A 111,515-nucleotide genomic window follows, 5' to 3' on the forward strand; every position below is an offset into this window, starting at 1 on the left:
CCCTGCCGGGATACACCCCGTCCTACGCGCTCAGCCAGGCGACCGGGGACGAATGAGGAAGGGCCGGGAGCAAGCGCTTCCGGCCCTTTTTCGCGAGCGCGTCCGGCATGTTTCCACCATGTGTCTTAGCGCAACAAACCACTTCCCTTCGCTACCGATCTTGCGCAGATTGCCCGCATCGAGCGAGTTTTCCGGGGAAGCCAAGACATGACCGATCTATCGCGCCGCGAGGCACTGACCGCTGCCGCGCTGGCAACGCTTGCCACCGCCGTGCCCGCGAGCGCCGCCTGGGCGCAGAATGCCGGCAAGGTCGGCGGCGCGCTGTGGGACCTGACCGAGATCTATCCCGACGAAGCGTCATGGGACGCGGCGCGCAAGGATGCGCTGGCGGCGCTGCCCGGCATTGCGAAGTACAAGGGACGGCTGGGCGAGAGCGCAGAGGTGCTGGCCGAGGCGCTGGTGCTCCAGTCCGATCTGTCGAAGACCATCTCGCGCGTCTATGTCTATGTCAGCCTGAAGGGCGACGAGGATGTCCGCGTGTCGAGTTGGCAGGAGCGTCAGGCGCAGGCGATCGACCTGTACACCGCGTTCGGCGAGGCGACCGCCTGGTTCAGCCCCGAGCTGCTGACGCTGGGCAAGGCGAAGGTCGACGGGTTCGTCGCCGCCAACGACACGCTGAAGACGCGGTTCGACTTCTACCTGGCCAACATCGTCCGCCAGGCCGACCATACCCTGTCCGCCGAGGGCGAGGCACTGCTTGCCGGTGCGGGTTCGCCGCTGTCGGCGCCGGGCGAAATTGCCGGCCAGCTGCGATCGTCCGACATTCCCTGGCCCACCGTCACCCTGTCGACCGGCAAGCAGGTCAGGCTCGACAGCCAGGGCTATGGCGCCAATCGCGATGCGCCGAACCGCGCCGACCGCAAGCTGGTGTTCGACAGCTTCTGGAAGGCCCACGGCCAGTTCCAGAACTCGTTCGGCGCCGCCTACAACGCCAAGGTCAAGGGCGACGTGTTCTACGCCAAGGCGCGCAAGTACAAGTCGTCGCTGGCCTCGGCGATCTCGGGCAACAACATTCCCGAGGCGGTGTACCGCACGCTGGTGGCCGAGGCGAACAACGGCCTGCCCCAGCTGCATCGCTATTTCGAGCTGCGCCGCAAGATGCTGAAGCTGCCCGATCTCGGCTATTGGGACATCTACCCGCCGCTGGTCGCGCTGGACCGCCCGTTCACGCTGGACCAGATGCGCACGCTGACGCTGGAGGCGGTCAAGCCGCTGGGCACCGAGTATCAGAGCCAGATCGCCCGCGCGACCGCGGCGAAGTGGATGGATCCCTGGCCGCGCGAAGGCAAGCGCCCGGGCGCCTATATGAACCCCGGGGCGTTCGACGTGCACCCCTATCTGCTGCTCAACCTGACCGAGAAATATGACGGGCTGAGCACCTATGCGCATGAATGGGGCCATGCGCTGCATTCGCTGCTGGCGAACAAGGCCCAGCCCTATGAGAAGGCCGATTACCCGATCTTCCTGGCGGAGATCGCCTCGACGCTGAACGAGGACCTGCTGGTCGCGTACATGCTGAAGAACGCCAGGACCAGGGAAGAGAAGCTGTTCTACCTGGGCCAGCAGATGGAGAATATCCGCGGTACCTTCTTCCGCCAGACGATGTTCGCCGAGTTCGAGCTGAAGGCGCACGACCTGGCCGAGGCGGGCGAAGGCCTGTCAGGCGAGAAGTTCACCGCGGTCTATTTCGACCTGCTGAAGCGCTATCACGGCCCCAACGTGAAGCTGGAGGCGAGCTACGGTAACGAATGGGCCTATATCCCGCACTTCTACAACAGCTTCTATGTCTATCAGTACGCGACCTGCATCTCGGCCGCCGGCTATTTCTCTCGTGCGATCCTCAAGGGCGGGGCGAAGGAGCGCGACAATTATCTGTCGGTGCTCAAGGCGGGCGGGTCGGACTATCCCACCGAGATCCTGAAGCGCGCCGGCCTCGATATGGCGACGCCGGCCCCGTACCAGGCGCTGATCGCCAACTTCAAGGACGTGCTCGACCAGGCCGAGGCGCTGATCGGGTGAACCAGGGACGCGGGGACGGGTACCGGGCCCGCCCCCGCACCACGCGCTTCGCTGCCGGTCAGCCCGCGGTCAGAATCGCCTCCAGCCAGTCGTTCATCTTCGCGTCGATCACGAGATGGACGCGGTCGGTTTCGCCGCGATTGGCGACGCTGTGCGGATCGAGCAGGCGAAGATACCAGGCCTCGCCTGGCAGCATCGTCACCGGTGTCCGATTGACGAGGAATTCGACGCCCGGGTTCGTCATGACGGGCACATGGATGCGGACCGTGCCATGCTCGGCGGCCAGGTCCGGGTCATGATGTTCGAGAATGACCGATCCCGGTGTCAGCCGCATCAGCCGGACGCTGGTGAGCGGGCATTCGAACTGCGAGAGCACTTCGGCAAAATAGGGGGTGCGCGCCAGGAAGGGCGTATCGACGAACTCGGTTTCGGTCGGCGACGAATAGATCATCATGACCGGATGGGTCGCGCTTGCCGCCGATCGGAGCGGCAGGACGCTCCAGTCGCCATCGTAGTTCTGGCGCACGAAATGCTCGATCCACTCGTCGGCATCGAATGCCGCCAGATCCGCGGCCAGACGCGCGGCGTCGAAATGTAGCGGCAGGCGCACCCGGTCGGGAAAGCGCCACTCGTTTACCGTAATGATCGTCGCCATCCCCTTGCCTCCATCCCGGACGCTATCCCATGCGCGGGCGATTGCAATGCGCGAAGCGGCGGGCGATGCAGGGCAATGGATACCACAACCGCCCCGATCGACCGTTTCCGCGCAGCCATTCTCGCGGACGAGGCGACGATGGACCATCTGGTCGAACACTTTGACCCTGCCGAGTTCGAGCCCCGCGCCCTCGCCTTTGCCGAGGCGAACGGGATCGAATTGAACCTGGCCGACCTGCGCGACGGCAGCCGGCTCGACCCGCTCGGCATCCGCAACCTGATGGAACCGCCGCCGGCGATCGATGCGATGCCGCCGCAGTCGTTTCTTCCCACCCGCGTCGTTCCGGAGGCCGGCTTCGCGGTCGACTGGGCCCATTTCGGCGAGATGTCGCTGGACGAGCCCTTTTTCGCCGAATCGATTGCAAGACGCGGATCGCTCCCGCTCAACCGGGCCCTGCGCTATCGCAGTTCGTTCGCAGCGCTTCTTGCCGGTTCGCAGGACGCCGTCAGCGTGAAGCCGACCGGCTTCATCTTCCACATGTCGCGCTGCGGATCGACGCTCACGGCGCAGATGCTCGCGGCCAGCCCGGCCAACATCGTCCTGTCCGAGCCGGCGCCACTCGATGCGATCGTGCAGATGCCGCAATTGCTGCCCGACCTGCCGCGCGAAACCCATGTCGCGGCGATCCGCGCGATGCTGCAGGCGCTCGGCCGCAAGCGCTCGGGGGATGCGCATCGCCTGTTCCTGAAAACCGACAGCTGGCACATGTTCGCGCTCGACCTGCTGCTGGACGCCTTTCCCGGCACGCCCTGGGTTTTCCTGTACCGCGATCCGGTCGAGGTGCTGGTATCGCAGGCGCGGATGCGCGGTGCCCAGACCGTGCCCGGTGTCGTGGCGCCGCAGGTCTTCGGACTGGACCCGGACACGGCCGGCGTTGCGCACGCCGACTATACTGCGCTGGTACTGGCGCGGACCTGTCAGTCGGCAATCGACCAGGCCGGCCGGGGCGGATTGATGGTCGACTATCGCACGCTGCCCGATGCGGTCTTCGATCGCATCCTGCCGCATTTCGGCGTGACGCTGGCGCCGGGCGAGCGCGAAGCCATGGCGGCGGCGTCGAAGCGCGATGCCAAGGCACCGACCGAGACCTTCCGAAAGGACAGCGCCGACAAACAGGCTTCGGCCAGCGACGAGGTTCGCGCCGCCGCCGAACGACATCTTGTCGGCATCTACGCCAGGCTGCAGGCGCTCAGCGCTTCATCGCCTCGATAAGCTTCTTAACGTCCTGGCTGCGGCCGCGCGGCAGCACCAGGATGTCGTCGCCATGCGCGACGACGATCAGGTCCTCGACCCCGACCAGGGCGATGCGCTTGCCCGCGCCGGCGCGCACCAGGCAGTTGGCCGCATCCACCATGACGACATCGCCCGAGCAGACATTGTTCTCGCCATCGCACGCGCTGATCGTGTGCAGCGCGTCCCAGCTGCCGACATCGCTCCACCCCATCGCGACGGGGACGACGGCGACCCGGTCGGCCTTCTCCATCACCGCATAGTCGATCGAGTCCGAGGGCGACGCGGCAAACAGGTCGGCATCGGGGTGAATGCGGGTGCCGTCGCGGCGCGCCGATGCCATCGACGCCCGCGCGGCCGCGACGATCGCCGGCGCATGCTGTTCCAGAGCGGACAGAAAGGCATCGGCGCGAAACAGGAAGATCCCGCCATTCCAGGCGTGATCGCCCGAGGCCAGCATCGCTTCCGCCTTGTCGCGGGGCGGCTTCTCCACGAAGCGGTCGACCCGGTGGACTCCCGCCGCGATCGCGTCACCGACCTTGATCCAGCCATAGCCGATCTCGGGGGCGTCCGGAGTGATGCCGAACGTCACCAGCCAGCCCTGCTCGACCAGCGGCAAGGCCGACTGGATCGCCTGATGGAACGCGTCGACATCGGTGATGACATGGTCGGACGGCATCACCAGCAACGGATCGCTGCCGTTCGCCGCCAGCGCCGCAAGCGCGATCGCCGGCGCGGTGTTGCGCCCGGCCGGTTCGAGGATCAGCGCCTGGGCATCCTCGCCGACATGACCCAGCTGTTCCTCGACCATGTCGGCATGGGCGGCATTGGCCACCACGATCGGCCTGCCGAACCGCTCCCGCCCGCCGGTACGGCGCGCGGTGAGCTGCAGCATCGTCTCGTCCGCGGTCAGCGCCAGCAACTGCTTGGGCCGTTCTGGCCGCGATTCGGGCCAAAGGCGCGTTCCGGATCCGCCCGACAGGATGACTGGTACGATCGGCGTTGAATCCGGCATGCGTGACGATCCTCTGTTGAGACCCTATGTGGTGATGACCACCCCGACCTTCAAACTCGCCGAAAGCTGATTTCGTTTCCGTTCCAATACGATAATTCATCGTGTCGGTTTTGTTTACACTTGGCGGTTAAGCCGGGTGCATCATGGTCCGCCTGTTCAAGCATTATGTCCCCAACGCCGTGCTGCTGCTCGGCATTCTGGACATGATTCTGCTCGGCATCGCCGGCGAGATCGGATGGGTATGGCGGCAGCATCAGCTCGACAGCCTGCCAGGCTCGGCGATGACGCGTCTGCCGCAGCTGATCACCTTCGCGCTTACCCTGGAAGTCGCGATGATCTCGGTCGGCGTCTACCGCGCCGAATCGCTGCAGTCGCTGCGCCAGGCGATGGCGCGGCTGATCGTCTCGATCTCGCTGGGTATCCTGTTCCTCAGCGCGATCTTCTTTCTGATCCCCCCGCTCAGCCTGTGGCGGTCGAACCTGCTCTACGCGATGTGCCTGTCGATCGTCCTGCTGCTGGTCCTGCGGCTCCTGCTGGGCAAGGCGTTGGGCAGCCAGGCGTTCAAGCGCCGGATCGTGGTGCTGGGCGCGGGCCCGCGCGCGGAGCGGCTGAAGGTCCTGTCGAAACGCCCGGGATCCGCCTTCGCGGTCGTCGGCTATGTCGCAATGAGCGAGAGCAACCGGATCATTCCCGAAGCGATCGCGCGCGATGCGATCTACAATCTCGCCGACCATGTCGTCCTGCTGAACGCCAGCGAAGTGGTGCTGGCGCTGGAGGAACGACGCAACGCCCTGCCGCTGAAGGACCTGCTGAGGATCAAGACGACCGGCGTTCATGTAAACGAGATCTCGACCTTCCTCGAGCGCGAGACGGGCCGGGTCGACCTCCAGTCGGTCAATCCGAGCTGGCTGATCTTTTCCGACGGCTTCTCGTCCGGCCGGATGTTCTCCAGCGCGTTCAAGCGGCTCTTCGATATCGCGGCCAGCCTGATGCTGCTGGTGCTGGCGCTGCCGATCATCCTGCTGGCATCGCTTGCGGTGAAGCTCGATTCGCGCGGGCCGGCCTTTTACCGTCAGCGGCGCGTCGGGCTTTATGGCCAGGGGTTCGACATCATCAAGCTGCGCTCGATGCGCATCGATGCCGAGGTGCCGGGACAGGCCGTCTGGGCCGAGAAGGACGATCCGCGCATCACCCGGGTCGGCCGCATCCTGCGAACGACGCGCATCGACGAACTGCCCCAGTGCTGGAGCGTGCTGAAGGGCGAGATGAGCTTCGTCGGCCCGCGGCCCGAACGGCCCCAGTTCGTCGACGACCTGGAGCAGCAGCTGCCCTTCTATGCCGAGCGTCACATGGTGAAGCCGGGAATCACGGGCTGGGCGCAGATCAACTATCACTATGGCGCGTCGACCGAGGACAGCCGGCAGAAGCTGGAATATGACCTCTATTACGCCAAGAATTATTCCCCGTTTCTCGACCTGCTGATCCTGCTGCAGACGATCCGGGTGGTGCTGTTCCCCGAAGGGGTGCGCTGATGACCGCGGGCCTGATCCTGTGGTCGCACGCGATCGCCGCCTTCCTGTTCGGCGTGCTCGCGCTATGGGCATGGCGCCGCGGCGGACGCGCGATCCCCGGACGCCCGCTTGCCGTCGCGCTGGCCGCGACCGCGCTATGGGCATTGGCGGTTGCCGGCATCGGCGGCGCGGAGACGGGCACCCGGATCGCCGAGCTGCTGCGCAATTTCAGCTGGCTGGGGTTCATGATCCTGCTGGTGCGCCGCGACGGCAATGTCCGCCAGCCCATGGCGCTGGCCGCCGTCTATGGCGTCATCGCGCTGATCTCGAGCATCGCGGTCGCGCTGCATGTCGTCGGCGCCGCCGCATCGGCACGGCCCGAGATATTGAACGCGGCGCTGCTGTTGCGGATGCTGGCATCGATCGCGACCCTGGTGATGCTCCGCGCGCTGCATCAGGCAGTCGCGCCGACGGCCAGCACCGGCCTGCGCTGGATCCTGATGGCGCTGGCCGGGCTGATCTTCATCGATCTCAACCTGTTCAGCGTCGCCTATCTGAGCGCCGACTGGCCGCAGACGCTGGTCGCGGTGCGCGGTCTCGGCATGATCATGGTCGCCGTGGCGATGGCGGCGGGCCTGCAGCGCAAGGACCGGTGGAGCGTCCAGGTCTCGCGGACCATCGCCTATCAGTCGCTGTCGTTCGTCGCGGTCGCCGTGTATTTCGCGGTGCTGGCACTCGCCACCAGCGCCATCGCCACGGTCGGCGGATCCAGCGCCCGGATGCTGCAGACCGCGTTCGTCTTCGGATCTACGGCAGCGATCCTGACGCTCGCCTCCTCCACCTGGCTGCGGGCCTGGACCAAGGTCAAGCTGGCCAAGCATCTCTTCCGGCATCGCTATGATTATCGCGCCGAATGGATCCGTTTCACCGAGACGCTCGGCGCGCCGAGCGGCATCGCGCCGCTCGACGAACGCAGCGTCAAGGCGATCGCCGACCTGGTCGAATCGCCCGGCGGCACCTTGCTGGTGCCCGAGGGGGCCGGACTGGGCCATGGCGCCATCTGGAACTGGGACCGCGACGCCACCGGCCCTGCCGCGCCCGCGCTGGTCCTGCATCTGGCCCGGACCGGCCGGATCCTCGAGCTGGATGCGCTGCGCCAGTCCGACAGCGTCGAGGCGGCATTGGTGCCCGGCTGGATGTTCGAACGGGCCGATGCCTGGATCCTCGTCCCCCTGCCGCATCAGGGCGCACTTGCCGGTGCGATCCTGCTCGCCCGGCCGCCGCTCGACCGCGCGCTCGACTGGGAGGATTTCGACCTGCTCAAGGTCGCGGGCCGCCAGGTCGGCTCCTATCTCGCCGAGCAGCGGGCGCATCAGGCACTGGCCGACGCGCAGCGGTTCGACGAGTTCAACCGGCGCTTCGCCTTCATCCTTCACGACATCAAGAATCTGGTGAGCCAGCTGACCCTGACCGCGCGCAATGCCGAACGCCATGCCGACAAGCCCGAATTCCGCGCCGACATGATCGAGACGTTGCGCGACTCGGCGGAGAAGATGACCGCGCTACTGGCGCGGCTGTCGCAGCACGGACCGCGCCGCGCCGAACCGCTGCGGCCGGTCGCGGTCCGCCCGCTCGCCGAGCGGCTGGCAAGCGGGCGACGGGCCCAGCATCCGGTGCTGGTGTCGGGCGACGGGGCGATCGCCATCGCCGACCCGATCGCGCTGGAACAGGTGATCGCCCATCTGATGCAGAACGCGATCGATGCCAGCCCGGCGACCGAACCGGTGCGGATCGCCCTGTCCACCGACCCCGGACAGGTGATCGTCGAGGTGATCGATCGCGGCGTCGGCATGTCCCCGGCCTTTGTCCGCGACAAGCTGTTCCGGCCCTTCGTCTCCTCCAAATCCGGAGGGTTCGGGATCGGCGTGTTCGAGGCGCGCCAGCTTGCCGAGCAGATGGGCGGCCGCATCGACGTCACCAGCCGCGAGGGGGAGGGAAGCCGGTTCCGCATCACCCTGCCCGGCGCAACCGACAGCATCGTGGAGCAAGCGGCATGAACGAGGCATCGACCCGCCGTCCCATCCTGTTGATCGTCGAGGACGATGCCGGGCTGCAGCGTCAGCTGCGCTGGGCCTATGACGGATATGACATCGTCACCGCCGCGACGCGCGACGAGGCGATCGCCGCGATCCGCGCCGAGGAGCCGCAGGTGGTCACCCTCGACCTGGGCCTGCCGCCCGATCCCGACGGCACGACCGAGGGCTTTGCGACGCTGGAGGCGATCCTGGCGCTCCGGCCCGACACCAAGGTCATCGTCGCCTCGGGTCATGGCGCGCGCGACTCGATGCTGCGCGCGATCGAGCTGGGGGCGTGGGATTTCTACCAGAAGCCGATCGACATCGATGCGCTGGGCCTGATCGTCGCGCGCGCGTTCCACGTCTACGCGCTGGAGGCGGAGAATCGGCGCCTGGCCGAGCGCGCCGAAGCCGGCGCGGTGCTGGGCGGCATGATCACCGCGGCGCCGGAAATGCTGAAGGTGACGCGGACGATCGAGCGCGTCGCCGGCGCCGACGTCTCGGTCCTGCTGCTGGGCGCGAGCGGAACGGGCAAGGAATTGCTGGCGCGCGGCCTGCACGAGGCGAGCGGGCGCAAGGGCGCATTCGTCGCGATCAATTGCGCCGCCATCCCCGAGACGCTGCTGGAATCGGAGCTGTTCGGCCATGAGAAGGGCGCCTTCACCGGCGCGGTGAAGACGACCGAGGGCAAGATCGAACTGGCGCAGGGCGGCACCCTGTTCCTCGACGAGATCGGCGACGTGCCGCTGGCGCTGCAGGTGAAGTTGCTGCGCTTCCTGCAGGAACGGGTGATCGAGCGGATCGGCGGGCGCAAGCCGATCCCGGTCGATGTGCGCGTCGTGTGCGCGACGCATCAGGACATCGACGCGATGGTTGCCGAGGCGCGGTTTCGCGAGGATTTCTATTACCGGCTGGCCGAGATCGTCGTCCGCATTCCCGGCCTGGCCGAGCGTCCCGGCGATGCCGCGCTGCTCGCCCGGCATTTCCTGCGGAAATATGCCGCCTCGATGAACAGCGGCGTGCGCGGGTTCGCGGCCGATGCGCTCGCCGCGATCGATGCGTGGGGCTGGCCAGGCAATGTCCGCGAGCTGGAGAACCGGGTGAAGCGCGCGACGATCATGGCCGACGGCAAGTCGGTGACCGCCGCCGATCTCGACCTGGCGGGTGCGGAGGACCGGGCGCTTCCGCTCAACCTGAAGTCGGTCCGCGAAACCGCCGATCGCAAGGCGATCCGTCATGCGCTGGCCCGGGCCGAAGGCAATATCTCCGGCACCGCCCGCCTGCTCGGGATCAGCCGACCCACCCTCTACGACCTGATGAAGGCCTATGACCTCCAGCCCTGACCGATCGAACCGCACCGGCCCGCGCCCGTCGATCCTGCGCCGCGCGCTGGTGGCCCTGGGATGCATGGGCGCCTTTGCCATCGCACTGTACGGCTTTTTCGGGCTGAGCGGCGCCCGCGCCAATGCCGAGACGGCGCAGGCCGCGGTCGAGCGATCGTTGCAGCAATTGCGCCAGAGCAACTTCACCGCCGCGCGCCGCAGCGCGCTCGACGCGGTGCGCGCCGATCCCGGATCGGCCGCGGCGCACCATGCGCTGGCGCTCGCCCAGTTGCGGCTCGGCGACGGCGTCGCTGCCGAGGCCGAGATCAACCGGGCGGTCGAGGCAGGCTATGACGCGAAGCGCGTCGCCCCTGTCCGGGCGCAGGCGATCCTGTTGCAGAGCAGTCCGGAGCGTGCGCTTGCCGAGTCCGCGAAGACCGATCCTCGCGATCGGGTGGCGGGCCTTCGCGTGCGGGGAAAGGCGATGACCCTGCTGGAAAACTGGGGCGAGGCGCTTGCTGCGCTTCAGGAAGCGGTGCGCCTGGCGCCGGCGGATGCCGATGCCTGGGTCGATCTGGGCAGGTGCCGGCTGGCCGCGGGCGACATTTCGGGTGCGATCCTGGCCTCGCAGCGTGCGGTGCAGGTCGACGCCGGCAATATCGATGCGCTGGTGCTGCGCGGCGAGATGGTGCGCGGGCAATATGGGCTCGTCGCCGCGCTCCCGTGGTTCGAGCAGGCGTTGAAGCGCGACCCCGAATATCACGATGCGCTTATCGATTATGCCGCGACGCTGGGCGATGCCGGCCGATCGACCGACATGCTGGCCGCCACGCGCCGGGCGCTGGCCGCCCGACCGGGCAGCCCCCAGGCCTATTATCTCCAGTCGGTGCTGGCGGCGCGCGGCGGCAATACCGAACTTGCCCGCAGCCTGCTGGAAAAGGCCGGAGGCGCACTCGACGCGCTGCCCGGCGCGCTGCTGCTCGGCGCGACGCTGGACCTCGAGAAGGGCGAGAACGAGCAGGCGATCGAGAAACTGCGCCAGCTTGTCGGCCGCCAGCCGATGAACCTCGAGGCGCGCAAGCTGTTCGCGCTCGCGCTGCTGCGCACCGATTCGGCGCGCAATGCGATCGACCTGTTGCGACCCGTCGTCGCGCGCGGCGACGCCGACAGCTATGCGCTGACGCTGGCCGCCCGCGGGTTCGAGCGGATCGGCGAACGGGGACAGGCGGCGTCGCTGCTCGACCGGGCAGCTGCCCCCGCATTCGACCGGCCGCCGGCCTTTTCTGCCGATGAGAGCATCCAGACACTGGGCGCCGATGCGCAGAACCGGCCCAACGACCCCGGCGCGGTGGTTCCCCTGATCCGTGCGATGATCGCCGACGGCGACATGGGCGGCGCGCTTGCCCGGGCGCAGCGCATCGCCGGCGACAATCCCGGCGCGCCGCAGGCGCATCTGCTGGTCGGAGACCTGGCAATGCTGTCCGGCCGTCCGGGCGAGGCGCTCGCGTCCTTCAAGGCCGCCGCCGACCTGCGGTTCGACGAGCCGACGATGCTGCGCCTGGTCGAGGCGCAGGACAAGGCAGGCGACAGGCAGGGTGCGGCCACGACGCTGGCCCTGTTCCTGTCGCAGAATCCGGCAAGCATGACCGCGCTGCGCCTGTCGGCGCGGTGGCAGCTCGCCGGCGGCGACTTCGATGCCGCGATCGACACGCTCGAAGCGCTGCGCCTTCGCGTCGGCGACCGCGACGCGGCGCTGAACGCCGATCTGGCCGCCGCCTATGCCGGTGCCGGCGACAGCGACCAGGCCGAGCATTATGGCCTGGCGGCCTATCTGCTGGCGCCGGGCAATCCGGCCGCCGCCGACGCCTATGGCTGGGCGCTGTATCTGGGCGGCGCGCCAGTTGCGGCGCGGGAGCTGCTGGAAAAGGCGGTCGCGCTTGCCCCCAACCATTCCGGGCTGCGCTGGCACCTGGCCCAGATCCTGGTCGAGCTGAAGCAGCTGCCCGAGGCGCGAAGCAACGCGAGGGCGGCCCTGTCCGACCCACGCTTCACGAACCGTGCGGCGGCGCAGATCCTGGTCGGGAAGGCCGGAGGCTAGACCGGCCCGTGCCGATCAGCGCGCGTCAGGCGGCCGGCGCCGCGGCCGGAAGGCGCAGGCGAACGAGCAGGCCGCCCAGATCCTCGCTTTCCTCGAGGCTGACCGTCCCGTCATAGATTTCCGCCACGTCGCGCACGATCGCCAGGCCGAGGCCAGTGCCGGGCTTGCCCGAATCGAGCCGCACGCCGCGATCGAAGATGCGGGTGCGATCGACCTCGGGAATGCCCATCCCGTCATCCTCGACCAGGATTTCGGCAAAGCCGGACTCCACGCGCGCGGTCACGAACACGCTGCCCCCGCCATATTTGGCGGCATTCTCGACCAGATTGCCCAGGATCTCGTCGAGATCCTGGCGCTCGATATGGGCGACGATGTTCTTGGTTCCGTCGATGTCGATGCGGACATTGGGGTAGAGCCGCGCGACCGCCCGCTCCACCGCCTCGATCGAGGGCCAGACATCGGCGCGGCTGTGGGCGCTGCCGCGGCGCCCGACCGCACGGGCGCGGGCGAGATGATGGTCGATCTGGCGGCGCATCGTGCGCGCCTCGCGGATCACGGTCTCGGGCAGGTCCTCCTGGCCGGCAGCAGCCGCGTTCATGATCACGCTGAGCGGGGTCTTGAGCGCATGGGCCAGGTTCCCGGCATGACGCCGCGCCTCTTCGGCCTGGCGGTCGTTATGCTCGACCAGCGCGTTGAGCTCCTCGACCATCGGCGCGACCTCGGCCGGCATGCTGCCTTCGATCCGGGTGGTCTGTCCGGCGCGCAGCCGCGAGAGCTCGGAGCGGATCTTGCGCAGCGGACTGAGCCCGAACCAGGTCTGGAGCGCCGCCATGAACACCAGGCCGAAACCGAGCAGCAGGAAGCTTCGGATCAGCGTCCGCCTGAGGTCGCCGATCTGCCCGTCCAGCGTGTCGCGCGCGGACGCCACCTGGAACCGCCAGCGCACCGGCGAATTGGGCAGCTTCAGATCGATCTCCGCGACGCGCAGCCGCTGTTCGGGGAACTCGTCGCTGTCGTAATAATGGATGTCGCGATCGTCGTGGCTCGGATGAACCTGGAGCTTGCGGTCCCACAGCGAGCGCGAGGGGAAGGTTTCGTACCCCTTGCCGCTGATCTGCCAGTAGGCGCCCGAATTGGGCTCGAGAAAGCGCTGGTCGGCGAGCTCCCGGCTCAGCACCACCTCGCCATTCGGGCCCAGTTCGGCCGAGACGATCATCGAATTGACCAGCAACTTCAGCTGGTCGTCGAAGTTGCGCGTGACCGCCGAGACCAGCACCTTGTCGAGCGCATAGCCGCCGCCGACCAGCAGCAGCAGGATCCAGCCGGCCGCGATGAAGATCATCCGGCGGCTGACCGATCCGGTCACCCTGACATAGGGGCGGGGTTGCGGCTCGTTATCGGCCACCGGGATTCAGACCTCCAGTCGCCCCGGCGGACGCGCTCGGGACGGGGTGAAGGGGCCCGCCCGAACGGCGCGACCCCGGATGCGCAAACGCTTTGCGACGCGGCCGGTCAGGCGACGCCGGTCGGCTCCTCGAGGCTGTAGCCCAGCCCGCGGATCGTGGTGATCACGTCGGGGCCCAGCTTCTTGCGGATGCGCGTGACGAAGACCTCGATCGTGTTCGAATCGCGATCGAAATCCTGATCATAGATATGCTCGATCAGTTCGGTGCGGCTGACGACCTTGCCCTTGTGGTGGAGCAAATAGCTCAGCAGCTTGTATTCCTGCGCGGTCAGCTTCACCGGCTCGCCGCCCTTGGTCACCTTGCCCGAGCGGGTGTCGAGGCGGATGTCGCCCGCGATCAGCTCGGCCGAGGCATTGCCCGACGCGCGGCGGATCAGCGCACGCAGCCGGGCGATCAGTTCCTCGGTCTGGAACGGCTTGGCGACATAGTCGTCGGCCCCCGCATCCAGCCCCGCGACCTTGTCCGACCAGCTGTCCCGCGCGGTCAGCACCAGCACGGGCATCACCCTGCCCTCGCGGCGCCAGCGGTCGAGCACGGTCAGCCCGTCGATCTCGGGCAGGCCGAGATCGAGGATCACCGCGTCATAGGTTTCGGTCGAGCCCAGAAAATGGCCTTCCTCGCCATCGGTGGCCAGATCGACCGCATAGCCCGCGCCTTCCAGCGCATTCCTGAGCTGCTGGCCCAGATTCGGTTCGTCCTCGACGATCAGAAGTCGCATTGAATATCCTCGTCCTGCGATGCCTGGCTGCGCTTACCTGCCGGTCTGGCGCAGGATACGACCACTGCGGCCGTCCACGTCCACCCAGATTACCGATCCATTGCGCAGGAATTTGAAGGTGTAAATGTCCGACGATGGATCGAAGTCGAAACCCAGATACTGGGCACCCTTCATCATCGGGATCACGCGTCGTTCGAGTTCGCGCACGGGCAGGTTATGCCCCGACTGGCGCCGCTGGCTGGCCGCTTCCTGGCTGCCGTCCTGCCAGTCGCGGGCGTGCGATACGCCCACGCTGCCCAGCGCAAGCGCCGACAGACACGCACATAATACAGGCTTTACCAGCATCGACATGGGGCATGGCATAGGGGGGCGGCATTGAATAGCCCCTGAACATGCGTGTCAGCAGCCTGTAACCTTGCCCATGCGGCGCGGCGGCCCTAGGTGGCGCGGCATGGCTGCACCTGTGTTGAGTTATGAAGGCCTTGGACTGGTCCAGGGATCGGGCTGGCTGTTTCGCGGCCTGGACGTGCATATCGGCGCGCGCGACCGGCTGGCGCTGATCGGGCGCAACGGCGCGGGCAAGTCGACGCTGTTGCGGCTGATCGCCGGACAGATCGATTCGGACGAAGGGCGCCGCACGATCCAGCCGGGCACGCATGTCGTGATGCTGGAGCAGGACCCGGACGTCTCGGACCACGCCACGCTGCTCGACTTCGTCCTGTCGGGCGACGATGCGCCGCAGCGTTACGAGGCGGAAGCGATCGCCGACCAGCTGGGCATCGACCTGTCGCGCGAGGCGTCGACCGCCTCGGGCGGCGAGCGCCGCCGCGCCGCGATCGCGCGCGCGCTGGCGCAGGATCCCGATGTCCTGCTGATGGACGAGCCGACCAACCATCTCGACATCGCCGCGATCGACTGGCTCGAATCCTGGCTGGGCCGCTATACCGGCGCCTTCATCGTTATCAGCCACGACCGTACCTTCCTTACGCGCCTGACGAAGCAGACGCTGTGGCTCGACCGCGGAACGGTGCGCCGCGCGGAGATCGGCTTTGGCGGGTTCGAGGCCTGGACCGACCAGGTCTATGCCGAGGAACAGCGCAACGCGGAAAAGCTCGACGCGAAGCTGAAGATCGAGGAGCATTGGCTCCAGCGCGGCGTCACCGGCCGCCGTCGCCGCAACATGGGCCGGTTGGCGGCGCTGAAGGACATGCGCGCCGAGCGGGCCGCGATGGAGGGGCCGCAGGGCGCCGCGAAGATCGCGCTGGGGGCGGACGACAACAAGACCAAGGTCGTCATCGACGCCAAGCATGTCACCAAGCGGTTCGGCGACCGGACGATCATCAGGGACCTGTCGCTGCGCATCACCCGCGGCGACCGGATCGGCCTGGTCGGCGCGAATGGCGCGGGCAAGACGACGCTGCTCAAGCTGCTCACCGGCGAGATGGCCCCCGACGAGGGCCATGTCCGGCTGGCGAAGACGCTGGACGGCGTGATCATCGACCAGCAGCGCAGCCTGATGGAGCCGACCAAGACGGTCCGCGACGTACTGACCCAGGGCGGCGAGTGGATCGACGTGCTGGGGGTGAAGAAGCATCTCCACGGCTATCTGAAGGAGTTCCTGTTCGAGCCGACGCTGGCCGATGCGAAGATCGGCACGCTGTCGGGCGGCGAGCGGTCGCGCCTGTTGCTGGCACGCGAATTCGCGCGACGATCCAACCTTCTGGTGCTGGACGAGCCGACCAACGATCTCGACCTCGAGACGCTCGACCTGCTGCAGGAAGTCATCGCCGATTATGACGGCACGGTGCTGATCGTCAGCCACGACCGCGACTTTCTCGATCGGACCGTCACGGTGACGCTCGGCCTGGACGGGTCGGGCGCGGTCGATGTCGTGATCGGCGGCTATGCCGACTGGGAAGCGCGCCGCAAGCCGCGCACCGAACCGAAAAAGGCAGCGACCAAGGCGCCGGCGCCGGCCGCGGAAGCCGCGCCGAAGAAGGTCACCAAGCTCAGCTACAAGGACCAGCGCGACTACGACCTGCTGCCCAAGCGGATCGAGGAGCTGGACGCGGCCATCGCCCGCGATGAGGCGGCGATGGCCGATCCAGCGCTCTACACGCGCGACCCCAGGAAGTTCGACGCGCTGATGAAGGCGGTCGCCGCCGCACGCGACGAGAAGGACGCCGCGGAACTGCGCTGGCTGGAACTGGCGGAGATGGTCGAGGCGCTGGCCTAGCGGATGGCGAGCGCCCTAGAGGCGCTTGCAGTTCCGGCCCGCCAGGTCGACGACATATTGCCACGCGACCCGGCCCGAGCGGCTGCCGCGCCGCGTCGCCCAGTTGATCGCCTCGGCCGGATCGAGGTCCAGCCCATAGGCTTCGGCATAGCCGCGCGCGATCTCGACATAGGTATCCTGGTCGATGGCGTGGAAGCCGAGCGACAAGCCGAACCGGTCGGCCAAAGCCAGGCTGTCGTCGATCGTATCGCGCGGGTTGATCGCGCTCGCCTGTTCCGCCAGGTCGCGCGGGATCAGGTGGCGGCGGTTCGAGGTGACGAGCAGCCGCGCATTCGCCGGTCGCGCCTCGGCTCCGCCCTCCAGCATCGATCGGAGCGCGCGGGCGTCGCCGGCCGCGTCGAAGCCGAGATCGTCGAGGAAGATGGCGAACGCCCGCGGCACCTTCGCGATCGCGGCGAACAATTCGGGCAACTGGTCGAGATGCAGCGTCACCGCCTCGATCAGCGCGACGTTGCCGCCCTGCGCCTGGACCTCCGCGACCGCGCTCTTCACCAGTGCCGACTTGCCCGTCCCGCGCGCGCCCCACATCAGCACGTCCTGCGCCGCATGGCCCTGGGACAGGCGGGTCAGGTTCGCGACCAGCGCATCGCGCTGCGCGTCCATGCCCTGCAGCATCGCCAGCGGCAGCGGCTCGAACGCGCGTGCCGCGGTCAGGACATGTTCGCGCCAGACATAGGCCGGGTGGGCAAGCGGATCGGCGGCGGGCGGCGGCGGCGGTGCGAGGCGTTCCAGCGCCGCCGCGATACGGTCGAGTGCGTCGGTCATCGCCCGCCGCTATAGGCAGGCGAACCGTTCAAAGCGAGCGGATCGCCTCCGCGGTGATCGACAGGCTGCGCTTGCGCGCGTCGTGATCGTACATCGCGCTGGTGATCATCAGCTCGTCGGCGCCGGTGCGATCGACGAACGCGGCGATCTGCGCCTTCACTTTCTCCGGCCCGCCGATCGCGCTGGCCGAGAGTACCTGGGACAGCATCGCCGCCCCTTGCGGACCGAGCGAGTCGAGATAGCCCGGGACCGGCGGCGGCAGTTCGATGCCGGCGCCGGTCGTGCGGATCGCGACGAACGCCTGTTGCTGCGACGTCGCCAGCACCGCGGCCTCGTCATCGCTGTCCGCGGCGAACACGTTGAAGCCGAGCATGACATGCGGCTTTTCCAGCGCCGCGGACGGGCGGAAGGTCCGGCGATAGACATCGACCGCCTCGTCGAGCAGACCCGGCGCGAAGTGCGACGCAAAGGCGTAGGGCAGGCCGAGCGCGGCGGCGAGCTGCGCGCCGAACAGGCTGGAGCCGAGGATCCACAGCCTCACATCGGCGCCGCCGCCGGGGACCGCGCGGATGCCGGTGCGGCCGTCATCGGCGAAATAGCTTTGCAGCTCCATCACGTCCTGGGGAAAGGCGTTGGCATCGCTGTCCAGCGTCCGCCGGATCGCGCGAGCTACCTTCTGGTCCGACCCCGGCGCGCGACCGAGCCCCAGGTCGATCCGCCCCGGGAACAGGGCGTCGAGCGTGCCGAACTGCTCGGCGATCACCAGCGGCGCGTGGTTCGGCAGCATGATCCCGCCCGCACCGATCCGGATCGTGCTGGTGGCCTGGCCGATATGCGCGATCACCACCGACGTCGCCGCGCTGGCGATGCCGGGCATGCCGTGATGTTCGGCCACCCAGTAGCGATTGAACCCGAGGCCCTCGGCATGTCGCGCCAGATCGGCCGCGTTGATCAGGCTCTGACGGGCGGACCCGCCCTGGAGGATGGGGACGAGGTCGAGCAGGGAATAAGCAGTCATGGCGGAAATGTGGGAAGCGATGCCCCGCTTCGCTACCCAAGTTCCTCCATCAGGGGCAGAAGCCAAATCTCGTTGGACGAACCGGGACGGGACGGTGCGCCGTCAGGCGCGCAAAGCGATCCTTTCTTGCGGGCGCCCGCCCCACCGCCTAAGCGGCCCGCCATGCGCCCCGAGCTCTCCCATATCCGCAACTGGATCTTCGATCTCGACAACACGCTGTATCCCGCCAGCGCGAACCTGTTCGACCTGATCGATGCCCGGATCGGCGCCTATGTCGAGCGGCTGCTGAACCTCGATTCGGTCGAGGCGCGCAAGGTCCAGAAGGCCTATTTCCACGAACATGGCACCACGCTGGCAGGGCTGATGGCCGAGCATGGCGTCGATCCGCGCGACTATCTGGACGACGTGCACGATGTCGACATGGCGGTGCTCGAACAGAATGAGGCGCTGGTCGGCGCGCTCGCCCGGCTGCCCGGCCGCAAGCTGATCTTCACCAATGGCGACGTGGCCTATGCCGGCCGGGTGCTCGACCGGCTCGGCCTCGCCCAGACCTTCGAGGCGATCCACGACATCCACGCCACCGCCTATCGGCCCAAGCCCGATCCGCTTGCCTATGCGGGTCTGTGCGAGGCGTTCGACATCGTGCCGCACGAAAGCCTGTTCGTCGAGGACATGGCCCGCAACCTGAAGCCGGCAAAGGCGATCGGCATGACGACGGTGTGGATCGACAACGGGTCCGAACAGGGCCCCGGCGAAGACCGCGATTTCATCGACTATACCATCACCGATCTCGGCCAATGGCTGCACGACATGCTGGAGGACAAAGCGTGACTCTCGAATCGATCATCGACGCCGCCTGGGAAGCCCGTGCCGAGCTGAACACCGACACGCGCGGCGAGGTCCGCGACGCGGTCGATCAGGCGCTGGCGCTGCTCGATTCGGGCGGGGCGCGCGTGGCCGAGCCCGATGGCGAGGGCTGGCGCGTCAACCAGTGGCTGAAGAAGGCGGTGCTCCTGTCGTTCCGCCTGAACGACAACGAGGTCGTCCAGGGCCCCGGCGGGGCCAACTGGTTCGACAAGGTGCCAAGCAAGTTCGCCGGCTGGGGCGAGGCCCAGTTCCGCGAGGCCGGCTTCCGCGCCGTGCCGGGCAGCGTCGCCCGCCGCGGCGCCTTTATCGGCAAGGGCGCGGTGCTGATGCCCAGCTTCGTCAATATCGGCGCCTATGTCGGCGAGGGCACGATGGTCGACACCTGGGCGACCGTCGGCAGCTGCGCGCAGATCGGCAAGAACGTCCATCTGTCGGGCGGCGTCGGCATCGGCGGCGTGCTCGAGCCGCTCCAGGCCGATCCGGTGATCATCGGCGACGGTGCCTTTATCGGCGCGCGCGCCGAAGTGGCCGAAGGCGTGCGCGTCGGCGAAGGCGCGGTCCTCTCGATGGGCGTCTATCTGGGCGCGTCGACCAAGATCATCGACCGCGCCACCGGCGACGTGCATCGCGGCGTCGTCCCGCCCTATTCGGTGGTCGTCCCCGGCAGCATCGGCGGCGGCGACGGCAAGCCGGCCCTCTACTGTGCGGTGATCGTCAAGACGGTCGACGCCCAGACCCGCAGCAAGACCGGCATCAACGAACTGCTGCGCGATTGAATGGGGTCAGGCCGTACGGGGCCGCGCCATGCCGCCCCGAAATTTATGCTCAGCGGCCCGCTCCGGTGACGCCCCGCGCGCTGAACGCGATCCGGCCGTCCTTCCAGGCAAAGACGCCATACGCTATCGCCACTTCCTTTCCGGCGGGTCCGAAGAACGCACCGGCGAAACGCCCGTGCACGCCGGCATCGGCGAAGCCATCCCACGTGGCACTGGTCCATTCGCCTTCGAAGGCACCGGTTTCGGGGTTCAGGGTTGCCTCGCCCGAGATCGTCGCCAGGGTGCGATCCGGTGCAGAGTCCCGCGGCGTAGCCTGCCCGACGAGGGTCAGCGTCACGCCGACCTTGCCGGTCGCCAGGTCGAAGGTAACACTTGGCGGGGTTTCGACGACGAACTCCGAATAGCGCCCCGCTTCCATGAGCTGGGCCTCGACAAAGCTATTCCCTCTCTTGAATTCGAACAGCCGTCCCACCGGAACGTCCGTGAGTGCAGTCTTTGCACCATAGAAGCAGAAGACGCGATTGCGTCCGATCGCCACCTGATAGGCAGCTGCGTAATCCAGATGCTTGGCCGAACCATCAGCCAGCCTCTCGAAATAGGCGAAGTGATTGAAGAACTGGCTCGTTCCCAGAACCGTCTTGCGATAGACACTCTTGGCCCTAGCGTCTTGGTCGATCGGACCAAAGCTCGCGTCCAACCCGCTACCCGTCGTCGAAAATGTCTGAGTCCCGGCGGCGTAGGCAAGCACCGGCCCGCCCTCAAATGGCGTCGTCTGCGTGAATGTGGGGCCACCCAGATCAAAGCTGGAACAGGTCGACTTGAAGCTCCAGTCGCCCGGGATATCGGCCAGCTTCGTGTAGCTGAACGTCGGCGTGGGGGTCGGAGTGGGGGTTGGCGTCGGCGTCGGAGTGGGCGTGACAACCGCTCCGCCCCCGCCCGAACTCCCACTCGACCCGCCGCCCGAGCAGGCCGCAAGCAGAAGCGCGCCGACCAGCACCCCATTTCGATTAGACATAGTAATCCCCCTTTTTAAGGCGGTGTCATCCACCGCCGAACCTATGCGCATTTGCGACCTGCTAAAAACAGCCGCCCCAATGCCCCCTACCGGACCGCCAGCGCCGCTCCGATCATCGTTACCGTGCCGTATCGCGCACTCACGCCAAAGACGAATGCCGTTTCCTTGCCCTGAGGGCCGTAGAAGCCCCCGCTGAACGTACCGGGCGGCGTTTCATCGGGCCAGTCCGCCCAGTCTGCGGCGGTCCATTTGCCGTAGAAGGCGCCCGTCAGCGGGTCGATCTCTCCTTCGCCGGAGAGAGTGCCCAGAGGGCGGTCCGGGCCCGATCCTGGCGGAAGTCGCTTTCCGACCAGCGTCATCGCGACGCCGACTTTGCCAGTGACCAGATCCACCGTGATCCTTGGAGTACCAGTCACAGCGTACGGAACCAGCGGTCCATCTTCATGGAAGCGACCATTTGCGGTCACTTCGCCACGCGTGAAGGTGAAAAGTTTTCCGGGTGGCGCGTCGGCCAAAGCCGTCCGCGCTCCATAGATGCAATGAAAGTTTCCGACGGAATAGGGCTGCAGCAGATAGGCGGAGGCGTAATCGAGCCGCTTCAGGGATCCGTCAGGCTCCCGCGTTGCCAAAGGCGAAAGGATCAGCATGCCTCCGCCTGTCGAACCCGACTTCGTATATTGATCGGGAAAGCTGCTATTGCGGTCCGCAGGCCCGAAGCTCAACTCGAAGTTGAACCCTGTCGTCGTGTAGGTTTCTGTCGAGCGCCGATAGGCCAGCGTCGGCCCCTTATCCATCTCATCCACGTCGCGGGGCTGGCCCAACAGACCGTCGAGATGGACAGCGCAGGTCGATTTGAAGCTGAAGTCGCCCGACAGGTCCGCCAGCTTGGTGTAGCTGAACGTCGGCGCGGGTGTGGGTGTCGGGGTAGGAGTGGGTGTAGGCGTCGGGGTCGGCGCAACCACCGCCCCACCCCCGCCGGAGCTGCTGCCGGGCCCACCGCCCGAACAGGCCGCAAGCAGAAGCGCGCCCAGCAGCGCGCCGTGAGATTTCGACATCGATGGTCCCCCTGATCGTCCCCAATTGCCCGCGTAGACAGCATCCATGAACTGCTCAAGTCGATTGCACGGTCGCTCGCATGGGGCCTGTGCTTATTTCCCAGAAAGCCGGAATATTGCGTGACGCCCCGGAGCCGACAGCGATAGAAGCCGGGCATGGCTTCCGACATGACCTATGGGCGCTATCTTGCGCTCGACGAGCTTCTTGCCGCGCAGCATCCGATTTCGGACCGGCATGACGAACTGCTGTTCATCATCATCCACCAGACCAAGGAACTCTGGCTGAAGCAGGCGATCGCCGAGATCCGCCTGGCGATCGACCTGATCCGAGCCGACAAGCCGGTCGAGGCGTACAAGGGGCTGGCGCGGGTCAGCCGGATCCAGGCGGTGATGACGCTGAGCTGGGACATTCTCGCGACGATGACGCCGAGCGACTATAGCCGTTTCCGCGAGGTGCTGGGCAGTTCTTCGGGCTTCCAGTCGGACCAGTTCCGCGCGGTCGAGACGCTGCTGGGCGTTCGCGGCGGCGGGGTGCCGGGGCCGCTGACCGACGCGCTCGCGCAGCAGCCCAGCCTGTGGGACGAGGCAAATGCCGCGCTCGCCCGCGCCGGATTCGACGTGCCCGCGGAGGCGCTGTCGCGCGACTGGGCGCAGCCCTATGTGCCAAGCAAAGCCGTCGAGGATGCCTGGGCGCACATCTATCGCGACACCGGGCGCCATTGGGAACTCTATCAGCTGGCCGAGAAGCTGGTCGATATCGACGACGCGATGGCGACGTGGCGGCACAAGCATGTGCTGACGGTCAGCCGGGTGATCGGCATGAAGACCGGCACCGGCGGGACCGCCGGCGTCCCCTATCTCGAATCGACCCTGACGAAACGCGCCTTTCCGGAGCTGTGGTCGCTCAGGACCCAGCTGTGAGCGGGTACAGGCACATGTTCCAGCGTGCGCTCGCCGCCGCGCCGGAACGGCTCCACTTCGCCGCGCACAGCCATCATCTGTGGCCCGACGCGTCCTTTCTCGGCCACATCGCGGCATGGGAGGACGGCGTCCGCCTCGCCGATCGCAAATGGGAGCGGGTGATGGGCGAAATCTGGCCCGCCGCGCAGGCGCACGTCGCTGCCGAGCTGAACCTGCCCGACCCGGCATCGGTGGTGTTCGCAGGCAATACGCACGACTTCCTGCTGCGCATCGTCTCGGCGATCGGGCGGCATCCGGTACGCATCCTGTCGACCGACGGCGAATTCCACAGTTTTCGCCGACAGGCCGCGCGCTGGGTGGAGAGCGGACGGATCGTGCTGGAGACGCTGCCGAATGGCGACGAAGCGCGTTTCCTGGAACGCGCCGCGTCGGGCGAGCACGACCTGATCTTCGTCAGCCAGGTGTTCTTCGGCAGCGGCCGGCGCTTCGGTGATCTCGCCACGCTCGCGGCATTGTCGAAGCCTGACGGCCCCTGGGTCGTGATCGACGGCTATCACGGCTTCATGGCGGTGGAGACTGATCTGTCAGCGATCGCCGACCGCGTCTTCTACCTCGCCGGCGGCTATAAATATGCGATGGCGGGCGAGGGCGTCGCGCTGATGCACGCGCCGCCCGGATATGGCGCGCGGCCCGAGATCACCGGCTGGTATGCGGAGTTCGACGATCTGTCGCTGCCGCCCGGAAGCGTGGGTTATGCGCCCGACGCGCGGCGCTACATGGGCGCGACCTTCGATCCGTCGGGACTGTACCGGTTCGTCGCGGTGCGCGACATGCTGGCGCAGGAGGGGCTGTCGACCGAGGCGATCAACGCGCATGTCGAGACGCTGCGCGCGCCGTTGCTGGATCGGATCGGCAGCACCGCGCTGCGCGATGCAGAACTGCTCAACCCGCCCGGGCCGGGTTCTCAGTCGCGTTTCCTCGCCTTTCGACATGAGAGGGCGGCAGCGTTGCAGGCCGCGCTGATCGAGCAGGACATCGTTACCGATGTGCGTGGCGATGTGCTTCGAATCGGTCTCGGCCTGTATCAGACGACCCGCGACGTCGAGGAATTGCTGAGCGTGCTGTCGAGGCTCTGACGCCGATCACTCGGCGATCGGTGCGATACCCAGTCGCGGAATCTCGATCGCGGGGCAGCGGTCCATCACCACCTGAAGCCCGGCCGCTTCCGCGCGGGCTGCCGCGTCGTCGTTGATCACCCCCAACTGAAGCCACACCGACTTCGCGCCGGCCGCGATCGCCTCGTCCACCGCCTCGCCGGCGGCGATCGGGCGGCGGAAGATATCCACCATGTCGATCGGGTCGCCGATCTGGCTCAGGTCGCGGAACACGAACTCGCCATGGATATGCTCGCCGGTGATCTGCGGGTTGACCGGGATGACGCGGTAGCCGTGCCGCTGGAGGAACGCCATCACGCCGTTGCTGGGGCGATCCGGCCGATCCGACGCGCCGACCAGGGCGATGGTGCGCACGCCTTCGAGCAGTGCCTTGATGTCCTCGTCCCGCGTCAGCGGCATGGTCAGCCTCCGTTCTGCTTCAGCCAGCCATCCACCTTGCCGGCAATCTCTGCGAACGAAGCGGCGCCCGGGCCGTTCCCGGCGGCCGGCGGCTCGCCAGCGTCGGAAGCTTCGCGGATCGCGAGCTCCAGTGGAATGCGGCCGAGGAAGGGGATGCCCAGTTCCGCCGCCGCGGCCTCCGCGCCGCCGCGCCCGAACGGGTCGGAGACCTCGCCGCAATGCGGACAGGCATAGCCCGCCATGTTCTCGACCAGCCCGATGATCGGGATATTGGCCTTTGCGAACAGGTCGATCGCGCGTCGCGCGTCGATCAGCGCCAGGTCCTGCGGGGTCGACACGATCACCGCGCCCGCCGGCTTGTGCTTCTGGATCATCGTCAGCTGCACGTCGCCCGTGCCCGGCGGCAGGTCCAGCACCAGCAGCTCGCATGCGCCCCAGTCGCCATCGACCAGCTGGCCCAGCGCGCCGCCGGCCATCGGCCCGCGCCAGGCGATCGCCTGGTCGGGCGCGATCAGCCCGCCCATCGAAAGCAGCGGCACGCCGAACTTCGTCTCGACCGGGATCAGCGTCTTTTCGCGCGCCTTGGGCCGCACCCCCTCGACCCCCAGCAGCCGCGGCTGCGACGGGCCATAGATGTCGGCATCGACCATCCCGACCTTGCGCCCGGCACGCGAGAGCGCGATCGCGAGATTGGCCGACACGGTCGACTTGCCCACCCCGCCCTTGCCGCTGGCGACCGCGACGAGCCGGCGCGTGCGCCGCTCGCTGGTCATCAGCACGCGCACCTCGGCCACGCCGGGCAGCGCGCCGACGACACGCCTGATGTCGCCCTCCAGCTCCTCGCGCACCTCGTTCGACAGGCCGGTCACGTCCAGCACGATGCTGGCACGCCCCTCGTCGAATCGGGCGGTTGCGCGGCCGGCGGCGAGGGGGGCGAGTTCGGCTTCGATCGTGTTCTTGTCGGTCATCGGGCGGGACATAGGGCGCGATTTCTCGTCCGCCACTGTAATTCTGCGCAAGCCCCCCTATAAAGACAGACATGGCGAAACGATCTGGCTGGCCCTCCTTGGCCGGCATCTTCATGAGCGAGCGTCCGAAAAGCCCCTGGGGCGGCGGAAGCGGTAGCAACGGCAACGACGGTGACGGAAGCGGGGGCAGCGGCCCGCGCAACCCGTGGAATGTGCCGCCCGAGGGGCGGCGTCCCGGCAATCGGGGCAATGTGACGTCGCTCGAGGAACTGCTGAAGCGCGCCCGCAACGGGGGCGGCGGCGGTGGCGGCGGCAACCCGTTCAACGGCAATCTTCCCGGTTTCGGCCCGAAGGTGTGGGTGCTGATCGCCGGCCTGGTCGTCATCCTCTGGCTGGCGGTCACCTCGTTTCACGCGGTCAGCCAGCAGGAACGGCTCGTCGTGCAGACGCTGGGCCGGTACAGCGGCACGCTGGAGCCCGGCTATCGCTGGACGCTTCCCTATCCGATCACCACGGTCCAGACCGTCGACATCACCTATCGTACCGAGAATTTCCCCGAGAATGCGGGCGAGAATCTCATGATCACCGGCGACCAGAACATCGTCGACCTCGCCTATTCGGTGCGCTGGGACGTCGTGAACCCCTCCGACTATGTCTTCCAGTTCCGCGACCCCAGGGCGACCGTGCGCGCCACGGCGGAGACGGCGATGCGCGCGATCGTCGCGACCACGACGCTGAACGACACGATCGGCGCAGGCCGCACCCGGATCGAGGCGCGGGTGCAGCAGACGATGCAGCAGATCCTGGATGAATATGGTGCGGGCGTCCGCATCCAGAGCGTCGGCATCAACAACGCCAGCGCCCCGGCCGCGGTCGACGAGGCGTTCAAGCAGGTCACCGCCGCCCAGCAGGGTGCGCAGGCCGCAAAGAACAACGCCAATGCCTATGCCCAGCAGGTGATCGCCGCCGCGCAGGGTGAGGCCGCCGAGTTCGACAAGATCTACGAACAGTACAAGCTGGCCCCCGAGGTCACCCGCCGCCGCCTCTATTACGAGACGATGGAGCAGGTCTTGTCGAAGACCGACAAGACGATCATCGAGGCACCGGGCGTGAACGCCTATCTGCCGCTGCCCAGCCTGGGCCGCCGGGTCGAGGAGCCGGCCGCCGCTGCCGAGCCCAAGGCACAACCCAATCAGGGAGCCAGCCGATGAGCGCGCTGTTGCGTACCCCGTTGACGCTCGCAATCGGTGCCGTCCTGCTGGTCGTGCTGGTGATGAGTTCGTTCGTCGTCGTTCCCGAAACGCGCCAGGCGATCATCCTGCGCCTGAACGAGCCCTATGGCGGACCGATCAACGCCTATCAGCGCGGCGAGCGCTACGGCAACACCGGGGCCGGCGTGATCTTCCGCATCCCGTTCATCGACCAGATCGTTTGGGTCGACAAGCGCGTGCTGGATATCGAGCTCGACAATCAGCCGGTCCTGTCGACCGACCAGCTCCGGCTCGAAGTCGATGCCTTTGCCCGCTTCCGCGTGGTCGACCCGCTGCGCATGTTCAAGACGGTGCGATCGGAGGCCGAGGCACGCTCGTCGCTCGAACGGCTGTTCGGATCGGCGCTGCGCAACGAACTGGGCAAGGTGCCGTTCGCGACGCTGCTGAGCCCCGAGCGCGGCGAGGTGATGGACAAGATCCAGAACGCACTCCAGGTCCGCGCGACCCAGATGGGCGTCGAGATCGTCGACGTTCGGATCAAGCATGCTGACCTGCCCGAAGGATCGCCGCTCGACAGCGCCTATGACCGGATGCGCACCGCGCGCGGCCAGGAAGCGGCGACGATCCGCGCCCAGGGCGCCCGAGACGCGCAGATCATCCGGGCGAATGCCGAGGCGGAGCGCGCGCGCATCTATGCGCAGGCGTTCAACAAGGACCCGCAATTCTACGACTTCTATCGCGCGATGCAGTCCTATCGCTCGACCTTCGTCGCCGATCAGCAGGGCAAGGGCAGCAGTTCGATCATCCTGTCGCCGCAGAACAGTTATCTGCGCGAATTTATGGGGCAACGATGAGCCTGCGGGATCGTTCATATTCAATCGCGGTTCAGCTTTCGGGCGACACAATTTCGCCCGAACGCGCCCGCTGATTTTTCAAAGAGGAATACCCCTTTGCGTTATGCCTACGCCCTAGCGACCGCCGTGCTGCTCAGCGGCACCGCAGTTACCCTCGCCGTCCAGCAGCCCGCTGGCGCGCAGACTGCGCAGAACGAGCCCGGCGCGATCCAACCCGCCGCCGCCCCGCGCCCCGGCGCACCGATGAGCTTCGCCGACATGGTGGCGAAATTGCAGCCGGCGGTGGTCAACATCTCGACCACGCAGCGCGTGCCCGTCAGTTCGAACCCGTTTGCGGGCACTCCGTTCGAAATGTTCGGCCCGCAACAGGCCCCGGGCGGCCGCCAGGCTACGCGTCCGGCGGAGTCGCTCGGCTCCGGCTTCATCATCTCGTCGGACGGCTATATCGTTACCAACAACCATGTGATCTCGGCCGGCGCGCAGGGCGCCGTGGTCGAATCGATCAAGGTGACGCTGCCCGACAATCGCGAATTCACCGCGAAGCTGATCGGCCGCGACGCGCAGTCGGACCTGGCGGTGCTCAAGATCGAAGGCACCAGCCTGCCCTTCGTGAAGCTGGGCGATTCGCGCAGTGCGCGCGTCGGCGACTGGGTGGTCGCGATCGGCAACCCGTTCGGCCTGGGCGGGTCGGTGACAGCCGGGATCATCTCCGCGGTGCACCGCGTGACCGGCCAGGGCGGCGCCTATGACCGCTTCATCCAGACCGACGCATCGATCAACCGCGGCAATTCGGGCGGCCCGATGTTCGACCTGTCGGGCAATGTGATCGGCATCAACTCGCAGATCCTGTCGCCGACCGGCGGCAATGTCGGCATCGGCTTCGCCATCCCGACCGAGGAAGCGCGCCCGATCATCGAGACGCTGATGAAGGGCGATTCGGTCACCCGCGGCTATCTCGGCATCGCGATGCAGGACGTGACCGACGACATCGCCGACGCGCTGGGCGTGCCCAAGGGACGCGGCACGCTGGTCGCGCGGGTCGAGCCGGGCCAGGCCGCTGAAAAGGCCGGCCTGCGCCAGGGCGACGTGATCGTGAAGGTCGGCGACCGCGACGTGACGCGCGACCAGACGCTCAGCTATCTGATCGCCAATGTGAAGCCGGGCACCCGGGTCCCGCTGAGCGTTGTGCGTGACGGCAAGACGATGTCGGTGACGGCCACGATCGGCACGCGCCCGCCCGAGGAGCAGCTGGCCGCGGGCAATTTCGATCCGAGCGACGAGAATTCGGCGCCGGCCAACCCCGACACCGCGGCTGCGTCGATCGGCGTTCAGGTCACGCCGCTGACGCCGCAGATCGCCCGGACCCTGGGCCTCGACGCGACGGCCAAGGGCGTGGTGATCGTCCAGGTCGATCCGCAGAGCGATGCCGGCCAGAAGGGGCTGACCCGGGGCGATGTCATCGTCTCCGTCAACCGCGCCCCGGTTGCCAGCGGCGCCGAGATCGCAACCGCGATCAAGGCGGCCAAGGCAGCGGGCCGCAACCAGATCCTGCTGTTCGTCCAGCGCCGCGCGCTCGGCCGCTTCGTGGCGATCGATATCGGTTCGTGATCCGGCCGTCCTTCGGGGCGGATCGAACCCAGCGAGCGGAAGAGGCCGGAGCGATGCTCCGGCCTTTTTCGTGTCGGGCAGAGGTCGTCCGGGATGCGCAGCATCCCACAGGCCACTCCCCAGCGCGGGCAAAGCCCGCTATCCTGATGCGAAGAGTGGAGAGGCAGCGCGGATGACCGAGAACATGGACATTTTCGTCGGACTTGGCGGCGGCCGCCGGATCGCGTTGCCGCTGCGCCGGGCCAACCGCCACGGGCTGATCGCCGGCGCGACCGGCACCGGCAAGACCGTCACCATCCAGGGCATGATCGAAAGCCTGTCCGCGGCAGGCGTGCCGTGCTTCGTCGCCGACGTGAAGGGCGACCTGTCGGGTCTGGCGATGGCGGGCTCGGCCACCGGCAAGACCCATGAGGCGTTCGCCGCACGCGCCAAGGAGATTGGCGACGACAACTGGAGCTACGCTGAAAGCCCGGTCCAGTTCTGGGATCTGTTCGGCCAGCAGGGGCATCCGATCCGCACCACGATCAGCGAGATGGGGCCGTTGCTGCTGTCGCGGCTGATGGGGCTGAACGAGGTGCAGGAGGGCGTGCTGACCATCGCCTTCACCGTTGCCGACAAGGAAGGGCTGCTGCTCCTCGACCTCGACGACCTGCAGGCGATGCTGGTGCATTGCGCCGAACGGGCCGACGAACTGACCACCAGCTATGGCAATGTCTCGAAACAGTCGGTCGGGGCGATCCAGCGCTCGCTGCTCCAGCTTCGCAGCCAGGGCGGCGATGCGTTCTTCGGCGAACCGGCACTGACGATGGCCGACTTCATCGCCGCCGACGATCAGGGGCGCGGCATCGTCAACATCCTGGCCGCGGACAAGCTGATGGCCAGTCCGCGGCTCTACGCCACCTTCCTGCTGTGGCTGCTGAGCGAGCTGTTCGAGAGCCTTCCCGAATTGGGTGATCCGGACAAGCCGGTGCTGTGCTTCTTCTTCGACGAGGCGCATCTGCTGTTCGACGATGCGCCCAAGGCGCTGCTGGACAAGGTCGAGCAGGTCGTGCGGCTGATCCGGTCCAAAGGCGTCGGCGTCTATTTCATCACCCAGAACCCGATCGACGTGCCCGAAAGCATCGCCGGGCAACTGGGCAATCGCGTCCAGCATGCGCTGCGCGCCTTCACCCCGCGCGACCAGGCGGCGGTGAAGGCGGCCGCCGAGACGTTCCGCGCCAATCCCGGCGTCGACGTCACCACCGCGATCACCGAGTTGAAGGTCGGCGAGGCGCTGGTCTCGCTGTTGCAGGACGATGGCGCGCCTGCCCCGGTCGAGCGAACGCTGATCAAGCCGCCACGGTCGCGCGTCGGGCCCGTCACGCCGGTTGAGCGGGGCGTGTTGATCCAGACCGACGCGGTCGGCGACAAATATGATACGCCGGTGAACCGGGAGTCCGCGGAGGAACTGCTGAGCGCCAAGTCGAGCGAAGCTGCCGCGGCCGCCGCCGAGGCAAAGGCGCGCGACGAGGCCGAAAAGGCGGAAGCCGCCAGGGCCAAGGAGGACGCCCGGCTGGCCAAGGAAGCCGAGCGGGCCCGGCTGGCGGCGCAGCGCGATGCCGACCGCCAGATGCGGCTCGACGAAAAGGATCAGCGTCAGGCCGAACGCGAGGCGGCGAACGATCCGTGGAACCGCGCCATCACCTCAGCCACGCGCAGCGCCAGCTCTGCGGCCGGCCGTGCGGTTGCCGGCGAGGTGACCAAGGCGATCTTCGGCCGGAAGAGCGGTGGCGGCGCGAGCGTGGTCGGCGGCCTGGTGCGGGGAATCCTGGGCGGTCTGTTCAAGGGGCGCTGACCCGCTGCCTTTCGCCGACGCTTGCCGAGCGGCGGCGGACCTGCGACGGTGGCCCGATGCAGGTGCTGCTGCGATGTCCCCCCGTTCCACTGCGGATTGCGCGCACGCCTGAAGTCCTGCCCCCGTCTTCCGCCTTCGGAGCGCTTTCATGGCTACCGCCCCCGCCCGTCCACTTGCCGAGCTTACCGTTCGCGGTATCCTGCTCGGCGGGCTCATCACCATCCTGTTCACCGCGGCGAACGTTTATCTGGGCCTCAAGGTCGGCCTGACCTTCGCGACCTCGATCCCCGCCGCCGTCATCTCGATGGCGATCCTGCGCTTCCTCCCCGGGTCGTCGATTCTCGAGAACAACATCGTCCAGACGATCGCGAGCGCGGCAGGCACGCTGGCGGCGATCATCTTCGTGCTGCCCGGGCTGATCATCATCGGCTGGTGGCAGGGCTTCCCCTATGTCACCACCGCGGCGATCACCGCGCTGGGCGGGATCCTGGGGGTCATGTTCTCGGTCCCGCTGCGCCGCGCGCTCGTGGTCGGCGGCGGGCTGCCCTATCCCGAGGGGCGCGCCGCAGCCGAAGTTCTGCGCGTCGGATCCCAGTCCCGCGAAGGCGCCGAGGAAAGCTCGCGCGGCCTTTCGATCCTGGTGTGGAACGGGCTGGTCTCGACCGGCTTCGCCATCCTGACCCAGATGAAGCTGGCGGTTGCCGAGGCGTCGACCTGGTTTCGTGCCGGCGCCGGCGCCACCGGGATCTCGGGTGGCCTGTCCTATGCGCTGTTCGGCGTCGGCCATCTGGTCGGCCTGTCGGTCGGCATGGCCCAGCTGACCGGGCTGGTCGTCGGCTGGTGGATTCTGCTGCCGATCCTGACCGCCGCCAACCCGATGCCGGGCGATGTCGAGACCTGGGCGAACACGGTTTTCCGCAGCGACGTCCGCTTCTTCGGTGCGGGCGTGATCGGCGTCGCCGCGATCTGGACGCTGATCAAGATCGCCGGTCCGGTGGTACGCGGCATCGGATCGGCGCTCGCCGCCAGCCGCGCGCGGCATGGCGGCGAGGTGCTGGCGCTGGAAGAGCGCGACCTGCCGATCGGCATCGTGTTCGGCGGCGCGGCCGCACTGCTGCTGCCGATCGCCTGGCTGTTGTGGTCCGTGCTGGCCGGCGGGCCGCTATCGGGGTCGGCGGGATTGCTGATCGCCGGATCGCTCGCCTTCGTCGTCGTGATCGGGCTGATGATCGCGGCGGTGTGCGGATATATGGCCGGCCTGATCGGCGCGTCCAACTCGCCGGTCTCGGCGATCGGCATCCTGTCGGTGCTGGCCGCATCGCTGATGCTGGTCGGGCTGTTCGGCCGCGACACCAGTCCCGACACGACCCAGGCGCTGATCGCCTATGCGCTGATCGTCACCGGCATCGTGTTCGGCGTCGCGACGATCTCGAACGACAATCTCCAGGACCTGAAGACCGGCCAGCTGGTCGGCGCGACGCCGTGGAAGCAGCAGGTTGCGCTGATCATCGGCGTCATCTTCGGCAGCCTGGTGATCCCGCCGGTCCTCGACCTGCTGAACACCGCCTTCGGCTTTGTCGGCGCACCCAATGCGGGGCCCAACGCGCTGTCGGCACCGCAGGCAGGCCTGATCTCGGCGCTGGCCAAGGGCGTGCTGGGCGGCGACCTGAACTGGCCGATGATCGGGTACGGCGCTCTGACCGGGGTCGGCTTCGTCGTCCTCGACGAATTGCTCGGCAAATTCCGGCTGCTGCGCCTGCCGCCGCTGGCGATCGGCATCGGCATCTACCTGCCGATGGCGGTGATCCTGCCGGTGACGATCGGGGCGGTGGTCGGATCCTTCTACGATCGCTGGGCGCGCCGCACCGCGAATCCGGAACTGGCGCATCGCTTCGGCGTGCTCACCGCGACCGGCATGATCGTCGGGGAGAGCCTGTGGGGCGTCGCCTTTGCGGGCATCGTCGCGGGCAGCGGATCGGACGCACCGCTGGCGCTGGTGGGTGAAGGGTTCGAGCCCGTCGCACTGATCGGCGGCACCGCGCTGTTCATCGCGCTGACCGCCTGGCTCTATCGCAACACGATGCGGCAGTTCCGCCGCGCCGCGTGACCGGCGGGCGGGACGGCCGGCGTCCCGCCCGCGAGATCACACCATCTGGTCGATCATCGACTGGACCGGCACGAACGCGAAGGCGACCGAGCTGTCGGCCACCCCGTACGGGATGAACAGCTTGTCGCCATGCTTGATGGCGCCGCAGGTATAGACGACATTGGGCACATAGCCCTCGCGGTCCTGGTCCGCCGCCGCCAGGATCGGCTCGCGGGTGCGGCCGATCACCTTCGACGGATCGTCGAGATCCAGCAGCGCCGCGCCGATCGAATATTTGCGCATCGCCCCGACCCCGTGCGTCAGCACCAGCCAGCCGGCATCGGTCTCGATCGGCGGGCCGCAATTGCCCATCTGCACCAGCTCCCAGGGATAGAGCGGCGTCATCAGCGTCTCGCCGCCTTCCCAATCGGTCAGGCTTTCGGAACTGTGCAGGAAGATATTCTCGCCGTCCTGGCGGCCGAGCATCATGTAGCGGCCGCCGATCTTGCGCGGGAACAGCGCCATGCCCTTGTTGCGCGCCGCGCCGCCGGTCATCGGCACCAGGTCGAACGCGCGCCAGTCACGCGTGCGCAACAGCTCCGACTGGATCTGCGAACCGTTATAGGCGGTGTAGGTGCCGATCCACTCCTGGCTGCCATCGTCATGGGTGAAGTGGCAGATGCGCAGATCCTCCAGCCCGTTGGACTGCGCCTTGGTGATCGGGAAGATGACAGTGCCGGACAGGGTCGAATCGCGGTGCCGATGGACCGTCACCGGCCCCTCGGGCATCTCCTCCTCGTTGCCATGGGTGTCCGCCGCGGTGGCGAAGGGCGGCTCGGGCGCCAGCTTCAGCTCGTTGCGATCGGTGATGATCCCCTCGCGAAAGGCGACCGACGAGATATGTCCCTCGCCCACCGCACGCAGGCTCATCAGGATGCGCAGGCTTCCCTCCGGCATGCCCGACTGGTCGTGATGCGGCACGGCGCTGGGGTTCATCAGCGCCGCGGCGGCATAGCTGTATTCGTGGCAGAAATAGGCGCCGATCAGCTGGCGCTTCTCGTCGCCGATCTGGCTGCCGTCCAGCCCGAGCAACTGCTCGATCTCGTCATAGCGGGTCATGAAGACGCGCCGTGTCTGCCAGTGGCGCGCCTCGAAATCCTTCAGCACCAGGGCGAGTTGCGTGCGCGCCTCGCCCGGCGACATCTCCAGCACTTCGCGCACCAGCCGCTCGGTGCGGCTCGGTCCTTTTCCACTCGATTGCCACGCGATGTGAAAGGGCCGCACCACAACGCGTGACGGGTCCGCCTTCAGCCGAAGCGCGTGGTTGAACAGTTCCAGCATTCGCACGCCTCTCGATCGGCCGTTCCCCGCGCCGGCACTCTCGAACTTCAAGCGACGACGCGCTCCGGTCCTGCCACGATAGTCCGCGCCTTTGAAAGCCCCGAAATGGCGCAACTTGCCAGTTGAAGCGCCAGAATCGACTCGGCGCCCTGGTTGCGATTGAGTCCGGTGGGGGTCAGCCCGTCGAAGCAGCCGCCATCCTGGATGGTGGCGAGCGGCAGATCGAGGTCGTTGGCGCCCAGATACCAGCGATAGGCACGCACCGCTTCCTCGACCCAGCGGGGATCGCGGGTGGCATCATGCGCCGCCTCGCACGCCTCGATCGTCGCCTGCGCTTCCAGCGGCTGCTGGTCGAACTGCATCGGCTCCTGATAGGGGCGGTTGAAGCTCTCGCTGCCCACCGCACGGAACCGACCCTCGGGCGAGGTCTGGCGCGAGACGATCCATTCCAGCGTCTCGACACCGACCTCGACGAAGTCTGTGCGGCCCAGCGCCCGGCCGGCACGAAGCAAGGCCTCGGGCAGGCGGGCATTGTCATAGGCCAGCACGATCTCGAACCACTTCCATTCCGGACGCCGAGCAGTATCGAGCAGCGCGATCAGTTCGTCGCCGAAGCGGGTCAGGATCTGACGCGACAGCGCATGACCCGGATGCGCCTCGAGCATCGCCGCGGCGCCGAGCATCGCAAAGGCGTGTGCGCGCGGGCTGCCGAGCTCGAGCGCGATCGAGGCGGTCTGGTCGAACATGGCGGACGCCCAGTCACGATGCTTCTGCGCCTTGGCGTCGCGCGCGGTCACGCCCAGCGACCAGATGGCGCGGCCGTTCGAATCCTCGGACCCGACATCCTCGCACCAGCTGCGATCGAAGTTCATGAAATTGCGGAAGCGCCGCAGATCCGCGTTCCAGGCATGCTGGACGAAACTGGCATAGATGCTGGTCCAGCGATCGCGCACCACCTGGTCGAGTTCGGGCATGCGGCACATCAGGATCAGCGCGCGGGCATTGTCGTCGATGCAATAGCCGTGGCGACGATCGGGGATCGAATAGATCGAATGCTGCAGCATTCCGGTACTGTCGCTCATCCGCTCGACCGCCGCGATATCGGGCGCCAGCACCGGCAGGTCAGTCGCGGTCGCGACGATGCGATGCGGCTTTTTTCCCAGGATTTCTCCGATCTGCGCCACCGCAGCCTCGGCCAGCACCGGCCACAACATCGTGCGGCCGCGGGCATAGGCACGGGCCGACAGCTCGGCGCGGGCATCGCCGTCGGTCAACAGCCGGTCGATCTCGCGCGCGAACGCCGCGGAATCCCCGAAATCGACCAGCACGCCGTGATCGTCGGACAGGATTTCGGTCGCATGGACATAGGGAGTCGAGATCACCGCCTTGCCGACGCCGACGGCGTAGGACAGCGTGCCCGAGGTGATCTGCGCCGGATTGCTGTAGGGCGTGACATAGATGTCGGCGGCCTGGAGATAGTCGAGCAGTTCCTCCTGCTCGACGAACGCATCGACGAACTGGAGGTGCCCGGCGACGCCGCGTTCGGCCGCCAGCGCCTTCAACCGGTCGCGATAGGCCTCGCCCTCATGCGCGACCAGGTTCGGATGGGTCGCGCCCAGAACCACGTAGAGCGCATTGGGATGGTTGGCGACGACGGCGGGCAGCGCGTCGATCATCGCCTCGATCCCCTTGTTCGGGGCAAGCAGACCGAAGGTCAGGATGACCTGGCGCCCTTCCCAGCTAAAGGCGGGCTTCAGCATGGCGGGGTCGACCAGCGGGCGATCGGGCACGCCGTGCGGGATGGTCGCGACCTTGGCATCGTCGACACCGTGGACGCGCTTCAGGATATCGCGGCCCTTGTCCGCCATCACGATGACGCGCGAGGCGCGGCGCAGCAGCGCCTCCATCACCCGGCGCTCGTCGACGCTCGGCTTTTCGAGGATGGTGTGCAGCGTCGCGATGACCGGAATCGTGATCCGGTCGAGCAGCGCCAGCAGCAGGTCGCCCGCCGCACCGCCATAGATGCCATATTCATGCTGGACCCACAGCGCTTGCGCACCGCTTGCCTCGATCTCGCGCGCGGCGTCGAGATAGGCGGTGCGGTCGTTCTGCGCGATCGCGCGGGTCACCGCGGCGGGATAGTCATAGCGACCCGGATGGTCGTCCATCGCATAGACATCGACCTTGAGGTCGGGAAACCGATCCTTCAGCGCATTATAGGTATCGGTCGTATAGGTCGCGATGCCGCATTTGCGGGGCAGAAAATTCCCGATCAGCGCGAGGTGACGGAGTGCCGGAAACTTCTGCTGGGCCGCCATAAAAGTCCTTTCGCTAATGCACTTTCGTACAGGGCCTATTCAGCCTTATCCGCCTCCCAACTCTCCATGTATCATATAGTTGCAGGATTGTTGCACTGCAAAAAAATGAATCGGATCAAGCACCTGAATCGCGGGGCTCAGCCCCTTCCGCGATATCCCGCAACGCCCTGATCCGGCACCCACAGGCCCGCGGGCGGCTCGCCCGATTGCCAGAACACGTCGATCGGAATGCCGCCGCGCGGATACCAATAGCCGCCGATGCGCAGCCAGAGCGGCTTCATCTCCGAGAACAGCCGCTCCCCGATCCCGACGGTGCAATCCTCGTGGAATGCGCCGTGATTGCGGAAGCTGCCCAGAAACAGCTTGAGCGACTTGGATTCGACGATCGTCTGGTCGGGCACATAGTCGATGACCAGATGCGCGAAGTCGGGCGCGCCGGTGATCGGACACAGCGAGGTGAATTCTGGCACGGCGAACCGCACCAGATATCGCGTGCCGGGCCGCGGATTGGGAACATAGTCCAGCTGCGCCTCCTCGGGAGAGGCGGGGAGCGCGGACTGCTGGCCGAGATGCATGGGGGTCATGGCGGCCATGTAAGCATTTGATGCGCGCTTTGCATCCTTCTAGGAGCGTTGCCATGGACGCGCTGGTAACCACCGAATGGCTTGCCTCTCAGCTGGGGTCTTCCGACCTGCGGATCGCCGACGCCAGCTGGTTCCTGCCCGAACATGGCCGCGACGCGCGCGCCGATCATGCCGCGGGCCACATCCCCGGCGCGGTCTTCATGGATCTCGATGCCTTCGCGGCGAAGGGAAGCACGCTCCCGTCGATGATGCCCTCGGCCGAGCAACTCGCGGTCCGGATGGGCGCTCTGGGACTCGGCGACGGCACCCGCATCGTGCTGTATGACGACAGCCCGTTGCACACCGCCGCGCGTGCCTGGGTCATGCTGACGGCATTCGGCACACCCGACGTCGCGATCCTCGACGGCGGCATGGCCAAGTGGCGCGCCGAGGGGCGACCGATCGAGCGGGATGCCCCCGGGATCAGACCGCGCCATTTCACGCCGCGCCACGCGCCGCAGGGCATCGTCTCGCTGGACGCGATGCGCGGCGAAACCGGCCAGATCGTCGACGCGCGCTCGCCCGCCCGGTTCGCGGGGCAGGAGCCGGAGCCGCGTCCCGGCGTCGTGCCCGGCCACATTCCGGGGTCGCGCAACCTGCCCTATCGCGACTTCTTCCACGACGACGGCACCTGGAAGCGCGATGTCGCGCTGCGGGCGGTGTTCGAGAGCCAGGGGATCGAGATCGAGCGTCCGGTCGTCGCGACCTGCGGATCGGGGATCACCGCGGCGGTGATCATATTCGCCGCGCATCTGCTGGGTCACCGGGCAAGGCTCTATGACGGCAGCTGGGCGGAATGGGGCGGCGATCCGACGACGCCCAAGGCGACAGGAGCAGCATGAGCGAGCGCAAGGACGCCACCCGCGTCGTCACGGCGGGCCGGCGCGAGGAATGGACCCGGGGCATCGTGAGCCCGCCGGTATGGCGCGCCTCGACGATCCTGTACGACTCGGTCGGCGACCTGCGCGCGGCCGGTGCGCGCGATACGCATCACCGGCTGTTCTACGGCCGCCGCGGGACACCGACCCAATGGTCTCTGGCCGAGGCGCTGACCGAACTGGAGCCGGGGGCCGAGGCAACCTTGCTCTACCCCTCGGGCGTTGCGGCGGTGTCGACCGCGCTGCTGGCGGTGCTGTCGCCGGGAGATCATCTGCTTCTGGCGGACAGCGTCTATGATCCGACGCGCAACTTCGCCAACGGCATGCTCAAGCGCTTCGGGGTCGAGACGAGCTATTACGACCCGCTCATCGGCGCCGGCATCGCCGACCTGGTCCAGGACAATACGCGGGCGATCTTCATGGAGAGCCCCGGCAGCCTGACCTTCGAGGTTCAGGACCTGCCGGCGATCGTCGAGGTCGCCAGGGCGCGCGGCATCACGACATTGCTCGACAATACCTGGGCGACGCCGCTGCTGTTGCCGGCGATCGCGATGGGGATCGACTATTCGATCCTGGCCTGCACCAAATATATCTCGGGCCATTCGGACATCATGCTGGGTTCGGTGACCGCGGCGCAGGGCAAATATGCCGCCCTGCGCGATGCAACCTACCAGCTTGGCCAGACCGCCAGCCCCGACGATGCCTGGCTGGGATCGCGCGGCCTGCGCACCATGGCATTGCGGCTGAAGCATCATGGGGACGCTGCGCTGACCGTCGCGCGCTGGCTGGCGGACCGGCCGGAAGTGGCGGCGGTGCTGCACCCCGCCCTGCCCGGCTGCCCGGGCCATGCGCTGTTCGCCCGCGACTTCAAGGGCGCGGCGGGCCTGTTCGGCTTCGTGTTCGACGGTGGCGACGAAGCCGCACGCGCCGCCTTTATCGACGCGCTGGAGCTGTTCGGCATAGGCTATAGCTGGGGCGGCTTCGAAAGCCTGGCCATCCCGGTCGATCCGCAGCGCTATCGCACCGCGACCCGCTGGGAAGCGGCCGGCCCGCTGGTCCGTCTCCAGATCGGGCTGGAAGATCCGGACGACCTGATCGCCGACCTCGACCAGGCGTTGTCGCGCTTCCGCGAGAAGAAGCGGTGAACCGGCTGGGCCAATGGTTCGCGTCGCTGGGGCTCGGTGCCCCGGGCAGCGACGAACTGGCCCAGAACGGCGTGGCGCTGGCACTTGCCCTGCTCGCGTTGCTTGCCGGCTGGGTGGTCGGTCGGACGCTCGGCAACTGGCTGAACGCGCTTTGGGCCGAACGCATCGGCGGCGAAGCCGACGGGCTGGGCACCCGGCTTCATTCGATCTGCCGGCACGGCACCGCTGCGATGCTGCTGGCGATCATCGCGGTCGCCTGGCCCTGGACGCCCCTGTCCAAGCTTGGCCTGGGTTTCGCTCTCGGCTCGGCGGTCGCCATGCTGGTGGTGTCGGTGCTGCGCGGGCTGCACCTGCCGCGCTGGGCCTCGTGGAGCATGGCGGCGATCGCCTTCACCTCGATCCTCAGCCGCGCGGTCGGCGGGCTGGCGGCCATTCGCAACACGCTGGACCGGGTGGCGCTGGAAATCGGTTCGACCCGGTTCAGCCTGTTGTCGCTGATGACGATCCTGATCACCTTCGTCGCGCTGTTCGCCGCGGTCCGGCTGATCAATCGCGCGGTCGGCCAGGCCCTGATGCATTCCAAGGGCTTCGATCCGACCCAGCGGCTGCTGGCGCAGAAGCTGGCGGCGATCGGCGTCGTGATCCTCGCCTTCTTCATCGGCATCGATGTGCTGGGGATCGACCTGACTGCCTTCGCGCTGTTCAGCGGCGCATTCGGCCTGGCGATCGGCTTCGGTCTGCAAAAGACCATCGGCAACCTGATCGCCGGCATCATCCTGCTGATGGACCGCTCGATCAAGCCGGGTGACGTGATCGTGGTGGGCGAAAGCTTCGGCTGGGTGAACAAGATCGGCGTTCGCGCGGTCAGCGTCATCACTCGCGACGGCAAGGAGCATCTGATTCCCAACGAGATCCTGATGACGCAGGAGGTGGAGAACTGGTCCTACACCGATCGTAACGTCCGGGTCCGCGTGCCCGTGCGCGTCGCCTATGACTGCGACCTGCAGCTGGCGCAGGCGCTGATGATGCGCGCCGCAGTGGAGAGCCCACGCGTGCTGAAGGATCCCCAGCCCAATGTCTGGCTGACCGCGTTCGGCGAGAATGGCGTCGAGCACGACATCCTCGCCTGGATCAGCGACCCCGAAAGCGGCGTCGGCAATGTGAAGAGCGATGTGCTCAACCGGCTGTGGCTGCTGTTCAAGGAGCATGGGATCGTGATCCCGTTCCCGCAGCGGGTCGTGACGGTGAAGGGGCCGGAATCCGTCGGCTGACGCCGCTGCCACTTCCCCCTCCCATCGCCGAGACGCGCATCCTATATCGGACCTGTGCGCTCCTCCTCGATCACCGCCCGCATCGCCGATGGCGTCGCTTCGATTCCCGCGGCGGACTGGGACGCCTGCGCCGGATCCGGCAATCCTTTCGTCAGCCACGACTTCCTGTCGATCCTGGAGCGGTCGGGATCGGCGACGGTCGGGACCGGCTGGCAGCCGCTGCCCATCATTATCGACGGCCCGGACGGGCGCCCCGCAGGCATCGCGCCCGCCTATGGCAAGAGCCACAGCCAGGGCGAATATGTGTTCGACCACGGCTGGGCCGACGCGTGGGAACGGGCGGGCGGGCGCTATTATCCCAAGCTTCAGGTGGCGGTGCCGTTCACACCGGTGCCGGGGCCGAGGCTGCTGCTGCGCGACGAAGCCGATGCGCCCGCACTGATCGCCGCGATCGAGGCGGTGACCGACCAGAACCGGCTGTCCTCGGCGCATGTCACCTTTCTCCACGAGCGCGAGGTGCCGGCCTTCGAGGCGGCTGGATGGCTACTGCGCGAAGGCACCCAGTTCCACTGGCAGAACCAGGGCTATGGCCGGTTCGACGATTTCCTGGAGACCCTCGCCAGTCGCAAGCGCAAGGCGATCCGCAAGGAGCGTGCCGCCGCGCTGGAGGGGCTGAACGTCCGACACCTGACCGGCGGCGACATCACCGAGGCGCATTGGGACGCGTTCTGGATCTTCTATCAGGACACCGGCAGCCGCAAATGGGGTCGCCCCTATCTGACGCGCAGCTTCTTCTCGATGCTGGGCGAGACGATGGGCGACAAGGTGCTGCTGATGCTGGCCGAGCGCGACGGCCGGCCGATCGCGGGTGCGCTGAACCTGATCGGCGCCGATACGCTCTACGGCCGCTATTGGGGCGCGGTGGAGGACGTGCCGTTCCTCCATTTCGAGCTCTGCTATTATCAGGCGATCGATGCGGCGATCGAACGCGGGCTCACGCGGGTCGAGGCCGGCGCGCAGGGCGAGCACAAGCTGGCGCGCGGCTATGTGCCGGTGCCGACCTGGTCGGCGCACTACCTGCCCGATCCGGGATTCCGCGCCGCGGTCGCCGAATTCCTGGATCGCGAGCGCGAGGCCGTGCGTCAGGAGCAGGCGTATCTGGGCGAGCTGACGCCGTTCAAGCGCATCAACGGGTAAGCGGCGGGACGCCTATTGCGGCGCCATCGAATTGACCAGCTGCTCATATTCGGTCGGGATCGGCATCTGCCGCTCCCATACCGGCATCGGCAGCATGACCTCGCCCGGGTCGGGCCGTTCCACCCGCCGGTCGACGCGGAACAACGTGCTGCCCTCGCCGCCGCGCCACACCGGGGTGAGGCCCGCTTCCAGTTCCTTGTCGTAATGCGGCGGACGGATCAGCCAGACATAGTCGAACGCATCACGCGGGAAGAGCACCAGCGCGCGCGCCACCGGCCGCCAATATTCACGCGGACACTTCACGTCGGTCACCAACTCGGACGGATCATGGGTGAAGCTGCGCGCCAGCCGGTCGCGGTCCTGAAGATACTTCACCGTCATCAGCTGGCCGCCGGCCATCGACCATTGGTCGTTGGTATAGGACAGGTTCCGTTCGAGCGCGAGGCCGGGGACGTGCTGAAGGCGCGTCATCGTCCATTCGTTGTAGCAGGTCTCGCCGACGAAGCTCAGCAGGCGCGAGCCGGTCGGCAGGTGCTTCAGCGCCTGCAGTTCGCGATCATAGGACGCGTCGTAAATGGCGAAGCTGGCGGTCGTCGCGGCGATGCGTGCGCCATAGAAGCCGAAGCCGAGTATCGCGACGACCGCGGCACCGACGATCGGCATGCCGGGCTTGGGCCGGATCGACAGGATCGCGATCGCGATCATGAACGGCACCAGCCGCATGTCGGCATAGGCCGACCCGAACACGACGCGCGGGAGCAGGATATAGACCGCCAGCAGGAACAGCGCCGACAGCGTCAGGTTGCGCGAATACTGGATGTTGGGATCGCGCACTGCCTTGAACAGGAGCAGGAACAGCACGCCGACGCTGGCGATGTCGAACAGCTGCCAGCGGTCGCGGAAGACCTGAACGACCCAGCGCGACTTGGCCATCCAGTTGAACCAGTCGAAGGTCTGGCCCGAAACGTTGCCGCCGCTGCGCCAGGCGAGCATCAGCACGACCGGCGGCGCGAGCACCAGGCACTGGATGCCAGCCTTGAACCAGGGGACGATCCAGGCGGTCACGAAATCCTGGCGCCACCCGCCCTCGCGGCGGGGCCGGATATCATGCTGGCGGATCAGCTCCGCCGAGAAAGCAAGCAGGCCCAGCGTTCCCCAGCCGAAGGTGTGGGTGAGCCAGATCAGCGCCGAGATCGGCAGGAACAGGATGGCGCGCAGCGTGAGCTTGCCCAGCCGGCCGAGCCGCAGCCACAGGCCGAAGGCGAGCATCGCGAACGCCATCGACAGGGCGAAGTTCACGAAGCCGAAGTGGAACGGGAAGGCATAGGCCAGCGGCAGCGCGAACAGCGCCGTGGCGGGAATGCGGCCATGCACCTCGCGCGCGATCCACAGGAAGCCCGCGACCGTCATCGGCGGGATCGACAGCACGATCAGCTTCACGCCGAGTTCGAGCCCGAAGATCTTGGCAAAGGGAATGACCAGCAGGTCGACCCCCAGATTGCCCATCAGGCTCCATTTGAAGTCATACCATTCGGCGAGCCAGGGATGCTGGGCATATTCCAGCTGGACGCGGTAGCGCCCCATATGGCCGGGCAGGTCGACGAGCGGCGGGACGTCGGGCCAGATCAGCGGTACCGCTGCCAGTATCGTGCAGAATGCCACGAACCATCGTGTCTGCCACCAACGCAGCGCTTCGCCCCTGTCCATTGCGACGCTTTAGGAGAGGGCGGGCGGATGCGGCAAGCGGATGTTGCCCGCCGTGCGACGAGTTGCGACAGGCCCGGGGGCGACGGAAGCGCTTTTGCGGACGCGGTAGAGCTGGATCGCCCCGCCGGTGGGAATCGGGTCGAGCCAGCCGGGGATCCGCCCCGCCTGCAGCGCCTCCGCCAGGCTGCCCGGACGATAGGGAGCAAGGCCGTCCTCATGCAGATTGTCGGCGCAGATCGCGACATAGGTGACGCCCTGCGCCCGCGCCTGATGCCCGGCACGCTCGGGCGGTGACAGGAAGAAGCGGTACATGGCCAGGTTGCCGGCATTGTTGCGGTGATAGACCGCGCCGACGACGTGATGCGGCGTCAGCCCGAGCAGATACGAGTCCAGTTCGAGCGGGGCCATGATCGTTCCGGCCGGCTGGGCGCCGACGACCCGGAGCGGTGCCGCGGCGGTGCAAAGCTGCTGCACCTTCTTCGCGGCGATCAACGGCCTGGCGAAGGCGCCGTCCAGCGTGATGGCCAGCAGGTTCCAGCTGATCCCGGCGCCGACCACCCACAGCGCCAGCCGCTTGGCCAGGGCACCATCGCGCGCCAGCATCGCCGCGAACGGGATCGCCGCCACCCCGGCCATGATATAGGTCACGCGGATCGCGAGGATGGCCGCCACTGCCGAGATCAGCATGAAGACGGCAAGGGCGCGCCACTCGGGCATGCGGACGCGGCCGAGCGCCAACGCGGTCCCGGCGAGCATCAGTCCGCCATAGGCGATGCTCGTCCCGATCGTGTCCTGTCCCGCGAACAGGCCGCGCGCCTCGCTGACATTGCGCATCCAGACATGCTGGAGGAAGGGATCGAGCGCGCCATAGGGGCCGGCGAAACAGACCGACGAGGTCTGCCATGCGAGGATCGCCGCTCCGCCGCCCAGGATCGCGGCGGTTGCCAGCCGGATCGGCCAGTCGCGGGCCACCCGGCCCGAAAGGCCCATCAGAAGCCATGCGCCGGCAAGCGCGAGCGTCGCCCGGGACGAGGCCGGCGTCAGGCCATCGCACCATTGTTCGGGCCAGGACATCGGCCGCGCAAAGGCGAGCAGCGCCAGCGTCACCCCGCCCATCGCGATGCCGAAACCCAGCGCGCGACGATCCTCGTCGGGACCGCCCGCCAGCCAGGCAAGCCCCATTGCCGCCATCGCCGCGACCACTTCGGGTGCCACCTCGAGACCGATCGAAAGGCTGAACGCCGAGACGATGCCCGCGATCACCCCGTGGCGGAAATCCGGCGGTCCGACCAGCGTGTCGACCAGCACCAGCGTCAGGACGATCTGGAGCGCGTGGTGGTCGATCCGTCCAGGCAGGAACAGGCTGATCGTCGGAAAGGCGATTGCGCCAAGCAGCAGCGCCGGAACACCCGCGCGGCCACCGCCAAGGCGCGTGGCGATCCGCGCCACCAGCATCAGGTAGAGGAAGAACAGGATCGCGGGATAGACGATCGCCATCGCGATCTCTGCGCCGGTCGCGCCCAGCAGCGGACGAAAGACCAGGATCAGTGCGGCCGGGCCGGCGTCGGCAAGCCGCGACCAGTGCATCGGCGCGCCTGCGGGCGGGCCCATGCGATATTGGGTCAGGTCGTTGAATGCCTGGCCGTTCAACCAGTCGCGCACCTGTGCCAGGCGCGCCATATCGTCATTGTCGGGCAGGCGGAGCAGGGCAAGATTGCCCCAGTCCCTGAACGCCCAGGCGCCGATCAGAACGACCGTGATGACCAGCGCCAGCCCGACACGCGGAACGACGATCAGGGGCGAGGAACGCCCGGCGGGAACGGCGGTCGCAGAATGGGTCGTTGCGGTCATCCGGGCTGGTATCGCCCCGCCCATTTAAGATTTTGTTGAAATCGTTAACCAAAATTTCGGGGTCCGGGCGGCACATCACGGGCAATCCATGGAGTTCCGCCCGTGAACACTGCCCGCGCCGTCAACAGCCATCCGCCTCAGGTCCTGCCGACGGATCCCGTCCCGCACGAGATCGAACTCTCGATCGTGATGCCCTGCCTGAACGAAGCGGAGACGCTGGCCGTCTGCGTGAAGAAGGCGATGGCGTTCCTGACGGACCATGGCGTCAGCGGCGAGGTGATCGTTGCCGACAATGGCTCGACCGACGGATCGCAGCAGATCGCCAACGCGCTGGGCGCCCGCATCATCCATGTTCCCGCGCGCGGCTATGGCGCTGCGCTGATCGGCGGGATCGAGGCGGCGCAGGGCCGCTATGTCGCCATGGGCGATGCCGACGACAGCTATGATTTCAGCGGACTGATGCCCTTTGTCGAGGCACTGCGCGGCGGTGCCGAGCTGGTGATGGGCAACCGGTTCCGGGGCGGGATCGCACCCGGTGCGATGCCGGTCCTCCACAAATATCTCGGCAATCCGGTGCTCAGCTTTCTCGGCCGGACCTTTTTCGGCACGCCGATCGGCGATTTCCACTGCGGGCTGCGCGCCTTCAATCGCGAGGCCATCCGCGAGCTTGGCCTGACCGCGCCGGGCATGGAGTTCGCCAGCGAGATGGTGGTGAAGGCTGCGATTGAAAAGCTCGATATCCGCGAGGTGCCGACCACGCTGCAGCCCGACGGTCGCAGCCGGCCGCCGCATCTTCGCACCTGGCGCGACGGCTGGCGGCACCTGCGCTTCCTGTTGATCTATGCCCCGAAATTCCTGTTTCTCTACCCTGGGCTGGCGCTGGCGCTGACCGGACTGGTCGGTGTCCTCGGCCTGGTCGCGGGCGACGTGCGCATCGGCGGCGTGGAATTGGGCGTCCACACCATGATCTTTGCCGCGATGGCGGTGCTGATGGGGTCGCAGCTCATCGGGCTGAGCGTCATGGCACAGCGTTACGGGGCGATCGCCGGCATGTGGCCGGAGACCGGAATGATGCGCCGCGTGCGCAACTGGTTCGGGGTCGAGCGCGCCTGCGTTCTGGGCGGGCTGATGCTGGCGGGCGGGATCGCCGGGGCGGCGACCGCGACGGCGATCTGGGCGTCGAGCGGTTTCGGCACCCTCAACCCCGCGGAGTTGATGCGCTTGACGATCCCATCGATGCTGCTCGGGTGCATCGGGCTTCAGACGGTGGTCACCGCCTTCTTCATCGGCGTGCTGGATCAGCCGCGCCGCTGACCGGACGGTGTCGCCGCCGTCCGGTCAGCGCACCGATCAGCCTCCGCGGCGGCCCAGCAGGCGCAGCCGCAGCGCGTTGAGCTTGATGAAGCCGGCGGCGTCGCGCTGGTCATAGGCGCCCTGGTCGTCCTCGAAGGTCACGACCTTTTCCGAATAGAGCGTGTAGGGCGACTTGCGGCCGGTCACGATCACATTGCCCTTGTAGAGCTTCAGCCGGACCGTGCCGGTGACCTTCTCCTGGCTATGGTCGATCGCCGCCTGCAGCATCTCGCGCTCGGGCGCGAACCAGAAGCCGTTGTAGATCAGCTCGGCGTAGCGCGGGGCCAGCTCGTCCTTCAGGTGCGCGGCGCCCCGGTCTAGCGTGATCTGCTCGATCCCGCGGTGCGCCAGGTGATAGATGGTGCCGCCCGGCGTCTCGTACATCCCGCGCGACTTCATGCCGACGAAACGGTTCTCGACCAGATCGAGGCGGCCGATCCCGTGCTTGCGGCCCAGTTCGTTGAGCGCCGCCAGCAGCGTGGCCGGCGACATCGACTCGCCGTTCAGCGCGACGCCGTCGCCGCGCTCGAAATCGATGGTGATCGTCTCGGGCGCGTCGGGCGCGTCCTCCGGATTGACCGTGCGCGAATAGACATAGTCGGGAACCTCGTCCCACGGATCCTCGAGCACCTTGCCCTCGCTGGAGGTGTGCAGCAGGTTCGCGTCGGTCGAGAAGGGCGCCTCGCCGCGCTTGTCCTTGGCGACGGGGATCTGGTGCTGCTCGGCGAACTCGATCAGGCGCGTGCGGCTGGTCAGGTCCCATTCGCGCCACGGGGCGATGACCTTGATGTCCGGGTTCAGCGCATAATAGCCGAGCTCGAAGCGGACCTGGTCGTTGCCCTTGCCGGTCGCGCCGTGGCTGACCGCATCGGCACCGACCATCTTGGCGATCTCGATCTGGCGCTTGGCGATCAGCGGGCGCGCGATCGACGTGCCGAGGAGGTACAACCCCTCGTACAGCGCATTGGCGCGCATCATCGGGAACACGAAATCCCGGACAAACTCTTCCTTGAGGTCGTCGATGAAGATGTGCTCGGGCTTCACCCCCGCCATCTCGGCCTTGCGGCGCGCCGGCTCGAGTTCCTCGCCCTGGCCCAGGTCGGCGGTGAAGGTCACCACCTCGCACTGATAGGTCTGCTGCAACCATTTCAGGATCACGCTGGTGTCCAGTCCACCCGAATAGGCGAGGACGACGCGATTGATCTTGTCCGTCATGGTGCGAGCAACTCCGTACGTGGAAACGCGGGCGCTCTAGGGTCCGACGGGGTGTTGCGCAACCTCTCCGCGTTCCACCCGCCTGAGCAACGCCGGAAAATGCCAGCCCAGCGCACCCGCGCGATAGACATAGGCCGCCAGCATCGCCAGCCACACACCATGCGCGCCGAACGGCCGAAGCATCAGGTCGGTGCCGATATAGAGCGCAGTCGACGCCAGGGCAGCGTTGCGCAGCGCCCGCCCCTGCGTCGCGCCGATGAAGATGCCGTCGAGCAGCCACGGCACCACGCCGAGCAGCGGCAGGATCGCGACATAGGGGATCAGCGCGCCCGCGGCCGCTCGCACCTGGGGATCCTGCGTCATGAACGCCACATAGGGCGTGCCGGCCAGCGCGATGGCGAACGTGAAGACCATCCCCGCCCCCAGGCTGAACTCGCCGGTCAGCCGGATCGCCTTCAGGAATTGCGCGCGCGACGCCGCACCGATCGCCATGCCGACACGCGACTCGGCGGTGAAGGCAAAGCCGTCGAGGACGAAGGCAGCGAACGAGACGAGCTGCATCAGGACGTGATTGGCGGCAAGCGGCGCCGCACCGAGTCGCGCGCCGGCGTTGGCGAACCAGGTGAACAGGATCAGCAGCGCGACGGTGCGGATCATGATGTCGGCATTGACCGCGAACATCCGCCGCATCGCCGCCGCCGCGAAGAAACCGCGGATCCGCCCCTTCATCGCGATCATGCCGGGCCGGCCCAGCACCTGCGCGGCAATGGCGAGGCCGGTCGCCAGCGCGATCCATTCGGCGCAGGCGGTGCCATAGCCGACGCCCCGCGCGCCCATGTCGAAATGCCAGACGAACAGGACGTCGAGCGCGATGTTCGCCACGTTCATCACCACCTGCAGCGCCAGCGCGGCCCGCGACCGGCCCAGCCCGAACAGCCAGCCGATCAGCGCATAGAAGCCGAGCGCAGCCGGCGCGCCGAGGAACCGCGCTTCGACAAATTCGGTCGCCGGGGCATTGATCTCCGGACTGCCCGCGAGCACCGCGAACGCGGCCGGGATCAGGAGCAGCTGCGCCGCGAACAGGACAAGGCCCAGCGCGAGCCCGGCCGCCAGTCCGCGCACCAGCATCGCGCGGACCTCGTCGTCGTCGCGCGCGCCTGCCGCCTGGGCGGTCATGCCGGTGATCCCCATCCGCAGGAACCCGAAGCTCCAGAAGATCAGGTTGATCACCGTGGCGCCCAGGGCGACCCCGGCAAGCTCGGCGGCATTGCCGGTCCGCCCGATGACTGCGGTATCGACGAATCCGACCAGCGGCACGGACGCCTGGCCCAGCATGATCGGCCATGCCTGGGCAAAGATCGATCGGCGGGTCAGCGGCAGCGACGACATGGCGCGCGCTTACAGCCCGGCCGGCCGCTTCGCCAGCGTCCGGCATGGACATCACCCAGCGAGCGGCGCAAACCTGTCGCAGGAGACGCGGATGGCCGAGGCGAAGACCGTGCCGGGCGACGGGGATGTCGCCGCCTTCATCGACCGGGTCGAGGATCCGGTGCGGCGTGAGGATGCGCGCAGCCTGTGCCGGCTGATGGCCGGGATTTCGGGCCAGCCGGCCACGCTGTGGGGACCCTCGATCATCGGCTTCGGCCAGTATCGCTATCGCTATGACAGCGGGCGCGAGGGCGACACTTTCCGGATCGGCTTTTCGCCGCGCAAGTCCGAGCTCGTGCTGTACCTGACCGGCGCGACCGACGATGCGGGGTTCCTCGCTCGGCTGGGCAAACATCGCACCGGCAAGTCATGCCTGTACGTCAAGCGGCTGGGGGATGTGGACGCGGCGGTGCTCGATCGGCTGATCCGTCGCGCCCTTGACCGGGTGGACTCCGCCTATCCGTCCTGAAGCATGAAGTCGGTGCGGGCAGGCTCGCGCAGTTCGCGCTCGCGCTCGACCATATAGTCACGCGTCATCGGCAGCCCACGACGCGCGCGTGCGAACTGCAGCTGGTAGTTGACCAGTCCGCCATTGAAGAAGGCGACCATCGATCCGGCCAGGTAGAAGGTCCACATCCGGTAGAATCGCTCGTCATACAGCTCGACGATCGCGTCCCGAGCGGCGACGGTACGGTCGTACCAGTGGTTCAGCGTGTGGCCGTAATGCTCACGCAGGACCTCGACGTCGGTCATGAAGTAGCGCATGCCCTCATAGCCGCGCGCGATCTCCGACAGCGCCGGGATATAGCCGCCGGGGAAAATATACTTTGCGGTAAACGCATCGGTCACGCCCGGCGCGCCGGCACGGCCGATCGTGTGGATCAGCATCACGCCGTCCGCATTCAGCAACTGGCGGCACTTGGCGAAGAACGCGCGATACATCGGCGGGCCGACATGCTCGAACATGCCGACCGACACGATCCGATCGAAGGTGCCGGTGACGTCGCGATAGTCGATCAGCTCGAACTTCACCTTGTCCGACACGCCCGCCTCTTCGGCACGGCGGCGCGCGACTTTCAGTTGCTCCTCCGACAAGGTGACGCCCAACACCTCGGCACCGGTTTTCTCATGGAGGTACAGCGCCATGCCGCCCCAGCCGCAGCCGATGTCGAGCACCCGCATGCCGGGCTTCAGCGCCAGCTTGGCGGCGATATGCGCTTTCTTGTCCGACTGGGCCTGTTCCAGGCTGTTCGACGGATCGGTGAAATAGGCGCAGCTATATTGCCGGTCGACGTCGAGGAAGAGGTCGTAGAGGCGGTCCGAAAGGTCGTAATGATGCGCGACGTTGCGCTTCGACCGACGGCGCATGTTGATCCGGTTGAGCCGGAATACCACGCCGGAGACAGCGCGACGCAAAAGGCTCGGATCCAGATTGCCCGTACCGTCTTCCCAACGGTTGTTCGAGGTGACCAGCCACAGCAGGTCGCGGATATCGCCCTGCTCGATCGAGAGGCTGCCATCGAGATAGGCTTCCGCCGCACCGAGCGACGGGTCGCGCAGGATTTTTCCTTCGACGCCCTTGCCGATCCGGATCGTTACCGGAGCGATGGCGGGATCGGGCGCGCCGAACTCCATCGTGCGACCATTATGGTGAATGACGGTAAGCTGGCCCTTTTGAACGGCGCGGGCGAAAAACCGGTCTATAAGCGACATTTAATCGAGACGCTCCAGTACAGTATCAGCTCCCCCCCGGGGTAGATGCCTGTTCATCAGATGCCCGCATACCACTCATATCCGCTGCGGTCTTCCCATAAACCACCGCCGCCGCCGCCGATCCCGGCAAGGCTGGCGACCGCCTCGATCCGCATCACATATTTGGCGTGTTTGTAGCCCAGCTGCCGCTCGACGCGCAGGCGAACCGGCGCGCCGTGTCCCACGGTCAGCGGCGCGTCGTTCATCGCCCAGGCCAGGATCGTCTGGGGATGCCAGGCATCGATCAGGTCGATCGACTCATAATAGGGCGCGCCGCCGATCGCGTCGGCACAGTGGAAGACGATGAACCGCGCCGCGGGCGTCAGCCCCGCCAGGTCGAGCAGCCGGGCCAGGTGCGGCCCCTGCCACTTGCCGATCGCGCTCCATCCCTCGACACAGTCATGGCGGGTGATCTGCGCGCGCTGTGGCATCGATCGCAAATCGGCCAGCGACAGCGACAGCGGGCGGGCGACCAGCCCGTCGATCGTGAGCCGCCAGTCGGCGAAGCGGCTTGCGACATGTGCGGCATAGTCGGGCGTGCCGGGGTTCGCCGTGCCGTTGACGCGGAAGCGCGGGCTCATCTGATCGGCGCGAAACTCGCGCGCCAGGCTGGTCCGGTCGAGCACCGATCGCTGGAGAAACCGGTGCGCGTCATCGCCGCGCGCCAGCACCGACTGGACCGTCGGGCTGCGCACCGCCGCGTCGCACCCCGCCAGCATCCCGCCTGCCCCGGTCACCAGCAGCGATCGGCGAGAGATCCTCATTCGGGCACCCGCCACCAGCCGGTCACCATCGATCGCACCTCGTTGAAGGGTCCGGCCAGGATCACCAGCGTCAGATGAACGACGATGAAGCCGCTCGTCAGCGCCATTGCGATAAAGTGAACCGACCGCGCCGACTGGCGGCCGCCGAACAGGTCGGTCAGCCACGGCCACGCGGCATCCATGCCCGGCGACAGCGCCAGCCCCGACAGGATCAGCAGCGGCAGCAGGACGAAGATCACGCCGACATAGCTGAGCTTCTGGAACAGATTATAGGCCTGAGGCCGGGCGGGATCGTGAAAGCGCAACTCCCAATGCGCCTTCAGGTCGGCGCGGACATGCGCCGCGGACAAGTCGCGACGGCGGATGCGCAGGTCGCGCTGGATATGGCGGTTGACCAGGCTCCCGATCATGTAGATCGCCAGCGCGAACGCCAGCACCAGCGCGAAGAACAGGTGCCAGTGACGCGCGATCGCAAGGCTGTAAGTCGAGGGCAAAGTCACGAACCAGGGAAAGCGCGGCAGCTCGAGCCAGGCGGCATCGAAATTCGCGCCATACTGCCCCCAATAGAGCCGGGGATGGGCATTGAAGATCATCAGCCCGCTCGCGATCATGATGATCACCGTCACCGCGTTGATCCAGTGCCAGATCCGGGTGAACGGACCATGCCGGTAGATGCGCTGCGGCCCGGTCGGCGCATCGTCGGTTCGAGGCGGGGCGGCAGGCTCCATGATGCGCTTGTAGCGTATCAGGAATAGGCACGCACGAAGAAGACGAGGGTCGTCGCGCCGGTGACCCGCAGGGTCCACGCACGGACCAGGCCATGGGGCAACCGCTTGCCGATCCGCGCGCCGATCACGCCGCCCAGGATCGCCCCGAGCAGCATCGGGATGCAGAACGCCCATCGCACGACCCCGGCGGCTGCGAAGATGAAGGCGGCGGCCAGGTTCGACACCGCCAGCATCAGCGTCCGGATCGCAAACAGCGAGCGCGGATGCGCACCGGCGAGCAGGCCATAGGCCGCAGTCGTCATCAGCCCCACGCCGCCGCCGAAATAACCGCCATAGACGCCGAGCATCCCCTGGGTGACCATCAGCGTGCGGCGGCCGATCACGACCCGGGCCCGCAGCCATTCCGACGCCTTCGGCCCGAGGGCCATCGCGACGAAGCCGGTCAGCAAGAGCCAGGGGATGATGACGTCGAACGCCCGGCTGGGCGTCAGGACCAGCAGGATGCTGCCGATCAGCCCCGCGACGAAGGTGATCGCGACCAGCAGCCGTACCGGCAGGCCGCCCACCGGCTCGAGCTCGTCGCGAAACTCCCACGCGCTTGCCGCTGCCCCCGGCAGCAGCGCGACGTTCGATGTCGCATTGGCGATATTGGCGGGAAGCCCCAGCCCGATGAGCGCAGGCAAGGTCGCGAAGGTGCCGCCGCCGGCAAGCGCGTTCATCACGCCGCCGACCAGCCCCGCGCCCGCCGCGAGCAATGCCCCTTCGATCCAGTCCCCCGCCACCCCCGGCGTCTAGCCGAAGGGCAGGAGATGGCGAAAGGGAAACTCGGTGCTGCCCCAATGGGACACATAGACGTGCGGCGCCGACAGCAGGACGCTGAACTGGCAACGCGGACGGATCGCCTGAAGCGCGCGATACTGCGCCTCGGTCAGCCGGCTGTTGCGCAGCCGGATGCCCCGGGCCCGCTCCATCACCGGCGAACGGAATAGCTGCTCGAAATCCTCATATGGCGTCGAATCCCACTCGGGATCCTCGGCCGGCTTGGTCGACATCCACGGCGCATGCGAATCGGTGAAGTCGATGAAGCCCAGTTCGGGAAGGCGCGTCGCACCGGCTATGTGACCGATGAACCCGCGCGTGCGCCAGTCGCCCCCGGTGCGGATGGCCCGCAGCCGCGGCAGATCGAGATCGAAGAATGCGCGCTCGGGCGCCTGGGGCAGCGTCAGGGTGCGCACCCCCGGCATCAGCGCGATCAGGCCGGGCAATTGGTCGTCCTCCACGCAGCTCTGATTGTGATCGCCGGGATCGGAGATTTCGATCTGCAGCTCGGCGAGGCGCGAGAAATCGGGCGCCGCGTCGATCAATGCAGCGAAGTCCCAGGTCTTGAGGCCGTTGGCGCCCTGGTCCGGCCCGCCGATTCGCAGCTGGACGATGTGCCGGGCAATGCCGGGTTCGGCCAGCACGCCCAGGAACGCGTCCCACCCGATATAGTCCGAGCCGCGATAGTCGACGGTCAGTCCGCCCCCGACATCGGCCACCGAAACGCGCGGGCACAGCAGGTCTGGTTCGGACAGCCGCGCTGCACCGGCGGCGTCCCCGTCTTCCGCGTCCTCGGCCGATTCGACGTTCAATTCGGCCTGGAACTGGCGAAACCGGAACAGCGCATCGTCCAGGGTCCGCATCATCCCAGCGCGGCCTGCTTCTCCGCCGCCAGGCGATCGAGCTCGGCGCGGCTCTTCTTTTCCGCTGCCGTCTTCAGCTGGCCGCAGGCCGCATCGATGTCGCGGCCGCGCGGGGTGCGCGTCGGCGCCGAGATGCCGGCCTCGAACACGATGTTCGAAAAGGCACGGATCCGCTCGGGCGTCGAACATTCATAGGCGGCGCCCGGCCACGGGTTGAAGGGGATCAGGTTCACCTTTGCCGGCAGGTCGTAGTGCCGCAGCAGCCGGACGAGTTCGCGGGCGTCGGCGTCGCTGTCATTCTTGTCCTTCAGCATCACATATTCGAAGGTGATGCGGCGCGCATTGTTGGCGCCCGGATAGTCGGCACAGGCCTGGAGCAGTTCCTCGATCCCGTATTTCCGGTTCAGCGGCACGATCTCGTCGCGCACTTCCTTGGTCACCGCGTGAAGCGAGACCGCCAGGTTCACGCCGATCTCTTCGCCGGCGCGCGCCATCATCGGTACCACGCCCGAGGTCGACAGGGTGATGCGGCGCTTTGACAAGGCGAGCCCGTCGCCGTCCATCACCAGCTTCAGCGCGTCGCGGACATTGTCGAAATTATAGAGGGGCTCGCCCATGCCCATCATGACGATGTTGGTCAGCATGCGGCCCTCGGGCTGGCTCGGCCATTCGCCGAGCGAATCGCGTGCCAGCATCACCTGGCCGACGATCTCGCCCGCGGTGAGGTTGCGCACCAGCCGCATCGTGCCGGTGTGACAGAAGGTGCAGTTGAGCGTGCAGCCCACCTGGCTGGACACACACAGCGTGCCGCGGTCCGCATCGGGAATGAAGACCATCTCGTAATCCTGGCCGTCCGGCGAACGGAGCAGCCATTTGCGGGTGCCGTCGATCGACACCTGCGCCTCGACCACGTCGGGACGGCCGATCACGAACCTTTCCTCGAGCCAGGGATGTTGCGCCTTGGCGATATCGGTCATTGCCGAGAACTCGGTGGCGCCGCGATTGTACATCCAGTGCCAAAGCTGCTTCGAGCGCAACTTCGCCTGGCGCGGTTCCATCCCGGCCGCCTCCAGCGCGGCGCGGATTTCCTCGCGCGGAAGTCCGATCAGATCGGTACGGCCATCGGCGCGAAGGCTGGGGGCCCGCGGGACCGGCACGGGATCGATGTGCCCGGGGATGGGCATGGGAGCGGCCGAAACTGTCTGCATGCAGGCGCACATAGGGGATTCGGCCGCACTTTTCCACCTCGGGCTTATCCGCAGCCCAGCGCGGTCAGCGTCGCCCGCATCGCCTCGTCGATGGGGGTATGCGGCTCCGCTCCCAGAAACGCGACCAGCGAGCGGTTGTCGAGCCGCACCGGATGGCGCCAATAGCCCTTCATCTCGATCATCTCGCGCATCGTCGGGTTGAACGGCGCGATCAGCGGCAGCAGACGCCAGGGCAGCCGGCGCACCGGAACCTGCCGCCCGACCGCCCGCCGGATCGCATCGGTGATGCCCGCGCCGTCCGCGTCCCACAATCCGGCGAAATGATATCGGGCGAAGCGCGGCAGATCCGCGTCGCGATCGATCAGCCGTGCGAACGTCTCCCCGACATCGGGGAGATAGGCCCAGGCATGGCCGACCCCGGGAAAGCCCGGCGAGAGGATCGACGTAACCGGCTTGCCGGGACGGACCATGCCCTGCGACAGCCAGCTGCTGCCCGGGCGCGGGCCGAAAAAATCGCCGGCGCGCAGGATGAGGCCGCGCACGCCCGACTCGTCGATCCGCGCCTCCATCGCCTGGCGGATCGCGCCCTTGCGGCTGCGCGGTGCCTGGCGACTGTCGGGATGCGCCACCGGTGTCGATGCCGGATCGTAATTATAGATGGTGCCGGGCAGCGCGAGCCGCGCATCATTCGCCCGCGCCGCCGCGATGCTGTTCTCCAGCATCGGCAGCACCAGCGTCGCCCAGTTGCGATACCCCGGCGGGTTCACCGCATGGACGATGGCGTCCACGCCCTGCGCCGCGTCCAGCACATCGCTGCCGACCATCGCATCGCCGATGCGCCAGTCGATCCCGTCGCCGCTGCGCGGGGTTCGGGTCAGCCCGCGCACCTGCCAGCCTCGCGCCACCAGCGCCCGCGCCGTCTCGCCGCCCACGCCGCCGCTCGCGCCCAGTATCAATGCCGTCTTCATGATCGTCGCCTCCATCCGAACGACGATATGCGCCTTCCATCGATGATCTAAAATTGACCATCGTTGACCATCAGCTAGTATGTAATTGATGAGTCTGTCCGACGATTGGGAACGCCAGCGCGCCTTTCTGGCGGTGCTGCGCGAGGGGAGCCTTTCCGGCGCGGCCCGGCTGATCGGCACTGCCCAGCCGACGGTGCGGCGGCGAGTCGAGGAGCTGGAGGCGAGCCTCGGGACCACCTTGTTCACGCGATCGCCGCTGGGCCTGCTGCCGACCGAGCGGGCACTGGCGCTGAGCGAGCATGCCGAAGCGATGGCACTCGCCGCAGAGGCGTTCGTCCGCTCGGCATCGGCGGGCGCCCGCGACGTCGCCGGCACGGTGCGGATCAGTGCCAGCGAGATCGTCGCGATCGAGGTGCTGCCCCCGATCCTGGCCGAACTGTGCAGGCACCACCCGAACCTCGCGATCGAGCTGAGCCCGAACAATCGAAACGAGGACATGCTGCGCCGCGAGGCGGATATTGCCGTCCGGATGGTCCCGCCGCGCCAGGACGCGCTGGTCGCCCGGCGAATCGGCACCATCCCGCTGGGGCTGCACGCCCATCGCGACTATCTGGCCGCCCGCGGCAGCCCTCGGTCACTGAGCGACCTGTCGCATCACGCCATCATCGGGGTGGAAAGCGATTCGCCGATCCTGCGCCAGCTTCAGCGCGATCATCAGATGGTCGCGCGCAGCGCCATGGCCTTTCGCAGCGACAGCGATCTTGCCCAGCTCGCCGTCATCCGCGCCGGCCTTGGCATCGGCATCTGCCAGGTGCCGATCGGCGCGCGCGATCCAAACCTGGTCCGCCTGCTGCCCGATGCGATGACTCTCGACCTGGAAACCTGGGTCGTCTGTCACGAGGACCAGCGCGGGGTGGCGCGGGTCCGCGCGGTCTTCGATGCGCTGGTTGCCGGGCTTCAGGACTATATCGGCCGCCCCCCGGCTTAGCCTTGGCGGCGAAGGCACCCCAGCGCCGCAGCATCGATCGCGGTCGCCGCGCCCTGGAGCGCATAGGTATCGGCGAAAGCGCCGCCATTGGTCCCCATCGTTTCGACGCTCATGCTGCGCCCCTGGCGGATCGCGGCGACGATCGCCAGGTCGGTGCGGGTGTCGGGCGCCCAGGCATCGCGCTCACCCGCCATCAGTTCGAACCGACGCTCGCCAACCGACAGCATGACGCGCGAGCGGGGGTTGCGCGTCCGGCTCAGCCGGATGTGAATCTGTCCGCGAACCCCGTCGCCCGGCCAGGTCGCGATGCTGGCAAAGGGCTGCGATGCGACGGCGGGTCCCACCGGACGCGCGATTGCGAAGCAGCGCCGCGGCGACGCGTCGCGAAATACGCCCCAGCCCTGAAAGATGCCGAGCGAGGTGCGTGCCTGGCCCTGGGGGACACCGGTCGCCATCATCGCGCCCAGGATCAGCGCGCCGATCATACCGCCGCGTTGGCCAGCGCCCCCTCGCCCCAGTGGACGATGCTTTCCTGCCCGCCCTCGATCATCGCGATCGAACCCTGTGGAAGATCCGGCGCGGCCGGGGCGCCGAATTGCGGCATCGCGGGCATGCCCGTCATCACCCCGCGCAGCACCCGGCTCGACATGCCGTGCATGATCACCAGCCGGTCGCCCGGATCGTCATCGGTTTCCGCCAGCCACGACGAGAGGCGCGCGGCGATCGAATCATACCATTCGCCGCCGGGCGCGGCGTGGCGATAAAGCTTGTGCTCGGCGTCGAGGAACCCCGACAGCTTGTCGCCCAGCTCGTGATAATAAAGGCCGCTCCACTCGCCCATGCCGATCTCGACCAGCCGGTCGTCGCGGCGCGCCTGATGCCAGTCGAGCTCGAGATATTCGCAGATCACCGCCAGCGTCTGCAGCGCGCGGCCGGCCGACGAGACCCACAATGTCAGCTTCGGCCGCGGCCCCAGCAGCCCGAGCAGCGCCTCGCCCATTGCCTCCGCCTGGCGGAATCCGGCGCGTGTCAGCGGCGTATGCGGGTGATCGCCCTGCATCCGCCGTGCGATATTATAGACCGTCTCGCCGTGCCGGGCGATGAAATCGCGGCCTTGGCGCGGGGTCGGTCTGAGGGGGTCGGGGGACACGGTCGGCATGGCCTCCATTTCAAGTCCCTGTGGCCGGAAAGCAACGCTTTTCCTTGTTTATCCAGCGTTCATGAAACTCGCCGCGAGAGTACCTAGTTACTGGTCCCGCCCAACCGAGTTCGGGCGTGTTCAGTACCAAGGAGTTCTTATGCGTATCGCTCTTATCACCGCTGCCCTGGCCGCCAGCACCGCGCTCGCAGCACCGGCCTTCGCCCAGGACAGCGCGCCGTTCACCGGCCCGCGCGCCGAAGGCGTCGTCGGCTGGGACCGCATCGATGACGGCGCCAATTCCGGCACCGAGGCAAGCGACGGCGTCGTCTATGGTGGCGCCATCGGTTACGACTTCCAGGCAGGCGGCGCCGTGATCGGCGTCGAAGGCGAAATCACCGGCTCGAGCAACAAGCAGCGCGCCCGCGGCATTATCGCACCCAATGACGAACTGAGCGTGGGTGCCGGCCGTGACCTGTATCTCGGCGCTCGCGTCGGCTTCCTCGCCGGCCCGAATGCGCTGATCTACGCAAAGGGCGGCTACACCAACGCCCGGCTCGAGAGCCGCTATACCAACGGCAACACCACCACCACCGTCGGCGAGAATGCGGACGGCTGGCGCCTGGGCGCGGGTGTCGAGTATCAGCTGAGCAACAACATGTATCTGAAGGGCGAGTATCGCTACTCGAACTACAGCCGCCTGGACAACAGCAACATCGACATCGACATCGACCGTCACCAGGTCGTCGGCGGCGTGGGCATCCGCTTCTGAGCCGATCGGGCGGCATCGGGCGGCGGCGCCGTCCCGATGTCGGCCGGAAGACTCGATGCAATGCACAAATTGCTGTGAATCGAAGGGTCGGGGCGCTTGCTCCGGCCCTTTTTCACGTTAGAGATTGTGAACTGATCAGTACCGCAGCGAGCGGAATGGGGCATCGCCCCGGGGGAACGTGATGAAGGCGACGATCGAACGCGCAACTTTGCTCAAGGGGCTCAGCCACGTCCAGTCGGTGGTCGAGCGGCGCAACACGATCCCGATCCTGTCCAATGTGCTGATCGATGCACAGCCCGGCGGCACCCTGCGCCTGATGGCGACCGATCTAGATCTGCAGATCGACGAGACCATCGCCGCGGCGATCGACCAGCCGGGCGCGACGACCATTTCCGCCCACACGCTGTTCGACATCGTGCGCAAGCTGCCCGAGGGCTCTCAGGTCGAGCTGAGCGCTGCCGAAGGCCGCATCGTCGTGACCGCCGGCCGCGCGCGCTTCACCCTGTCAACGCTGCCGCGTGACGACTTCCCGGTGATCGCCGAGGGCGAATTGCCGACGACGTTCGAGCTGCCGGCGGAGACGCTGAAGCAGATCATCGACAAGACCCGCTTCGCGATCTCGACCGAAGAGACGCGCTATTATCTCAACGGCATCTTCCTCCACGTCTCCGACGAATCGACCCCGGTGCTGAAGGCGGCCGCGACCGACGGCCACCGTCTCGCCCGCGTGACGGTCGCCCGTCCGGACGGGGCTGAATCGATGCCGGACGTCATCATCCCGCGCAAGTGCGTCGCCGAACTGCGCAAGCTGCTCGACGAGGTCGACGGCTCGGTCGGCGTCTCGCTCAGCAACTCGAAGATCCGGTTCGACCTGGGCCAGGCAATCCTGACCTCGAAGCTGATCGACGGCACCTTCCCCGATTATTCGCGCGTCATTCCGACGGGCAACGACAAGATCCTGAAAATCGACCCACGCAGCTTCATGGAGGGCGTCGACCGCGTGTCGACCATCGCCACCGAGAAGACCCGCGCGGTGAAGCTCGGCCTGGAGCGCGACAAGATCATCCTGTCGGTGACCAGCCCGGAAAACGGCGCCGCCGCCGAGGAAGTGCCGGGCGACTATGCCGCCCAGCCGTTCGAGATCGGCTTCAACAGCCGTTATCTGATGGACATTCTCGGCCAGATCGAAGGCGACCTGGTCGAGGTCCACCTGGCCGACGCCGCAGCCCCGACGCTGATTCGCGAGAACGACAAGTCGCCGGCGCTGTACGTGCTGATGCCGATGCGGGTCTGAAGATAACTCGGGGCGGCCGGCGCCGCCCCGTATCATTTTGCCAGAAACACCCAGTCGACGTGATCAGCGACGGGGTCGTATCGCGCAATGATCGAGTGCGGGTCCATCTCGCCTGTGAGACGAACCTCCTTGGCCGTCGCTCGCCCGAGTACAGCCATGAAATCCGCAAGCCGCTGCGCTTCGACCAATCCGTCGACCTCTTTCGGATCAATATCGAGCTCGACCTCGTCCGCCATAAAACAACAGCAATTCACTAGCTGTGGACCGAGTTGGTAGGAGGCACACACCGAGTGATTCGCCTGAAGCCGAAAAGCCTCCTCGACCAGCATCGGCGGAGCGACCACCTCCCCATCGACCGTGAACCGCAGCGGTTCCGGACCCATTGTCAAGATGCCCCAGACACTCGCCCAGTCTTCAAGCGATGCATTGAGGATGTAGATATCTCTGAGCGAGCCCTCCGGCTGGAAATGCGCAGCGATCTCTGACCAGTCCATGCGGCCCTTGTATCGGAAGAGCCGGGATGGTCACAACCGGGACCTTTGAGAGGCGCCGGGCGAAGCGCCGCCCGGCAATTCTTCAGACGTCGAGATTCGCCACGCTCAGCGCGTTCTCCTGGATGAACTCGCGGCGCGGCTCGACCACGTCGCCCATCAGGCGGGTGAAGATCTCGTCGGCGACGTCGGCCTGGTCGATCGCCACGCGCAGCATCGAGCGGTTCTGCGGATCGAGCGTGGTTTCCCACAGCTGTTCCGCATTCATCTCGCCCAGACCCTTGTAGCGCTGGATCGACAGGCCCTTGCGGCCCGAGGCCAGGATCGCATCGAGCAGCTGCGACGGGCGCGAGACCAGCACCTGACCCTTGGAGACGGTGATCGCTTCCTCGGCTTCGTCGCCGTCCACCGGCGCCTCGGCTTCGGTCGGGGCCCCCTTGGCGGAGACCAGCTTCGACGGCGTCAGATAGCTTTCGGCCTGCTCGACCGCCAGGGCGTGAAGCTTGCGCGCCTCGGCCGAGACGAGGAAGGGCGCCTCGACGATGTGGTGATCGGTCACGCCGCGCCAGCGCCGCTCGAAATGATAGCCGCCGTCGTCGGTGATTCGCGCAGACCAGCGTGCCTCGGTGTCCGCCGCGTCGAGGCGGTTGACGACCGTGACCAGGCTGGCGGTGCGTGCGTCGCGGCTCGCCTCCGGATCGAACCCGCGGCCCAGCGCGAGCGCCTCGATGATCGACGGGTCGTAGCGGCGCGGGACGTAGCGCATCAGGGTGCGCATGCGGCGGGCATGCTCGACCAGCTCGCGCAGATCCTGTCCGCTGCGGATGCCGCCCTGGGTTTCGAGGACGTTGCCGCCGACGCCGGCATCGACGAGATACTGGTCGAGGGCACCGTCATCCTTGAGATACACCTCGGACCGGCCCTTGCTCGCCTTGTAGAGCGGCGGCTGGGCGATGTAGAGGTGACCCGACTGGATGATCTCGGGCATCTGCCGATAGAAGAAGGTCAGCAGAAGCGTGCGGATATGCGCGCCGTCGACGTCCGCGTCGGTCATGATGACAATCTTGTGGTAGCGCAGCTTCTCGAGCTTGAAATCGTCGCGGCCGATGCCGGTGCCCATCGCCTGGATCAGCGTCCCGATCTCGCGCGACGACAGCATCCGGTCGAAGCGCGCGCGCTCGACATTCAGGATTTTGCCGCGAAGCGGAAGGATCGCCTGATAATGACGGTCGCGGCCCTGCTTGGCCGATCCGCCGGCCGAATCGCCCTCCACCAGGAACAGCTCGGACTTGGCCGGATCGCGTTCCTGGCAGTCGGCCAGCTTGCCGGGCAGCGAGGCGATGTCCATCACCCCCTTGCGCCGGGTGAGCTCGCGCGCCTTTCGGGCAGCCTCGCGTGCGGCGGCGGCGTCGATCACCTTGCCGATGATCGCACGTGCCGATGCCGGATTCTCCTCAAGCCATTCGGCCATCTTGTCCGCCATCAGGCTTTCCAGCGGCTGGCGCACCTCGGAGGAAACCAGCTTGTCCTTGGTCTGCGACCCGAATTTCGGGTCGGGCAGCTTGACCGAGACGATCGCGGTCAGCCCTTCGCGCATGTCGTCGCCCGTCAGGCTGACCTTCTCCTTCTTCAGCAGGCCGGACTTGTCGGCATAGCTGTTGAGGGTGCGGGTCAGCGCGGCGCGGAACGCGGCCAGATGGGTGCCGCCGTCACGCTGCGGGATGTTGTTCGTGAAGCAGAGGACATTCTCGTAATAGCTGTCGTTCCACTCCAGCGCGACATCGATGCCGATATCGTCGCGCTGGCCGCCGATCGCGATCGGATCGGGGAACAGCGGCTGCTTGTTGCGGTCGAGCCACTTCACGAACGCGGCGATGCCGCCTTCGTAGAACAGTTCGACTTCCTTGACCTCCTCGTGCCGCGCATCGCGCAGGAACAGCCGGACGCCCGAGTTGAGGAAGGCCAGCTCGCGATAGCGATGCTCGAGCTTCTCGAAATCATATTCGGTGATCTTGAAGGTCGACGGGCTGGCGAGGAAGGTGACGCGCGTGCCCTTCTTCCCCTCTGCCGGGCCGATCACCTTCAGCGGCGCCTCGGCATCGCCGTGGCGGAAGCGCATGTAATGCTCCTCGCCGTCGCGCCAGATGTTCAGGTCGAGCCATTCGCTGAGCGCATTGACCACCGACACGCCCACGCCGTGCAGGCCGCCCGACACCTTGTAGGCATTGTCGTCCGAGGTATTCTCGAACTTCCCGCCGGCATGGAGCTGGGTCATGATGACCTCGGCTGCCGACACGCCTTCCTCGGCATGGATGCCGGTCGGGATGCCGCGGCCATTGTCCTCGACCGAAACCGATCCGTCGGCGTTCAGTTGGATGATGATGCGGTCGCAATGGCCGGCCAGCGCCTCGTCGATCGCATTGTCCGACACCTCGAACACCATGTGGTGGAGGCCCGAGCCGTCATCGGTGTCGCCGATATACATGCCCGGACGCTTGCGCACCGCATCCAGGCCCTTGAGGACCTTGATGCTGTCGGCGCCATAGCTGTTCGAATTGGGGGTATTTTCGGGCGTGCTGGAATCGGTGGTTGCCATGTCGGGCATATAGGTACGACCGTCACGAAACGGAAGCAAAATGCCGCATTCCGGGGCGCGAATCGGGCGGAAAACCGCGCTAGAATGCCAGGGTGAAGTCGATCATCGCCCGCGGCGCCGACAGCGTGGGATTGCCGCTGTTCTCCGCCCGCAGGCGCAGCCGCGAATTGGGCGACAATTGCACCGCGGCGGGCCCGAAAGCGCGCTGTTCCTCGGGCGAATCGAGCGGCTTCAGCCGGTCGGCGTCGGGGCGCTGCGCACAGACGGTGATCGCGTCGGGATCGATGACGCAGCGCGGGCTTATCCGGGTGTCGAAACGGCGCGGGGCAGCCGGGGTCGCCCTATCATCCGCAGGCGGGCCGGAGACATCCTGAAGCGCAAGCACAAGCAGCATGGCAAGCATGGACACCTCGGGTTCGAGCGACCCGGGATGATTACATGCTGCCGCTCAGGGCACCAGCATCGATCGAAGGTTCGAAACCCTGTTGGCCAGATCCGCGGCGTTGTTCTGGCCCGGCACAGGCGCGATAGAAAGGCCGGGCGCGGGCGCCGCCTTCGTGGCGATCGTGGTTCCGGTCAGCGTTGCGGCTGCGGCCTCTCGCCCCGGTGCAAGCTGCGCGAAGCGGCTCGCCAGCACCGGCCCCCATTGCCCGTACCGCCTGTGCGCTACGCGCATTCAGGTCGACCAGCGGCACGTCGAGTCGATCGCCACCTTGCGGATCGCCGCCGACCACGGCGTCAGGTCGCGCTCCAGCCTGTCAACGACAAGCAAAAGAAAGGGGGCCGAAGCCCCCTTCCCGCGTTCGATCAGGCTGCGGCCTTGGCGCGGCTCGCCTTCTTGCGCTCGTGCGGATCCAGGAAGCGCTTGCGCAGGCGGATCTTCTTCGGCGTCACCTCGACCATCTCGTCGTCGTCGATATACGCGATCGCCTGTTCCAGCGTCATCTTCTTCGGCGGGGTCAGGCGGACGGCGTCGTCCTTGCCGCCCGACGCGCGGAAGTTGGTCAGCTGCTTCGCCTTCATCGGATTGACCTCGAGGTCGTCCGTCTTGGCGTTCTCGCCGATGATCATGCCCTCATAGAGCGGCTCGCCATGTCCGACGAACAGGATGCCGCGCTCCTCGAGCGGACCCAGCGCATAGGACTGCGCCTCGCCCGAACCGTTCGAGATCAGCACGCCGTTCTTGCGGCCCTCGATATTGCCCTTGTGCGGGCCGTACTTCTCGAACAGCCGGTTCATGATGCCGGTGCCGCGCGTGTCCGACAGGAACTCGCCATGATAGCCGATCATGCCGCGCGACGGGGCGCTGAACGTGATGCGGGTCTTGCCGCCGCCCGACGGGCGCATGTCGGTCATCTCTGCCTTGCGAAGGTTCATCTTCTCGACGACCGAGCCCGAATGCTCCTCGTCAACGTCGATGATGACCGTCTCATACGGCTCTTCGCGGCCCCCCTCGCCTTCGCGAAACAGCACGCGCGGACGGCTGATGCCCAGCTCGAAGCCCTCGCGGCGCATCGTCTCGATCAGCACGCCGAGTTGAAGCTCGCCGCGACCGGCAACCTCGAAGCTGTCCTTGTCGGCGGCTTCGGTAACCTTGATCGCGACGTTGCTCTCGGCTTCGCGGAACAGGCGGTCGCGGATCATGCGCGACGTCACCTTGGTGCCTTCGCGGCCCGCCATCGGCGAGTCGTTGACGGCGAAGCGCATCGACAGCGTCGGCGGATCGATCGGCTGCGCCTGGATCGGCACGCTGACCGAGGTGTCGGCGATGGTGTTCGACACGGTCGCGACGGTCAGGCCGGCGAGACTGATGATGTCACCCGCCTGTGCCTCGTCGACCGGTACGCGGTCCAGGCCGCGGAACGACAGGATCTTCGACGCGCGGCCCGTCTCGATGACGTTGCCGTCCATGTCGAGCGCGTGGATCGCCTGGTTGACCTTGACCTTGCCCGAGGTGACGCGGCCGGTAAGGACGCGGCCCAGGAAGTTGTCGCGGTCGAGCAGCGTTACCAGGAAGGTGAACGGCGCGTCGACGTCCAGCGCCGGCGGCGGCACATGATCGACGATCTTCTGGAACAGCGGGGTCAGCGTCCCCTCGCGCAGCGTCGGATCCTCATTGGCATAGCCGTTGCGGCCCGAGGCGTAGAGCACGGGGAAGTCGAGCTGCTCGTCGGACGCATCGAGCGAGACGAACAGGTCGAAGACCTCGTCCAGCACTTCCTGGATGCGCTCGTCCGGACGATCGACCTTGTTGACGACCACGATCGGACGCAGGCCGAGGGCCAGCGCCTTGCCGGTCACGAACTTCGTCTGCGGCATCGCGCCTTCGGAGCTGTCGACCAGCAGGACGACGCCGTCGACCATCGACAGGATGCGCTCGACCTCGCCGCCGAAATCGGCGTGGCCCGGCGTATCGACGATGTTGATGCGGATGCCTTCCCAATCGATCGAGGTCGGCTTGGCAAGGATGGTGATCCCGCGCTCCTTCTCGAGGTCGTTCGAGTCCATCGCGCGCTCTTCGACGCGCTGATTGTCGCGGAACGTCCCGGACTGACGGAAAAGCTGATCGACGAGCGTGGTCTTGCCATGATCGACGTGGGCGATGATCGCCACGTTGCGAAGGTTCATGTGTGTTTCCTGGAAAAGGTTGGCGCGCCCCTACAGGATTTTGTGCATTGCGGGAAGCCGGGTAATTGTCCCATGCGTTCCGCACCGAACCGGAGACCCCTGCGACATGACCGAACCGCTGAAGATCCATGTCGTCATCGGCTCGGTGCGCGAAGGGCGAATGGCCTTGCCGGTCGGCAACTGGGTCGTCGAACAGTCCGCCGGGCGCGACGACATCGCCTGCGAGCTGGTCGACCTGAAGACCTGGGACCTTCCCTTCTACCCTCATGCCAGGCCGCCCTCCTCGGGCGACTATTCGGACGAGAAGCAGGCAGCCTGGGGCGCGAAGGTCGCCGAGGCGGACGGCTATATCCTGATCGCGCCCGAATATAATCACGGCATCCCGGCGGTGCTGAAGAACGCGCTCGACACCGTTTACCGCGAATGGAACCGCAAGCCGGTCAGCTTCGTCGCCTATGGCGGGCTGGGCGGCGCGCGATCGGTCGAGCAACTGACGATGGTCGCGCGCGAGCTACAGATGGCGCCGCTGGAAAGCGCGCTCCACCTGATGGGCGTGTGGAACCGGCGCGACGGAGACCGGCTGGCGGCGGACGAAGCCGACGATCGCCGCCTCCGCCGGCTGTCCGACGAACTCGTCTGGTGGGGCCGCGCGCTGGCGACCGCCCGCCGGGCAGGCTAACCGCGACCGAAGCGATGACAGAAGGACCAACGGCATGAAGCGCATGGCAATTCTGGCGACGGCGCTGCTGCTCGCTTCATGCGGCGGCAAGACCGTCAGCCACAGCATCTCGGCGGTGATCGAAGCCGATCCGGCGGCGGGCAATGCCCTGCTCACCTGCCGCGAATCGAGCAGCGGCAGCTGCCACGTCCTCTTCGTTACCGGCAAGCAGTTGGCACGGGTCGAGGCCAGGGTCGGCGCGACCGCGACCGCCGGCGGGCTGAGCGCCGACACGCAATTCTGCCTTCAGGAGAATGCGCCACAAAATGGCTGCCGGCTCCAGCCGCTGGTGAAGGGCGAGCAGATCGTGCGCAGCCAGGCAACCTATCGCGAATAGGCCCTTGCCCGCATTGCCCTTGCGCCGATATCCAAGTGTATTACATTACCGATACACTTGATGCTGCCGCGAAGGCCGTTAGAGGTAAGGGCGACAGTCCCAGGAGGTTTTGAATGGCGAGCGTGACGCAGGTGGCCGAAGCGGATCTGGTACTAACGCCGCCCGAGCCCGTTTCGGCGGTCAAGCCGGAAAAGGCAGCCGGTCTGGTACCGGTCGACGACAGCAAGAAGACCGAATTGCAGGCCCGGGTCGGCCAGTTCATCGACGATCTGATCGCGCAGGACGTGAACTCGCCCGAATTCGGCAAGCGCGTCGACGCGATCACAGCGATGGGCTCGAAGGAAATCCGCGAGGCGTCGAGCCAGTCGAACCGGTTCCTCGACCGGCCGGTGACCGCGATGGACAAGGACACCGGCGTCGGCGCCGACCTGCTCCAGCTGCGCCGGACCGTCGAGGATCTCGATCCCAGCAAGAACGGCAAGCTGATCGGCGGCAGGGGCGGCTTCCTGTCGAAGATCTTCGGCGGGGGCGGGCTGACCGACTATTTCCGCAAATACCAGTCGTCGCAGACGCACATCAACGGCATCCTCAAGTCGCTGTCCAACGGCAAGGACGAGCTGCTGATGGACAATGCCGCGATCGACACCGAACGCGCCAATCTCTGGGCATCGATGGGCCGGCTCGAACAGATGATCTATCTGTCTAAGGAGATGGATACCCGGCTCGAGGACAAGGCGAACGAGCTCGACCACACCGACCCGGCCAAGGCCAAGGCGATCCGCGAGACCGCACTGTTCTATGTCCGCCAGCGGACCCAGGACCTGCTCACCCAGATGGCGGTCACGGTTCAGGGCTATCTGGCGCTCGACCTGGTCAAGAAGAACAATGTCGAACTGGTGAAGGGCGTCGACCGCGCCTCGACCACCACCGTGTCGGCGCTGCGTACCGCGGTCACCGTCGCCCAGGCGCTGAACAACCAGAAGCTGGTGCTCGACCAGGTGACGGCGCTCAACACCACGACCGCGAACCTGATCGATTCGACCAGCAGCCTGTTGAAGAGCCAGTCGGCCGCGATCCACGAACAGGCCGCCAGCTCGACCATCCCGGTCGAGACGCTGCAGCGCGCATTCCAGAATATCTACGACACGATGGATGCGATCGACACGTTCAAGCTCAAGGCGCTCGACAGCATGAAGAGCACGGTCACCGTGCTGTCCAACGAGGTCGAGAAGTCCAAGGGCTATATCGCTCGCGCAGAGGGTGCGGCGAAGAACCAGGTCTCCGGCCCCGCCGACACCTTCAAGCTGGAGGCGATGTAACCCCGCATGCCGACCGACGTCGACCGCGAACTCGCCCGGGCCGAGGCCCTGCTCGACCGCACGCGGGACCGCCATGTCTCGCAGCGCAGCCGGCGGACCAAGGAAGTCGAGTTCGCGAAACGCGTCGGCCGGATCGCCGCCGCCGACGCACTGATCCTGGTCGGCGCGATCGTGCTGGGGTTCATCCTGCCGAACGGTATCGGCTTGTTCGGCGCGCTGGGCGTGGCGCTGCTGCTGATCCTGACGACGATCTTCTTCGCTGTCTTCCCCCTTAACGTGCCACCGACCGCCGAAGCACTCGCCCAGGTGCCGCTCAAGGCGCTGCCGGCCACGACGGAACGCTGGCTGGAAACCCAGCGCCCCGCCCTGCCCGCGCCGGTGCGCACGCTGGTCGATTCGATCGGGGTGAAGCTCGAGACGCTGACGCCGCAACTGGCGACGCTCGACGAAGGCACCCCCGCGGCGGCCGAGGTGCGCAAGCTGATCGGCGAACAGCTGCCCGAACTGGTCAAGGGCTATGCCCGCGTCCCCGAACCGCTGCGCAAGGTCGAGCGCAACGGCCTCAGCCCCGACCAGCAACTCGCTCAGGGCCTGCAGCTGATCGACGACGAGATTGCGGAGATGACCACCCAGATCGCCCAGGGCGACCTCGACGCGCTCGCGACCCGCGGCCGCTATCTCCAGATCCGCTACCGCGACGAGGACGCGCCGGCCTGAATTCTGTCCGCCGAAGCGCGTTAGTCGGATGCGATCGCCGCCAGATGCGCATCCCAGTCGCCGCAGCGCCGATCGAACGCCCGCGCCAGTTCGCCCAGGCTGACTGCGCAAAGTCGCGCGACCAGCAGCGCCTCGGCCTGCGCCAGCGCATCGGCGACCGCTTCGTTGACCACCTGCTCCACGGCACAGGACGGGTTCGAATGCTCGTTGCCGATCGCGAACACGCGCGGGCCGCCGACCGCACGGTGCACGTCGAGCAACGTGACCGTGTCCAGGTCGCGCGCGATCGCCCAGCCGCCGCCATGCCCCTTTTCCGAGCGGACATAGCCGGCGTCGCGCAGCCCGGCCATCGTGCGGCGCACCACCACCGCATTGGTCTGGAGCATCTTCGCGATCCGTTCCGACGTCATCGGCCCTTCGTGCCGCGCCATGTGGAGCAGCACGTGGAGCATGCGGGAGAGGCGGCTGTCGTTGCGCATGCGCCCGGATATTCGCTGCCGCACCGGACTTGGCAAGAGGAGCAGAGCCGCGCGCGGACCCCCGCTGAGTCGCGCTGATCGCGGTGGCGATGCGTTAGCGTTCGATCGCCGTCAGTGCCCGCTCGCGCAGCCGCTCGACCGCCGCCCGGTGGATTCCGGGAACGCTCGCCAGCACGCCGAAGGCCTCGGCGTCGGGCGAGTTGAAGCTCAGCGGCTCGCCCAGCGCGTCGCTGACCGCCGCACCGCTTTCGCGGGCGATCAGGATCGCCGCGGCGATGTCCCATTCATTGCCCCAGCGCAGCGATGCCACCAGATCGGCCTCGCCGGCCGCGACCATCGCGATGCGCAGCGCGATCGAATTGGGCTTGGTCACCGCGACCAGGTCCGAATCGACGCGGGGAAGCTGGTCGGCGGGCACCCGAGCCCCGGCCAGGACCTCGCGGCGCGCCGCGGCGATCTTCGCGCCGTTGCGCCGCGCGCCCAGTCCCATTTCCGCGACCCAATGTTCGTTGCGCGCCGGGGCATCGAGCACGCCGATCACCGGATAGCCGCGCTCGACCAGCGCCACCGCAACCGCCCATCCGGTGCGGCCGCGGATATAGTCGCGGGTGCCATCGATCGGATCGACCACCCACACCCGCTCGCGCCCGAGGCGTTCGGCACTGTCGACGGTTTCCTCGGACAGCCAGCCGGCATCGGGCGCCAGCGCCATCAGCTGGTCGCGCAGGAACGAATCGACCTCCAGATCGACTTCGCACACCGGGCTTCCCGGCACCTTTTCCCAGCGCTTGAAGTCCGTGCGCCAGCGCGACATCGCCAGCCGTCCGGCTTCGGCAGCGATCGACGCGACCCGGGCGCCCAGCTCAGTCACCGGCGATCGTCATCCCGTCGATCCGCACGGTCGGCGCGTTGATGCCGTAACGATGCTCGAGGTCGTTGGCCGGCACCAGCGCGCGGAACATGTCGCGCAGATTGCCGGCAATGGTGATCTCCGACACCGGGCGGGTGATCTCGCCCTTCTCGATCAGGAATCCGGCGGCGCCGCGCGAATAGTCGCCGGTCAGCCCGTTCACCCCCTGCCCGATCAGTTCGGTGACCAGGATACCGCGATCGATCTCGCCGATCAGGGTTTCGGCGGGGATCAGCCCCGCCTGCATATACAGGTTGCTGGGCGACGCGCCCGGCGCGCCCGCAATCCCGCGCGAGGCATGACCGGTCGGGTCCATGCCAAGCTGGCGCGCCGCCGCACTGTCGAGCAGCCAGGTCTCGAGCATGCCATTGTCGATGATCGAACGCGGCAGGACCGGCAGGCCCTCGCCGTCGAACGGGCGCGAACGCAACCCGCGCGGGCGGTGCGGATCGTCGCAGATGGTCACGCCCTTGGCGAACACCTGCTCGCCCAGTGCATGGAGCAGGAAGCTGGTCTTGCGGGCGATCGACGCGCCGGTGATCGCGCCGACCAGATGGCCGAGCAACCCGCCAGACACCCGGCGGTCGAACACCACCGGCATCGCCCCGCTGGCGATCCGTGCCGGGTTGAGCCGGGCGACGGCGCGTTCGCCGGCCCGGCGACCGATGGTCGAGGGCGCTTCCAGCGCGGTGGCATGGCGCGCCGAATGCCAGGCGCTGTCGCGCTCCATTCTGCCGCCTTCCCCCGCCAGGACGCTTGCCGAGATCATGTGGCTGGTGAGCGAATAGGCGCCGGCAAAGCCGTGGCTGGTGGCAAGTGCCGTCACCGATGCGCTGGCCGACGCGCTGCCGCCCTCGCTGTTGGTGACGCCCGCCACGGCGCGGGCCGCATCCTCGGCCTCGAGCGCACGGTCGCGCAGATCCTCCGGCCTCGACTCCCGGCCATCGTCGAGATCGAGCAGAGGAGGACTGCCGTGCAGCAACCGCGATTCGGGCGCCAGGCCGGCCCAGGGATCCTCCGGCGCTTCGCGCGCCATCGCGATGACCCGCTCGACCAGCGCATCCATCGAATCGGACGCCAGGTCCGAGGTCGAGACGCTGGCCGACCGGGTGCCGACGAACACCCGCAGTCCCAGTTCCTCGCTCTCGGACCGCTCGACATCCTCGAGCGCTCCCATGCGGACCGACACGCCCAGCTGGCGGTCGGCGATCATTACTGCATCGGCGGCATCGGCGCCCGCGCGGCGCGCACGCCCGACAATATCGGAAACCCGCTCGCAGGCCTGTTCGGTGGTCAGCATCACCGGGACTTAGGTATGCGGGGGCGCAGGGTCAAACCGTCTGCCCCACGACGAAGCATGCGGCAAACATCAGCAGCCCGGCGTAACGGTTCGCGCGGAACCGACGAAGCGCACCGGCGCCGTCCCGCGGCTGCAGCGTCGCGACCTGCCATGCGAGGTGACCAGCGACCGGCAGCAGGGCGACCAGCGCCAGCGCCTCGGGCCGCAACTGCCAGATGGCGGCGCCCCAGAGGATCAGCGCCAGCAGGTAGAAGCCGGCGACACCGGGGCGCACCCCGCTCCCCAGCCGCCGCGCCGACGACCGCACCCCGACCAGCGCATCGTCCTCGACGTCCTGAAGCGCATAGATGGTGTCATAGCCGATCACCCAGAAGATCGAGCCGGCATAGAGCAGCAGCCCGGGCGTCCAGCCCCAGTTGGCGGTTCCCGCCTGCGCCCAGGCGACCGGCGCCGCCCAGGAGAACACCATGCCGAGCCATGCCTGGGGCCACCAGGTGATCCGCTTCATGAAGGGATAGGCGGCGACCAGTGCCAGGCTGCCCAGCGCGACGATCGCGGCGGTCAGGCTCAGCTGCACCAGCACGACGAGGCCGATCAGGCACAGGAACACCAGCCACGCCCAGGCGGCCTTCAGGCTTACCGCACCGCTGGCCAGCGGCCGGCTGCGGGTACGGGCCACCTGCCGGTCCAGGTCGCGGTCGACGATGTCGTTATAGACGCAGCCCGCCCCGCGCATCGCGATGCTGCCCAGCAGGAACCACAGGATCAGGTCCCAGCGATCGATCGCGGCGCCAGCCAGCGCGATTGCCCAGGCACCCGGCCAGAACAGCAGCCACCAGCCGATCGGCCGGTCGAACCGCGCCAGCAGGGCAAATGGCCGCACCCGCGCCGGCAGCAGGCGGGTCAGCCCGCGATACTCGGTGTCGGGAACGATCTCGGGCGCTGCGTCGGTCGGAGCCATGGCCTGTCCTTCGCCCGCGACTGTCGCAGGTCAAGCTCTGAAACGCGTTGCAACATTCGGGAACAGTGTCGCGATCCGCCGCGGATAGCGCGTGGCCGTCATCGCTCGACTTCGGGGAACAAGATGCGTCACCTCGCCCTTTTCATGATCGCCCTTGCCACCGCCGGATGCGCTGCGCGCGGGGGTCATCCGGACTTCCATCGCTGGCCGCCGACGGGCGGGCCGGGCATGCCGCCGGAGGGTGCAGGCCCCGGAATGCGGCCGGGCGGCGGACTGTTGTTCGTCAGCCCGATGGGCGAACCGTTTCGCGCGCACCCCGGCGACACCCCACCGCAGGAACGCTGGTTCGCCGGCGCAGACCGCGACGGCGATGGCGCGATCACCCTGGCCGAGTTCGTCGCCGACGCGCAGCGCGTCTTCAGGCTGCTCGACCGCAAGGCGGATGGCGAGATCGATCCTGACGATATCGAGGCCTATGAGACCGTCCTGCTCCCCGAGATTCGCGTTGCCAGTGCCGGTGGAGGTGGCGGCCGCAGCGCGCCACGCGGTCCAGGCGGGCCAGGCGGCGGCCCCGGCGGTGGCAGCCCCGACGGCAGTGGCGAGCGAACCGGCAGCCGCATCAGTTCGCGTGGACCCGGAATGGGCGGCGGGAAGCAGGGCGCGGGCCGTTTCGGCTATCTCGACTATCCGCAGCCGGTGATCGCCGCGGATCGCAATTTCAACCGCGGCATCGACCCCGACGAGTTCACCCTGGCTGCGCGTCAGCGCTTCGCGATGCTCGACGTCAATCGCGACGGGAAGCTCGTGCGCGACGAACTGCCCAGGCTGAGGCCCGCCCGCGCAGGCGGACCGCCTCGCCGGCCGCCCGAATGAGCCGCCGCCTCGACGACCGGCGACGGGGTGACGCGGACGGTGCCGCGCGGTAAGCGGCGTCATGCCCGCTACCCCCGCCTGGCCGCCACAATCCACCCCCCGCCTGTTCGTCGACCAGCCGCTGGCGCAGGGCATGCAGGTCCGCATCGACGGCGGGCAGGCGCATTATCTCGTCTCGGTGATGCGGATGAAGGCGGGCGATCCGGTCAAGCTGTTCGACGATCGCAGCGGAGAATGGCTGGCCACCGCGGCGCAGATCAGCAAGCGCGACCTGATTCTCGATCTCGTCGAGCGGCTGCGCGAGCGGGAAGCGGTGCCCGACCTGTGGCTGTGCGCTGCGCCGATCAAGAAGGGGCGAATCGACTGGGTCGCCGAAAAGGCCTGCGAGCTGGGCGTCGACCGGCTGGTGCCGGTGCTGACCCGCCGAACCGTGATCGACCGGCTGAATCTCGACCGGCTGCGCACGCACATGATCGAGGCGGCCGAGCAATGCGGCCGCACCGCGCTGCCCCGGCTCGACGAACCGGTGAAGCTGGCCGCGCTGCTGCGCGACTGGCCCGCCGACCGCGCCCTGTTCTTCGCCGACGAGACCGGCGGTGCGCCGGCGCTGGAGGCGATGCGCGCAACGCCCGGCCCGGCGGCGATCCTGATCGGTCCCGAGGGCGGATTCGATGCGGCGGAGCGCGAGGCGATCCGCGCGCTGCCCACGGCCGTCGGCATCGCGCTGGGCCCGCGCATCCTGCGCGCGGAGACCGCGGCGGCCGCCGCCGTCAGCCTGTGGATGGGAGCCGCGGGCGACTGGTGACCGACCGGTACAGATTGGCTCTGGCGCGGTCATTCGGCCGCAGCTAAAGGCGCGACATGAGCACGAAGACCGTTTCAGACAGCAACTCTCCGGTCATCGAGCACCGCAGCCAGCTGATCGACTATTTCTCCGGCGGCGAAAAGCCGGTCGACCGGTGGCGGATCGGCACCGAGCACGAGAAATTCGTGTTCTCGACTGCCGATCATCATGCGCCCAGCTATGACGAGCCCGGCGGCATCCGCGACCTGCTGATGGCCCTGACCGAGTTCGGCTGGACCCCGGTCGAGGAGGGCGGGAAGGTCATCGCGCTGTCCGGCCCCGACGGCACGGTCAGCCTCGAGCCTGCCGGCCAGCTCGAACTGTCGGGCGCGCCGCTCGACAATCTGCACCAGACCTGTGCCGAGGCGGGGCGCCACCTCAAGCAGGTGAAGGCAGTCGGCGACCGGCTGGGCCTCAGCTTCCTCGGTCTCGGCATGTGGCCGGACAAGACGCGCGCCGAGCTGCCGATCATGCCCAAGGGCCGCTATCGCATCATGCTGGACCATATGCCGCGCGTCGGCAGCCTGGGTCTCGACATGATGCTGCGCACCTGCACGATCCAGGTGAATCTCGACTATGCGTCCGAAGCCGACATGGCGAAGAAGTTCCGCGTCGGGCTGGCGCTGCAGCCGCTGGCGACCGCATTGTTCGCCAACTCCGCCTTCACCGAGGGCAAGCCCAACGGCCTGCTCAGCTTCCGCTCGCACATCTGGTCGGACACCGATCCTGCGCGCACGGGCATGCTGCCCTTCGTGTTCGAGGACGGCTTCGGCTATGAACGCTATGCCGACTATGCGCTCGATGTGCCGATGTACTTCGTCTACCGCGACGGCAAATATATCGACGCCGCCGGCCAGAGCTTCCGCGACTTCCTGAAGGGCGAACTGCCCGCCTATCCCGGCCACAAGCCGACGATGGACGACTGGGCCGATCATCTTTCGACCGCCTTTCCCGAAGTCAGGCTCAAGACCTTCCTCGAGATGCGCGGCGCCGATGGCGGCCGCTGGGGCCGGATCTGCGCGCTGCCCGCCTTCTGGGTCGGGCTGCTTTACGACCAGGGTGCGCTCGACGCGGCTTGGGACCTGGTCAAGGACTGGGACATGAGCGCGCGCCAGGCGCTGCGCGATTCGGTACCGGCGCTCGCACTCGATGCCCCGGTGCCGGGCGGCCGCAAGCTGCGCGACATCGCCGGTCAGGTGCTCGACATCGCCCATGCCGGTCTGGCGGCGCGCGCGCGGCTGAACTCGTCGGGCGATAACGAGACGGGCTTCCTCGATCCGCTGCGCGAGATCGTGCGGACCGGCAAGGTGCCGGCGCAGGTCCTGCTCGACCGTTTCAACGGCGACTGGGCGGGCGACATCACCCGCGTCTATGACGAGGCGCGCTTCTGAGGCGCGGCCTCAGGCGCGTTCGCGCCTGCCGAACCCGCCGGCCGCCCAGGCACAGAAGCGCGGCACCGGCGCATTGCGCGTCATCCAGGCGCTGTATTCGGCATAGGCGGGGTCCATCCCCAGATGGCGCTCCTCGGTCTTGGCGCGCCAGAAATACACGCCGCTGACCACTGCCATCACGAAGCTGTTCGACGCCGCGTCGGACCAGCTTCCGGTGGTCGCGAGGAACGGCAGGGTCGAGAGCCACCAGAACGCATTCTTGGCCAGATAGGCCGGGTGGCGCGTCCAGGCATAGGGCCCATGGGTCAGCACGCCCCGGTGGGTCAGGTTCGAGAAGCGGATGCCGAACGCAACGGTCGCCCAGGCATAGATTCCGGTCAGCGCGACCAGTATCGTACCGATCCCGGCCAGGATCCACGGATGCGCGGCGAACCAGTAGCTCCAGTCCGCCGTGCCGGGATGATAGTTGAGCGGCCCGCCTTCGCCCATCAGCAGGAAGGGCGGGTAGCAGATCAGCGCCGCGGTCCATCCCACCGCATTGGGATTGGCGGTCCGGATGTGGCTGTCGAGCGGGCGGAAGGTCAGGATATAGCCCGCGGTCGCGAAGGCGACGTCGATCACGAACATGAAGGCGATGCAGTAATTGGCCAGCGCCACCGGATCGCCCGGCAGGCGCGACAGGTCCCAGCTGACGAATTCGCCGAACCCGGGCGGCACGATCGCGATCATGAAGGCCAGGAAGAAGCCCTTCACCGCCCAGCTGCGCAGATGGTTCCAGATCAGCGACCGGTCCTCGATCCGGCCGTTGCCCATCGCCCAGGTGCCCAGCGCCCAGGCCCCGTCGCGCGGCTCGACCAGGTGACGGTCGAGCCACAGCACATAGGGAATCGACGCAAGGAACAACCACGGCGCGATCGTCTCGAAACACCACATCGAGAAGGGGAAATTGGTGAACCGGTCGTCCCACCAGAAGCGGCAGCCGGCATAGATCACCGCCATCCCGCCCCAGGTCAGCCACAGTCCGGCCAGCTTGGTCATGCTGATCTCGCGCGTCTCGCGCCACGATCGGGCCAAGGCCCAGTCGATCCCGGTACTGGCATTGCGGTGCACCTTGTCGACGATCACCGACCATAGCAGCATCGGCACGCCGACCGCGGCGACATTGGCCAGCGCCGCAAAGGGCCCGTTCAGCTCATAATGCGACGCGACGACCAGCCAGGCGATCATCCCGGCAAGTCCGACCAACCCGACGGCGCCGCTCACCGCCGATCGGGGCCTGGGATCGGCCTTGGCCGTGCGGGCGAGTTCGGGATCGTGATACATCGCGGCGATGCTTAGGCGGCAATGGTTAGGGACCCGTGAACCCTGTTTGCCCCCTCCGCCGAGGTCGGAAATCCGCCAGAAACGTGCGCGGCTTTACTCGCCCGCTTCCGCCCGCCTATCTGCCCGGCATGACATGTTTCGAAAGGCCCCAGATGCGCCGTCTGTCCCTGATCGCCACGCTTCTCCTCGCCTCGGTTAGTCCCGCCCTCGCCCAGAATTCGGCGCCGCAGCCGCTGCCGATCGTCGACACGATCCCTGCGGCGCAGGACCGCCCCTATCCCGGCACGATGCTGCTCGACATCGACGCGACCGACACCCAGCGCGGCATCTTCCGCGTGAAGCAGACGATCCCGGTGGCGAAGGCCGGCCATATGGTGCTGCTCTTCCCCGCCTGGCTGCCGGGCGCGCACGCCCCGCGCGGCCAGATCGAGAAGCTCGCCGGGCTGAAGATCCGCGCGAACGGCAAGATCGTCCCCTGGACGCGCGACACGGTCGATGTGTTCGCCTTTCATATCGACGTGCCGGCCGGCGCGCGGAAGCTCGATCTCGACTTCCAGTTCATCTCGGCGACCGCACCGAACCAGGGCCGAATCGTCATGACGCCGACGATGCTCAACCTCCAGTTCAACTCGATGAGTCTCTATCCGGCGGGCTATTTCACCCGCCGCATCCCGGTGCAGGCGACGGTGAAATATCCCGCCGGCTGGACCGCAGCCTCCGGCCTTCCCGCCAAGGTCCAGGGGCAGGTCTACAGCTATGAGAAGACCGATTACGACACGCTGGTCGATTCGCCCGTCTTCGCCGGCCGCTATTATCGCGAATTCCCGCTGTCGCCGCGCGTCGACCTCAACGTCTTCGCCGACACGGCCGAGGAACTGAACGCCAAGGACTGGCAGATCGACCTGCACAGGAAGCTGGTCGAACAGACGGTCAAGGCGTTCGGTACCGAACATTATGACCATTACGAGTTCCTGCTCGCCATCTCCGACCAGATCGGCGGCATCGGGCTGGAGCATCATCGCAGCTCGGAAAACCAGGTCGAGCCGGGCTATTTCATCAAGTGGGACGACGGGCTGACTGACCGCAACCTGCTGCCGCACGAATATAGCCATAGCTGGATCGGCAAGTTCCGCCGCGGCGCCGACGCCTTCACCCCCGACTTCCGCACCCCGATGCGCAACAGCCTGCTGTGGGCCTATGAGGGGCAGGACCAGTTCTGGGGCTATGTCCTGGGCGCACGCTCGGGCCTGTTCACCAAGCAGGAGACGCTCGACGCGCTGGCCGGGATCGCCGCCAGCCTGGACAATCGCCCGGCACGCCAGTGGCGCAACCTGGTCGACACCACCAACGACCCGATCATCTCGGCGCGCCGGCCCAAGGGCTGGACGAGCTGGCAGCGATCGGAGGATTATTACAACGAGGGCCTGCTGGTCTGGCTCGAGATCGACTCGATCCTGCGCGCCCGGTCGAACGGCACGAAGTCGATCGACGATTTCGCCCGCGCGTTCCTGGGGCTTCGCGATGGCGACTGGGGCGTCGTCACCTATACGCTCGACGATGTCGCGCGCGGCCTGAACGATGTCGTCCCGTGGGACTGGAAGGTCTTCCTCTTGAAGCGCCTGACCGAGACCGGCGATCGCGCACCGCTCAACGGCCTGACCGGCAATGGCTATAAACTGGTCTTCACCGACACGCCCACCTCCTGGTTCAAGGCGGGCGAGAAATCGCGCAGCCAGACCGACCTCAGCTATGGCCTGGGGCTGGTGTTCGGCAAGTCCGGCGCCATCGCCGGCGTGACCTGGGACAGCCCCGCGTTCGACGCCGGGCTCGACCTGGGGGACGAGGTCGTCGCTGTCGCGGGGATGGCCTATTCGTCGGATCGCATCAAGGCGGCGGTGCGCGACGCCGCCACGTCGAAGGATCCGATCCGCCTGACGGTGAAAAGCGGCGATCGCTACCGCGAAGTGGCCATCGACTATCATGGCGGACTTCGCTATCCGCGCCTCGAAAAGACGGCCGAGGGAGAGGCTGGTCTGGACAGGTTGCTCGCACCGCGGTGACGCGGACGGGCATCGCCTCTAGCAAGGTAAGAAGATGCGCATCGACCTGATTCCTGTGGGCGACGATCCGCCGCACAGCCTGAACGTGATCATCGAAGTCCCGACCGGCGGGGAGCCGGTGAAGTATGAGTTCGACAAGGCGTCGGGGGCGCTGTTCGTCGATCGCATCCTGCACACGCCGATGCGGTACCCGGCGAATTACGGCTTCGTGCCGCATACGCTGTCGCCCGATGGCGATCCGCTCGACGCGCTCGTCATCGCGCGCTCGCCCTTCGTGCCGGGCTGCGTCGTGCGCGCCCGTCCGATCGGCGTGCTCAAGCTCGAGGACGAGGCCGGCGGCGACGAGAAGCTGGTCTGCGTGCCCGTCGACACCACCTTCCCCTATTATGCGGATGTGGGCGAGCGCCAGGACCTGCCCTCGATCGTGCTCCAGCAGATCGAGCATTTCTTCAAACACTATAAGGACCTCGAGTCCGAAAAGTGGGTTCGCATCGGCCAGTGGGGCGATGCCGAAGAGGCTCGCCAGATCGTCCTCGAGGCGATCCAGGCCGCGAAGAACGCCAAGGACGCATAAGTTCGATCGGCCCGGCGGGTTGCGCTCGCCGGGCCGATCATCCTTGTGGCGGACCGTTCGAAACAGGCCTAGCGTGGCGCCATGGCCACCAAGAGCGAACCGCGCGGCATCGGCAATCTGATCGCCCCGCCGCGTTTCCTGCTGTTCCTCCTCGTCGTCGCGATCGGCTGCTGGCTGGCCATTCCGCCGCTGGGGCTCCGGCACGGCGTCATGGCCGGGTTCGACGCCGGCGCGGTCGCCTTCCTGATCGCCTTCAGCCCGCTGCTGTCGCACGAATCGGGCAGCATGCGCGCCTCGGCACGCCGCAACGACGCGAATCGCGTCGTGCTGCTGCTGATCACCAGCGCGGTCAGCGTCGTGATCCTCGTCGCCATCGCCTCCGAACTGATGCAGCGCCAGGCCCCGCATCCCACCTCGCTGGTGCTGATCGTCGGCACGCTGGCGATGAGCTGGCTGTTCTCCAACCTGATCTATGCGCTCCACTATGCCCACATCTTCTACACCGCCGCGGACGGCGGCGACGAAGGGGGGCTGGAGTTTCCCAAGACGTCCGAGCCCGACTATTGGGACTTCATCTACTTCGCCTATTGCCTGGGCATGACCTTCCAGACCAGCGACGTGTCGATCACCAGCGGGCGGATGCGCCGGGTGGTCACGCTCCACTGCCTGGCGGCGTTCGTGTTCAACCTCGGCGTGATCGCCTTCACGATCAACGTGCTCGGCGGATCCTGACGCTCAGCCGCGCCTGCGTTTCGGCTTCTTCGGCGGCGCGCGCCGGCCCGCCTCGATCGCGAGCATCGCCCAGCGCTGCAGCGTGTCCGCATCGTCATAGACGTCGTCGGGTGCGCGGCGATAGTTCATGCTGGCCGTGCGCCCCTTCATCTCCACGGTGAAGCGCCCGCACCCCTCGGCGTCCCAGATCTCGTCGCTTTCCGCATCCGCCTTGAACCACAGCGAGTCGAACGCGACGATCGCGAACGCCACCCCGTCGGCATAGAGCGCCGCGCCGCCGAACAGCCGCTTGTGCGTGATCGTGCCCAGCGGCTCGGCCGCTTCCTTCACCCAGTCGATCAGGCCGGTGTCAGCGGCCATCGGCCAGACGGGCGATCGCGTCGCCCTCCATGCGCCAGCGCTCCCACCCGTCGACCGACGCCGCGCCGATAGAGCGGTAGAAGCCCTTGCCCAGCTCGTTCCAGTCGAGCACCGACCATTCCAGCCGTACGCCGCCGCGCTCGACGACCAGCGCCGCCAGCCGCGACAGCAGCGCCCGGCCCAGCCCCGACCCGCGCGCATCTGGCTCGACGAACAGATCCTCCAGATAGATGCCCGGCTTCCCCTCGAAGGTCGAAAAGGTCTGGAAGAACAGGGCGAAGCCCTTCGGCTCGCCATCCACCTCGCCGATGATCACCTCGGCCGCGGGATGCGCACCGAACAGGTGACGGCCCAGCGTGTCGAGGTCGAAGCGCACCTCGTGGCTCAGCTTCTCGTACTCGGCCAGCTTGCGGATGAAGTCCGCGACCAGCGCCAGGTCGTCCGGCGCCGCCGCGCGTATCTCGATCATTGCAGTCCAGCCTCCGCTTCCGGCGCGCCCGATTGCCGGCGCACCGCCATCAGGCATCCTGCGACGATCAGCAGCGTCCCTGCAACCGTTGCCGGGGTCAGCGGCTCGCCGAACCAGATCCAGCCCATCGCCGCCGCCCAGATGAACGCCGTATACTCGACCGTCAGCAGCACCTGTGCCTCCGCCCTGGCATAGGCCCAGGACAGAAGCAGCAGCGACGCGATCGCCAGCACCGCGGCACCGACGATGCCGGGCCAATGCTGCGCCGCCGGCACCGTCAGCAACCAGGGCGACGGGACCGCCAGCATGCCGAGGACGAACAGGTTCTGGAAGAACGCGATCTCCAACGGCCTGGCGATCTGTGCCTGGTGCCGCGCCACGACCAGATTGACCGCATAGAAGATCGCCGAGACCAGGATCGCGCCCATGCCCAGCAGCGTCTCGTGGCTGTGCGTCCCGCCGATCCGACCGGCCACGACCACGCCGACCCCGGCCAGCCCCAGCAGCGACCCTAGGACCGATCGCCGACCGACCTTTTCCTTCAGCACCAGCGCCGCCAGCCCGAGCGCGATCAGCGGCGCGATGAACGACAGGGCGATCGCCTCCGCCAGCGGGACGCGCACGATCCCCCAGAAGAACGCCATCGCCATCACCGCGACCAGGATGCTGCGTCCGAAATGCACCTTCAGCGTCGCCCGCGACGGCAGGGTCGGACGCGCCAGCCCGTAGAGCGCCCCCGTCAGCGCCAGCGCCACCCCCAGCCGCCAGACGAGCATGTTGTAGGTCCCGATCCGGATCGACCCGGCCTTCATCACCGCGTCCATGACCGCATAGAGGGCGATGCCCGCGCATGCCGCCAGAAAGGCGGGAACGACCTGCGACCGGGCGGCCGTCATCGGCTGTCGCGACTGGCGGTGAGGAGGCGTGTCGCCCAGCGATCCAGGACGATCAGCAGGATGCCGCTCAACAGGATCGCGGCGGCAATCGCCGCGACCGGGGCGGCGATGTCGGGTCGCGCTGCCGCGATGCTGCCCAGCCGCAGCACGACAAGCAGGATCGCCACGATCGCGATCCGACGCAGCCAGGCGGCGGCCAGCCCCCAGCCGCCGTCATCGCCGTGCATCGCGACCAGCGCATAGCGCGCGACCATCAGCGCCGACACCAGGGTCAGCGTGTCGCCCAGTGCGGCGATCGGTTCGGATGCGGCCATGGCCGCCGCCTAGCGCGGCGCCCGGCGAAAGACGAGGGGGCTTATTCGGCCGCCTGCGTCGCCGCCTCGTTAGCGGCTTCGATCTCGGCCGCCTTGGCCTCGACCAGCCGGACGATGTGATTCACCATGTCGGCATCCTCGACATGATGGTCGGTCACGCCCGACAGATAGACCATGTGCTTGCCATTGCCACCGCCGGTGATCCCGATATCGGTTTCGCGCGCCTCGCCGGGGCCGTTGACGACACAGCCCAGCACCGACAGCGACATCGGCGTGCGGATATGCTGCAACCGCTCCTCCAGCGTCTGGACGGTGCGGATCACGTCGAACCCCTGCCGCGCACAGCTCGGGCACGACACCACGCGCACGCCGCGATTGCGGATGCCCAGCGACTTCAGGATCTCGAAGCCGACCCGGACCTCTTCTTCCGGTTCGGCCGAAAGGCTGACTCGGATCGTGTCGCCGATGCCGAACCACAGGAGCGAACCGATGCCGATCGCGCTCTTGACGGTGCCGCCGACGAAGCCGCCCGCCTCGGTGATGCCCAGGTGCAGCGGGCAATCGACCGCCTCGGCCAGCTGCTGGTAGGCGGCGACGGCCAGGAACACGTCCGATGCCTTCACCGCCACCTTGAATTCGTGGAAGTCGCGGTCCTGCAGCAGCTTGATATGGTCCAGCGCCGACTCGACCAGCGCCTCGGGACAGGGCTCGCCATATTTCTCGAGCAGGTCCTTCTCGAGGCTGCCGGCGTTCACGCCGATGCGGATCGCACAGCCATTGGCCTTGGCCGCGTTGACCACCTCGTTCACCCGGTCGGCGGATCCGATATTGCCGGGGTTGATCCGCAGGCAGGCGGCGCCGGCATCGGCGGCTTCCAACGCGCGCTTGTAGTGGAAATGGATGTCGGCGACGATCGGCACGCGCGAGGCGCGGACGATCTGCTTCAGCGCCGCGGTCGATTCGACGTCGGGACAGCTCACCCGGATGATGTCGACGCCGGCATCCTCGCAGCGCCGGATCTGGTCGATCGTCGCGCGCGCGTCGGACGTCAGCGTGTTGGTCATGGTCTGCACCGTCACGGGCGCATCGCCACCGACCGGCACGTTGCCGACCATGATCTGCCGCGATTGGCGGCGGTGAATGTCTCTCCAGGGGCGTATCGACATGCGCGCGCTATAGCGGTTCGGCCGGGCGAGGGAAACGGGCAAGCGACGTGCGATCCGGACGTGCGATCCGGACGTGCGATCCAGGCCGCATGAAAGGATCGCGCAGACCGGATGCAAAACCGGTCGATCCCCGGGACAGGCCCGCGGCTGGCAAGCGCGGACCGATCTGCTAAGGGCGCCGCTCCGGCGTGGCAGTTGCGCGCCCGGCCCCGTCTTGAAGCGTATTCGGAGTATCCTGATGTCCGTCGACCCCGCCCCTCGCTGGAGCCTCATGATCCATGGCGGCGCAGGGATCATCGAGCGCGACCGCCTGACGCCCGAACAGGCCGAGGCCGCCCACGCCGGGCTGGACGCGGCGCTCAGCGCCGGCACCGCGATTCTCGAAGCCGGCGGGTCCGCGCTCGATGCGGTTCAGGCGGCGGTCGAGGCGCTCGAGGACGATCCAGCCTTCAACGCCGGCCGCGGCGCGGTCTTCACCTGGGAGGGGCGCAACGAGCTCGATGCGGCGATCATGGACGGGCGCACCCGCGCGGCCGGCGCCGTCGCCGGCAGCACCACGACGCGCCACCCGGTCGCGCTCGCCCGCGCGGTGATGGCGCACAGCCCGCACGTGCTGCTCAGCGGCGAGGGCACCGATGAATTCGCGCGCGATCACGTCCTCGAACAGGTCGACAACAGCTTCTTCGCCACGACCGAGCGCCGCCGTCAGCTTGACGAGCTGAAGGCACGCAAGTCGAACTGGTTCGACGTCGACCTGAAATACGGCACGGTCGGCGCGGTCGCCTGCGACGGCGACGGCAATGTCGCCGCCGCCACCTCGACCGGCGGACTCACCGGCAAGCGCTGGGGCAGGATCGGCGACTCGCCGCTGATCGGCGCGGGCACCTATGCCGACAATCGTGCCGCCGCGATCTCGGCCACCGGCGCCGGCGAATATTTCATCCGCGAAGGCGTCGCACACGAAATCTGCGCGCGGGTCCGCTTCCTCGGCGAATCGCTTCAGCAGGCAGCCGATACGGTGATGGCGGAGACCAGGGAACTGGGCGGCACCGGCGGGGTGATCGTCGCAGGCCCGGGCGGCGAAACCGCCTGGAGCTTCACCACCCCCGGCATGTATCGTGCCCGCGCCGCCTCGACCGGCGAGCGGGTCATCGCTTTCTATGGAGACGATCAGTGAAGCGCTTCTTCCTGTTCCTGGCGGCGCTGGTCGCCGCGACCGTCACCGCAGCGACTCCGGCCAGCGCCTATTGGGAATATGGCCATGAGACCGTGGCCGCCATCGCGTGGAAGAACGTCACCCCCAGGACCCGCGCGGCGATCGACGCGCTGCTGAAGCGCCAGGGTCTGCTCGAGACCCCGACCTGCCCGGCCCGCTCGATCGAGCAGGCCAGCGTGTGGCCCGATTGCGTCAAGAAGCTGGGCGAGCGCTTCAACTATGCCTCGTCCTGGCACTATCAGAACGTCAATATCTGCAAGCCGTTCGACCTCAAGGCGCCGTGCAAGGACGGCAACTGCGTCTCGGCGCAGATCACGCGCGACATGAAGCTGATCAAGGACCCGACCGTCCCGGTGCGCGAGAAGCTGCAGGCGGTCATCTTCCTCGTCCATTTCGTCGGCGACCTGCACATGCCGCTTCATGCCGGCGATCGCGACGACCTGGGCGGCAACCGGGTCCGCGCCGCCTACGGGATCTACGCGCCGGAGCGTTTCAATCTTCACAGCCTGTGGGACGGCTGGCTCGCCGAGCGCGCGATTTCGACTCCGCCTTCGCTGGTCCGCACCTATTCGCCGGAGGAACGCGCGACGATCGCCGCGGGCAGCGTCGAGGACTGGAGCCGTGAGAGCTGGCAGGTCGCGCGCGACGTCGCCTATGCCAGCGCGCTGAATGGCGACCCGTGCGGCCCCGTGCCCGAGCGCGTCCGCCTGGACGATGCGACGATCGAGAAGCTGGTGGAGCCCGCCCGGCTCCAGGTCGAGCGCGGCGGCGTTCGCCTGGCACGGCTGCTCGACGAAGCCTTCGCCTGAACCGGATCGTCCGCCGGGCTCAGGCGCGGCGGACGAACAGGCCCCAGTCGATCCAGCGTGCGCGGATCCCGTCGCGCGCGTGCCAGGAGTCGCGCGTCCGCTGGACGTCGAGGCCGGAACGCGCCGCCACCCCGGCCAATGCCGCATCGACCGATTCGCCCGAATGGAGCCGGTGCAGGAAGGCGTGCTGCGTCTCGGTCAGCGGCACGGTGCGGGTAACATAGTCGGTCCGGACCAGCGCGACATGGCTGGCCATAGGCGGCGGGACCGCCGGAGTCTCCTCGCGCCGGACTGCATGATAATAGCTCGCTACCGGAAAGCCGTAGCTGCCGAGCGAGAAACCGCGCTGCAGGCGCAACCCGGCATCGGGCGTGTTCTGGTCGGCAAATGCCGTGCCTTCGTCGCCCTCCGCATCGAACAGGGTGAAGACCGCATATTCGAAGCGGGCGAGGTCGACCATGAAGTCGATCCAGCCCTCGCGCGCCGTCCTGTCAGGTCGGCTCGCCTCCATCCAGCCGGCAAACCGCCGGCCGAGATCATAGAGGCTGTGCCGCTCGGGCGGGCAATCGCGGATATAGTCGGCGACGAAATCGTCGAACAACGGCCGGCCGAGCGCATGGCAAAGCGCAGGAAACTGCTCGCGCATGCAGGCGGTGATGCGCAGCAGATAGCCGCGCTGGTAGATGGCCAGCCCATCCGCCGCCCCAAGGCGTCCGTCGCCGGCAAACAGCGCGGTCGCTGCCTGAGGATCGGCATCCGGCACGACCAGCGCGGCGTGCATGCGCTGCTGCAGGGCGGCCAGCCCGGTCACGCCACGTCCCGGAAGCAGTCGTCCATCGCCCGCGGCACCAGGAAGCCGATCGGATTGGAGACCCCCTCGCAACTCCCCTCGCGTTCCGGCGCGACTGCCTCTCCCGGCGCATCGCCCATGTAGCGCTCCGCCTTGCGCAGTTCGTCCAGGCAGGCATCGAAATCGGGAATCGCATCGTCCCATTCGAGCAGGGTCGAGGCGCCGCCCGTCCGCGCCCAGGCGAGCCGGAACAACGCCCACACTTCCGGCCGGACCGGCCGGTCGTGCGTGTCGATCACATGGCTGCCCATGTCCTGATGGCCGGCAAGGTGCATCTGCACCACCCGCTCGCAGGGATAGGCATCGAGATAGTCGAACGGATCGGTGCCGGCGTTGAAGCAGGACACATAGACATTGTTGACGTCGAGCAGCAGGCCGCATCCGGTCGCGTCGGTCAGCGCGCGCAGGAAATCCGGCTCGTCGATCGTCGAGTCGGCAAAACGGACGTAGCAGCTGGGATTCTCCAGGATCAGCGGCCGTTCGAGGATATCCTGCACCTGTCGGACGCGCGCCGCGACATGGGCCAGGCTTTCTTCGTTGAGCGGCATCGGCAACAGGTCGTGCGAGTTTCGGCCGTTGATCCCCGTCCAGCACAGATGGTCGCTGATCCAGGCGGGCCGAACCTCCGCTGCCAGCCGCTTGAGCGCGGCGAGATAGTCCCGGTCGAGCGGATCGGTGCTGCCGATCGACAGCGATACGCCGTGCAGCGCGATCGGATAGCGTTCTGCCACGGCGCGGATCACCGCGCGCGGCCGCCCGCCCGAGTCCATGAAATTCTCGGAAATCGCCTCGAACCACAGGTCGCGCGGCTCGCCCGACAGGATCGCCTCGAAATGCAGGTTGCGCAGTCCCAGCCCCAGTCCCAGCCGGGGCAGGCCGGTCAGCAGGTCCTCAGCTGCAGCCACCAGCCCCGCTCATCCCGCTCGACCCGCATGCGGTCATGTTGCCGCGCGACTCATTATCGGCGCTGATCCACAAATAGGTCGGTCCGGTCGCCGCGAACGCGGCCGGCGGCGCGCCCGGCGCGGCCGGCAGCGTCTGGCCCACGGGGATCGCACCGCCGGCCTGTTGCTGCTTCAATGCTTCCTGCGTCGCCTGCCAGTTGGCCTCGAACACCGCGCGGGCGCGCAGCCAGACGCTCTGGCCCTGGTTCGGACCGTTGGTGCTGAACCGTTCGGCATTGATCGGCGTGGCGCAGGACCCTTGCGACCGGCAGTCGTTGGCGCCTGGCGAGTTCATCTCCTCGCCGGTGCCGTACAGGCCGCATCCGCCCTGCCCCTTGCAGTCGTTCTGGACGTGGCAGGTATGGTCGGTGCCGGTCGAGCAATAGCCCTGACCGGCACAGGCATTGGGCCCATTGCCGCCCGGCGGTCCCGCGATGCCGAAGCGGTCAGATCCGGCACAGGCGTTCAGGCCCATGCAGGCATGGAGCGGCATCCCCTGCGGCTGCGGCCCGATCGTGCTCGGAAAGGCCGGCTCGGCGGCATAGGGATAGGGGGTCGGGACCGGAACGCCGGGCGGCGGTGCCGGAGTCGGGGGCGGGGTGATGCATGACGCCATGATCGTTCCTCTCGCAGAATGCAGTGACGGGGTCAGTTGCCCGCCCAATAGGGCCCGACATCGGGCAGGTGCATCGGGTGGCCGTCGGCACTGGTCTTGGTGATCGCCACGCCGACATAATAGATGACGTTCTGCATCACGCTGACCAGGTCGCCGTCCTTCTCGACCTTGGCTGCCTCCGCGGCGAAGTTGACCGTGTCCAGCGCCTCGGCGACCCGGTCGCCCGCCTCATCCGCCGACAGTTCGGCGATGATCGCCTTGGCTGCCTCCATCGCCTTGTTGCCATAGTCGGTCAGCCCGGCGAACGAATCGACGCGAAGGCCCAGCGACACATTCTCGAAGGTCGGGCCCATCATCGTGCCGGCATAGGCGCCCTCGCCGATCGGGATCTGGCGGATGGTGCGGATATATTTGTCCAGCACCCAGATCATCGAGCGGTGCAGCCCTTCGTTGAAGAACAGCTTCTGGCTGGCGGGCGGCACCAGGTAGATCGTCTCGGTCATGATCAGCATGTACTGGAAGCATGCGCTGCAGAAATTGGTGATGTCCGAATAGAGCGGCGGGTAATTGGCCGCGACCGGGCTGTCTGGCATGTCGACCAGCACTCCGGCGGCAAGCAGCTCGTCCTGCGTGACCGCGGGCTCGATCACCTCGGTCGGGGCGGGCGGCTGCGGCGGCCGCTGCTCGCTTGTCCCCGCATAATCGGCGAACTGCGCCTGAAGCGTCAGGAACTTCACATAGTGCGACGCCTCGTCCTTGGATGGGTCGTCGTCGGGGCCGGGGCCGATGTCCGGGATCGGCACGCCCTCCCCCTGGTCGCAGATCGTGTCGATCGCAGTCGCCGCATCCTGGATCGACTGGATCGCGATCAACTGGGTCGGACCGGCATGGCTGTCTTCGTAATCGGGATAGACCGCCGCCTCCGCGGCGCCCTGGACGCCGTCGGACCAGCTCGGCTTGGGCGCGGGCGGGGCGGGCTTCCACGGATCGAACCCGGCCGAGGGATAGATCGTATCGACATTGTTCGGCGAATAATTGAACGGCTGGATCGCATAGGCCCATTGGCCCTGCTGGAAATCCGCATCGGTCAGGAACTGCGTGCTCAGCAGGCAGCGGATATAGGAATAGAACTGGCCGATCGTATCCCAGTTGCTGTCCTGCGGTGGCGCATTCCACTGCTCGGGATATTCGATCTGGAGGAAGTGCCAAAGCTGCTCGAAGCCCAGCTTGGCCAGCGGGATCTTCACCGCGGTCTGCCCGTCCGGACCGACCGGTCCCTGCGGGTTGTGATAGGGCAGGCCGGTGGGATAGGAGGCCGGCGCATTGCCGTAGAGCTGAGGCGCGACACCCATCGAGAAGAGGACGTTCGACGACAGTGACATGTGGAGCATCTCCTCCACCGCCACGCTCATGATGATCCCGCCGGCCTTGTTGGCGAAGAGTTGCGCGTCGCTGATCGTCTCGCCGCTCTCGTTGTTCCGGACCAGCGAATAATAGGTGTAGAGATAGATCGGGATCGTCGCGAGCTCGATCTGGATCGCGGTCTGAAGGTCGTTCTTGAGCCGGGTCAGGACCTCGTCGCGCGTCCAGCTGGCATTGATCTGATCGACAAAGGCCTGTTCGGCCGCGGTCAACGGCGTGACCGGATCGGGTATCGTCATGGAGCCCCCCTCAGCGTCGCATGATGCTAGGATTGGGGACACCCAGGTGAACGCAAGCCCCGTTGGCTGCGCACCATATGCGACTGGGAGGACGCGGCAATGCGCGAACGAGTCCGTTTTGCGCGGCATTTCCGGCCGCCGCGGCGCGGTCGACGACAGCCTCTAGTCGTCGCGCGATCCCCAGCGCCACCGCCAGCCGCCTTCCGTCTTGGCAGCCGCCAGTGCGATGAATCCGACGGTCAGCGGCAGCAGCAGGATCCACAATAGCGGATCGAACTGCCGGCCGAGCTTGGCGACCAGCGCGGCGCCGGCCAGAAAGGCGAAGGTTGCGGCCCAGCCTTGCCACGAGGCTGGACTGGCACCGATCCCCAGGCGCTTCGGCCTGAACCAATATTCGGGCCTGCCACCCTCGGCGCCTGACCGGCTTTCGGTGCGTCCGCGGATATCGCCCGTCATGTGCTTCACATCCACAACATGCCGACGCCGATGCCGATAAAGGCCACCGACGCGGCAATCAGGAACTTGAGCTGCTCGGGGCTGGAATGAACCATCATGAACATCATGGCGTCTCCTCCTCGTTGAACGGATCGATCTCGTCTTCCGCGCCTGGCCGGGGCTTGGGCGGACGGCCGCGCTTGGCGCGTACCGGGGCGGCCAGCTTCACGCCGCGCCGGTTCAGTGCCTCGCGCAGCAGGCATTCGACCTGGGCGTTCACGCTGCGCAGGTCGGTCGCCGCCGCCCGCTCGATCGCCGCGTAGAGCGCGGGATCGAGGCGGAGCGCAAACGCCTTTTTGGGTGGAACGGTCACGCGGCCATCTTACTGATACAGCGAACCCGCATTGACGATCGGCTGGGTATCGCGCTCGCCGCACAGCACGACCATCAGGTTCGACACCATCGCCGCGCGCCGCTCGTCGTCCAGTTCGACGACATTCTTCGCGCTGAGCTGGTCGAGCGCCATCTCGACCATGCCGACCGCGCCCTCGACCAGGGTCTGACGGGCCGCGACCACCGCCTGCGCCTGCTGGCGTCGCAGCATCGCCCCGGCAATCTCCTGGGCATAGGCCAGATGCGTGAAGCCGCACTCGTCGACGGTGATGCCCGCGACCCGCAGCCTGGCGATCAGTTCCGTGCGCAGCTCGCCGCCAACCTGGTCGTGATTGCCGCGCAGCGTCACTTCCTGATGCTCGAAATCGTCATAGGGGTAGCGCGAGCCGATGGTGCGCACCGCCGCCTCGATCTGGACCACCACGAACGACTTGTAGTCGTCGACGTCGAACAGCGCCTGGGCACTGTCGGTGACGCGCCACACCACCTGCGCCGCCATCTCGATCGGATTGCCGCGCAGGTCGTTGACCTTGATCCGCTCGGAGATGATGTTGTTCGCGCGTACCGACAGCTTCTTCTTGGTCATCCACGGCCAGGTCCAGCGCAGGCCCGTGGTCCGGTCGGTGCCCTTATAGTCGCCGAACAGCGTGATCACGACCGCCTGGTTGGGCTGCAGCAGATAGAAGCCGATCGAGACGAAGGTGAACACCAGCACCGATGCGATCAGGACCCAGGGTGCCCAGGGCTGCACCTTGAGCTGCGTCGCCGAAAAGACCAGCACGACGAGTGCGACCAGCATCAGGACGAGCATGCCATAGCCGCTCGCCGTGCGTGCAGGCGTCTCGCTGCTCTGGCGCAGCGCGGGGCCGGCGCCATGGGTATCGACCATCTTTTCCTCCCTATATTGTGATATCACTTTTATATCGCTTCACACTCCGTTGCAAGCGGTATCGGCAGGCAAAGCAAAAGCCGCCGGAGCACGGGGCTCCGACGGCTTTCGATACGACCCGAGGGGTCGGGATCAGTTCAGGACGATCGTCACCGCACGGCGGTTGGCACGCCAGCTGGTCTCGTCCGAGCCCAGCGCGATCGGCCGTTCCTTGCCATAGCTGATCGTGGTGATGCGGCTCGGCGAGACGCCGCGCGAGGCGAGATAATTCTTCGCCGAATTGGCGCGGCGGTCGCCCAGGGCGAGGTTGTATTCGCGGGTGCCGCGTTCGTCGCAATGGCCCTCGATCGTGACGCGCGCATTGGGATTGGCGGTCAGCCATTGTGCCTGGCTTTCCAGGATGCGCTGCGCCTCGGCGTCCAGGTCATACTGGTCGAACCCGAAATTGACCGTATCGCTCAGCACCTCGCGCTTGAAGCGCTCGTTCAGCGGTCCCGCAATCTCGTCGCCGCTGCCGCCATTGTCGACGACGGGGCCCTGCTCGCTCGGCGCGACCGCCGTCGGCGGCACCTTCTTCGCGCAACCTGCGGTCGCGATCAGCGCGACGCCGAGCATCACGCCGGTCAGGGTCTTGGCCATGCTTCTTTCTCCTCTTCAGTCTCGATTACCCGCTGCCGGGCATGCGCGCACGCCCGGCCATAACGTTTCAGGGACGAATCGGTCCCCAGTTCGGATCGGAACCGTCCATCGGGGTCGGCGTGCGCCGCGCAAAGCCGCTGTTGACGTCCACGGACCACAGGTCGGGCCGGCCCGATCCCTGCGCCGCACGGAAGAACATCAGCACCCGGCCGTTTGGCGCCCAGCTCGGCGCCTCGTCGCCCCAGCTCTGGGTCAGCAGCTTCTCGCCGCCGCCCGACGAATTCATCACGCCGATGCGGAACGCGCCGCCGCCGGTGCGGGTAAAGGCGATCAGGTCGCCGCGCGGGCTCCAGACCGGCGTGGCATAGCGCCCGCCGCCGAAGCTGATCCGCTTCTGGTCGGACCCGTCGGCATTCATGACATAGAGCTGCTGCGTGCCGCTGCGATCGCTTTCGAACACGATCCGCCGGCCGTCGGGCGAATAGCTGCCGCCGGTGTCGATGCCGGGCGAGTTGGTCAGCCGCACCGGCTCGCCGCCCGATGCGGCGACGCGGTACAGGTCGATATTGCCCGCAACCGACATCGAGAACAGCACCCAGCGCCCGTCGGGCGAGAAGCGCGGCGCGAAATTCAGCGCCACGTTCGACGCAACCATCCGCGAATTGCGGCTGCCCATGTCGTAGATGTAGATCGCCGGCTTGCGGTTCTGATAGCTCATATAGACGATCGAGCGCTGGTCCGGCGAGAAGCGCGGGGTCAGCACGATCGTCTGGCCGTTGGTCAGGAACCGGTGGTTGGCGCCGTCATAGTCCATGATCGCCAGCTGCTTGATACGGCGGTTCTTGGGGCCGCGCTCGGCGACATAGACGATCTGGCTGTCGAAATAGGGGCCGTCACCGGTCAGCCGGGCATAGATTGCGTCGGCGCATTTGTGCGCGGCGCGGCGCCATTCGCCCGGCGACACGACGAAGCCCTCGCGGATCAACTCGCGGCGCGACGCGACGTCATAGACATAGCAGCCGACGGTCAGCGTGCCGTTGCCGTTGGCGCGGACATAGCCCTGTACCAGCGCCTGCGAGGCATAGGCGCTCCAGCTGTCGAAATTGGGCTGGTTCACTTCCGAAAAGGGAATCGGCCGTGCCGCGTTCGGGCCCACCGTCTTGAAGATGCCGGTATTGCGCAGATCCTCGTCGATGATCCGGGCGAGCTGGCGCCCCAGATCGTCCGTCGATCCCGCCGGGGTCGAAGCGACCTGGTTGGTCGGCATGACCGGAATGATGATCGGCAGCGCGCTGGTGCGGCCACCTTCAACGTCCACGATCAGCTGGTCGTCCTGCGGCGGCGGCGTCTGTCCGGCCGGGGGTGGCGTGACCGGCTGATCCTGCGCAAGGGCGGGTACTGCGCAGGCCACCAGCGCCGCTGCCGCGACCGCTTTGAACATCTGTCTCATCGTTTTGGCCTCATCTGCTCGGTCGATATCCAAAAATCAGCGTCTCGCGGTGCCGCGTCACTCATCCGGTCAGCCGGTAGCGCAACGTGAACACCTTCCACCCGCCCGGCACGTCATACAGTTCCTGCGGCAGGTTGCGCAGCGGCGAACAGCCGGCGAAGATCGCCTGGACCGCATCGTCGACACGATCGACATAGCGGCGGTTCGCGTCGGTCACGCCTTCGTGCCCCGTGACCCTGACCGGGCCGGCAAGCGATCCGTCGCGGTTCAGCCGCAGCTGGACGATCGCGCGGATCTGCGACGCCTCGGCAGCCGGCAGCACCTGGCGATCGGCGCACGGCTGGACCTGGCGCGCGATCGCCGAGCCGATGTTGCTTCGTGCGGCACCGGTCATCGTCGCCTGCGACTTCTGGCCCGTCCCCTGGCTGGGCTGCGTCGCCGGGCCGGTGCCCAGCTTGCTGCCCCATTGCCGGAAATCGTCGCTGACCCGCGGGTTGCGGCTCGGCTGCTGCGCCGGCCGGGTCGACGGCTTTGCCGCCGTCGTGCGTTCCGGGCGCGGCTGCGGCTGCGGTTTCGTTGCCGGCTTCGGCGCCGGCTTTGCCGGCTCGGGCTTGGGCTGCGGCTTCGGCTTCGGCTGCGGCTTCGGCTCGGGCTTCGGCTCCGGCTGGCGTTCGGGCTGTGGCTCGGGCGCAGGTGCGGGCTCGACCGGCGCGCTGTCGGGCGTGGCGGTTTCGTCGCCCTGCTGCGGCGCGGGCGGCTCGCTGCTCGGATCGGGCGCCGCACTGACGAGGCCGACGTCGTCCGACAGCGTCACTTCGATCGGCTGTTCGGTCGGCTCGGGCGGCGGCGTCACCTGGTTGAGCGCGAGGTAGAGCAAGGCCGCGACGATCGCGCCGTGCGCGACCGTCGAGAGCGCAAGACCGCCCAGTTCGGAACGACGGATCAGGTCGGCCTCCCGGTCACTTCTTGCCCGCGGGGTTGCTGACCAGCTGGACCCGGTTCAGCCCCGCGCGATTGAGTTCGCCCAGCACCGACATGACCTTGCCATAGTTGATCGCCTGGTCGCCGCGCATCAGGACCAGCGGCGGGCGGCCGTCGGCGTCGCGACGATTGGCGGCGATATCGCTCAGCCGCGCGCCCAGCGCCGCCTCGGTCACCGGGTCCGAATCGATGAAGATCTGCCCCTGGGTGTCGATCGAGACCTGAACCGGCTTGCTGTCCTGCTCGAGCGGCTTGGCCTTGCTCTCGGGCAGGTTCACCGGGACCCCGGCGTTCATCAGCGGCGCCGTCACCATGAAGATGATCAGCAGCACCAGCATCACGTCGACCAGCGGCGTGACGTTGATCTCCGCCATCGGCGTGCGCCGGCCGCGGCCGCGCTTGGAGGGAAGGTGCATCGCCATCGCGGGTTATGCCTCCAGCTCGAGCCTGCGGCTGAGCGTCGCGTGGAAGCCGTCCGCAAAGCGGTTCAGCCGCTGCTCGACGCGATTGATGCGGTGGCTGAACGCATTGTACGCGATGACCGCCGGGATCGCGGCCGCCAGGCCGATCGCGGTCGCGAACAGCGCCTCGGCGATGCCCGGCGCCACGACGGCGATCGATGAGCTTTCGGCCCCGGCAATGCCCATGAAGCTGTTCATGATGCCGACGACGGTGCCGAACAGGCCGACAAACGGCGCGACCGACCCGACCGTCGCCAGGAAGCTCAGCCGGTCGGCCAGCCGATCGATCTCGTTGGCGGTCGCCGCGCCCATCGCCGTCGCCAGGCGCTCGCGCGTCGCCTCGCGGTCGATCGACTTGCCCGAGGTCGAGCGCCGCCATTCGCTGACCCCGGCCGAGAAGATGCGCGCGATCGGCTGGTCGCGCACTGACACGCGACGGTGGAACTCGTCGATATCATCGGCCTCGCGATATTCGATCTCGAACGCGTCGATCGCCTTGCGAACGCTGCCGATCCGCGTGCCGAAGCTGAAGATGATCGCCCAGCTCCACAGGCTGGCGAGCACCAGCCCCGCCATCACGATCTGGACGACGATGCTGGCGTTGAGGACCAGATGGGTGAGGGACAGGCTGCTGCTCGGATCGACGGGCACACTCATGATCGGCTCAATTTCCCTTCCACACCAGCGGGGCGAATGCCGCCATCCACGCCGCCGGCTGCCTGCGCGGCCGACCCGATGGCAGCACGAAGGCGGCTTCGACGTCCGCCTGCGCCACTATGGTATCGCTACGCATGACTCGTTGATGAATATCCACGGATGCCGCGCGCAAACGCATCACGCGGCTGATGATCGTCAGTTCGTCGCCCAGCCGCGCCGGCGCGCGATAGCGGATGGACAGGCCGGCAATGGCATAGGCCCCTTCCCCCGCCTCGAACGCGGCACGCTGGTCGATCCCCGCTGCCAAAAGCATGTCGGAGCGCGCGCGTTCCATGTAGCGCAGATAATTTGCGTGATAGACGACCCCGGTCAGGTCGGTGTCCTCGAAATAGACCCGCAGGACCAGGCGATGCTCGTTGCCGGAAATCCGACCCAGGGCGGTCAAAGCGTCCATCGCCCTGCCCCTAACCCACCAATTCCAGCGGGGGAACCCCGTGCGCTGATTGGACAGACCCCGTGGCAACCGGTTCGCGGCGATCACCCGCCCGTCCTGCGCCGGCCCGCGCCACCTCAGTCGAACAGCCCGTCCTGCGCGCCCTGCGGCGGCTCGATGCCCAGATGCTTCCACGCCGCGCCGTTCAGGCAGCGGCCGCGCGCGGTGCGCGCCACCAGCCCGAGCTGGATCAGATAGGGTTCGATCACTTCCTCGATCGTGTCGCGCGGCTCGGACAGGCCGGCGGCCAGCGTCTCCACCCCGACCGGGCCGCCCTTGTAGATGTCGGCGATCATCGAGAGGTAGCGGCGATCCATCGCGTCGAGGCCGAGCGAATCGACCTCGAGCCGCGTCAGCGCCTGGTCGGCGACCCGGGCATGGACCACCGCCTCGCCCAGCACATTGGCGAAATCGCGCACGCGGCGCAGCAGCCGCCCGGCGATGCGCGGGGTGCCGCGTGCGCGCCGTGCAATCTCCTGCGCACCGTCGGGGGCGATGGCCAGGCCGAGCAGGCCTGCCGCCCGGGTCACCACCCGCTCCAGCTCGTCGACGGTATAGAAATTCAGCCGGATCGGGATGCCGAACCGGTCGCGCAGCGGCTGGGTCAGCAGGCCTTGGCGCGTCGTCGCCCCGACCAGGGTGAAGCGCGGCAGGTCGATCCGCACCGACCGCGCCGAAGGCCCTTCGCCGATCATCAGGTCGAGCGCACGGTCCTCCATCGCCGGATACAGGACTTCCTCGACCTGCGGCGCCAGGCGGTGGATCTCGTCGATGAACAGCACGTCGCCGTCGTCGAGATTGGTGAGCAGCGCCGCCAGGTCGCCCGACTTGGCGATGACCGGCCCCGACGTCGCGCGAAAGCCGACGCCCATCTCGCGCGCCATGATCTGCGCCAGCGTGGTCTTGCCCAGGCCCGGGGGCCCGAAGAACAGCACATGGTCCAGCGCCTCGCCGCGTCCGCGCGCGGCATCGATGAACACACGCAGATTCTCCCGCGCAGCCTTCTGCCCGACGAACTCGTCGAGCAGCTTGGGACGCAGTGCCGCATCGATATCGTCGCCGCGCCGCTCGGGCGCCAGGATGCGCTCGCCGTCGCTCATCGCGCGGTGGCTCCCGGGATCGGGCGGATCATGCGATCGGGTCCTGCATCATCGCGCCGTTCCCTACCTGTTCGCAGCCACTGCTGTCGAGGGGCCGGGCGCGCCGGTCCGCGCGTCACTTCGCCGCCTTGCGCAGCGCCAGCCGAACCAGCGCGTCGAGCGTCGCGCCCTGCCCCAGTTCGTCGCTGGCCGCGCCGACCGCGTTCGATGCCTCGGCCGGCTTGAACCCCAGGTTCAGCAGCGCGGAAACCGCATCCTGCGCCGCCCCCCCCGCAGGCGCCGCGGTGATGCCGATCCCGCCCGCGGCCAGCCCGCCGGCCTTGTCCTTCAGTTCGTTGGCGATGCGCTGGGCCAGCTTCGGCCCGACGCCGTTTGCGCGCGCGATCATCGCATGGTCGCCGCGCCCGATCGCCTTCTGGACATCCTCGGGCGGCAGGATCGACAGGATCGCCAGCGCGACCTTCGCCCCCACCCCCTGCACGCTCGTCAGCAGCTTGAACCAGTCGCGCTCGTCCGCAGTGGCGAAGCCCATCAGCCGGATCGAATCCTCGCTGACCAGCATCTCGGTATGCACCGTCACCACATCGCCCGGTTGCCCCAGCGCCGTCAGCGTCCGCGCCGATGCCCCGAAGAGATAGCCGACGCCGTTCACGTCGATCACTGCGGAATCGATGCCGGCGGTGGCAAGCTTGCCGTGAAGATGCGCGATCATGCGAAGGAGTTAGCCCCGTTTTGTTCCGGCGTCATCCCTCCGGCGTGGTGCAAGAGCCTAAAGCACCCCGCGCCGCGCGCTCGCCACGTGATGCGCGTGACAGATCGCCACCGCCAATGCATCAGCGGCATCGGCCCCGTCGATCTTCGTTCCCGGCAACAGCCGCGCGATCATCGCATGGACCTGTGCCTTGTCGGCATTGCCGACCCCGACCACCGCCTTCTTGACCACCGCCGGCGCATATTCGCCGACATCGATCCCGGCACGCGCCGCGGCGCAGATCACCACGCCTCGCGCCTGGCCGAGCTTCAGCGTCGATTGCGGGTTGGCGTTGACGAACACTTCCTCGACCGCCGCGCCGTCGGGCGCGCGATCGACGATCAGCGCCGCAAGCTGCGCATCGAGATGCGCCAGACGTCGCGGAAGCGGCTGGGCGCTGTCCGTCTTCAGCCGGCCATTGGCGATGTGGCTCAGCCGGTTGCCCTCGGCCCGGATCAGGCCCCAGCCGGTCGTGCCGAGGCCCGGATCGAGACCGAGCAGGATCAGCCCAGCTTCTCCATGACTTCGTCCGAGACTTCGTAATTGCCCCAAACGGTCTGGACGTCGTCATCGTCGTCCAGCGCGTCGATCAGCTTGAACAGCGTGGCGGCATCGCCCTCGGCAACCGCAACCATGGTTTGCGGACGCCAGGCAAGCTTCGCACCCTCGGCCTCGCCCAGCACCGGCTCGAGCGCCTTGGCGACTTCGTGCAGCGCGTCCAGCGCGGTCCAGATCTCGTGCCCGTCCTCGGAAGAGGTGACGTCCTCGGCACCCGCCTCCAGCGCCGCCTCGAAAACCGTGTCGGCGTCGCCCGCGGCGGCGGGATAGTTGATCAGGCCCATCCGGTCGAACCCGTGGCTGACCGATCCCGACGCGCCCAGATTGCCGCCATTCTTGGCGACGGCAGTGCGGACGTTGGTCGCGGTGCGGTTGCGGTTGTCGGTCAGCGCCTCGATGATCAGGCTGACGCCGCCCGGCCCGAAGCCCTCATAGCGGATCTCTTCGTAATTCTCGCCGTCGCCCTTGCTCGCCTTGTCGATCGAGCGCTGGATATTGTCCTTCGGCATCGACTGCGCCTTGGCCGCGTTGATCGCGGCGCGCAGGCGCGGGTTCATGTCCGGGTCGGGCAGACCCATCTTCGCCGCCACGGTGATTTCGCGGCTGAGCTTCGAGAACATGCTGGAGCGCTTCTTGTCCTGCGCGCCCTTGCGATGCATGATATTCTTGAATTTGGAATGGCCTGCCATGGGGTTCCCCGGTCCTGCTGCGGCTCAGACGCCGCTGATCGTCACGGCGGTGCCCGATGCCGACACCATCAGCATCGAACCGTTCTTGCCGATCACTTCATAATCGAAATCGATCCCGATCACGCCGTTGGCGCCCAGATCGCGCGCCTCGTCCGACAATTCGTCCAGCGCCGTCCGCCGCGCATCGCGCAACGGCTTTTCATAGCTGCCCGAGCGCCCGCCGACGATGTCGCGAATCCCCGCGAACAGGTCGCGAAAGATATTGGCGCCCAGGATCACCTCGGACATGACGATGCCATGGTACCGCGTCACCTGGCGGCCGTCGACATGGCTGGTCGTGGTCAGGATCATTCAATATCCTCAGCTGAGGCCGAGCGCGTTCTTGTAGGTCTCCAGCAGCGCCTCGGCCTCGTCGCGGTGATGCTTCTCCATCTTCCGCAGGCGGACGATCGACCGCATCGTCTTCACGTCGAACCCGGTCGACTTGGCCTCGGCATAGACGTCCTTGATGTCGTCCGCGATGCCCTTCTTCTCTTCCTCCAGCCGCTCGATGCGCTCGATGAAAAGGCGCAGCTGCTCGGCCGAAATATTGTCGCTCATTGAAATCCCGCTCTCGAATCTGTGTGGAAGGCTGCGCGTCTAGGCGATTGCCCCGACGCGCTCAACCTCAGTCCAGCGGGAAAACCTGCCGCTTGCCCCCGGCCTTGTGCACCACGCCGCGGCGCATCACGAAATCGACCCGCTCCAGCCGGCTCACTTCCTCCAGAGGGCTTTCGGTGACGGCGATGATGTCGGCCCATTTGCCCGGCTCGATCGATCCGATCTCGCCCTTGCGGTCCAGCGCGTCCGCGGCATCGAGCGTCGCCGCGCGGATCGCCGCCATCGGCGTCATCCCCGCGCCGACCATCAGCGCGAATTCGCGGGCATTGTCGCCGTGCCGCGACACGCCGGTATCGGTGCCGAAGGCGATCTTCACTCCGGCGCGGATCGCACGGCGATGGCTGTCCTTTGCCGCCGTGGCTGCCGCCTCCGCCTTCGGGATCGTCGCGGGCGGAAGCTTGCCGGCACGCGCGGCCTCGACCGCGGTCTGCGGCGCCAGCATCGTCGGAACCAGCCAGGTCCCGCGCGTCTTCATCAGCGCGATCGTCGAATCGGTCAGAAACGTGCCGTGATCGACCGTGTCGACCCCGGCCTCGATCGCGGCGCGGGTGCCCTCATCGGCATGGCTGTGCACCGCGACCCGCCGCCCGAAGCTGTGCGCGGTGTCGACGACCGCCTTCATCTCGTCGTCGGTCATCTGCTTGCCCAGGCCGCCCGCCACGTTCGACAGCACGCCGCCGGTGCCGGCGAACTTGATCACCTGCGCCCCCAACCCGATCTGGGCACGCACCGCACGACGGCAGTCGTCGGGGCCGTTGCAGGTGTTGATCTGATGCGCCGCGACCGCCTCGGCCCAGGGTTCGGCCAGGCCGTTCTGGCTGTCGCCATGGCCGCCCGAGACCGAGATCATCCGCCCGGCATTGATCACCGTCGGCCCGGCGATCGCGCCGCGATCGATCCCGTCGCGCAGCGCGCGGATCGCGCGCGGCTCGCTGCCCAGGTCGCGCACGGTCGTGAACCCGGCCTCCAGGTCGCGGCGCGCATTCTGCGTCCCGATGATGAACGCGTCGCCATCGTCGCGGGTCAGCGCCTCCATCCGCTCGCGCAGCGGATCGCCCTCGGACAGCAGATGGACGTGCATGTCGATCAGGCCGGGCAGGACGAAGGCGCTCTTGAGGTCGACCAGCGTCGCGCCGCCCTCGGGCGCGACGAAGCCGTCGCGGATCTCGACGATCCTGCCGTCGCGCACGATGATCGTCGAATTGCCGCGCGGCTTCTGGCCGGGCCGGTCGAGCAGCGTGCCGGCATGGATATAGGTCAGCTTCGACGCGGCGGTCGGCGTGCCCTGCGCATATACCGGCACCGCCGCCATCAGCGCCGCGGCCGCGATCAACGATCGGATCATCCTCTTTCCCCCTGATTGGCCCGTCCGCCTTGGACTCAGCGGTTCGGCTCGGTCATTGCGGGAGGATCGCTTGCCGGGAAGCTTTCGTCCAGCGCTTCGTCGAGCGCCGTGTCCTCGCGGTTCTTCGCGACCGAATCCTTCATCCGCTGGATCTGCTCCGGCGTCGCCTCGCCCTGGTGCAGCGTCTTCCACTGGTCATAGGGCATGCCATAGATCATCTCGCGCGCCTCGGCCTTGCTCATCGTCGGATCGGCTGCCTCCAGCCAGTCGCCCAGGCAGTTCCGGCAAAAGCCCGTCAGTCCCATCAGATCGATATTTTCCGCGTCGGAACGGTGCCGCAAATGCCGCACGAGCCGTCGGAAAGCCTGAGCCGCAACCGTGTCGTCGAGCGTTTCGAGCGTCGCCATGCAAACCTCCTAGGTTGATCCCCGCGCAATAGAAGCTAGAGGCATCAAGGCACAAGCCGAGGACCTGACAACGATGACACAAGCGATCCACCCGCGTTCCCGCAAGGTGCGCGTGCTCGCAACGCTCGGTCCGGCAAGCTCGTCGCCCGAGATGATCGAACGGCTGTTCGACGCCGGCGCCGACGCATTCCGGATCAACATGAGCCATGGCGACCAGGCATCGAAGGTGCCGGTGATCCAGGCGATCCGCGCGCTCGAGAAGAAGCTGGGCCGGCCCAGCACGATCCTTGCCGATCTCCAGGGGCCGAAGCTGCGCGTCGGCAAGTTCGCCGAGGGCAAGGTGACGCTCGTCACCGGCCATCAGTTCGTGCTCGACCGCGATCCGACGCCGGGCGATTCGACCCGCGTCGAGCTGCCGCACCGCGAGATTTTCGAGGCGGCGCAGGACGGCGCCCGGCTGCTGCTCGACGACGGCAAGATGGTGTTGCGCGTGATCAGCCACGGCGCCGACCAGATGACGACGATCGTCGAGGTGGGCGGCACCCTGTCCAATTCCAAGGGTCTGAACGTCCCCGACATGGTACTGCCGATGGCGGCGCTGACCGAAAAGGACCGCAGCGACCTGTCGTTCGCGGTCGAGCAGGAAGTCGACTGGATCGCGCTCAGCTTCGTCCAGCGGCCCGAGGATCTGATGGAGGCTCGCCGCCTGATCGGCGGCAAGACGGCACTGCTCGCCAAGATCGAGAAGCCGTCGGCGATCGCCCGGCTCGACGAGATCGTCGAGCAGTGCGACGGCGTGATGGTGGCGCGCGGCGACCTGGGCGTCGAACTGCCGCCGCAATCGGTGCCGCCGCTGCAGAAGCGCATCGTCGAGACCGCCCGCCGCATGGGCCGCCCGGTGATCGTCGCGACGCAGATGCTCGAATCGATGATCACCTCGCCCTCGCCGACCCGGGCCGAGGTGTCCGACGTGGCGACCGCGGTCTATGACGGCGCCGACGCGATCATGCTGTCGGCCGAAAGCGCCGCGGGCGACTGGCCGATCGAATCGGTGGCGATGATGAACTCGATCGCCGACGCGGTGGAGCGCGATCCCGCGCATGGCGACCGGGTCCACTTCACCGTGACCAAGCCCGATCCGACCACCGCAGATGCGCTGGCCGAGGCGGCGAAGAACATCGCCAGCACGGTGTCGGCCTCGGCGATCCTGTGCTTCACCACGTCGGGATCGACCGCGCGCCGGATCGCGCGCGAGCGGCCGTCAGTGCCGATCGTGGTGCTGACCCCGCGGATCGAGACGGCGCGCCGTCTCGGCCTGTTGTGGGGCGTGCATGCGGTGCACACCCGCGATGTCGACTCGTTCGAGGAGATGATCGCCAAGGCCAAGCGGATGGTGCTGCGCCACCGCATCGCCGCCGCCGGCGACCGGGTGGTGGTGTGCGCCGGCGTTCCCTTCGGCACGCCGGGGTCGACCAACGTGCTCCATGTGGTGAGCCTCACCGGCGACGAGCTGAAGAACTATAACGGCGGCGAATGACCCGCCAGGCGGGCGGGCGGCGATGTCGAAAGACGGTGCCGCCCGCATGCCGGGGCGATTCGATCAGAGCAGCCCCAGCCGCTCCAGTTCCGCGCGGAACGAGGGTGCGTCGGTGAACAACAGGGCGTGGATGCCGGCCGCGGCGGCCGCCTCCACATTCGCCGGCACGTCATCGACGAAGACCGCATCGGGACCGGCCAGGCCGAATCGCTTCAGCGCCAGCGCGTAGATCGCCGGGTCGGGCTTCACCAGGCCCTCGTCACCCGACACGACGATGTCGCGGAACCGGTCGAACAGCGCCGCCTCGCGGTCGCGGAACGGCGGCCAGAACTCGCCCGAGAAATTGGTGATGCCATAGATCGGCACGCCGCGCGCATCGAGATCGGCCACGATCTCGGGCATGCCCTCGATCGGGCCCGGCAGCGTCTGGTTGAATTCGGGGCCCCACAGCGCGATCAGATCGGCATGCTGAGGGTGCAACGAGGCAAGCTCGGCGCTGGTCTCGGCGAAGGGCCGACCGGCATCGTGCTGGAAGTGCCACGCCTTGGTGACGACTTCGTCCAGAAACGCGTCGAGCGCCCGATCGTCATCGATCAGGCGCTCGAAGAGACGTCGCGGTTCCCAGTGATAGAGGACGTTGCCGACATCGAAGATGACGGCAGACGGCGCTCCCACCCGGATCAGCCCTGGCGGGCCTTGAACCGACGATTGGTCTTGTTGATGACGTAGATACGGCCGCGACGACGGATCACGCGGTTCTCGCGGTGACGATCCTTGAGCGACTTCAATGAATTCACGATCTTCATGACCGATTCGCTTCTCGATTGATTGGGAATGCCGGAAAGAGGGGCTCGCCTATAGTCGGGTGCCCGCGAAGTCAAGGTGCGTGCCCTCGCAAATCCGTTACGGAACCGATTCGGCGTGACTCGTGTTGGAACGCGGTGGACGGTGGCGTCCGGTCGGCGGCCCGAAGGCGGCCGCGTTCGAGAGGAAAGACTATGCGCGTGAGGCTCGGCATCGCAACTCTTGGCACTGCTGTCCTGCTGTCGGGATGCATGGCCGGCCCCAGCCTCGGCCCGGTGGAGGCAACGCGCTACCATCTCGGCCAGCCGATCGCGACCGCCAGCGTGGCGATCGAGCCGATGACCACCAATGCGGCCAGCGTCAGCCCCGAATTCATGACCTATGCCGATGCGGTTCGCGCTGAACTGGCGCGGCTGGGCTATTCGCCGGTCGCGGGCGCGCCGTCGGACTATATCGCGGCCGTATCGTTCCTGCGGACCTCGCGCGGCTATGTCCGCCGGCGTTCGCCGGTCTCGATCGGGGTCGGCGGCGGCGGCTTCACCGGCGGCGGTGGCGGTGGCGTGGGTCTGGGCGGCGGGGTGAGCCTGCCGGTCGGTGGCGGCCGTGCCGACGAGATGGTTGCGACCGAGTTGCGCGTCCAGCTCAAGCGGCGCAGCGACAACACCGTGGTCTGGGAAGGCCGCGCGACGACCGAGACCCTGGGCAACGCCCCCTCGACTCAGCCGGGCGCGACGGCGCAGCGGCTGGCCGGAGCCCTGTTCAAGGGCTTCCCCGGCGAAAGCGGCATCACTATCACGGTGAAATGAGCATCCAGATCAACGCCGCGTTCGACAGCGGCAACATCCGCCTGATCGGTATCGAGGGAGACCGCGTCGACCTCGAGATCGTCAAGGACCATCTGTCCGATTTCTATCAATGGTTCCATTTTCGCGTCGCCGGCGCGAAAGGCCGCACGCTGACCTTCCGGATCGTGAATGCGGCGACTGCGGCCTATGCGTTCGGCTGGCCGGGCTACAAGGCACGGTGGAGCGCCGACCGCGAGGCGTGGCGCGTGGCCGATTCGGGCGATTATGCCGATGGCGTCCTGAGCTTCACCCAGAAGATCGAGAGCGATCTCGTCTGGTTCGCCTATTTCGCCCCCTATTCGATGGAGCGGCACCACGACCTGGTCAGCCGTATCGCGCTGCAGCCCGGCGTCAGCCACCGCGAGCTCGGCCAGACGCTGGACGGTCAGCCGATCGACTATCTCTCGGTCGGCGACGGGCCGAAGCAGGTCTGGCTCTATGCCCGCCAGCATCCCGGCGAATCGATGGCCGAATGGTGGATGGAAGGTGCGCTGGAGAAGCTGACCGACGCCGACGACGCAACGGCGCAGGCGCTGCGCGCCAGGGCGACGTTCCACCTGATCCCGAACATGAACCCGGACGGGTCGCGCCGCGGCCATCTGCGCACCAATGCGGCCGGCATCAACCTCAACCGCGAATGGCACACGCCTACGATGGAGAAGAGCCCCGAGGTCCTGCTGGTCCGCAACCGGATGGACGAGACCGGCGTCGACTTCGCGATGGACATCCACGGCGACGAGGCGATCCCGGCCAATTTCCTGGCCGGCTATGAAGGCATTCCCAGCTGGACCGATGCGTTCGGCGAGAAATTCTACGAGTTCGGTCGCCGCCTGGCCGCGGCGACGCCCGATTTCCAGCTGGAACTGGGCTATGACAAGTCGGCTCCCGGCACCGCCAACCTCGCCATGTCGACCAACCAGCTGGCCGAGCGCTTCGGCGCGGTGTCGATGACGCTGGAGATGCCATTCAAGGATCATCAGACCAACGCCGATCCCGAATTTGCCTGGTCCCCGGCACGCTGCAAGACGCTGGCCCATGCCTGCCTCGATACGCTGGCCGGCTTCATCGACGAGATCTGAACGTCCATCGAGTAGACTATGATACCGGGCGATCGTCCGGAACGCTGGGTCGGGGGGACCATGGGGCTGCTTCGCTATTCGCATCTGCTTGCATTTCTGACGGGGGGCGCAGCGCTGATCCCTGCCGCCGCGTCCGCTCAGATACCGACTGGCTATATCTCCATCGAAATTGGCCCCAGTGAGGATCGCCCGGATCTATTGCGTATCGCTTCGGCGATCGGCGACGGGAAAAACTGGGCGATCAATGACGATTACCCGTTCGAGGCGAGGGCCGCCGCGGAGGTTGGACGGGCATACATTCGGGCTTCGATCGATACGCAAGGCCAGGTGTCCGACTGTATTGGACTGGAGGGCAGTACGAGCGCCCGCTTCGTCGAAGCCGCATGCCGCCTCGTGCAGCGGCGCGGTCGCTTTCGGCACGCTCTGTCGTCGGCCGGTGAGCCGACACCGTCTTATGTCGATGTGGACGTGTACTTCAGTTTCTCACCGGGGGACCGCCTTGCCCCGATGCCGCCACCCCCGACGACGCCGCCTTATCGCGGGTCCACTCTTAGACTCGTTTCGAAACCGAATTGGCCGACTCGCCCCCCTTCGGGAAAGTCAGACGGGGAGGCCGTTCTCGCGATGTCCATCGATGCCGCCACGCCGGGGAGCCCGGAACGGCGATTTTGCAAGGTATATGAGAGCAGCGGAGACGCCGCCTTGGACCAAGCGACCTGCGAAGCGGCCAAAATGGCGAGGTACGAGCCGACCGATGCCGGTCCTTCGCCATATTTCGGTCGGTGGATAGACATGCTGGTTCGGTGGGACCGCCGGAAGGCGCGGCATCGGCTGCCCATCCGATCGGCCCCGCTAAACGCGGCCATAGAAGGGGGATATGAGGCGTTGCGGGCGGAGGTTCGGCCTAGCCCGCAGGCGGAGCCAGGCGATGTGCTGGTCACGCTGGGCATCGACGGCCAGATAACCTGTCGGATTACGGAAACGCTGGGAAGTGACGCGATCGATCGCGCGACCTGCGCATCTCTGCGATCGAAGATTCGCTTCACGCCGGGCGAGGATATTTTCGGCCGCAAGGTCCCGAACACATTCTCTGTTCGATATTAGCGGGGGACGCCCTGGCGTTGGAACCTCGCGGATTTGCTGGTGTACGGTGCCTCCAGGCCCTGTACGAACGTTCGAAACTCGTCGAAAAGATTGATCGTCCATCATGGCCCTGGGGCGGGGCCAATGTCCATTCGGTTGGCTTGAGGGGGAAATTATGGGCCTGTTACGGTATTCGCATGTGCTCGCCTCACTGGTGATTGGCGCCCCACTGATACCGGGCGCTGCCATGGCCCAGTCGCGGCACGAATTGATTATTATCGGCGAGGCACCCATCGGCGCAGATCCGGACCTTCTTCGTCCGGTTTCCATTCTCGGCGATCGGAAGACCTGGGTCACAAACGATGATTACCCCGCTGAGGCGAAACGAGCAGGCGAAACGGGATCGATGCTGATCCGGGTCTCGACAGACGATCGAGGACGCGTGTCCGACTGTGTGCTGATGACGCACGACACCAGTCCGGCGTTGAATCAAACGGCGTGCCGCCTCGTGCGAGAGCGCGGTAAATTTCGTCACGCACTATCATCCGAGGGAAAGCCGGTCGCGTCATCCATCACTTTGTATGTGAGCTTTGTCCTGGAAGAGCGAGGGATCCCCACGGTTTCTCCCGGTGCACCGCCCCGCGGAAAGTACGAGCAAACGCTTCGCCTCGTATCCGATCCTGACTGGTCTGCGGCTTCGCCGACAGACAATCCCAGTGGCAATGTCGTAATCACGATATCAGCCTCCCCCGATGGAGATGGACAGTTGCGAGCGGGGTATTGCCATGTCACCGAGAGCAGTGGCGACAGACGACTTGACGCCGCAACCTGTAACGTCGCCAAGGCAGCGCGGTACGAGCCGATTGCGCCGAACCTTCCAGACGACAAGCTGCTCCAGTTGAGAATCCTGGTTCGCTGGAGCCATGGAATGGCCCGTCATGAACTCCCAAGCAGACCAAGCGGAACTCCTGCCGCTATACAGGGTGGAAGGGAGGCGCTGCTTGCCGCAGCAGCGGCCGGCACAGTGTCCGAGAACGGCGTCGTTGCGGCTGTTCTCGGTCCCGACGGCAAGATCCGCTGTCGAATTCTTCGTTCGCTGGGCAGCGATGAAACCGATCGTGCCGTGTGCCAGTATTTGCAGTCGAAGGTGTCCTTCAAACCGGCAGAAGACGTCTTCGGACGCAAGGTCTTGGAGACACAGTATCTCGAATTCGATCCGTAAGCGCCTTCCATCAGAGGCCGCATCGGGCTAGCGGCGCTTACATCGTCACCGGAGACCCGCATGCCCACGCTCGTCCTGATCCGCCACGGCCAGTCGGCCTGGAACCTCGAGAACCGCTTCACCGGCTGGTGGGACGTCGATCTGACCGAGCAGGGCGTGAAGGAGGCCTGGGCTGCGGGCGAGATGCTGCGGGAAAAGGGTCATGACTTCGACCTGACCTTCACCAGCTTCCAGTCGCGCGCGATCAAGACGCTCAACCTGGCGCTGGAGGCGATGGGCCGGCTGTGGCTGCCGACCGAGAAGAGCTGGAAGCTCAACGAGCGGCATTATGGCGGCCTGACCGGCCTCGACAAGGCGGAGACCGCCGCCAGGCATGGCGACGAACAGGTCAAGATCTGGCGCCGCAGCTTCGACATCCCGCCGCCGCTGCCCGAGGAAGGCTCGCCCTGGGACCTGGCCAAGGACCTGCGCTATCGCGGCGTGCCGATCCCGCAGACCGAGAGCCTGAAGAACACGATCGATCGCGTGCTGCCCTATTGGGAAGAGCGGATCGCGCCGGAGCTGAAGTCGGGCAAGCGGGTGCTGATTTCGGCGCACGGCAATTCGCTGCGCGCGCTGGTCAAGCATCTGTCGGGCATTTCGGACGACGAGATCGCCAGCCTCGAGATCCCGACCGGCCAGCCGATCGTCTACGAACTCGACGCGGATCTGAATGCGACCGATCGCTATTATCTGAGCGAGCGCTGAGCGCGGCGACCATGGTTGAAGGACGCGCCGTCGCCTTCTAGGGACGGCGTTTCCGTCAGGGGAACAGGAATGACGAACCCGGTTGTCGGCATCATCATGGGCAGCACGTCCGATTGGGAGACGATGCGCCATGCCGCCGATCGCCTCGCCGAGCTGGGCGTGGCGCACGAGACCAAGGTGGTTTCGGCGCATCGTACGCCGCAGCGGCTCTACGACTATGCCGCCTCGGCCGCCGGGCGCGGGCTGAAGGTGATCATCGCCGGCGCGGGCGGCGCGGCGCACCTGCCGGGCATGGCCGCTTCGATGACCCATCTCCCGGTGCTGGGCGTGCCGGTCGAATCCAAGGCGCTGAAGGGCATGGATAGCCTGCTCTCGATCGTGCAGATGCCGGCCGGCATCCCGGTCGGCACGTTGGCGATCGGCAAGGCGGGCGCGGCCAATGCCGGCCTGCTGGCCGCGGCGATCCTCGCGACCGGCGATGCCGAACTGTCCGGGCGGCTCCAGGCGTGGCGCGCGAAGCAGACCGACGGCGTGGCGGCGGACCCCGAATGACCACGATCCCTCCCGGCGCGACCATCGGTATCCTGGGCGGCGGCCAGCTCGGCCGCATGCTGGGCGTCGCCGCGGCGCAGCTCGGCTATCGCATCCATGTCTTCGCGCCCGAAAGCGGGCCGGCCAACGACATCGCCTCGGCGTTCACCCGCGCCGGCTATCTCGAGCAGGACGAGCTGATCGCCTTTGCGCGGACCTGCGACGTCGTGACCTACGAGTTCGAGAACGTCCCCCTCGCGGCGCTGGCGGCGATCGCCGACCGGGTTCCGATCCGCCCCGGCGTGAAGGCGCTGGAGATCGCGCAGGTCCGCACCAGCGAGAAGAATTTCGTGCGCGAGCTTGGCGGGCGGACGGCGCCGTTCGCAGCAGTGAACAGCCTGGCAGAGCTGGAAGCGGCGATCGCCGAAATCGGCACGCCGTCGATCCTGAAGACGGTCTCGATGGGCTATGACGGCAAGGGCCAGGTCCGCCTGAACGCAGCCGATCAGGCGGCGGAGGCGTGGGAAGCGGTGAAGGGCGCGCCGTCGATTCTCGAAGGGTTCGTCGAGTTCAGCCACGAATTCTCGATCCTGATCGCGCGCGGACCGGACGGCGAGGTGGCGACCTGGGCGGCACCGTGGAACCTGCACAAGGAAGGCATCCTCGACCTGTCGCGCGTTCCGGCGCCCCGCGAGATCGCGGAGCAGGCGGAAGAGGCGTTCGAGCTGGCAAAAAAGGTTGCAGATGCAACTGAATATGTCGGTGTTCTGACGCTGGAATTCTTCGCGACCGCCGATGGACCGGTGTTCAACGAGATGGCGCCGCGAGTCCATAACAGCGGCCACTGGACGATCGAGGGCGCCGAGACGTCGCAGTTCGAGAACCATGTCCGCGCGATCTGCGGCCTGCCGCTCGGCTCGACCGAGCTGACCGCGAAGAAGGCCGAGATGGAGAATCTGATCGGCGCCGATGTCGATCGCTGGCCCGAATTCCTGGCCGAGCCGGGCGCGCATCTCCACCTGTACGGCAAGCGCGAGTCGCGCCCTGGGCGTAAGATGGGGCATGTCACCCGATTGCGGCGCTGACCGCTACGGCTCGATCCGCATGAAAAAGGGCCCGCTTTCGCCAGGAAAGCGGGCCCTTTCTCGTTGCGTGTGGCCGGGTTCAGCCGACGCGGGTCCCGGTCAGCGGGAAGGCGCCGAACGCACCCGCGGTGACGGTGCCGGTCATCGCGTCGCCGTCGACCGTCGCCTCGGCATTCAGGGTCATCGGCATCGGCACGCTGATGTCGAGCTTCCAGGTCAGCTTGTCGCCATCGACCTTGCCGTCCTTGACCTCGGCATTGCCCATCGCGCCCGAATAGGTGCCGTTGAAGGTGTCGCCGTTGCTGGTGATGTTCAAGGTCGCCTTCTGGTCGCCCAGGGGCGACTTCACCAGCGTATCCCAGCTGCCATCCACATTTGCCATGTTCGTCTCTCCTTGTGTGTTCACTTCGCTGCCGGCTTGG

The 111,515-nt window shown here is 67.2% G+C and carries 113 protein-coding genes (2 of these 113 only partly in view); 46 read left to right on the top strand and 67 right to left on the bottom strand.

Translation table 11 applies throughout. The features are described from left to right. Window positions 1-56: the final stretch of an RNA ligase gene (locus TPR58_RS08240; RefSeq protein ID WP_346246157.1), read on the top strand. The gene continues 1,069 nt to the left of window position 1, outside the view; only the last 56 of its 1,125 coding nucleotides appear in the window; its start codon lies off the left edge, out of view; the stop codon is at window positions 54-56. Window positions 57-207: 151 nt separating this feature from the next. Next, window positions 208-2,079, top strand: coding sequence for an oligoendopeptidase F (pepF, locus tag TPR58_RS08245; RefSeq protein WP_346246158.1), 1,872 nt, complete (start codon window positions 208-210; stop codon window positions 2,077-2,079). Between the two features lie 58 nt (window positions 2,080-2,137). Here the strand turns inward: pepF and TPR58_RS08250 are convergent, their stop codons facing one another. Then, window positions 2,138-2,734, bottom strand: coding sequence for an aspartyl/asparaginyl beta-hydroxylase domain-containing protein (locus tag TPR58_RS08250; protein WP_346246159.1), 597 nt, complete (start codon window positions 2,732-2,734; stop codon window positions 2,138-2,140). 75 nt (window positions 2,735-2,809) lie between these two features. Between TPR58_RS08250 and TPR58_RS08255 the strand changes: the two genes are divergently transcribed. Next, window positions 2,810-4,006 carry a sulfotransferase gene (locus TPR58_RS08255; RefSeq protein ID WP_346246160.1) on the top strand — a complete coding sequence of 399 codons (1,197 nt, stop codon included), beginning with the start codon at window positions 2,810-2,812 and terminating at the stop codon, window positions 4,004-4,006. Here TPR58_RS08255 and TPR58_RS08260 read toward each other — a convergent pair. Then, window positions 3,984-5,039, bottom strand: coding sequence for a mannose-1-phosphate guanylyltransferase/mannose-6-phosphate isomerase (locus TPR58_RS08260; protein ID WP_346246161.1), 1,056 nt, complete (start codon window positions 5,037-5,039; stop codon window positions 3,984-3,986). The genes TPR58_RS08255 and TPR58_RS08260 overlap by 23 nt on opposite strands. 143 nt (window positions 5,040-5,182) lie before the next feature. Between TPR58_RS08260 and TPR58_RS08265 the strand changes: the two genes are divergently transcribed. From TPR58_RS08265 to TPR58_RS08280, 4 genes are read left to right on the top strand one after another with little or no spacing between them, the layout of a single operon-like run. Beyond that, window positions 5,183-6,571 (top strand): TIGR03013 family XrtA/PEP-CTERM system glycosyltransferase, encoded by a 1,389-nt coding sequence (locus tag TPR58_RS08265; RefSeq protein WP_346246162.1) that lies wholly within the window; start codon window positions 5,183-5,185, stop codon window positions 6,569-6,571. Further along, a complete protein-coding gene (gene prsK, locus TPR58_RS08270) occupies window positions 6,571-8,607 on the top strand; it encodes an XrtA/PEP-CTERM system histidine kinase PrsK (protein WP_346246163.1) in 2,037 nt (678 codons plus the stop codon). Before TPR58_RS08265 ends, prsK begins: the two co-directional genes overlap by 1 nt. Continuing rightward, a complete protein-coding gene (gene prsR, locus TPR58_RS08275; RefSeq protein ID WP_346246164.1) occupies window positions 8,604-9,968 on the top strand; it encodes a PEP-CTERM-box response regulator transcription factor in 1,365 nt (454 codons plus the stop codon). Before prsK ends, prsR begins: the two co-directional genes overlap by 4 nt. Beyond that, entirely contained in the window at window positions 9,952-12,045 is a 2,094-nt protein-coding gene (locus tag TPR58_RS08280; protein WP_346246165.1) for a tetratricopeptide repeat protein, read from the top strand. The genes prsR and TPR58_RS08280 overlap by 17 nt, the downstream gene beginning before the upstream one ends. 25 nt (window positions 12,046-12,070) lie before the next feature. Here the strand turns inward: TPR58_RS08280 and TPR58_RS08285 are convergent, their stop codons facing one another. The 3 genes from TPR58_RS08285 to TPR58_RS08295 form a co-directional block, all read right to left on the bottom strand. Further along, window positions 12,071-13,387, bottom strand: coding sequence for a sensor histidine kinase (locus tag TPR58_RS08285; RefSeq protein WP_346246380.1), 1,317 nt, complete (start codon window positions 13,385-13,387; stop codon window positions 12,071-12,073). 170 nt (window positions 13,388-13,557) lie between these two features. After that, window positions 13,558-14,229: a response regulator gene (locus TPR58_RS08290; protein ID WP_346246166.1), complete on the bottom strand. Its 672-nt coding sequence runs from the start codon at window positions 14,227-14,229 to the stop codon at window positions 13,558-13,560. A gap of 33 nt (window positions 14,230-14,262) precedes the next feature. After that, window positions 14,263-14,580, bottom strand: coding sequence for a hypothetical protein (locus tag TPR58_RS08295; protein ID WP_346246167.1), 318 nt, complete (start codon window positions 14,578-14,580; stop codon window positions 14,263-14,265). A 100-nt stretch (window positions 14,581-14,680) separates the two neighbouring features. On the opposite strand from TPR58_RS08295, the gene TPR58_RS08300 reads away from it, so the two are divergent. Continuing rightward, window positions 14,681-16,465 (top strand): ABC-F family ATP-binding cassette domain-containing protein, encoded by a 1,785-nt coding sequence (locus TPR58_RS08300; protein WP_346246168.1) that lies wholly within the window; start codon window positions 14,681-14,683, stop codon window positions 16,463-16,465. Window positions 16,466-16,480: 15 nt separating this feature from the next. Here TPR58_RS08300 and TPR58_RS08305 read toward each other — a convergent pair whose 3' ends face one another. Both TPR58_RS08305 and TPR58_RS08310 read right to left on the bottom strand, forming a co-directional pair. Next, a complete protein-coding gene (locus TPR58_RS08305; protein ID WP_346246169.1) occupies window positions 16,481-17,290 on the bottom strand; it encodes an ATP-binding protein in 810 nt (269 codons plus the stop codon). 28 nt (window positions 17,291-17,318) lie between these two features. Then, complete coding sequence (locus tag TPR58_RS08310) at window positions 17,319-18,308, bottom strand: LLM class flavin-dependent oxidoreductase (RefSeq protein ID WP_346246170.1); 990 nt, start codon at window positions 18,306-18,308, stop codon at window positions 17,319-17,321. Window positions 18,309-18,470: 162 nt separating this feature from the next. Here TPR58_RS08310 and TPR58_RS08315 point away from each other — a divergent pair, with 162 nt between their 5' ends. Together TPR58_RS08315 and dapD are read left to right on the top strand one after the other, a co-directional pair. Further along, entirely contained in the window at window positions 18,471-19,139 is a 669-nt protein-coding gene (locus TPR58_RS08315; RefSeq protein WP_346246171.1) for a pyrimidine 5'-nucleotidase, read from the top strand. Then, complete coding sequence (gene dapD / locus TPR58_RS08320; RefSeq protein WP_346246172.1) at window positions 19,106-19,951, top strand: 2,3,4,5-tetrahydropyridine-2,6-dicarboxylate N-succinyltransferase; 846 nt, start codon at window positions 19,106-19,108, stop codon at window positions 19,949-19,951. The genes TPR58_RS08315 and dapD overlap by 34 nt, the downstream gene beginning before the upstream one ends. Window positions 19,952-20,000: 49 nt before the next feature. On the opposite strand, the gene TPR58_RS08325 is transcribed toward dapD, so the two are convergent. Together TPR58_RS08325 and TPR58_RS08330 are read right to left on the bottom strand one after the other, a co-directional pair. Beyond that, the gene (locus TPR58_RS08325; RefSeq protein WP_346246173.1) at window positions 20,001-21,017 is read right to left on the bottom strand and encodes a hypothetical protein; all 1,017 of its coding nucleotides are present in this window, start codon (window positions 21,015-21,017) and stop codon (window positions 20,001-20,003) included. 35 nt (window positions 21,018-21,052) lie between these two features. After that, the gene (locus TPR58_RS08330; protein WP_346246174.1) at window positions 21,053-22,021 is read right to left on the bottom strand and encodes a hypothetical protein; all 969 of its coding nucleotides are present in this window, start codon (window positions 22,019-22,021) and stop codon (window positions 21,053-21,055) included. A 156-nt stretch (window positions 22,022-22,177) separates the two neighbouring features. Between TPR58_RS08330 and TPR58_RS08335 the strand changes: the two genes are divergently transcribed. Both TPR58_RS08335 and TPR58_RS08340 read left to right on the top strand, forming a co-directional pair. Then, window positions 22,178-22,942: a tryptophan 2,3-dioxygenase gene (locus TPR58_RS08335; protein WP_346246175.1), complete on the top strand. Its 765-nt coding sequence runs from the start codon at window positions 22,178-22,180 to the stop codon at window positions 22,940-22,942. Then, a complete protein-coding gene (locus tag TPR58_RS08340; RefSeq protein WP_346246176.1) occupies window positions 22,939-24,078 on the top strand; it encodes a kynureninase/PvdN C-terminal domain-containing protein in 1,140 nt (379 codons plus the stop codon). Before TPR58_RS08335 ends, TPR58_RS08340 begins: the two co-directional genes overlap by 4 nt. Window positions 24,079-24,084: 6 nt before the next feature. Here TPR58_RS08340 and TPR58_RS08345 read toward each other — a convergent pair whose 3' ends face one another. Both TPR58_RS08345 and TPR58_RS08350 read right to left on the bottom strand, forming a co-directional pair. After that, the gene (locus TPR58_RS08345) at window positions 24,085-24,516 is read right to left on the bottom strand and encodes a CoA-binding protein (protein WP_346246177.1); all 432 of its coding nucleotides are present in this window, start codon (window positions 24,514-24,516) and stop codon (window positions 24,085-24,087) included. Window positions 24,517-24,518: 2 nt separating this feature from the next. Continuing rightward, window positions 24,519-25,484 (bottom strand): P-loop NTPase, encoded by a 966-nt coding sequence (locus tag TPR58_RS08350; RefSeq protein ID WP_346246178.1) that lies wholly within the window; start codon window positions 25,482-25,484, stop codon window positions 24,519-24,521. A gap of 71 nt (window positions 25,485-25,555) precedes the next feature. Here TPR58_RS08350 and hflK point away from each other — a divergent pair, with 71 nt between their 5' ends. From hflK to TPR58_RS08375, 5 genes are all read left to right on the top strand, one after another. After that, on the top strand, window positions 25,556-26,695 hold the full coding sequence (hflK, locus tag TPR58_RS08355; protein ID WP_346246179.1) for a protease modulator HflK: 1,140 nt from the start codon (window positions 25,556-25,558) through the stop codon (window positions 26,693-26,695). Then, complete coding sequence (gene hflC / locus TPR58_RS08360; protein WP_346246180.1) at window positions 26,692-27,549, top strand: protease modulator HflC; 858 nt, start codon at window positions 26,692-26,694, stop codon at window positions 27,547-27,549. Before hflK ends, hflC begins: the two co-directional genes overlap by 4 nt. A gap of 96 nt (window positions 27,550-27,645) precedes the next feature. Continuing rightward, window positions 27,646-29,157 carry a Do family serine endopeptidase gene (locus TPR58_RS08365; protein ID WP_346246181.1) on the top strand — a complete coding sequence of 504 codons (1,512 nt, stop codon included), beginning with the start codon at window positions 27,646-27,648 and terminating at the stop codon, window positions 29,155-29,157. A 172-nt stretch (window positions 29,158-29,329) separates the two neighbouring features. Further along, a complete protein-coding gene (locus TPR58_RS08370) occupies window positions 29,330-30,991 on the top strand; it encodes a helicase HerA-like domain-containing protein (protein WP_346246182.1) in 1,662 nt (553 codons plus the stop codon). Window positions 30,992-31,139: 148 nt separating this feature from the next. After that, the gene (locus tag TPR58_RS08375; RefSeq protein WP_346246183.1) at window positions 31,140-33,098 is read left to right on the top strand and encodes an OPT family oligopeptide transporter; all 1,959 of its coding nucleotides are present in this window, start codon (window positions 31,140-31,142) and stop codon (window positions 33,096-33,098) included. A gap of 36 nt (window positions 33,099-33,134) precedes the next feature. On the opposite strand, the gene TPR58_RS08380 is transcribed toward TPR58_RS08375, so the two are convergent. The 3 genes from TPR58_RS08380 to queF all read right to left on the bottom strand — a co-directional run bounded on the left by TPR58_RS08380 (window position 33,135) and on the right by queF (window position 37,320). After that, the gene (locus TPR58_RS08380) at window positions 33,135-34,418 is read right to left on the bottom strand and encodes a glycoside hydrolase family 130 protein (RefSeq protein WP_346246184.1); all 1,284 of its coding nucleotides are present in this window, start codon (window positions 34,416-34,418) and stop codon (window positions 33,135-33,137) included. Window positions 34,419-34,465: 47 nt separating this feature from the next. Next, a complete protein-coding gene (locus TPR58_RS08385) occupies window positions 34,466-36,736 on the bottom strand; it encodes a glycosyltransferase (protein ID WP_346246185.1) in 2,271 nt (756 codons plus the stop codon). A 137-nt stretch (window positions 36,737-36,873) separates the two neighbouring features. Next, window positions 36,874-37,320, bottom strand: coding sequence for a preQ(1) synthase (queF, locus tag TPR58_RS08390; protein WP_346246186.1), 447 nt, complete (start codon window positions 37,318-37,320; stop codon window positions 36,874-36,876). A gap of 53 nt (window positions 37,321-37,373) precedes the next feature. Here queF and TPR58_RS08395 point away from each other — a divergent pair, with 53 nt between their 5' ends. Genes TPR58_RS08395 through TPR58_RS08410 form a run of 4 tightly spaced genes read left to right on the top strand, consistent with a single transcriptional unit; the run spans window position 37,374 to window position 41,850 of the window. Then, the gene (locus TPR58_RS08395) at window positions 37,374-38,201 is read left to right on the top strand and encodes a sulfurtransferase (protein WP_346246187.1); all 828 of its coding nucleotides are present in this window, start codon (window positions 37,374-37,376) and stop codon (window positions 38,199-38,201) included. Further along, window positions 38,198-39,382: a cystathionine beta-lyase gene (gene metC / locus TPR58_RS08400; RefSeq protein ID WP_346246188.1), complete on the top strand. Its 1,185-nt coding sequence runs from the start codon at window positions 38,198-38,200 to the stop codon at window positions 39,380-39,382. Before TPR58_RS08395 ends, metC begins: the two co-directional genes overlap by 4 nt. Further along, window positions 39,379-40,653, top strand: coding sequence for a mechanosensitive ion channel family protein (locus TPR58_RS08405; RefSeq protein WP_346246189.1), 1,275 nt, complete (start codon window positions 39,379-39,381; stop codon window positions 40,651-40,653). The genes metC and TPR58_RS08405 overlap by 4 nt, the downstream gene beginning before the upstream one ends. Before the next feature lie 54 nt (window positions 40,654-40,707). Then, complete coding sequence (locus TPR58_RS08410; protein ID WP_346246190.1) at window positions 40,708-41,850, top strand: GNAT family N-acetyltransferase; 1,143 nt, start codon at window positions 40,708-40,710, stop codon at window positions 41,848-41,850. A 12-nt stretch (window positions 41,851-41,862) separates the two neighbouring features. Here the strand turns inward: TPR58_RS08410 and TPR58_RS08415 are convergent, their stop codons facing one another. Both TPR58_RS08415 and TPR58_RS08420 read right to left on the bottom strand, forming a co-directional pair. Then, a complete protein-coding gene (locus TPR58_RS08415; RefSeq protein ID WP_346246191.1) occupies window positions 41,863-43,557 on the bottom strand; it encodes a hypothetical protein in 1,695 nt (564 codons plus the stop codon). 9 nt (window positions 43,558-43,566) lie between these two features. Then, window positions 43,567-45,408 carry a hypothetical protein gene (locus TPR58_RS08420; RefSeq protein ID WP_346246192.1) on the bottom strand — a complete coding sequence of 614 codons (1,842 nt, stop codon included), beginning with the start codon at window positions 45,406-45,408 and terminating at the stop codon, window positions 43,567-43,569. Window positions 45,409-45,510: 102 nt separating this feature from the next. On the opposite strand from TPR58_RS08420, the gene TPR58_RS08425 reads away from it, so the two are divergent. Next, entirely contained in the window at window positions 45,511-46,722 is a 1,212-nt protein-coding gene (locus TPR58_RS08425; RefSeq protein WP_346246193.1) for a glycosyltransferase family 2 protein, read from the top strand. Window positions 46,723-46,758: 36 nt separating this feature from the next. Here TPR58_RS08425 and TPR58_RS08430 read toward each other — a convergent pair whose 3' ends face one another. Both TPR58_RS08430 and TPR58_RS08435 read right to left on the bottom strand, forming a co-directional pair. Next, window positions 46,759-47,976 carry an argininosuccinate synthase gene (locus TPR58_RS08430; protein ID WP_346246194.1) on the bottom strand — a complete coding sequence of 406 codons (1,218 nt, stop codon included), beginning with the start codon at window positions 47,974-47,976 and terminating at the stop codon, window positions 46,759-46,761. A gap of 36 nt (window positions 47,977-48,012) precedes the next feature. Continuing rightward, entirely contained in the window at window positions 48,013-49,365 is a 1,353-nt protein-coding gene (locus TPR58_RS08435) for an MATE family efflux transporter (protein ID WP_346246195.1), read from the bottom strand. Between the two features lie 91 nt (window positions 49,366-49,456). Here TPR58_RS08435 and TPR58_RS08440 point away from each other — a divergent pair, with 91 nt between their 5' ends. Beyond that, entirely contained in the window at window positions 49,457-49,873 is a 417-nt protein-coding gene (locus TPR58_RS08440; RefSeq protein WP_346246196.1) for a DUF1801 domain-containing protein, read from the top strand. Here TPR58_RS08440 and TPR58_RS08445 read toward each other — a convergent pair. The 7 genes from TPR58_RS08445 to TPR58_RS08475 form a co-directional block, all read right to left on the bottom strand. Beyond that, the gene (locus tag TPR58_RS08445) at window positions 49,861-51,117 is read right to left on the bottom strand and encodes a class I SAM-dependent methyltransferase (RefSeq protein ID WP_346246197.1); all 1,257 of its coding nucleotides are present in this window, start codon (window positions 51,115-51,117) and stop codon (window positions 49,861-49,863) included. The two genes, TPR58_RS08440 and TPR58_RS08445, sit on opposite strands and share 13 nt — an antisense overlap. 56 nt (window positions 51,118-51,173) lie before the next feature. Further along, entirely contained in the window at window positions 51,174-51,920 is a 747-nt protein-coding gene (locus TPR58_RS08450; protein WP_346246198.1) for a molybdopterin-dependent oxidoreductase, read from the bottom strand. Continuing rightward, a complete protein-coding gene (locus TPR58_RS08455; RefSeq protein WP_346246199.1) occupies window positions 51,917-52,648 on the bottom strand; it encodes a cytochrome b/b6 domain-containing protein in 732 nt (243 codons plus the stop codon). The genes TPR58_RS08450 and TPR58_RS08455 overlap by 4 nt, the downstream gene beginning before the upstream one ends. A gap of 17 nt (window positions 52,649-52,665) precedes the next feature. Beyond that, window positions 52,666-53,430, bottom strand: a complete 765-nt coding sequence (locus TPR58_RS08460; protein WP_346246200.1) for a sulfite exporter TauE/SafE family protein — start codon at window positions 53,428-53,430, stop codon at window positions 52,666-52,668. A 9-nt stretch (window positions 53,431-53,439) separates the two neighbouring features. Further along, entirely contained in the window at window positions 53,440-54,333 is an 894-nt protein-coding gene (locus TPR58_RS08465) for a hypothetical protein (RefSeq protein WP_346246201.1), read from the bottom strand. Next, window positions 54,330-55,514 carry a dual-specificity RNA methyltransferase RlmN gene (gene rlmN, locus TPR58_RS08470; RefSeq protein ID WP_346246202.1) on the bottom strand — a complete coding sequence of 395 codons (1,185 nt, stop codon included), beginning with the start codon at window positions 55,512-55,514 and terminating at the stop codon, window positions 54,330-54,332. Before rlmN ends, TPR58_RS08465 begins: the two co-directional genes overlap by 4 nt. A 68-nt stretch (window positions 55,515-55,582) precedes the next feature. Further along, window positions 55,583-56,506: an NAD(P)H-binding protein gene (locus TPR58_RS08475; protein ID WP_346246203.1), complete on the bottom strand. Its 924-nt coding sequence runs from the start codon at window positions 56,504-56,506 to the stop codon at window positions 55,583-55,585. 88 nt (window positions 56,507-56,594) lie between these two features. On the opposite strand from TPR58_RS08475, the gene TPR58_RS08480 reads away from it, so the two are divergent. Beyond that, the gene (locus tag TPR58_RS08480; protein WP_346246204.1) at window positions 56,595-57,494 is read left to right on the top strand and encodes a LysR family transcriptional regulator; all 900 of its coding nucleotides are present in this window, start codon (window positions 56,595-56,597) and stop codon (window positions 57,492-57,494) included. On the opposite strand, the gene TPR58_RS08485 is transcribed toward TPR58_RS08480, so the two are convergent. Next, window positions 57,491-57,979 (bottom strand): hypothetical protein, encoded by a 489-nt coding sequence (locus TPR58_RS08485; protein WP_346246205.1) that lies wholly within the window; start codon window positions 57,977-57,979, stop codon window positions 57,491-57,493. The genes TPR58_RS08480 and TPR58_RS08485 overlap by 4 nt on opposite strands. Further along, window positions 57,976-58,653, bottom strand: a complete 678-nt coding sequence (locus TPR58_RS08490) for a histidine phosphatase family protein (protein ID WP_346246206.1) — start codon at window positions 58,651-58,653, stop codon at window positions 57,976-57,978. Before TPR58_RS08490 ends, TPR58_RS08485 begins: the two co-directional genes overlap by 4 nt. 139 nt (window positions 58,654-58,792) lie before the next feature. Here TPR58_RS08490 and TPR58_RS08495 point away from each other — a divergent pair, with 139 nt between their 5' ends. Beyond that, window positions 58,793-59,404 (top strand): outer membrane protein, encoded by a 612-nt coding sequence (locus TPR58_RS08495; RefSeq protein ID WP_346246207.1) that lies wholly within the window; start codon window positions 58,793-58,795, stop codon window positions 59,402-59,404. Window positions 59,405-59,585: 181 nt separating this feature from the next. Continuing rightward, window positions 59,586-60,698, top strand: coding sequence for a DNA polymerase III subunit beta (gene dnaN, locus TPR58_RS08500; RefSeq protein WP_346246208.1), 1,113 nt, complete (start codon window positions 59,586-59,588; stop codon window positions 60,696-60,698). 32 nt (window positions 60,699-60,730) lie between these two features. Here the strand turns inward: dnaN and TPR58_RS08505 are convergent, their stop codons facing one another. From TPR58_RS08505 to typA, 5 genes are all read right to left on the bottom strand, one after another. Further along, window positions 60,731-61,192, bottom strand: a complete 462-nt coding sequence (locus TPR58_RS08505; RefSeq protein WP_346246209.1) for a hypothetical protein — start codon at window positions 61,190-61,192, stop codon at window positions 60,731-60,733. Between the two features lie 82 nt (window positions 61,193-61,274). Next, window positions 61,275-63,785: a DNA topoisomerase (ATP-hydrolyzing) subunit B gene (gyrB, locus tag TPR58_RS08510; RefSeq protein WP_346246381.1), complete on the bottom strand. Its 2,511-nt coding sequence runs from the start codon at window positions 63,783-63,785 to the stop codon at window positions 61,275-61,277. 79 nt (window positions 63,786-63,864) lie between these two features. Beyond that, window positions 63,865-64,194, bottom strand: coding sequence for a hypothetical protein (locus tag TPR58_RS08515; protein WP_346246210.1), 330 nt, complete (start codon window positions 64,192-64,194; stop codon window positions 63,865-63,867). Window positions 64,195-64,233: 39 nt separating this feature from the next. After that, window positions 64,234-64,461 carry a hypothetical protein gene (locus TPR58_RS08520; protein ID WP_346246211.1) on the bottom strand — a complete coding sequence of 76 codons (228 nt, stop codon included), beginning with the start codon at window positions 64,459-64,461 and terminating at the stop codon, window positions 64,234-64,236. A gap of 131 nt (window positions 64,462-64,592) precedes the next feature. Then, window positions 64,593-66,413: a translational GTPase TypA gene (typA, locus tag TPR58_RS08525; RefSeq protein ID WP_346246212.1), complete on the bottom strand. Its 1,821-nt coding sequence runs from the start codon at window positions 66,411-66,413 to the stop codon at window positions 64,593-64,595. Between the two features lie 106 nt (window positions 66,414-66,519). Between typA and TPR58_RS08530 the strand changes: the two genes are divergently transcribed. From TPR58_RS08530 to TPR58_RS08545, 4 genes are all read left to right on the top strand, one after another. Further along, window positions 66,520-67,092, top strand: coding sequence for an NADPH-dependent FMN reductase (locus TPR58_RS08530; RefSeq protein ID WP_346246213.1), 573 nt, complete (start codon window positions 66,520-66,522; stop codon window positions 67,090-67,092). Window positions 67,093-67,126: 34 nt separating this feature from the next. After that, entirely contained in the window at window positions 67,127-67,468 is a 342-nt protein-coding gene (locus TPR58_RS08535; protein ID WP_346246214.1) for a hypothetical protein, read from the top strand. 113 nt (window positions 67,469-67,581) lie between these two features. After that, on the top strand, window positions 67,582-68,787 hold the full coding sequence (locus tag TPR58_RS08540) for a toxic anion resistance protein (RefSeq protein WP_346246215.1): 1,206 nt from the start codon (window positions 67,582-67,584) through the stop codon (window positions 68,785-68,787). A 6-nt stretch (window positions 68,788-68,793) separates the two neighbouring features. After that, a complete protein-coding gene (locus tag TPR58_RS08545) occupies window positions 68,794-69,504 on the top strand; it encodes an HAD family hydrolase (protein ID WP_346246216.1) in 711 nt (236 codons plus the stop codon). 20 nt (window positions 69,505-69,524) lie between these two features. Here the strand turns inward: TPR58_RS08545 and TPR58_RS08550 are convergent, their stop codons facing one another. The 4 genes from TPR58_RS08550 to ubiA form a co-directional block, all read right to left on the bottom strand. Then, complete coding sequence (locus tag TPR58_RS08550; RefSeq protein ID WP_346246217.1) at window positions 69,525-69,983, bottom strand: Rrf2 family transcriptional regulator; 459 nt, start codon at window positions 69,981-69,983, stop codon at window positions 69,525-69,527. Between the two features lie 94 nt (window positions 69,984-70,077). Further along, on the bottom strand, window positions 70,078-70,854 hold the full coding sequence (locus TPR58_RS08555; protein WP_346246218.1) for a 3'(2'),5'-bisphosphate nucleotidase CysQ: 777 nt from the start codon (window positions 70,852-70,854) through the stop codon (window positions 70,078-70,080). Continuing rightward, the gene (locus TPR58_RS08560; protein WP_346246219.1) at window positions 70,847-72,193 is read right to left on the bottom strand and encodes a TldD/PmbA family protein; all 1,347 of its coding nucleotides are present in this window, start codon (window positions 72,191-72,193) and stop codon (window positions 70,847-70,849) included. The genes TPR58_RS08555 and TPR58_RS08560 overlap by 8 nt, the downstream gene beginning before the upstream one ends. Before the next feature lie 31 nt (window positions 72,194-72,224). Next, window positions 72,225-73,154, bottom strand: coding sequence for a 4-hydroxybenzoate octaprenyltransferase (gene ubiA / locus TPR58_RS08565; RefSeq protein WP_346246220.1), 930 nt, complete (start codon window positions 73,152-73,154; stop codon window positions 72,225-72,227). 123 nt (window positions 73,155-73,277) lie between these two features. On the opposite strand from ubiA, the gene TPR58_RS08570 reads away from it, so the two are divergent. The 3 genes from TPR58_RS08570 to TPR58_RS08580 all read left to right on the top strand — a co-directional run bounded on the left by TPR58_RS08570 (window position 73,278) and on the right by TPR58_RS08580 (window position 76,262). Next, window positions 73,278-74,027 carry an EF-hand domain-containing protein gene (locus TPR58_RS08570; RefSeq protein WP_346246221.1) on the top strand — a complete coding sequence of 250 codons (750 nt, stop codon included), beginning with the start codon at window positions 73,278-73,280 and terminating at the stop codon, window positions 74,025-74,027. A gap of 61 nt (window positions 74,028-74,088) precedes the next feature. Beyond that, window positions 74,089-74,832 (top strand): 16S rRNA (uracil(1498)-N(3))-methyltransferase, encoded by a 744-nt coding sequence (locus TPR58_RS08575; protein ID WP_346246222.1) that lies wholly within the window; start codon window positions 74,089-74,091, stop codon window positions 74,830-74,832. Between the two features lie 56 nt (window positions 74,833-74,888). Then, window positions 74,889-76,262 carry a glutamate--cysteine ligase gene (locus TPR58_RS08580; protein WP_346246223.1) on the top strand — a complete coding sequence of 458 codons (1,374 nt, stop codon included), beginning with the start codon at window positions 74,889-74,891 and terminating at the stop codon, window positions 76,260-76,262. 9 nt (window positions 76,263-76,271) lie between these two features. On the opposite strand, the gene TPR58_RS08585 is transcribed toward TPR58_RS08580, so the two are convergent. After that, a complete protein-coding gene (locus TPR58_RS08585) occupies window positions 76,272-77,585 on the bottom strand; it encodes a methyltransferase family protein (RefSeq protein WP_346246224.1) in 1,314 nt (437 codons plus the stop codon). A 152-nt stretch (window positions 77,586-77,737) separates the two neighbouring features. Between TPR58_RS08585 and TPR58_RS08590 the strand changes: the two genes are divergently transcribed. The 3 genes from TPR58_RS08590 (at window position 77,738) to TPR58_RS08600 (ending at window position 80,951) form a co-directional block, all read left to right on the top strand. Beyond that, a complete protein-coding gene (locus tag TPR58_RS08590; protein ID WP_346246225.1) occupies window positions 77,738-79,645 on the top strand; it encodes a M61 family metallopeptidase in 1,908 nt (635 codons plus the stop codon). A 34-nt stretch (window positions 79,646-79,679) separates the two neighbouring features. Continuing rightward, a complete protein-coding gene (gene ppa, locus TPR58_RS08595; protein WP_346246226.1) occupies window positions 79,680-80,219 on the top strand; it encodes an inorganic diphosphatase in 540 nt (179 codons plus the stop codon). A gap of 81 nt (window positions 80,220-80,300) precedes the next feature. Beyond that, window positions 80,301-80,951, top strand: coding sequence for a DUF1345 domain-containing protein (locus tag TPR58_RS08600; RefSeq protein ID WP_346246227.1), 651 nt, complete (start codon window positions 80,301-80,303; stop codon window positions 80,949-80,951). Between the two features lie 3 nt (window positions 80,952-80,954). Here TPR58_RS08600 and TPR58_RS08605 read toward each other — a convergent pair whose 3' ends face one another. The 5 genes from TPR58_RS08605 to ispG are packed head-to-tail and all read right to left on the bottom strand — an operon-like array spanning window position 80,955 to window position 84,156. Beyond that, window positions 80,955-81,311: a TfoX/Sxy family protein gene (locus TPR58_RS08605; RefSeq protein WP_346246228.1), complete on the bottom strand. Its 357-nt coding sequence runs from the start codon at window positions 81,309-81,311 to the stop codon at window positions 80,955-80,957. Beyond that, window positions 81,301-81,780 (bottom strand): GNAT family N-acetyltransferase, encoded by a 480-nt coding sequence (locus TPR58_RS08610; protein WP_346246229.1) that lies wholly within the window; start codon window positions 81,778-81,780, stop codon window positions 81,301-81,303. The genes TPR58_RS08605 and TPR58_RS08610 overlap by 11 nt, the downstream gene beginning before the upstream one ends. Then, entirely contained in the window at window positions 81,777-82,676 is a 900-nt protein-coding gene (locus tag TPR58_RS08615) for a DMT family transporter (RefSeq protein ID WP_346246230.1), read from the bottom strand. Before TPR58_RS08615 ends, TPR58_RS08610 begins: the two co-directional genes overlap by 4 nt. Continuing rightward, entirely contained in the window at window positions 82,673-82,990 is a 318-nt protein-coding gene (locus tag TPR58_RS08620) for a hypothetical protein (protein ID WP_346246231.1), read from the bottom strand. Before TPR58_RS08620 ends, TPR58_RS08615 begins: the two co-directional genes overlap by 4 nt. Before the next feature lie 41 nt (window positions 82,991-83,031). Beyond that, a complete protein-coding gene (gene ispG, locus TPR58_RS08625) occupies window positions 83,032-84,156 on the bottom strand; it encodes a flavodoxin-dependent (E)-4-hydroxy-3-methylbut-2-enyl-diphosphate synthase (protein WP_346246232.1) in 1,125 nt (374 codons plus the stop codon). Between the two features lie 238 nt (window positions 84,157-84,394). Between ispG and TPR58_RS08630 the strand changes: the two genes are divergently transcribed. Then, window positions 84,395-85,333, top strand: a complete 939-nt coding sequence (locus tag TPR58_RS08630) for an isoaspartyl peptidase/L-asparaginase family protein (protein WP_346246233.1) — start codon at window positions 84,395-84,397, stop codon at window positions 85,331-85,333. Beyond that, the gene (locus TPR58_RS08635; protein WP_346246234.1) at window positions 85,330-86,181 is read left to right on the top strand and encodes a S1/P1 nuclease; all 852 of its coding nucleotides are present in this window, start codon (window positions 85,330-85,332) and stop codon (window positions 86,179-86,181) included. The genes TPR58_RS08630 and TPR58_RS08635 overlap by 4 nt, the downstream gene beginning before the upstream one ends. 19 nt (window positions 86,182-86,200) lie before the next feature. Here TPR58_RS08635 and TPR58_RS08640 read toward each other — a convergent pair whose 3' ends face one another. The 21 genes from TPR58_RS08640 to TPR58_RS08740 all read right to left on the bottom strand — a co-directional run bounded on the left by TPR58_RS08640 (window position 86,201) and on the right by TPR58_RS08740 (window position 102,160). Next, window positions 86,201-86,992: an HvfC/BufC family peptide modification chaperone gene (locus TPR58_RS08640; protein WP_346246235.1), complete on the bottom strand. Its 792-nt coding sequence runs from the start codon at window positions 86,990-86,992 to the stop codon at window positions 86,201-86,203. Further along, entirely contained in the window at window positions 86,989-87,915 is a 927-nt protein-coding gene (gene bufB, locus TPR58_RS08645) for an MNIO family bufferin maturase (protein ID WP_346246382.1), read from the bottom strand. The genes TPR58_RS08640 and bufB overlap by 4 nt, the downstream gene beginning before the upstream one ends. A gap of 7 nt (window positions 87,916-87,922) precedes the next feature. Then, window positions 87,923-88,591 (bottom strand): hypothetical protein, encoded by a 669-nt coding sequence (locus TPR58_RS08650; RefSeq protein ID WP_346246236.1) that lies wholly within the window; start codon window positions 88,589-88,591, stop codon window positions 87,923-87,925. A gap of 32 nt (window positions 88,592-88,623) precedes the next feature. Then, window positions 88,624-90,252, bottom strand: coding sequence for a ferritin-like domain-containing protein (locus TPR58_RS08655; RefSeq protein ID WP_346246237.1), 1,629 nt, complete (start codon window positions 90,250-90,252; stop codon window positions 88,624-88,626). Between the two features lie 162 nt (window positions 90,253-90,414). Then, window positions 90,415-90,708: a hypothetical protein gene (locus TPR58_RS08660; protein WP_346246238.1), complete on the bottom strand. Its 294-nt coding sequence runs from the start codon at window positions 90,706-90,708 to the stop codon at window positions 90,415-90,417. 103 nt (window positions 90,709-90,811) lie between these two features. Continuing rightward, window positions 90,812-91,060, bottom strand: a complete 249-nt coding sequence (locus tag TPR58_RS08665) for a type II toxin-antitoxin system antitoxin (protein ID WP_346246239.1) — start codon at window positions 91,058-91,060, stop codon at window positions 90,812-90,814. A gap of 9 nt (window positions 91,061-91,069) precedes the next feature. Next, window positions 91,070-91,969 (bottom strand): SPFH domain-containing protein, encoded by a 900-nt coding sequence (locus tag TPR58_RS08670; protein WP_346246240.1) that lies wholly within the window; start codon window positions 91,967-91,969, stop codon window positions 91,070-91,072. Between the two features lie 132 nt (window positions 91,970-92,101). After that, window positions 92,102-92,608, bottom strand: coding sequence for a peptidoglycan-associated lipoprotein Pal (pal, locus tag TPR58_RS08675; protein WP_346246241.1), 507 nt, complete (start codon window positions 92,606-92,608; stop codon window positions 92,102-92,104). A 67-nt stretch (window positions 92,609-92,675) separates the two neighbouring features. Continuing rightward, the gene (gene tolB / locus TPR58_RS08680; RefSeq protein WP_346246242.1) at window positions 92,676-94,049 is read right to left on the bottom strand and encodes a Tol-Pal system beta propeller repeat protein TolB; all 1,374 of its coding nucleotides are present in this window, start codon (window positions 94,047-94,049) and stop codon (window positions 92,676-92,678) included. Window positions 94,050-94,119: 70 nt separating this feature from the next. Next, window positions 94,120-94,935, bottom strand: coding sequence for a cell envelope biogenesis protein TolA (locus tag TPR58_RS08685; RefSeq protein ID WP_346246243.1), 816 nt, complete (start codon window positions 94,933-94,935; stop codon window positions 94,120-94,122). A gap of 82 nt (window positions 94,936-95,017) precedes the next feature. Further along, window positions 95,018-95,461, bottom strand: coding sequence for a protein TolR (tolR, locus tag TPR58_RS08690; RefSeq protein WP_346246244.1), 444 nt, complete (start codon window positions 95,459-95,461; stop codon window positions 95,018-95,020). 6 nt (window positions 95,462-95,467) lie between these two features. Then, on the bottom strand, window positions 95,468-96,157 hold the full coding sequence (gene tolQ, locus TPR58_RS08695) for a protein TolQ (protein ID WP_346246245.1): 690 nt from the start codon (window positions 96,155-96,157) through the stop codon (window positions 95,468-95,470). Window positions 96,158-96,164: 7 nt separating this feature from the next. After that, complete coding sequence (locus TPR58_RS08700) at window positions 96,165-96,611, bottom strand: YbgC/FadM family acyl-CoA thioesterase (protein WP_346246246.1); 447 nt, start codon at window positions 96,609-96,611, stop codon at window positions 96,165-96,167. Between the two features lie 116 nt (window positions 96,612-96,727). Continuing rightward, on the bottom strand, window positions 96,728-97,750 hold the full coding sequence (ruvB, locus tag TPR58_RS08705) for a Holliday junction branch migration DNA helicase RuvB (RefSeq protein ID WP_346246247.1): 1,023 nt from the start codon (window positions 97,748-97,750) through the stop codon (window positions 96,728-96,730). A gap of 115 nt (window positions 97,751-97,865) precedes the next feature. Continuing rightward, on the bottom strand, window positions 97,866-98,462 hold the full coding sequence (gene ruvA, locus TPR58_RS08710) for a Holliday junction branch migration protein RuvA (RefSeq protein WP_346246248.1): 597 nt from the start codon (window positions 98,460-98,462) through the stop codon (window positions 97,866-97,868). A 57-nt stretch (window positions 98,463-98,519) separates the two neighbouring features. Beyond that, window positions 98,520-99,008, bottom strand: a complete 489-nt coding sequence (ruvC, locus tag TPR58_RS08715; RefSeq protein WP_346246383.1) for a crossover junction endodeoxyribonuclease RuvC — start codon at window positions 99,006-99,008, stop codon at window positions 98,520-98,522. Further along, window positions 99,005-99,748 (bottom strand): YebC/PmpR family DNA-binding transcriptional regulator, encoded by a 744-nt coding sequence (locus TPR58_RS08720; protein ID WP_346246249.1) that lies wholly within the window; start codon window positions 99,746-99,748, stop codon window positions 99,005-99,007. Before TPR58_RS08720 ends, ruvC begins: the two co-directional genes overlap by 4 nt. A 24-nt stretch (window positions 99,749-99,772) precedes the next feature. After that, entirely contained in the window at window positions 99,773-100,099 is a 327-nt protein-coding gene (locus tag TPR58_RS08725) for a heavy metal-binding domain-containing protein (protein WP_346246250.1), read from the bottom strand. A 9-nt stretch (window positions 100,100-100,108) separates the two neighbouring features. Further along, window positions 100,109-100,348 carry a DUF2312 domain-containing protein gene (locus tag TPR58_RS08730; protein ID WP_346246251.1) on the bottom strand — a complete coding sequence of 80 codons (240 nt, stop codon included), beginning with the start codon at window positions 100,346-100,348 and terminating at the stop codon, window positions 100,109-100,111. A gap of 67 nt (window positions 100,349-100,415) precedes the next feature. Then, complete coding sequence (locus tag TPR58_RS08735; RefSeq protein ID WP_346246252.1) at window positions 100,416-101,753, bottom strand: metal-dependent hydrolase family protein; 1,338 nt, start codon at window positions 101,751-101,753, stop codon at window positions 100,416-100,418. 35 nt (window positions 101,754-101,788) lie between these two features. Next, window positions 101,789-102,160, bottom strand: a complete 372-nt coding sequence (locus tag TPR58_RS08740) for a DUF1244 domain-containing protein (RefSeq protein WP_346246253.1) — start codon at window positions 102,158-102,160, stop codon at window positions 101,789-101,791. Window positions 102,161-102,233: 73 nt separating this feature from the next. On the opposite strand from TPR58_RS08740, the gene pyk reads away from it, so the two are divergent. Continuing rightward, window positions 102,234-103,697, top strand: a complete 1,464-nt coding sequence (gene pyk / locus TPR58_RS08745) for a pyruvate kinase (protein ID WP_346246254.1) — start codon at window positions 102,234-102,236, stop codon at window positions 103,695-103,697. Window positions 103,698-103,760: 63 nt separating this feature from the next. On the opposite strand, the gene TPR58_RS08750 is transcribed toward pyk, so the two are convergent. After that, window positions 103,761-104,372 carry an HAD family hydrolase gene (locus TPR58_RS08750; RefSeq protein WP_346246255.1) on the bottom strand — a complete coding sequence of 204 codons (612 nt, stop codon included), beginning with the start codon at window positions 104,370-104,372 and terminating at the stop codon, window positions 103,761-103,763. A 5-nt stretch (window positions 104,373-104,377) separates the two neighbouring features. Further along, on the bottom strand, window positions 104,378-104,503 hold the full coding sequence (gene ykgO / locus TPR58_RS08755) for a type B 50S ribosomal protein L36 (RefSeq protein WP_110153591.1): 126 nt from the start codon (window positions 104,501-104,503) through the stop codon (window positions 104,378-104,380). Window positions 104,504-104,695: 192 nt separating this feature from the next. On the opposite strand from ykgO, the gene TPR58_RS08760 reads away from it, so the two are divergent. The 7 genes from TPR58_RS08760 to TPR58_RS08790 all read left to right on the top strand — a co-directional run bounded on the left by TPR58_RS08760 (window position 104,696) and on the right by TPR58_RS08790 (window position 111,093). Continuing rightward, the gene (locus TPR58_RS08760; RefSeq protein ID WP_346246256.1) at window positions 104,696-105,307 is read left to right on the top strand and encodes a DUF4136 domain-containing protein; all 612 of its coding nucleotides are present in this window, start codon (window positions 104,696-104,698) and stop codon (window positions 105,305-105,307) included. Continuing rightward, a complete protein-coding gene (locus TPR58_RS08765) occupies window positions 105,304-106,425 on the top strand; it encodes a M14 family metallopeptidase (protein WP_346246257.1) in 1,122 nt (373 codons plus the stop codon). The genes TPR58_RS08760 and TPR58_RS08765 overlap by 4 nt, the downstream gene beginning before the upstream one ends. Before the next feature lie 60 nt (window positions 106,426-106,485). After that, window positions 106,486-107,529, top strand: a complete 1,044-nt coding sequence (locus tag TPR58_RS08770; protein ID WP_346246258.1) for an energy transducer TonB — start codon at window positions 106,486-106,488, stop codon at window positions 107,527-107,529. A gap of 154 nt (window positions 107,530-107,683) precedes the next feature. Continuing rightward, complete coding sequence (locus TPR58_RS08775) at window positions 107,684-108,730, top strand: TonB family protein (RefSeq protein ID WP_346246259.1); 1,047 nt, start codon at window positions 107,684-107,686, stop codon at window positions 108,728-108,730. Window positions 108,731-108,790: 60 nt separating this feature from the next. Further along, window positions 108,791-109,477: a 2,3-diphosphoglycerate-dependent phosphoglycerate mutase gene (gene gpmA, locus TPR58_RS08780; RefSeq protein ID WP_346246260.1), complete on the top strand. Its 687-nt coding sequence runs from the start codon at window positions 108,791-108,793 to the stop codon at window positions 109,475-109,477. Window positions 109,478-109,546: 69 nt separating this feature from the next. Beyond that, the gene (gene purE, locus TPR58_RS08785; protein ID WP_346246261.1) at window positions 109,547-110,029 is read left to right on the top strand and encodes a 5-(carboxyamino)imidazole ribonucleotide mutase; all 483 of its coding nucleotides are present in this window, start codon (window positions 109,547-109,549) and stop codon (window positions 110,027-110,029) included. Next, window positions 110,026-111,093, top strand: a complete 1,068-nt coding sequence (locus tag TPR58_RS08790) for a 5-(carboxyamino)imidazole ribonucleotide synthase (protein WP_346246262.1) — start codon at window positions 110,026-110,028, stop codon at window positions 111,091-111,093. The genes purE and TPR58_RS08790 overlap by 4 nt, the downstream gene beginning before the upstream one ends. A gap of 79 nt (window positions 111,094-111,172) precedes the next feature. Here TPR58_RS08790 and TPR58_RS08795 read toward each other — a convergent pair whose 3' ends face one another. Both TPR58_RS08795 and TPR58_RS08800 read right to left on the bottom strand, forming a co-directional pair. Further along, complete coding sequence (locus TPR58_RS08795) at window positions 111,173-111,475, bottom strand: hypothetical protein (RefSeq protein WP_346246263.1); 303 nt, start codon at window positions 111,473-111,475, stop codon at window positions 111,173-111,175. A gap of 20 nt (window positions 111,476-111,495) precedes the next feature. After that, on the bottom strand, window positions 111,496-111,515 hold the 3' end of the coding sequence (locus TPR58_RS08800; RefSeq protein WP_346246264.1) for a M16 family metallopeptidase. It continues 2,893 nt past the right edge of the window; the window shows 20 of its 2,913 coding nt (coding positions 2,894-2,913); its start codon lies off the right edge, out of view; it ends in the stop codon at window positions 111,496-111,498.

This window comes from Sphingomonas rustica (genome assembly GCF_039652585.1).
Taxonomy (GTDB): Bacteria; Pseudomonadota; Alphaproteobacteria; order Sphingomonadales; family Sphingomonadaceae; genus Sphingomonas; species Sphingomonas rustica.

Excerpts from the sequence above, each read along its gene's own strand:
- pepF (WP_346246158.1), top strand. The coding sequence starts at position 208 with ATGACCGATCTATCGCGCCGCGAGGCACTGACCGCTGCCGCGCTGGCA.
- TPR58_RS08250 (WP_346246159.1), bottom strand. The coding sequence starts at position 2,734 with ATGGCGACGATCATTACGGTAAACGAGTGGCGCTTTCCCGACCGGGTG.
- TPR58_RS08255 (WP_346246160.1), top strand. The coding sequence starts at position 2,810 with ATGGATACCACAACCGCCCCGATCGACCGTTTCCGCGCAGCCATTCTC.
- TPR58_RS08260 (WP_346246161.1), bottom strand. The coding sequence starts at position 5,039 with ATGCCGGATTCAACGCCGATCGTACCAGTCATCCTGTCGGGCGGATCC.
- TPR58_RS08265 (WP_346246162.1), top strand. The coding sequence starts at position 5,183 with ATGGTCCGCCTGTTCAAGCATTATGTCCCCAACGCCGTGCTGCTGCTC.
- prsK (WP_346246163.1), top strand. The coding sequence starts at position 6,571 with ATGACCGCGGGCCTGATCCTGTGGTCGCACGCGATCGCCGCCTTCCTG.
- prsR (WP_346246164.1), top strand. The coding sequence starts at position 8,604 with ATGAACGAGGCATCGACCCGCCGTCCCATCCTGTTGATCGTCGAGGAC.
- TPR58_RS08280 (WP_346246165.1), top strand. The coding sequence starts at position 9,952 with ATGACCTCCAGCCCTGACCGATCGAACCGCACCGGCCCGCGCCCGTCG.
- TPR58_RS08285 (WP_346246380.1), bottom strand. The coding sequence starts at position 13,387 with ATGATCTTCATCGCGGCCGGCTGGATCCTGCTGCTGCTGGTCGGCGGC.
- TPR58_RS08290 (WP_346246166.1), bottom strand. The coding sequence starts at position 14,229 with ATGCGACTTCTGATCGTCGAGGACGAACCGAATCTGGGCCAGCAGCTC.
- TPR58_RS08295 (WP_346246167.1), bottom strand. The coding sequence starts at position 14,580 with ATGTCGATGCTGGTAAAGCCTGTATTATGTGCGTGTCTGTCGGCGCTT.
- TPR58_RS08300 (WP_346246168.1), top strand. The coding sequence starts at position 14,681 with ATGGCTGCACCTGTGTTGAGTTATGAAGGCCTTGGACTGGTCCAGGGA.
- TPR58_RS08305 (WP_346246169.1), bottom strand. The coding sequence starts at position 17,290 with ATGACCGACGCACTCGACCGTATCGCGGCGGCGCTGGAACGCCTCGCA.
- TPR58_RS08310 (WP_346246170.1), bottom strand. The coding sequence starts at position 18,308 with ATGACTGCTTATTCCCTGCTCGACCTCGTCCCCATCCTCCAGGGCGGG.
- TPR58_RS08315 (WP_346246171.1), top strand. The coding sequence starts at position 18,471 with ATGCGCCCCGAGCTCTCCCATATCCGCAACTGGATCTTCGATCTCGAC.
- dapD (WP_346246172.1), top strand. The coding sequence starts at position 19,106 with ATGGCTGCACGACATGCTGGAGGACAAAGCGTGACTCTCGAATCGATC.
- TPR58_RS08325 (WP_346246173.1), bottom strand. The coding sequence starts at position 21,017 with ATGCGCATAGGTTCGGCGGTGGATGACACCGCCTTAAAAAGGGGGATT.
- TPR58_RS08330 (WP_346246174.1), bottom strand. The coding sequence starts at position 22,021 with ATGTCGAAATCTCACGGCGCGCTGCTGGGCGCGCTTCTGCTTGCGGCC.
- TPR58_RS08335 (WP_346246175.1), top strand. The coding sequence starts at position 22,178 with ATGGCTTCCGACATGACCTATGGGCGCTATCTTGCGCTCGACGAGCTT.
- TPR58_RS08345 (WP_346246177.1), bottom strand. The coding sequence starts at position 24,516 with ATGCCGCTGACGCGGGACGAGGACATCAAGGCACTGCTCGAAGGCGTG.
- TPR58_RS08350 (WP_346246178.1), bottom strand. The coding sequence starts at position 25,484 with ATGACCGACAAGAACACGATCGAAGCCGAACTCGCCCCCCTCGCCGCC.
- hflK (WP_346246179.1), top strand. The coding sequence starts at position 25,556 with ATGGCGAAACGATCTGGCTGGCCCTCCTTGGCCGGCATCTTCATGAGC.
- hflC (WP_346246180.1), top strand. The coding sequence starts at position 26,692 with ATGAGCGCGCTGTTGCGTACCCCGTTGACGCTCGCAATCGGTGCCGTC.
- TPR58_RS08370 (WP_346246182.1), top strand. The coding sequence starts at position 29,330 with ATGACCGAGAACATGGACATTTTCGTCGGACTTGGCGGCGGCCGCCGG.
- TPR58_RS08375 (WP_346246183.1), top strand. The coding sequence starts at position 31,140 with ATGGCTACCGCCCCCGCCCGTCCACTTGCCGAGCTTACCGTTCGCGGT.
- TPR58_RS08380 (WP_346246184.1), bottom strand. The coding sequence starts at position 34,418 with ATGCTGGAACTGTTCAACCACGCGCTTCGGCTGAAGGCGGACCCGTCA.
- TPR58_RS08385 (WP_346246185.1), bottom strand. The coding sequence starts at position 36,736 with ATGGCGGCCCAGCAGAAGTTTCCGGCACTCCGTCACCTCGCGCTGATC.
- queF (WP_346246186.1), bottom strand. The coding sequence starts at position 37,320 with ATGACCCCCATGCATCTCGGCCAGCAGTCCGCGCTCCCCGCCTCTCCC.
- TPR58_RS08395 (WP_346246187.1), top strand. The coding sequence starts at position 37,374 with ATGGACGCGCTGGTAACCACCGAATGGCTTGCCTCTCAGCTGGGGTCT.
- metC (WP_346246188.1), top strand. The coding sequence starts at position 38,198 with ATGAGCGAGCGCAAGGACGCCACCCGCGTCGTCACGGCGGGCCGGCGC.
- TPR58_RS08415 (WP_346246191.1), bottom strand. The coding sequence starts at position 43,557 with ATGGACAGGGGCGAAGCGCTGCGTTGGTGGCAGACACGATGGTTCGTG.
- TPR58_RS08420 (WP_346246192.1), bottom strand. The coding sequence starts at position 45,408 with ATGACCGCAACGACCCATTCTGCGACCGCCGTTCCCGCCGGGCGTTCC.
- TPR58_RS08430 (WP_346246194.1), bottom strand. The coding sequence starts at position 47,976 with ATGACGGACAAGATCAATCGCGTCGTCCTCGCCTATTCGGGTGGACTG.
- TPR58_RS08435 (WP_346246195.1), bottom strand. The coding sequence starts at position 49,365 with ATGTCGTCGCTGCCGCTGACCCGCCGATCGATCTTTGCCCAGGCATGG.
- TPR58_RS08440 (WP_346246196.1), top strand. The coding sequence starts at position 49,457 with ATGGCCGAGGCGAAGACCGTGCCGGGCGACGGGGATGTCGCCGCCTTC.
- TPR58_RS08445 (WP_346246197.1), bottom strand. The coding sequence starts at position 51,117 with ATGTCGCTTATAGACCGGTTTTTCGCCCGCGCCGTTCAAAAGGGCCAG.
- TPR58_RS08450 (WP_346246198.1), bottom strand. The coding sequence starts at position 51,920 with ATGAGGATCTCTCGCCGATCGCTGCTGGTGACCGGGGCAGGCGGGATG.
- TPR58_RS08455 (WP_346246199.1), bottom strand. The coding sequence starts at position 52,648 with ATGGAGCCTGCCGCCCCGCCTCGAACCGACGATGCGCCGACCGGGCCG.
- TPR58_RS08465 (WP_346246201.1), bottom strand. The coding sequence starts at position 54,333 with ATGATGCGGACCCTGGACGATGCGCTGTTCCGGTTTCGCCAGTTCCAG.
- rlmN (WP_346246202.1), bottom strand. The coding sequence starts at position 55,514 with ATGCCCATCCCCGGGCACATCGATCCCGTGCCGGTCCCGCGGGCCCCC.
- TPR58_RS08475 (WP_346246203.1), bottom strand. The coding sequence starts at position 56,506 with ATGAAGACGGCATTGATACTGGGCGCGAGCGGCGGCGTGGGCGGCGAG.
- TPR58_RS08480 (WP_346246204.1), top strand. The coding sequence starts at position 56,595 with ATGAGTCTGTCCGACGATTGGGAACGCCAGCGCGCCTTTCTGGCGGTG.
- TPR58_RS08485 (WP_346246205.1), bottom strand. The coding sequence starts at position 57,979 with ATGATCGGCGCGCTGATCCTGGGCGCGATGATGGCGACCGGTGTCCCC.
- TPR58_RS08490 (WP_346246206.1), bottom strand. The coding sequence starts at position 58,653 with ATGCCGACCGTGTCCCCCGACCCCCTCAGACCGACCCCGCGCCAAGGC.
- TPR58_RS08495 (WP_346246207.1), top strand. The coding sequence starts at position 58,793 with ATGCGTATCGCTCTTATCACCGCTGCCCTGGCCGCCAGCACCGCGCTC.
- dnaN (WP_346246208.1), top strand. The coding sequence starts at position 59,586 with ATGAAGGCGACGATCGAACGCGCAACTTTGCTCAAGGGGCTCAGCCAC.
- TPR58_RS08505 (WP_346246209.1), bottom strand. The coding sequence starts at position 61,192 with ATGGACTGGTCAGAGATCGCTGCGCATTTCCAGCCGGAGGGCTCGCTC.
- gyrB (WP_346246381.1), bottom strand. The coding sequence starts at position 63,785 with ATGGCAACCACCGATTCCAGCACGCCCGAAAATACCCCCAATTCGAAC.
- TPR58_RS08520 (WP_346246211.1), bottom strand. The coding sequence starts at position 64,461 with ATGCGCGTAGCGCACAGGCGGTACGGGCAATGGGGGCCGGTGCTGGCG.
- typA (WP_346246212.1), bottom strand. The coding sequence starts at position 66,413 with ATGAACCTTCGCAACGTGGCGATCATCGCCCACGTCGATCATGGCAAG.
- TPR58_RS08530 (WP_346246213.1), top strand. The coding sequence starts at position 66,520 with ATGACCGAACCGCTGAAGATCCATGTCGTCATCGGCTCGGTGCGCGAA.
- TPR58_RS08535 (WP_346246214.1), top strand. The coding sequence starts at position 67,127 with ATGAAGCGCATGGCAATTCTGGCGACGGCGCTGCTGCTCGCTTCATGC.
- TPR58_RS08540 (WP_346246215.1), top strand. The coding sequence starts at position 67,582 with ATGGCGAGCGTGACGCAGGTGGCCGAAGCGGATCTGGTACTAACGCCG.
- TPR58_RS08545 (WP_346246216.1), top strand. The coding sequence starts at position 68,794 with ATGCCGACCGACGTCGACCGCGAACTCGCCCGGGCCGAGGCCCTGCTC.
- TPR58_RS08550 (WP_346246217.1), bottom strand. The coding sequence starts at position 69,983 with ATGCGCAACGACAGCCGCCTCTCCCGCATGCTCCACGTGCTGCTCCAC.
- TPR58_RS08560 (WP_346246219.1), bottom strand. The coding sequence starts at position 72,193 with ATGCTGACCACCGAACAGGCCTGCGAGCGGGTTTCCGATATTGTCGGG.
- ubiA (WP_346246220.1), bottom strand. The coding sequence starts at position 73,154 with ATGGCTCCGACCGACGCAGCGCCCGAGATCGTTCCCGACACCGAGTAT.
- TPR58_RS08570 (WP_346246221.1), top strand. The coding sequence starts at position 73,278 with ATGCGTCACCTCGCCCTTTTCATGATCGCCCTTGCCACCGCCGGATGC.
- TPR58_RS08575 (WP_346246222.1), top strand. The coding sequence starts at position 74,089 with ATGCCCGCTACCCCCGCCTGGCCGCCACAATCCACCCCCCGCCTGTTC.
- TPR58_RS08580 (WP_346246223.1), top strand. The coding sequence starts at position 74,889 with ATGAGCACGAAGACCGTTTCAGACAGCAACTCTCCGGTCATCGAGCAC.
- TPR58_RS08585 (WP_346246224.1), bottom strand. The coding sequence starts at position 77,585 with ATGTATCACGATCCCGAACTCGCCCGCACGGCCAAGGCCGATCCCAGG.
- TPR58_RS08590 (WP_346246225.1), top strand. The coding sequence starts at position 77,738 with ATGCGCCGTCTGTCCCTGATCGCCACGCTTCTCCTCGCCTCGGTTAGT.
- ppa (WP_346246226.1), top strand. The coding sequence starts at position 79,680 with ATGCGCATCGACCTGATTCCTGTGGGCGACGATCCGCCGCACAGCCTG.
- TPR58_RS08600 (WP_346246227.1), top strand. The coding sequence starts at position 80,301 with ATGGCCACCAAGAGCGAACCGCGCGGCATCGGCAATCTGATCGCCCCG.
- TPR58_RS08605 (WP_346246228.1), bottom strand. The coding sequence starts at position 81,311 with ATGGCCGCTGACACCGGCCTGATCGACTGGGTGAAGGAAGCGGCCGAG.
- TPR58_RS08610 (WP_346246229.1), bottom strand. The coding sequence starts at position 81,780 with ATGATCGAGATACGCGCGGCGGCGCCGGACGACCTGGCGCTGGTCGCG.
- TPR58_RS08615 (WP_346246230.1), bottom strand. The coding sequence starts at position 82,676 with ATGACGGCCGCCCGGTCGCAGGTCGTTCCCGCCTTTCTGGCGGCATGC.
- TPR58_RS08620 (WP_346246231.1), bottom strand. The coding sequence starts at position 82,990 with ATGGCCGCATCCGAACCGATCGCCGCACTGGGCGACACGCTGACCCTG.
- ispG (WP_346246232.1), bottom strand. The coding sequence starts at position 84,156 with ATGTCGATACGCCCCTGGAGAGACATTCACCGCCGCCAATCGCGGCAG.
- TPR58_RS08630 (WP_346246233.1), top strand. The coding sequence starts at position 84,395 with ATGTCCGTCGACCCCGCCCCTCGCTGGAGCCTCATGATCCATGGCGGC.
- TPR58_RS08650 (WP_346246236.1), bottom strand. The coding sequence starts at position 88,591 with ATGGCGTCATGCATCACCCCGCCCCCGACTCCGGCACCGCCGCCCGGC.
- TPR58_RS08655 (WP_346246237.1), bottom strand. The coding sequence starts at position 90,252 with ATGACGATACCCGATCCGGTCACGCCGTTGACCGCGGCCGAACAGGCC.
- TPR58_RS08660 (WP_346246238.1), bottom strand. The coding sequence starts at position 90,708 with ATGACGGGCGATATCCGCGGACGCACCGAAAGCCGGTCAGGCGCCGAG.
- TPR58_RS08670 (WP_346246240.1), bottom strand. The coding sequence starts at position 91,969 with ATGGTCGATACCCATGGCGCCGGCCCCGCGCTGCGCCAGAGCAGCGAG.
- pal (WP_346246241.1), bottom strand. The coding sequence starts at position 92,608 with ATGGCCAAGACCCTGACCGGCGTGATGCTCGGCGTCGCGCTGATCGCG.
- tolB (WP_346246242.1), bottom strand. The coding sequence starts at position 94,049 with ATGTTCAAAGCGGTCGCGGCAGCGGCGCTGGTGGCCTGCGCAGTACCC.
- tolR (WP_346246244.1), bottom strand. The coding sequence starts at position 95,461 with ATGGCGATGCACCTTCCCTCCAAGCGCGGCCGCGGCCGGCGCACGCCG.
- tolQ (WP_346246245.1), bottom strand. The coding sequence starts at position 96,157 with ATGAGTGTGCCCGTCGATCCGAGCAGCAGCCTGTCCCTCACCCATCTG.
- TPR58_RS08700 (WP_346246246.1), bottom strand. The coding sequence starts at position 96,611 with ATGGACGCTTTGACCGCCCTGGGTCGGATTTCCGGCAACGAGCATCGC.
- ruvB (WP_346246247.1), bottom strand. The coding sequence starts at position 97,750 with ATGAGCGACGGCGAGCGCATCCTGGCGCCCGAGCGGCGCGGCGACGAT.
- ruvA (WP_346246248.1), bottom strand. The coding sequence starts at position 98,462 with ATGATCGCGCATCTTCACGGCAAGCTTGCCACCGCCGGCATCGATTCC.
- TPR58_RS08720 (WP_346246249.1), bottom strand. The coding sequence starts at position 99,748 with ATGGCAGGCCATTCCAAATTCAAGAATATCATGCATCGCAAGGGCGCG.
- TPR58_RS08725 (WP_346246250.1), bottom strand. The coding sequence starts at position 100,099 with ATGATCCTGACCACGACCAGCCATGTCGACGGCCGCCAGGTGACGCGG.
- TPR58_RS08730 (WP_346246251.1), bottom strand. The coding sequence starts at position 100,348 with ATGAGCGACAATATTTCGGCCGAGCAGCTGCGCCTTTTCATCGAGCGC.
- TPR58_RS08735 (WP_346246252.1), bottom strand. The coding sequence starts at position 101,753 with ATGATCCGATCGTTGATCGCGGCCGCGGCGCTGATGGCGGCGGTGCCG.
- TPR58_RS08740 (WP_346246253.1), bottom strand. The coding sequence starts at position 102,160 with ATGGCGACGCTCGAAACGCTCGACGACACGGTTGCGGCTCAGGCTTTC.
- pyk (WP_346246254.1), top strand. The coding sequence starts at position 102,234 with ATGACACAAGCGATCCACCCGCGTTCCCGCAAGGTGCGCGTGCTCGCA.
- ykgO (WP_110153591.1), bottom strand. The coding sequence starts at position 104,503 with ATGAAGATCGTGAATTCATTGAAGTCGCTCAAGGATCGTCACCGCGAG.
- TPR58_RS08760 (WP_346246256.1), top strand. The coding sequence starts at position 104,696 with ATGCGCGTGAGGCTCGGCATCGCAACTCTTGGCACTGCTGTCCTGCTG.
- TPR58_RS08765 (WP_346246257.1), top strand. The coding sequence starts at position 105,304 with ATGAGCATCCAGATCAACGCCGCGTTCGACAGCGGCAACATCCGCCTG.
- TPR58_RS08770 (WP_346246258.1), top strand. The coding sequence starts at position 106,486 with ATGGGGCTGCTTCGCTATTCGCATCTGCTTGCATTTCTGACGGGGGGC.
- TPR58_RS08775 (WP_346246259.1), top strand. The coding sequence starts at position 107,684 with ATGGGCCTGTTACGGTATTCGCATGTGCTCGCCTCACTGGTGATTGGC.
- gpmA (WP_346246260.1), top strand. The coding sequence starts at position 108,791 with ATGCCCACGCTCGTCCTGATCCGCCACGGCCAGTCGGCCTGGAACCTC.
- purE (WP_346246261.1), top strand. The coding sequence starts at position 109,547 with ATGACGAACCCGGTTGTCGGCATCATCATGGGCAGCACGTCCGATTGG.
- TPR58_RS08790 (WP_346246262.1), top strand. The coding sequence starts at position 110,026 with ATGACCACGATCCCTCCCGGCGCGACCATCGGTATCCTGGGCGGCGGC.
- TPR58_RS08795 (WP_346246263.1), bottom strand. The coding sequence starts at position 111,475 with ATGGCAAATGTGGATGGCAGCTGGGATACGCTGGTGAAGTCGCCCCTG.